This is a genomic window from Metabacillus sp. GQ13 (assembly GCF_059758525.1).
On the sequence record NZ_JCAXET010000003.1, the window covers coordinates 173,015 to 288,357 of the forward strand.

Annotated in this window: 101 protein-coding genes, 1 tRNA gene, 1 pseudogene, 1 riboswitch and 2 other annotated features (2 of these 106 running past the window's edge); of the genes and pseudogenes, 15 read left to right on the top strand and 88 right to left on the bottom strand. The window is 35.1% G+C overall.

Annotated features, from left to right (window positions below):
- Positions 1-1,407: the 5' portion of an acetolactate synthase large subunit gene (gene ilvB / locus AC6CHR_RS04740; protein ID WP_498247363.1), read on the bottom strand. Its footprint begins 327 nt before the window's first position; only the first 1,407 of its 1,734 coding nucleotides appear in the window; it begins with the start codon at positions 1,405-1,407; its stop codon lies off the left edge, out of view.
- A 123-nt stretch (positions 1,408-1,530) separates the two neighbouring features.
- Positions 1,531-1,780 (bottom strand) — a binding site (T-box leader).
- A 1,037-nt stretch (positions 1,781-2,817) separates the two neighbouring features.
- Here ilvB and AC6CHR_RS04745 point away from each other — a divergent pair.
- Positions 2,818-3,345: a DUF6241 domain-containing protein gene (locus AC6CHR_RS04745; protein ID WP_498247364.1), complete on the top strand. Its 528-nt coding sequence runs from the start codon at positions 2,818-2,820 to the stop codon at positions 3,343-3,345.
- A gap of 426 nt (positions 3,346-3,771) precedes the next feature.
- Here the strand turns inward: AC6CHR_RS04745 and AC6CHR_RS04750 are convergent.
- From AC6CHR_RS04750 to AC6CHR_RS04805, 12 genes are all read right to left on the bottom strand, one after another.
- Positions 3,772-3,845: transfer RNA gene (locus AC6CHR_RS04750), tRNA-Arg, on the bottom strand.
- A 129-nt stretch (positions 3,846-3,974) separates the two neighbouring features.
- On the bottom strand, positions 3,975-4,496 hold the full coding sequence (locus AC6CHR_RS04755; protein WP_498247365.1) for a metallophosphoesterase family protein: 522 nt from the start codon (positions 4,494-4,496) through the stop codon (positions 3,975-3,977).
- Between the two features lie 17 nt (positions 4,497-4,513).
- Positions 4,514-5,107, bottom strand: a complete 594-nt coding sequence (locus tag AC6CHR_RS04760; RefSeq protein ID WP_498247366.1) for an XTP/dITP diphosphatase — start codon at positions 5,105-5,107, stop codon at positions 4,514-4,516.
- On the bottom strand, positions 5,104-5,871 hold the full coding sequence (gene rph, locus AC6CHR_RS04765) for a ribonuclease PH (protein WP_498247368.1): 768 nt from the start codon (positions 5,869-5,871) through the stop codon (positions 5,104-5,106). Before rph ends, AC6CHR_RS04760 begins: the two co-directional genes overlap by 4 nt.
- Positions 5,872-6,087: 216 nt before the next feature.
- Positions 6,088-7,158: a GerMN domain-containing protein gene (locus tag AC6CHR_RS04770; RefSeq protein WP_498247369.1), complete on the bottom strand. Its 1,071-nt coding sequence runs from the start codon at positions 7,156-7,158 to the stop codon at positions 6,088-6,090.
- Positions 7,159-7,824: 666 nt separating this feature from the next.
- A complete protein-coding gene (racE, locus tag AC6CHR_RS04775; protein ID WP_498247371.1) occupies positions 7,825-8,646 on the bottom strand; it encodes a glutamate racemase in 822 nt (273 codons plus the stop codon).
- 9 nt (positions 8,647-8,655) lie between these two features.
- On the bottom strand, positions 8,656-9,108 hold the full coding sequence (locus AC6CHR_RS04780; protein WP_498247372.1) for a MarR family winged helix-turn-helix transcriptional regulator: 453 nt from the start codon (positions 9,106-9,108) through the stop codon (positions 8,656-8,658).
- A 203-nt stretch (positions 9,109-9,311) separates the two neighbouring features.
- Positions 9,312-9,536: a helix-turn-helix domain-containing protein gene (gene gerE, locus AC6CHR_RS04785; RefSeq protein WP_213382121.1), complete on the bottom strand. Its 225-nt coding sequence runs from the start codon at positions 9,534-9,536 to the stop codon at positions 9,312-9,314.
- A gap of 242 nt (positions 9,537-9,778) precedes the next feature.
- Positions 9,779-10,240, bottom strand: a complete 462-nt coding sequence (locus AC6CHR_RS04790) for an acyl-CoA thioesterase (protein WP_498247373.1) — start codon at positions 10,238-10,240, stop codon at positions 9,779-9,781.
- A gap of 124 nt (positions 10,241-10,364) precedes the next feature.
- Positions 10,365-11,126 carry a succinate dehydrogenase iron-sulfur subunit gene (sdhB, locus tag AC6CHR_RS04795; RefSeq protein WP_498247374.1) on the bottom strand — a complete coding sequence of 254 codons (762 nt, stop codon included), beginning with the start codon at positions 11,124-11,126 and terminating at the stop codon, positions 10,365-10,367.
- Complete coding sequence (sdhA, locus tag AC6CHR_RS04800) at positions 11,126-12,886, bottom strand: succinate dehydrogenase flavoprotein subunit (RefSeq protein ID WP_498247375.1); 1,761 nt, start codon at positions 12,884-12,886, stop codon at positions 11,126-11,128. Before sdhA ends, sdhB begins: the two co-directional genes overlap by 1 nt.
- A gap of 38 nt (positions 12,887-12,924) precedes the next feature.
- Positions 12,925-13,533: a succinate dehydrogenase cytochrome b558 subunit gene (locus AC6CHR_RS04805; RefSeq protein WP_498247376.1), complete on the bottom strand. Its 609-nt coding sequence runs from the start codon at positions 13,531-13,533 to the stop codon at positions 12,925-12,927.
- A 689-nt stretch (positions 13,534-14,222) separates the two neighbouring features.
- Between AC6CHR_RS04805 and AC6CHR_RS04810 the strand changes: the two genes are divergently transcribed.
- Positions 14,223-14,711: a YslB family protein gene (locus AC6CHR_RS04810; protein ID WP_498247377.1), complete on the top strand. Its 489-nt coding sequence runs from the start codon at positions 14,223-14,225 to the stop codon at positions 14,709-14,711.
- An 83-nt stretch (positions 14,712-14,794) separates the two neighbouring features.
- Here the strand turns inward: AC6CHR_RS04810 and AC6CHR_RS04815 are convergent, their stop codons facing one another.
- The 13 genes from AC6CHR_RS04815 to zapA form a co-directional block, all read right to left on the bottom strand.
- Positions 14,795-16,024, bottom strand: a complete 1,230-nt coding sequence (locus tag AC6CHR_RS04815) for an aspartate kinase (RefSeq protein ID WP_498247378.1) — start codon at positions 16,022-16,024, stop codon at positions 14,795-14,797.
- A gap of 176 nt (positions 16,025-16,200) precedes the next feature.
- Positions 16,201-16,380: riboswitch (Lysine riboswitch) on the bottom strand.
- An 82-nt stretch (positions 16,381-16,462) separates the two neighbouring features.
- A complete protein-coding gene (gene uvrC / locus AC6CHR_RS04820; RefSeq protein ID WP_498247379.1) occupies positions 16,463-18,235 on the bottom strand; it encodes an excinuclease ABC subunit UvrC in 1,773 nt (590 codons plus the stop codon).
- Positions 18,236-18,626: 391 nt separating this feature from the next.
- Entirely contained in the window at positions 18,627-18,941 is a 315-nt protein-coding gene (trxA, locus tag AC6CHR_RS04825) for a thioredoxin (protein ID WP_498247380.1), read from the bottom strand.
- 231 nt (positions 18,942-19,172) lie between these two features.
- On the bottom strand, positions 19,173-20,150 hold the full coding sequence (locus tag AC6CHR_RS04830; RefSeq protein ID WP_498247381.1) for an electron transfer flavoprotein subunit alpha/FixB family protein: 978 nt from the start codon (positions 20,148-20,150) through the stop codon (positions 19,173-19,175).
- 75 nt (positions 20,151-20,225) lie between these two features.
- On the bottom strand, positions 20,226-20,999 hold the full coding sequence (locus AC6CHR_RS04835; RefSeq protein ID WP_498247382.1) for an electron transfer flavoprotein subunit beta/FixA family protein: 774 nt from the start codon (positions 20,997-20,999) through the stop codon (positions 20,226-20,228).
- Between the two features lie 130 nt (positions 21,000-21,129).
- Entirely contained in the window at positions 21,130-21,906 is a 777-nt protein-coding gene (locus tag AC6CHR_RS04840; protein ID WP_498247383.1) for an enoyl-CoA hydratase, read from the bottom strand.
- Positions 21,907-22,052: 146 nt separating this feature from the next.
- Positions 22,053-22,637: a fatty acid metabolism transcriptional regulator FadR gene (gene fadR / locus AC6CHR_RS04845; protein ID WP_498247384.1), complete on the bottom strand. Its 585-nt coding sequence runs from the start codon at positions 22,635-22,637 to the stop codon at positions 22,053-22,055.
- A gap of 342 nt (positions 22,638-22,979) precedes the next feature.
- Positions 22,980-24,668 carry an AMP-binding protein gene (locus AC6CHR_RS04850; RefSeq protein ID WP_498247385.1) on the bottom strand — a complete coding sequence of 563 codons (1,689 nt, stop codon included), beginning with the start codon at positions 24,666-24,668 and terminating at the stop codon, positions 22,980-22,982.
- 646 nt (positions 24,669-25,314) lie between these two features.
- A complete protein-coding gene (locus AC6CHR_RS04855) occupies positions 25,315-25,719 on the bottom strand; it encodes a DUF350 domain-containing protein (protein ID WP_498247386.1) in 405 nt (134 codons plus the stop codon).
- Positions 25,720-25,740: 21 nt separating this feature from the next.
- The gene (locus AC6CHR_RS04860; protein ID WP_498247387.1) at positions 25,741-28,101 is read right to left on the bottom strand and encodes an endonuclease MutS2; all 2,361 of its coding nucleotides are present in this window, start codon (positions 28,099-28,101) and stop codon (positions 25,741-25,743) included.
- A gap of 142 nt (positions 28,102-28,243) precedes the next feature.
- A complete protein-coding gene (gene polX / locus AC6CHR_RS04865; RefSeq protein WP_498247388.1) occupies positions 28,244-29,974 on the bottom strand; it encodes a DNA polymerase/3'-5' exonuclease PolX in 1,731 nt (576 codons plus the stop codon).
- Between the two features lie 521 nt (positions 29,975-30,495).
- Entirely contained in the window at positions 30,496-31,035 is a 540-nt protein-coding gene (locus AC6CHR_RS04870; RefSeq protein ID WP_498247389.1) for a CvpA family protein, read from the bottom strand.
- A gap of 9 nt (positions 31,036-31,044) precedes the next feature.
- Entirely contained in the window at positions 31,045-31,317 is a 273-nt protein-coding gene (gene zapA / locus AC6CHR_RS04875; protein ID WP_498247390.1) for a cell division protein ZapA, read from the bottom strand.
- Positions 31,318-31,432: 115 nt separating this feature from the next.
- On the opposite strand from zapA, the gene rnhC reads away from it, so the two are divergent.
- Complete coding sequence (rnhC, locus tag AC6CHR_RS04880) at positions 31,433-32,368, top strand: ribonuclease HIII (RefSeq protein WP_498247391.1); 936 nt, start codon at positions 31,433-31,435, stop codon at positions 32,366-32,368.
- A 118-nt stretch (positions 32,369-32,486) separates the two neighbouring features.
- Here rnhC and pheT read toward each other — a convergent pair whose 3' ends face one another.
- From pheT to AC6CHR_RS04895, 3 genes are all read right to left on the bottom strand, one after another.
- Entirely contained in the window at positions 32,487-34,901 is a 2,415-nt protein-coding gene (pheT, locus tag AC6CHR_RS04885) for a phenylalanine--tRNA ligase subunit beta (protein ID WP_498247392.1), read from the bottom strand.
- 14 nt (positions 34,902-34,915) lie between these two features.
- On the bottom strand, positions 34,916-35,950 hold the full coding sequence (pheS, locus tag AC6CHR_RS04890) for a phenylalanine--tRNA ligase subunit alpha (protein ID WP_498247393.1): 1,035 nt from the start codon (positions 35,948-35,950) through the stop codon (positions 34,916-34,918).
- A gap of 706 nt (positions 35,951-36,656) precedes the next feature.
- The gene (locus AC6CHR_RS04895; protein ID WP_498247394.1) at positions 36,657-37,409 is read right to left on the bottom strand and encodes a TrmH family RNA methyltransferase; all 753 of its coding nucleotides are present in this window, start codon (positions 37,407-37,409) and stop codon (positions 36,657-36,659) included.
- A 113-nt stretch (positions 37,410-37,522) separates the two neighbouring features.
- Here AC6CHR_RS04895 and sspI point away from each other — a divergent pair, with 113 nt between their 5' ends.
- Positions 37,523-37,732: a small acid-soluble spore protein SspI gene (gene sspI, locus AC6CHR_RS04900; protein WP_498247395.1), complete on the top strand. Its 210-nt coding sequence runs from the start codon at positions 37,523-37,525 to the stop codon at positions 37,730-37,732.
- A 196-nt stretch (positions 37,733-37,928) separates the two neighbouring features.
- On the opposite strand, the gene AC6CHR_RS04905 is transcribed toward sspI, so the two are convergent.
- Together AC6CHR_RS04905 and AC6CHR_RS04910 are read right to left on the bottom strand one after the other, a co-directional pair.
- Entirely contained in the window at positions 37,929-39,014 is a 1,086-nt protein-coding gene (locus AC6CHR_RS04905) for a M42 family metallopeptidase (RefSeq protein WP_498247396.1), read from the bottom strand.
- An 85-nt stretch (positions 39,015-39,099) separates the two neighbouring features.
- The gene (locus AC6CHR_RS04910; RefSeq protein WP_498247397.1) at positions 39,100-39,588 is read right to left on the bottom strand and encodes a dUTP diphosphatase; all 489 of its coding nucleotides are present in this window, start codon (positions 39,586-39,588) and stop codon (positions 39,100-39,102) included.
- A gap of 284 nt (positions 39,589-39,872) precedes the next feature.
- Between AC6CHR_RS04910 and AC6CHR_RS04915 the strand changes: the two genes are divergently transcribed.
- Positions 39,873-40,268, top strand: coding sequence for a sigma-w pathway protein ysdB (locus tag AC6CHR_RS04915; RefSeq protein WP_498247398.1), 396 nt, complete (start codon positions 39,873-39,875; stop codon positions 40,266-40,268).
- 201 nt (positions 40,269-40,469) lie between these two features.
- Here AC6CHR_RS04915 and AC6CHR_RS04920 read toward each other — a convergent pair whose 3' ends face one another.
- From AC6CHR_RS04920 to hflK, 18 genes are all read right to left on the bottom strand, one after another.
- Positions 40,470-41,054 (bottom strand): TVP38/TMEM64 family protein, encoded by a 585-nt coding sequence (locus AC6CHR_RS04920; RefSeq protein ID WP_498247399.1) that lies wholly within the window; start codon positions 41,052-41,054, stop codon positions 40,470-40,472.
- 66 nt (positions 41,055-41,120) lie between these two features.
- Positions 41,121-41,390, bottom strand: a complete 270-nt coding sequence (locus tag AC6CHR_RS04925; protein WP_498247400.1) for a DUF1294 domain-containing protein — start codon at positions 41,388-41,390, stop codon at positions 41,121-41,123.
- 251 nt (positions 41,391-41,641) lie between these two features.
- On the bottom strand, positions 41,642-42,001 hold the full coding sequence (gene rplT, locus AC6CHR_RS04930) for a 50S ribosomal protein L20 (RefSeq protein ID WP_498247401.1): 360 nt from the start codon (positions 41,999-42,001) through the stop codon (positions 41,642-41,644).
- Between the two features lie 31 nt (positions 42,002-42,032).
- Positions 42,033-42,233 carry a 50S ribosomal protein L35 gene (rpmI, locus tag AC6CHR_RS04935; protein WP_066326889.1) on the bottom strand — a complete coding sequence of 67 codons (201 nt, stop codon included), beginning with the start codon at positions 42,231-42,233 and terminating at the stop codon, positions 42,033-42,035.
- Between the two features lie 20 nt (positions 42,234-42,253).
- Positions 42,254-42,775 (bottom strand): translation initiation factor IF-3, encoded by a 522-nt coding sequence (gene infC, locus AC6CHR_RS04940; protein WP_498247513.1) that lies wholly within the window; start codon positions 42,773-42,775, stop codon positions 42,254-42,256.
- 78 nt (positions 42,776-42,853) lie between these two features.
- Positions 42,854-42,980: a sequence feature (ribosomal protein L20 leader region), on the bottom strand.
- Positions 42,981-43,239: 259 nt separating this feature from the next.
- Positions 43,240-45,177: a threonine--tRNA ligase gene (thrS, locus tag AC6CHR_RS04945; RefSeq protein ID WP_498247402.1), complete on the bottom strand. Its 1,938-nt coding sequence runs from the start codon at positions 45,175-45,177 to the stop codon at positions 43,240-43,242.
- Between the two features lie 641 nt (positions 45,178-45,818).
- A complete protein-coding gene (gene ytxC, locus AC6CHR_RS04950; RefSeq protein ID WP_498247403.1) occupies positions 45,819-46,652 on the bottom strand; it encodes a putative sporulation protein YtxC in 834 nt (277 codons plus the stop codon).
- Positions 46,653-46,946: 294 nt separating this feature from the next.
- Complete coding sequence (gene dnaI / locus AC6CHR_RS04955; protein WP_498247404.1) at positions 46,947-47,885, bottom strand: primosomal protein DnaI; 939 nt, start codon at positions 47,883-47,885, stop codon at positions 46,947-46,949.
- Between the two features lie 125 nt (positions 47,886-48,010).
- A complete protein-coding gene (locus tag AC6CHR_RS04960) occupies positions 48,011-49,456 on the bottom strand; it encodes a replication initiation and membrane attachment family protein (RefSeq protein WP_498247405.1) in 1,446 nt (481 codons plus the stop codon).
- Between the two features lie 303 nt (positions 49,457-49,759).
- A complete protein-coding gene (gene nrdR / locus AC6CHR_RS04965; RefSeq protein ID WP_498247406.1) occupies positions 49,760-50,218 on the bottom strand; it encodes a transcriptional regulator NrdR in 459 nt (152 codons plus the stop codon).
- A gap of 187 nt (positions 50,219-50,405) precedes the next feature.
- Complete coding sequence (locus AC6CHR_RS04970) at positions 50,406-50,801, bottom strand: cytosolic protein (protein WP_498247408.1); 396 nt, start codon at positions 50,799-50,801, stop codon at positions 50,406-50,408.
- Positions 50,802-51,038: 237 nt separating this feature from the next.
- On the bottom strand, positions 51,039-51,419 hold the full coding sequence (gene speD, locus AC6CHR_RS04975) for an adenosylmethionine decarboxylase (protein ID WP_498247514.1): 381 nt from the start codon (positions 51,417-51,419) through the stop codon (positions 51,039-51,041).
- A 352-nt stretch (positions 51,420-51,771) separates the two neighbouring features.
- Positions 51,772-52,365, bottom strand: a complete 594-nt coding sequence (gene coaE / locus AC6CHR_RS04980; RefSeq protein ID WP_498247409.1) for a dephospho-CoA kinase — start codon at positions 52,363-52,365, stop codon at positions 51,772-51,774.
- A 17-nt stretch (positions 52,366-52,382) separates the two neighbouring features.
- Positions 52,383-53,024, bottom strand: coding sequence for a sporulation membrane protein YtaF (gene ytaF, locus AC6CHR_RS04985; protein WP_498247410.1), 642 nt, complete (start codon positions 53,022-53,024; stop codon positions 52,383-52,385).
- Between the two features lie 287 nt (positions 53,025-53,311).
- Positions 53,312-54,136, bottom strand: a complete 825-nt coding sequence (mutM, locus tag AC6CHR_RS04990) for a DNA-formamidopyrimidine glycosylase (RefSeq protein WP_498247411.1) — start codon at positions 54,134-54,136, stop codon at positions 53,312-53,314.
- A gap of 68 nt (positions 54,137-54,204) precedes the next feature.
- Entirely contained in the window at positions 54,205-56,835 is a 2,631-nt protein-coding gene (gene polA / locus AC6CHR_RS04995; RefSeq protein ID WP_498247412.1) for a DNA polymerase I, read from the bottom strand.
- Between the two features lie 221 nt (positions 56,836-57,056).
- Positions 57,057-57,986 (bottom strand): protease modulator HflC, encoded by a 930-nt coding sequence (hflC, locus tag AC6CHR_RS05000; protein WP_498247413.1) that lies wholly within the window; start codon positions 57,984-57,986, stop codon positions 57,057-57,059.
- A complete protein-coding gene (gene hflK / locus AC6CHR_RS05005) occupies positions 57,976-58,959 on the bottom strand; it encodes an FtsH protease activity modulator HflK (protein WP_498247414.1) in 984 nt (327 codons plus the stop codon). The genes hflC and hflK overlap by 11 nt, the downstream gene beginning before the upstream one ends.
- Positions 58,960-59,406: 447 nt before the next feature.
- Here hflK and asnA point away from each other — a divergent pair, with 447 nt between their 5' ends.
- On the top strand, positions 59,407-60,369 hold the full coding sequence (gene asnA, locus AC6CHR_RS05010; protein ID WP_498247515.1) for an aspartate--ammonia ligase: 963 nt from the start codon (positions 59,407-59,409) through the stop codon (positions 60,367-60,369).
- A 432-nt stretch (positions 60,370-60,801) separates the two neighbouring features.
- On the opposite strand, the gene pnpS is transcribed toward asnA, so the two are convergent.
- The 6 genes from pnpS to AC6CHR_RS05040 all read right to left on the bottom strand — a co-directional run bounded on the left by pnpS (position 60,802) and on the right by AC6CHR_RS05040 (position 68,893).
- Positions 60,802-62,571 carry a two-component system histidine kinase PnpS gene (gene pnpS / locus AC6CHR_RS05015; protein ID WP_498247415.1) on the bottom strand — a complete coding sequence of 590 codons (1,770 nt, stop codon included), beginning with the start codon at positions 62,569-62,571 and terminating at the stop codon, positions 60,802-60,804.
- Positions 62,564-63,283 (bottom strand): winged helix-turn-helix domain-containing protein, encoded by a 720-nt coding sequence (locus tag AC6CHR_RS05020; protein WP_498247416.1) that lies wholly within the window; start codon positions 63,281-63,283, stop codon positions 62,564-62,566. Before AC6CHR_RS05020 ends, pnpS begins: the two co-directional genes overlap by 8 nt.
- A 695-nt stretch (positions 63,284-63,978) precedes the next feature.
- Complete coding sequence (mdh, locus tag AC6CHR_RS05025) at positions 63,979-64,917, bottom strand: malate dehydrogenase (protein ID WP_498247418.1); 939 nt, start codon at positions 64,915-64,917, stop codon at positions 63,979-63,981.
- A 145-nt stretch (positions 64,918-65,062) separates the two neighbouring features.
- Positions 65,063-66,334 (bottom strand): NADP-dependent isocitrate dehydrogenase, encoded by a 1,272-nt coding sequence (icd, locus tag AC6CHR_RS05030; protein WP_498247419.1) that lies wholly within the window; start codon positions 66,332-66,334, stop codon positions 65,063-65,065.
- A 193-nt stretch (positions 66,335-66,527) separates the two neighbouring features.
- Positions 66,528-67,646: a citrate synthase gene (gene citZ, locus AC6CHR_RS05035; RefSeq protein WP_498247421.1), complete on the bottom strand. Its 1,119-nt coding sequence runs from the start codon at positions 67,644-67,646 to the stop codon at positions 66,528-66,530.
- A gap of 782 nt (positions 67,647-68,428) precedes the next feature.
- Positions 68,429-68,893, bottom strand: coding sequence for a DUF441 domain-containing protein (locus AC6CHR_RS05040; protein WP_498247422.1), 465 nt, complete (start codon positions 68,891-68,893; stop codon positions 68,429-68,431).
- Positions 68,894-69,099: 206 nt separating this feature from the next.
- Between AC6CHR_RS05040 and ytvI the strand changes: the two genes are divergently transcribed.
- Positions 69,100-70,215 carry a sporulation integral membrane protein YtvI gene (ytvI, locus tag AC6CHR_RS05045; protein ID WP_498247423.1) on the top strand — a complete coding sequence of 372 codons (1,116 nt, stop codon included), beginning with the start codon at positions 69,100-69,102 and terminating at the stop codon, positions 70,213-70,215.
- Between the two features lie 129 nt (positions 70,216-70,344).
- On the opposite strand, the gene AC6CHR_RS05050 is transcribed toward ytvI, so the two are convergent.
- The 8 genes from AC6CHR_RS05050 to dnaE form a co-directional block, all read right to left on the bottom strand.
- Entirely contained in the window at positions 70,345-70,731 is a 387-nt protein-coding gene (locus AC6CHR_RS05050; RefSeq protein ID WP_498247424.1) for an FxsA family protein, read from the bottom strand.
- Between the two features lie 264 nt (positions 70,732-70,995).
- Positions 70,996-72,756 (bottom strand): pyruvate kinase, encoded by a 1,761-nt coding sequence (pyk, locus tag AC6CHR_RS05055; protein ID WP_498247425.1) that lies wholly within the window; start codon positions 72,754-72,756, stop codon positions 70,996-70,998.
- 206 nt (positions 72,757-72,962) lie between these two features.
- The gene (gene pfkA / locus AC6CHR_RS05060; protein ID WP_498247426.1) at positions 72,963-73,922 is read right to left on the bottom strand and encodes a 6-phosphofructokinase; all 960 of its coding nucleotides are present in this window, start codon (positions 73,920-73,922) and stop codon (positions 72,963-72,965) included.
- 341 nt (positions 73,923-74,263) lie between these two features.
- Complete coding sequence (gene accA / locus AC6CHR_RS05065) at positions 74,264-75,241, bottom strand: acetyl-CoA carboxylase carboxyl transferase subunit alpha (RefSeq protein WP_498247427.1); 978 nt, start codon at positions 75,239-75,241, stop codon at positions 74,264-74,266.
- Positions 75,235-76,110 (bottom strand): acetyl-CoA carboxylase, carboxyltransferase subunit beta, encoded by an 876-nt coding sequence (accD, locus tag AC6CHR_RS05070; RefSeq protein ID WP_498247428.1) that lies wholly within the window; start codon positions 76,108-76,110, stop codon positions 75,235-75,237. The genes accA and accD overlap by 7 nt, the downstream gene beginning before the upstream one ends.
- 155 nt (positions 76,111-76,265) lie before the next feature.
- Positions 76,266-76,892: a FadR/GntR family transcriptional regulator gene (locus AC6CHR_RS05075; protein ID WP_498247429.1), complete on the bottom strand. Its 627-nt coding sequence runs from the start codon at positions 76,890-76,892 to the stop codon at positions 76,266-76,268.
- A 17-nt stretch (positions 76,893-76,909) separates the two neighbouring features.
- Positions 76,910-78,139: an NADP-dependent malic enzyme gene (ystJ, locus tag AC6CHR_RS05080; protein ID WP_498247430.1), complete on the bottom strand. Its 1,230-nt coding sequence runs from the start codon at positions 78,137-78,139 to the stop codon at positions 76,910-76,912.
- Between the two features lie 200 nt (positions 78,140-78,339).
- Positions 78,340-81,699 carry a DNA polymerase III subunit alpha gene (gene dnaE / locus AC6CHR_RS05085; RefSeq protein ID WP_498247431.1) on the bottom strand — a complete coding sequence of 1,120 codons (3,360 nt, stop codon included), beginning with the start codon at positions 81,697-81,699 and terminating at the stop codon, positions 78,340-78,342.
- A gap of 452 nt (positions 81,700-82,151) precedes the next feature.
- Between dnaE and ytrH the strand changes: the two genes are divergently transcribed.
- The 3 genes from ytrH to AC6CHR_RS05100 all read left to right on the top strand — a co-directional run bounded on the left by ytrH (position 82,152) and on the right by AC6CHR_RS05100 (position 83,528).
- Positions 82,152-82,487, top strand: a complete 336-nt coding sequence (gene ytrH / locus AC6CHR_RS05090; protein ID WP_498247432.1) for a sporulation membrane protein YtrH — start codon at positions 82,152-82,154, stop codon at positions 82,485-82,487.
- Positions 82,484-82,987, top strand: coding sequence for a sporulation membrane protein YtrI (ytrI, locus tag AC6CHR_RS05095; protein WP_498247433.1), 504 nt, complete (start codon positions 82,484-82,486; stop codon positions 82,985-82,987). The genes ytrH and ytrI overlap by 4 nt, the downstream gene beginning before the upstream one ends.
- Before the next feature lie 355 nt (positions 82,988-83,342).
- The gene (locus AC6CHR_RS05100) at positions 83,343-83,528 is read left to right on the top strand and encodes a YtzJ family protein (RefSeq protein ID WP_498247434.1); all 186 of its coding nucleotides are present in this window, start codon (positions 83,343-83,345) and stop codon (positions 83,526-83,528) included.
- 353 nt (positions 83,529-83,881) lie between these two features.
- Here AC6CHR_RS05100 and AC6CHR_RS05105 read toward each other — a convergent pair whose 3' ends face one another.
- Entirely contained in the window at positions 83,882-84,820 is a 939-nt protein-coding gene (locus AC6CHR_RS05105; protein WP_498247435.1) for a DHH family phosphoesterase, read from the bottom strand.
- A 282-nt stretch (positions 84,821-85,102) separates the two neighbouring features.
- Between AC6CHR_RS05105 and AC6CHR_RS05110 the strand changes: the two genes are divergently transcribed.
- Positions 85,103-85,396: a YtpI family protein gene (locus tag AC6CHR_RS05110; RefSeq protein ID WP_498247436.1), complete on the top strand. Its 294-nt coding sequence runs from the start codon at positions 85,103-85,105 to the stop codon at positions 85,394-85,396.
- An 80-nt stretch (positions 85,397-85,476) separates the two neighbouring features.
- Here AC6CHR_RS05110 and AC6CHR_RS05115 read toward each other — a convergent pair whose 3' ends face one another.
- The 17 genes and pseudogenes from AC6CHR_RS05115 to sppA all read right to left on the bottom strand — a co-directional run bounded on the left by AC6CHR_RS05115 (position 85,477) and on the right by sppA (position 102,678).
- Positions 85,477-86,793 carry a DRTGG domain-containing protein gene (locus AC6CHR_RS05115; RefSeq protein WP_498247437.1) on the bottom strand — a complete coding sequence of 439 codons (1,317 nt, stop codon included), beginning with the start codon at positions 86,791-86,793 and terminating at the stop codon, positions 85,477-85,479.
- A gap of 471 nt (positions 86,794-87,264) precedes the next feature.
- The gene (locus tag AC6CHR_RS05120) at positions 87,265-87,498 is read right to left on the bottom strand and encodes a hypothetical protein (RefSeq protein ID WP_498247439.1); all 234 of its coding nucleotides are present in this window, start codon (positions 87,496-87,498) and stop codon (positions 87,265-87,267) included.
- Between the two features lie 305 nt (positions 87,499-87,803).
- Positions 87,804-88,028: pseudogene (locus AC6CHR_RS05125) on the bottom strand (metal-dependent hydrolase); the annotation flags it as partial.
- A gap of 186 nt (positions 88,029-88,214) precedes the next feature.
- A complete protein-coding gene (gene ald / locus AC6CHR_RS05130) occupies positions 88,215-89,336 on the bottom strand; it encodes an alanine dehydrogenase (RefSeq protein WP_498247440.1) in 1,122 nt (373 codons plus the stop codon).
- 130 nt (positions 89,337-89,466) lie between these two features.
- Positions 89,467-90,228, bottom strand: coding sequence for an SDR family oxidoreductase (locus AC6CHR_RS05135; protein WP_498247516.1), 762 nt, complete (start codon positions 90,226-90,228; stop codon positions 89,467-89,469).
- 314 nt (positions 90,229-90,542) lie between these two features.
- On the bottom strand, positions 90,543-90,704 hold the full coding sequence (locus tag AC6CHR_RS05140; protein WP_498247441.1) for a hypothetical protein: 162 nt from the start codon (positions 90,702-90,704) through the stop codon (positions 90,543-90,545).
- Positions 90,705-90,838: 134 nt separating this feature from the next.
- Positions 90,839-92,212, bottom strand: a complete 1,374-nt coding sequence (gene argH, locus AC6CHR_RS05145; RefSeq protein ID WP_498247442.1) for an argininosuccinate lyase — start codon at positions 92,210-92,212, stop codon at positions 90,839-90,841.
- The gene (locus tag AC6CHR_RS05150) at positions 92,209-93,408 is read right to left on the bottom strand and encodes an argininosuccinate synthase (protein ID WP_498247443.1); all 1,200 of its coding nucleotides are present in this window, start codon (positions 93,406-93,408) and stop codon (positions 92,209-92,211) included. Before AC6CHR_RS05150 ends, argH begins: the two co-directional genes overlap by 4 nt.
- A 495-nt stretch (positions 93,409-93,903) precedes the next feature.
- Positions 93,904-94,416 carry a MogA/MoaB family molybdenum cofactor biosynthesis protein gene (locus AC6CHR_RS05155; protein ID WP_498247444.1) on the bottom strand — a complete coding sequence of 171 codons (513 nt, stop codon included), beginning with the start codon at positions 94,414-94,416 and terminating at the stop codon, positions 93,904-93,906.
- 49 nt (positions 94,417-94,465) lie between these two features.
- The gene (locus tag AC6CHR_RS05160) at positions 94,466-95,299 is read right to left on the bottom strand and encodes an EcsC family protein (RefSeq protein WP_498247446.1); all 834 of its coding nucleotides are present in this window, start codon (positions 95,297-95,299) and stop codon (positions 94,466-94,468) included.
- A 293-nt stretch (positions 95,300-95,592) separates the two neighbouring features.
- Positions 95,593-96,783, bottom strand: coding sequence for an acetate kinase (locus AC6CHR_RS05165; RefSeq protein WP_498247447.1), 1,191 nt, complete (start codon positions 96,781-96,783; stop codon positions 95,593-95,595).
- Between the two features lie 492 nt (positions 96,784-97,275).
- Positions 97,276-98,265 carry a class I SAM-dependent methyltransferase gene (locus tag AC6CHR_RS05170; RefSeq protein ID WP_498247448.1) on the bottom strand — a complete coding sequence of 330 codons (990 nt, stop codon included), beginning with the start codon at positions 98,263-98,265 and terminating at the stop codon, positions 97,276-97,278.
- Between the two features lie 549 nt (positions 98,266-98,814).
- Positions 98,815-99,315 (bottom strand): thiol peroxidase, encoded by a 501-nt coding sequence (gene tpx / locus AC6CHR_RS05175; protein ID WP_498247449.1) that lies wholly within the window; start codon positions 99,313-99,315, stop codon positions 98,815-98,817.
- A gap of 349 nt (positions 99,316-99,664) precedes the next feature.
- Complete coding sequence (gene ytfJ, locus AC6CHR_RS05180; RefSeq protein WP_498247450.1) at positions 99,665-100,150, bottom strand: GerW family sporulation protein; 486 nt, start codon at positions 100,148-100,150, stop codon at positions 99,665-99,667.
- A gap of 127 nt (positions 100,151-100,277) precedes the next feature.
- On the bottom strand, positions 100,278-100,967 hold the full coding sequence (locus AC6CHR_RS05185) for a DUF2953 domain-containing protein (protein WP_498247452.1): 690 nt from the start codon (positions 100,965-100,967) through the stop codon (positions 100,278-100,280).
- 163 nt (positions 100,968-101,130) lie between these two features.
- Entirely contained in the window at positions 101,131-101,661 is a 531-nt protein-coding gene (locus tag AC6CHR_RS05190) for an RDD family protein (RefSeq protein WP_498247453.1), read from the bottom strand.
- 12 nt (positions 101,662-101,673) lie between these two features.
- Positions 101,674-102,678: a signal peptide peptidase SppA gene (sppA, locus tag AC6CHR_RS05195; RefSeq protein ID WP_498247454.1), complete on the bottom strand. Its 1,005-nt coding sequence runs from the start codon at positions 102,676-102,678 to the stop codon at positions 101,674-101,676.
- A 152-nt stretch (positions 102,679-102,830) separates the two neighbouring features.
- Between sppA and AC6CHR_RS05200 the strand changes: the two genes are divergently transcribed.
- Entirely contained in the window at positions 102,831-103,631 is an 801-nt protein-coding gene (locus AC6CHR_RS05200; protein ID WP_498247455.1) for an NAD kinase, read from the top strand.
- A gap of 184 nt (positions 103,632-103,815) precedes the next feature.
- On the opposite strand, the gene AC6CHR_RS05205 is transcribed toward AC6CHR_RS05200, so the two are convergent.
- The 4 genes from AC6CHR_RS05205 to ezrA all read right to left on the bottom strand — a co-directional run bounded on the left by AC6CHR_RS05205 (position 103,816) and on the right by ezrA (position 108,772).
- Positions 103,816-104,025, bottom strand: coding sequence for an alpha/beta-type small acid-soluble spore protein (locus tag AC6CHR_RS05205; protein ID WP_498247456.1), 210 nt, complete (start codon positions 104,023-104,025; stop codon positions 103,816-103,818).
- 87 nt (positions 104,026-104,112) lie between these two features.
- A complete protein-coding gene (thiI, locus tag AC6CHR_RS05210; protein WP_498247457.1) occupies positions 104,113-105,312 on the bottom strand; it encodes a tRNA uracil 4-sulfurtransferase ThiI in 1,200 nt (399 codons plus the stop codon).
- 5 nt (positions 105,313-105,317) lie between these two features.
- Positions 105,318-106,463 (bottom strand): cysteine desulfurase family protein, encoded by a 1,146-nt coding sequence (locus AC6CHR_RS05215; protein WP_498247458.1) that lies wholly within the window; start codon positions 106,461-106,463, stop codon positions 105,318-105,320.
- 611 nt (positions 106,464-107,074) lie between these two features.
- The gene (gene ezrA, locus AC6CHR_RS05220) at positions 107,075-108,772 is read right to left on the bottom strand and encodes a septation ring formation regulator EzrA (protein WP_498247459.1); all 1,698 of its coding nucleotides are present in this window, start codon (positions 108,770-108,772) and stop codon (positions 107,075-107,077) included.
- A 589-nt stretch (positions 108,773-109,361) separates the two neighbouring features.
- Between ezrA and hisJ the strand changes: the two genes are divergently transcribed.
- Positions 109,362-110,183, top strand: coding sequence for a histidinol-phosphatase HisJ (hisJ, locus tag AC6CHR_RS05225; RefSeq protein WP_498247460.1), 822 nt, complete (start codon positions 109,362-109,364; stop codon positions 110,181-110,183).
- Here the strand turns inward: hisJ and refZ are convergent.
- Positions 110,154-110,804 carry a forespore capture DNA-binding protein RefZ gene (gene refZ / locus AC6CHR_RS05230; RefSeq protein ID WP_498247461.1) on the bottom strand — a complete coding sequence of 217 codons (651 nt, stop codon included), beginning with the start codon at positions 110,802-110,804 and terminating at the stop codon, positions 110,154-110,156. The two genes, hisJ and refZ, sit on opposite strands and share 30 nt — an antisense overlap.
- 117 nt (positions 110,805-110,921) lie before the next feature.
- Between refZ and AC6CHR_RS05235 the strand changes: the two genes are divergently transcribed.
- The gene (locus AC6CHR_RS05235; RefSeq protein ID WP_498247462.1) at positions 110,922-111,401 is read left to right on the top strand and encodes a GAF domain-containing protein; all 480 of its coding nucleotides are present in this window, start codon (positions 110,922-110,924) and stop codon (positions 111,399-111,401) included.
- Between the two features lie 46 nt (positions 111,402-111,447).
- Here AC6CHR_RS05235 and AC6CHR_RS05240 read toward each other — a convergent pair whose 3' ends face one another.
- Positions 111,448-113,247, bottom strand: coding sequence for a sensor domain-containing diguanylate cyclase (locus AC6CHR_RS05240; protein ID WP_498247464.1), 1,800 nt, complete (start codon positions 113,245-113,247; stop codon positions 111,448-111,450).
- 798 nt (positions 113,248-114,045) lie between these two features.
- On the opposite strand from AC6CHR_RS05240, the gene rpsD reads away from it, so the two are divergent.
- The gene (gene rpsD, locus AC6CHR_RS05245; protein WP_498247465.1) at positions 114,046-114,648 is read left to right on the top strand and encodes a 30S ribosomal protein S4; all 603 of its coding nucleotides are present in this window, start codon (positions 114,046-114,048) and stop codon (positions 114,646-114,648) included.
- 160 nt (positions 114,649-114,808) lie between these two features.
- Here rpsD and tyrS read toward each other — a convergent pair whose 3' ends face one another.
- Positions 114,809-115,343: the final stretch of a tyrosine--tRNA ligase gene (gene tyrS / locus AC6CHR_RS05250; protein WP_498247466.1), read on the bottom strand. The gene runs 728 nt beyond the window's last position; the window shows 535 of its 1,263 coding nt (coding positions 729-1,263); the start codon falls outside the window, past its right edge; its stop codon occupies positions 114,809-114,811.

Below are 115,343 nucleotides of genomic sequence, written 5' to 3' on the forward strand. Positions count from 1 at the left end.
GACTGAAAGTTCTTGAAGCGTCATCTGAAATCCTCCATCACCTAAAACTGCGATGACAGTGGCTTCACGGTCAGCTAGCTGTGCTCCAATAGCAGCTGGTAGTCCGAAGCCCATTGTTCCAAGCCCACCAGAAGTTACCCATTTATTAGGGTTTTTAAAGTTATAGTATTGAGCAGCCCACATTTGATGTTGGCCCACATCCGTTACTACAATCGCATCACCATTCGTCCACTTATGAATTAGCTCTAGTACATGTTGTGGTTTTAGCTCTTCACCATTTTCTTTATCATATTCTTTATAAACTAACGGGTATTCTGTTTTGTCAGAATCTATTAATTCATTCCATTCTTTATTATCACCTTGTTTACCACCCTGTTTTAAGAGCTGTTCCAAAACAAGTTTCGCATCACCAACAATTGGGATTTGAGTAGGTACATTTTTGCCGATCTCAGCAGGGTCGATATCAATATGAGCAACTGTTGCCATCTTCGCAAAATGGTCTAAATTTCCTGTAACACGATCATCAAATCGCGCACCAACACTAATTAGTAAATCACAATTATAAAGCGACATATTTGCACTATAAGTACCATGCATTCCAGCCATTCCTAAAAATAAAGGATGATCTGCCGGGAACCCACCTAATCCTAACAAGGTATTTGTAACCGGTATTTGCTGTTGTTCGGCATATTCAATTAGCTCTTTTGATGCATTTGCATGTAATACCCCTGCACCAGCTAAAATAACTGGCTTTTTCGCACTACTAACTGCTTCAACTAATTTCCTTACTTGTAAGTAATTCGGTTCACTAGTTGGCTGGTAGCCTGGTAGATTAACTGGCATATCATAACTGAAATCACCTTCAATAATAGCAATATCCTTAGGAACATCTATTAATACTGGTCCAGGTCTCCCTGTAGTAGCAATATGAAATGCTTCTTTTATTATTCTAGGAAGTTCGCTAACTTCTCGAACTTGGTAGTTATGTTTTGTGATTGGTGTTGTAATACCTATAATATCGGCTTCTTGGAAGGCATCTGATCCAATAACACTCGATGCAACCTGCCCAGTGAAAACCACTAATGGTAAAGAATCAATCATTGCATCTGTTAATCCAGTTACTAAATTCGTTGCTCCTGGACCAGATGTTGCAATTACAACGCCGGGCTTACCTGATACACGTGCATAGCCTTCAGCTGCATGTATACCACCTTGTTCATGTCGAGTTAAGACATGGAACAAACCTGAATCATAAATGCTATCGTATATCGGTAAAACAGCACCACCAGGATATCCGAAGATGACTTCTACTTTTTCCTGTTTAAGTGCTTCGATTAGCATTAATGAACCCGACATTGTATTTGTACATTTGGCAGCTGAGCTATTCAACTGTACATTTGTACTCATGTTCTTTCCTCCCTTGCAGGCAATTAAGCCCTCGTGTTATTTTTCTTAATATTTAAAAAAATCCAAAAACAACATATAAAAAACCTTCCCACCCCTCATAAGACTCCACATAAAAATGTGTGTCAAAGGGGCAAAAAGGTTAATAAACTTTTTCGCGGTACCACCCTTCTTCATGGTCATATGACCACCTTACGAACAGAATACCTGTTCACTTTGATAACGAGTACCGAAGAATGGGACTCGGCTAATCCTACTAACTTCGGATTAACACTCGGAGGCGAGTTCATCACTTGGGTGTACCACCGGCTTCCAGCTAACCCGGTTCTCTGTAGATACTTTTCCAAAGATTACTTATCCTCTTCACCGTTTTACTATATGCAAAAACATTAGTTTACATGAAGGTAAATAAAAGAATTTTCTATACTTTTGCAATTGTTCGTATACCTTTTATTTGAATTTATATTACGCTCTATAAAGTTAAGTGTCAACAGTGTTTTATGAATTATTTGATAATTTAGTTTAATCCAAAACCCTGTATACGCTTACATCATTGGTGTGCTTGGCTAAGGTATATTAAATTTTTTTTTGAGGAAATCAAAAATTTACAGAAGTAAAATTGCTGCACGACCCTTTACCATTTACCTGAATGTAAACGCGGTAAATATAGAGGGTTACAATATAATTCATGACTAGGTGAAATGTTCTTCATTATTATCGATGTTAACATGGTAATCTTTTCTAAATAAATAAGTTTGTCATTAAATCTCACCTATTATTTTCCTGGTTTTGAATAACCCTTTTGCATCTACCCTATATGAATAATGTTCTACTATCTTTTATTCAAACAAAAAACCTATCACTTTTATTCGTAGTACTCTTTTATGTTGCCAATTCATACATCAACTTTCTGTACTATTTTTAGAAGAAGGTGTTATTTAAGGCTCTTTTCTAAAAGTTTGTTGCTCTAAGTTCTAATAAAAACCGGCTTTGGATTTTTATGATCTAAATTGAAGCTAACCCAGGATAATTTAGTGAAAAGAGCACGAAGATATACTTAAAACATGTACTTTAGTACTTTGTACGGAAACCAACAATCTTTGCGAAAAGAGCCTTATTTAATTTCATTTATCTCCTGCTACTATCTTCATAACTAGAGTAACTCGACGATGTATTCTAAAGATACGATACTTTCCTTCAACAGATAAATACTTTCATGTTTTCCAAAACTCACTTTCCATATGAATTCCTCATAAATCCAACTATACGGTGATTGCACTGTTTCTAACCAAATATTGAAAAACCTGAAGGTTGAATACCGCGTTTCAATAACTAAATAGGAAAATTTAGAGATATTATATATCCAAATCTGATAGGATAGTACTATCAGATTTGAAATTGGAGGACTTATATATGAAAAAGAAGTTACTCATAATCGGAGTTTCTGTTTTACTCACTGGAGCAATTACATACTACGCACTCAATACATTTAATTCATTTTCCAAAGATTCAGTATCAATCAATGAAACAAATTCTGAAAATGTTGAAGATGGCGGTAAAATCATTGAAATTAAAGAAAAAGAAGCAAAACCAGTTGATCAGGAATTTCAAATGGATATGCCTGAATCTTCCTTGCAAGATGCTATCCATGGCATGTCCCATCAAAAAGTAGAAGCTGAAGATAAGTGGGGTTTTATTCCGTTAACTGCTGAACGTGTTCAACGATTAATAAAGGTAGTTGAAACAAACAAAGAAACCTATGAAAATGCAAGCTTATATTTAAACATCTTAAATCGTTGGGCAAATAACGATTTTTCACAAGTTGATAGCGACCATAACGCTATTTGGGATTTACAAAATGGCAATGTAGGCCGAGCTACAGGAATCTTAAATGTTGTTGAAGAAAAGGAATTTATCAAAGAACATTTTGAAGTAGAATAGATCATTCGAAATCATATTACTTACAGATTGCTAACTATACTGTTCAAAAAATATTAAGGTATATATAAAGCATTTTGAAAAAAGTAGAACATTACTTCTCGAAAAAAATATATATAATTATTTATAAAACTCAAAACATTCCGCTGGTTATTGTTTTGAGTTTTTAGATTATTCACTTTAAAATTACAACTAATTATAAAAAATCTAGTGGACAATATGACTAGGTTTGATCGTAACAAACTTTTAGAATAGAGCCAATTAAAATACCGAAAAGTCCTTTTAATAAACAAAAAAACCTCCCAGTGTATCAGGAAGTTGATTCGTCTAACGATTTTCCGAGGATAATTCATCAAGATTAAAACACCTTTAGAAGTCCCTAATTACGTCCGATCGTTGAGTTTATTATTTTTTTCAAAGTTTCAGGTACGTCCCAGGAGAGATTCGAACTCCCGACCGACGGCTTAGAAGGCCGTTGCTCTATCCAGCTGAGCTACTGGGACATAATATAATTTAATTTCGTACTGTGTGTTTTACTTGTTATCACCAGCGACATTTATTATTATATTTCGTTCTAATATAAAAGTCAACAACTTTTTTGAAACTTTATCATTTGAGGGAGAATTACCCCCTCAAATTAAATCATCAAACGTGTAATCCTTTGATAATTCCTCTATTAACTCTCCATTAACCTCGAAAAAGGTAACTTGTGCTAATTTATTTTCTAATTCAAGTATAGCATATGTTTTTTGTCTACGCAGTACCGGGAGTCTAATACTTCCCGGATTAATAAATAAAATACCTTCGATCATTTCTGCTGCAGCAATATGTGAATGACCATAACACACGATGTTTGCTTGCACCTCTAATGCTCGGTATTTTAAATTCATTAATGTTGCTTTTACATTGTATAAATGCCCGTGTGTGATATACAACGATAATCCTTCTAGCTGTTCAATAATATCATCAGGAAAGTCAGATCCAAAATCACAATTTCCCTTCACTTTTCTCAGTGACGATAATTCAGAATCTTCAAATGATAATTCAGAATCCCCACAATGCAACATCAAAGAAACTTCATCTTTATGGCGCTTTTTAATCTCATCTATCTCAGATGTTAAACCATGGCTATCACTCATTATTAATACTTTCATATTAAGTCACCCCATTTTTAAAAATCGTTAATTAATACCGATAATTTTTTTAGTGCACTTGCACGATGACTAATCCTATTTTTTTCTTCTTTTGACAAGTTAGCCATTATTTCAAGTTTGTCTTTAACGATAAAGATTGGGTCATAGCCAAATCCATTCTCACCCTCTGGATTTTGAGCAATATATCCCTCACAAGTTCCTATAACTGTTTTATTTTTTTGACCAGGTATCGATAACGCTAGTGCACAAACAAATCTAGCTGAGCGATCCTCTTGATTAGGTACATCTGCTAATTCATTTAAAACCTTAAACATGTTAGCCTGATCATCTCTTGCAAGACCCGCATATCTAGCCGAAAAGATCCCTGGTTTACCTCCTAAATAATCAACAATTAGACCAGAATCATCTGCTATTGTTATTTGATCATATTCTTTTGAAATTGCTTCAGCCTTTAATAACGCATTTTCTTCGAATGTAGTACCAGTCTCTTCCACATCAATGGATTTAGGAAAATCTAAAAGTGATTTAACGTGAAATCCCATTGGTGTTAACAATGTAGTGAATTCCTTTACTTTCCCAGGGTTTTTAGTTGCAATTATTATATTTTTCATACTGTATCAGCCTGTTTATTTATATTTTCTGCAATGATAAGTGATAAATCTCCAAGAGCTTGTTTTTGAAGTTGGATTAATGATTGCACCCCATCTTCAGCTAAATCAAGCATACTAGTCAATTGACTTCTAGAGAATGTAGATTCTTCACCTGTTCCTTGTAATTCAACAAGATTACCCTTAGAGGTCATAATTACATTCATATCAACTTCGGCAGTAGAATCTTCTTGATAATCCAAATCTAAGATCTCACCATGCGTTTTGTCAATGCCAACAGAAACCGCGGCAAGGTAATCTGAAATTGGCAATACTTTCAGTTTTCCATCCGTTACTAACTTACCCAACGCTAAAGTCATGGCAACAAATGCTCCTGTAATCGAAGCGGTTCTAGTTCCACCATCAGCTTGAATCACATCACAATCGATCCAAATCGTTCTTTCACCTAATGCTTTGAGATCAACAACTGCGCGTAATGATCTACCTATTAATCGTTGTATTTCCATTGTCCGTCCGCTGATTTTACCCTTAGCCGATTCTCTGATTGTCCGTTGTTCAGTCGCTCGTGGAAGCATTGAATACTCAGCTGTAATCCAACCCTTACCCGCTCCACGCATAAATGGTGGGACCCTGTCTTCAATACTTGCATTACATATGACCTTCGTGTTTCCAACAGTAATCAAGACGGATCCTTCCGGATGAATAACAAAATCTTTTACGAAATCAACTGACCTTAACTGATCTACCCTACGACCATCATGTCTCATTCTTATTTCCCTCCTATGTAAATTCACTTTCTAGACTCCTTTAAGAGTCCTGGTTACTTTTCTAAAGTCTTTGCCACATAAAAATATGTAATTAGTGATCATTTTGAAACCCAACAATGGTATTAAAAACAACAATATGTATAAACAAGAAAGAAGAGGTAGCTAGTAGCAGCTTACCTCTTTTTACCCTGTTTATAGTATAACAAAAACTTATAATTAAAAACTACCTGTGTTTACCTTAGTTGGTCTTGTTACCGGTTCTGTTAACTTCTCTCCGTTTTCTTTTAGCAATTCAGCTTTTCCATTAACAGTTACAGCAACACTTTCAATACCTGGTTGCTCCGTTAATGTTAAAACTAATGATTGAAGTGCTTCTGAAGAAATAATTTTTTGTTCTTCATCAAAGCTACCAAATATCGCTTCATTAAAATCTAAAGTTACTTTTCCGTCTTCATATTTTGGAGCATTGACTAATTCAACGCCGTCTTGGAAACCAGTCATCAATCCCGTGGAGAGCGAAGGACCTTTTACAAGTTCATTAATTGCAGAAACAATTGAATCAGTTTCTGTATTGCTTATACGCTTTGTGACAGGAACATAATACTGCTTTCCATTTGATTCAGCTGTATAGTAGACAGTTAGTGGATGAGTATTTGTAATGTCAACCACGTCACTAGAATCAGGATTGATTCCATTCTCTCTGCTAACGCCATCCAAAATCGGTGTTCCATTTACAGGCATCTCTGTTTGTTCATGACCATTCACCCAAATTTTCACGTCTTCAACCGATTCAAACTGAGTTAGTGTCCATGTTATAGCCTGTAAAATTTTCGCTTCATCTTCTTTGTTATAATTATTAAATTCTTTAGAGAAATCAGCAACTGCTGTCCCATCTTTAATATTTACTCCTATTACCTGTGTATCTTGAGGTAGAACAGCTCTAAAACCATCAGGTAGCACATTAGATATTGGACCGCCCTCCACTAAGTATTCTAATGCTTGTTTTGCTACACTCTTTGTTTCTGGGAGGTTCATCGCATATGGTACAACAAAACCATTTTCATCAATTAAAAATAATTGACTAATCACGTTTTCTGCTGCTTCCTCCCCCTTCACATCCTCGACATCACCAACCGACTGCTTTTCTTCCCCATTCTCGGTTAATGTAATATCTTGAGGTGGATCAATTTCCTTCGCTGTTTTCTCAGCGTCGAATAAACCACAACCAGAGAGTAGCATTGATGACGCAATGACAGTAATTGCAATCTGTTTGTTGTATTTAGACATTAAAATCCCTCCAAAGGCAGTTTGTACTACTATGTATACGAGCTATTAATTGTTTTAGACCGAATTTTTGTACAAACTTTTAAGAAAAGCGCAAGGCGCCCGTTCATCGACGACAAGCATAAGACGAGACGGCTGGAAGGTTGCTCTTTAACCTTCTAGACGGATTGGCTTATGACCTTGAGTCGATGGCGCCTGAAGCTAGACAACTCGAAAAGCGCAAGGCGCCCGTTCATCAACGACAAGCATAAGACGAAACGGCTGGAAGGTTGCTCTTTAACCTTCTAGACGGATTGGCTTATGACCTCGAGTCGATGGCGCCTGAAGCTAGACAACTCGAAAAGCGCAAGGCGTCCGTTCATCGACGACAAGCATAAGACGAAACGGCTGGAAGGTTGCTCTTTAACCTTCTAGACGGATTGGCTTATGACCTCGAGTCGATGGCGCCTGAAGCTAGACAACTCGAAAAGCGCAATAGCCGTTAAGCTCCGTATGAACCGGAGCACTCCTCAATGAGATAAAGGAAACACGAAGAGCAAAGCGATTCGATGTTGCCCTATCAAAGACTAACTACAATAATACTTTCCTATTTTCTAAAGCAGTGTTACAAAGTCAGAACACAAAACAAAAACACGACGGATTTTCACATCGTGTTTCTGTTCAAATTTATTAAAATTTTACATTCTCGACATTATTCAACGAAATAGACCGTACATTTTCAATTGGATGTTCAAACCATTTTGATGCGATCTTCTCAAACAATTGTTTAGGACCAGTCGTTAAAAATAAATGTTTCTTTTCACCCGAAGTTTGGTTTAGTACTCTTTTAAAGGATAGGATTGTACTAACCTCTCTAGCAGTTTCATCACCAGAACAAATGATTCTTACTGCTTGTCCCATATATTCCTCAATCTGTGGTTGTAAAATTGGATAATGAGTGCAACCAAGAATCAATGTATCAATTGTAAAATTTCTAAAAGAAGCTAATGATTCTTCAATAATTATCCGTGCTTCTTCACCTTCAAATTCACCACTTTCTACTAGTGGAACAAATTTAGGACAAGCAAGACTTTCAACTGTTAAACTATTATTTAATGTTTTTAGAGATGTTTCATATGCTGCACTTTCTATCGTATTAATTGTTCCAATAACACCAATATGATCATTTTTGGTAACTTTAACAGCTGTTCTTGCTCCCGGAAAAATCACACCAATAACAGGTATATTCGTATTCTCCTGAATTTCTTGTAAGGCAATTGCAGTTGCTGTATTACAAGCGATGACAAGCATCTTAATATGGTGATTTTCAAGTAAGTAATTAGTCAGTTCCCATGTAAAACGACGTACCTCTTCCGCCGGTCTCGGTCCATAAGGACATCGTGCTGTGTCACCTAAGTAGATAATTTCTTCTTTTGGTAATTGTCTCATGATTTCTTTTGCGACAGTTAATCCACCGACTCCAGAATCAATGACACCGATTGGTCTTTTCAAAAAATCGCCTCATTCTTCTCTCATATCATGTTGTAATTTGATTAATGCCTTTTCTAGTACAGATAATTCATCATCATTAAAATTTACGAGCCTACCCTTTAAGTAATTTTGACGTTTATAAATTACTTCTTCAATGATACGTTCGCCTTCCTTAAGTAAATGAATTCGTACGACTCTTCGATCTTTTGGGTCTTTCACCCTCATGAGCAATTCTTTTTTTTCCATGCGATCTATTAAATCAGTTGTTGTGCTACACGCCAAATATATTTTATTAGAAAGTTCACCAATTGTTAAATCTCCATTTTCCCAAAGCCATTGCAAAACAACAAATTGTGGGGGAGTGATGGCATAATCATTAAGTATTTCTCGACCCTTTTGCTTAATAATACCCGATATATGACGTAGTGCTTTCTCTAGATCAACTACAGTCTGTTCATTCACTTTTTCAGTATTGTTAGTCACCTTAGAACCTCACTAATAAGTAGTGATATGCTGTGTTTCTTTATGTTAGGTAAGACAACATTCAGGAAATGCATATCACTTTATATTTTCTCTTTTTTTTTCATAAAATGCAAGTTACATATGCTCAACAAGCTTTATCATAGAAAGTTCGGTAACGTAATCATAATAACCGGCCTCCTTACTTAAAGGAGGCCGGTTTTAGGTTAGAGCTCTAGTTCACCCATTCGAAGGAGCTCAACAACCGCTTGTGAACGTCCCTTAACTCCAAGCTTTTGCATCGCATTCGAGATATGGTTTCGAACCGTCTTTTCGCTTATGAAGAGGTCGCTAGCTATCTCCTTTGTGGTTTTATCTTGAACTAACAATTCGAAAACTTCTCTCTCTCTTTTCGTGAGTAGTGGCTTTGATTGAAACTCTTTCTCTTTCAAGTATTGTAACCCTCCTTGCTAAGGTGAGAGCTGATCAAACGGATGGGGATATATTTAGTCAACATATATTATGTGTTAATGGTGTGGACTGTTACAAATAGATGGTAAAAATGACCTTTATTTGCATTATTTATTTTGTTTTTTTGTGCAAATGATTTTGGATGTCTGAGTAGAGATTGTCGGAGGACCTATTACATGATCTAGTTTGTTGAAAGCAATTGTTGTCTAACAAAGATTTCTCACTAATTGTTTGAATAACTTTCCAATAAAATTCTCTCTTCTTCAGACCATGAAACTCCTTTTCCTGTTATTGTAGAAATCTGTACAATAGTCCCTCTTCCTACGAATAGACAATCTTCACCTTGATTTACACCTAAATAATGAAGATCTATAGATGAATGTCCGATATGATTCACTTTTACATATAATGTGATCATATTATCAAAAAAAGCTTGCTTCATAAAATCACATTGTAGGTCAGCAACAACTGGAATATTTTCTCGATTAAGACTCATCCATTTTTCCATTAAACCGACGCTTTTAAAAAATTCAATCCTTCCTTCTTCAAAATATGTAAATGGAACCGTATTGTTCATATGTCCAAACATATCTGTTTCAGAAAATCTTATTTTTATCTTATGTGAGAAGGAAAAACTATTTTTATAAGTTTCATCGAAACTGTCTATATATGAAATTTTTTTCAAGTCGGTCATTCCTTTCCATTTTTCCTGCAGACTCATGTTTTAAAGTTTGTAGCTCTAGTTAGATGAATATATTCAAAGAAAAGGACTGACCTTTATGAAAGTCAGTCCTACTTCTATTATATATTTAGCCTTGGTCACTACCAAAGAAACTACGGAACGATTGAATGGTTGTGTCACGGTTTAAAGCTGCAATCGACGTTGTTAAAGGTATACCTTTTGGACATGATTGAACACAGTTCTGTGAATTCCCACAGTTGGCTAAACCACCGTCCCCCATGATCGTCTCAAGTCGCTCTGATTTATTCATTTCACCCGTTGGATGTGCATTAAATAAACGGACTTGGGATAATGGAGCTGGTCCAATGAAATTAGATTTACTATTAACATTTGGACATGCTTCTAAGCATACTCCACATGTCATACATTTTGATAATTCATATGCCCATTGTCGCTTTTTCTCAGGCATACGTGGTCCAGGACCTAAATCGTACGTACCATCAACCGGAATCCAAGCTTTAACCTTTTTAAGAGAATCAAACATGCGCTTACGATCAACTTGTAGATCACGAACGACAGGAAATGTACGCATCGGTTCAAGGCGAATTGGCTGAACTAGCTTATCTACTAATGCGGAACAGGATTGACGCGGCGTTCCATTAATCACCATTGAACATGCTCCACATACTTCTTCTAGACAGTTCATATCCCAGTTAATCGGTGTTGTTTGTTTCCCTTCAGTATTCACAGGATTTCTACGAATTTCCATTAACGCTGATATAACATTCATATTTGGACGATATGGTACTTCAAACTTTTCTTCATATGGCTTATCTTCTGGTGAATCTTGTCGGGTAATAATAAATTGAACTACTTTTTTCTCGCTCATTATTTATCCCCCTTACTTACTGAATAGTCACGTTTACGTGGTTTGATTAACGAAACGTCAACATCATCATAATTAAATTCTGGAGCAGTATTGTCACCCGTATGTGTAGCCATTGTTGTTTTTAAGAATTCCTCATCATTACGTTCAGGGAAATCTGGTTTATAATGTGCTCCACGACTTTCGTTACGATTATATGCACCTAGTGTAATAACACGTGATAACTGAAGCATATTTTTTAATTGACGTGTGAAAGTAGCTCCTTGATTACTCCATTTAGCTGTATCGTTAATATTAATCTTATCAAAACGTTCGATAAGCTCTTGAATCTTATCATCCGTTTTTAGAAGTCTATCATTATATCTTACAACAGTAACATTATCCGTCATCCATTCTCCCAATTCCTTATGAAGAACATATGCATTTTCTTTACCATCTAAACTCATTACATTATTCCATTTTTCTTCTTCCTGCTTAACATAACCTTCAAATAAGGATGATGAAAGATCATCCGTGTTTTTTTCTAAACCATTAATATACTTAACAGCATTTGGACCTGCAACCATCCCACCATAAACTGCTGAAAGTAATGAATTTGCACCTAAACGATTTGCACCATGCATAGAATAGTCACATTCCCCTGCTGCAAATAAGCCTGGGATATTTGTCATTTGATCGTAATCTACCCATAGGCCACCCATTGAATAGTGAACGGCTGGGAAGATTTTCATTGGTACTTTACGCGGATCATCTCCCATGAATTTTTCATAGATTTCGATAATTCCACCAAGCTTAATATCCAATTCTTTAGGATCTTTGTGAGATAAATCAAGGTATACCATGTTTTCTCCGTTAATACCTAGTTTCTGTTCCACGCAAACATCAAAGATTTCACGAGTTGCAATATCACGAGGTACTAAATTTCCATATGCCGGATATTTCTCTTCAAGGAAGTACCATGGTTTTCCATCTTTGTATGTCCAAACTCGTCCACCTTCACCACGGGCAGATTCACTCATTAGACGTAGTTTATCATCACCAGGGATTGCAGTTGGATGTATTTGAATAAATTCACCATTCGCATATGTTACACCTTGTTGATAAACGATAGATGCAGCAGAACCGGTGTTAATGATTGAGTTTGTTGATTTACCAAATATAATACCAGGTCCTCCTGATGCCATGATCACAGCATCAGCACGGAATGATTCAATTTGCATAGATGTAAGATTCTGAGCAGTAATTCCTCGACATACACGATCATCGTCGATTACAGCACCTAAGAATTCCCATCCTTCGTATTTCGTAACAAGACCAGCGACTTCATAACGTCTAACCTGTTCATCTAATGCATAAAGTAACTGTTGTCCTGTAGTCGCACCTGCAAATGCAGTACGGTGATACTGAGTGCCACCAAATCGTCTAAAATCTAGTAACCCCTCAGGAGTACGGTTAAACATTACACCTAATCGGTCAAATAAGTGAATGATAGAAGGAGCTGCGTCAGCCAACGCTTTAACTGGTGGCTGGTTTGCTAAGAAATCCCCTCCGTAAACCGTATCATCAAAATGCTCCCAAGGTGAATCACCTTCACCTTTCGTATTTACAGCCCCGTTAATTCCACCTTGTGCACAGACAGAGTGAGAACGTTTTACGGGTACTAGTGAAAATAAATCTACTTGAACGCCTGCTTCAGCGGCTTTCATCGTTGCCATTAAGCCAGCAAGACCGCCTCCAACGACGATAATCTTATTCTTACTCATTAACCCCACTCCTTTTAATAGCTATAACTGGATCTGGATTAGACGAATGCAAAAATCGCTCGAACCCCTACAATTGTAAGCGCTATAAATATAGCAAGTGTAACATATGTTGAGATAACCTGTGAGCGTGGCGAAACTGTAATTCCCCAACTTACTGCAAATGACCATAAACCATTAGCAAAATGGAACACAGTTGAAATAACCCCAACAAGATAAAATACTAACATAAAAGGACTACTCAAAATGGAAGCCATCATGTCATAGTTTACTTCTGCTCCTAGTGCTGCAGCAATTCTAGTTTCCCACACATGCCATGCAACGAAAATGAATGTAATAATTCCTGTAATACGTTGCAGGATAAATAGCCAGTTGCGAACAAAGCTATAATTACTTACATTGTTCTTTGCAGTAAATGCAATGTAAACACCGTAAATTGCATGGTATAAAAGTGGAAGGAAGATAACAAACACTTCCAAAACATACCTAAAAGGAAGCATTTCCATAAAGTGAGATGCTTGGTTAAAAGCCTCTGCCCCTCTTGTAGCAAAATGATTGACTACAAGATGCTGAACTAAAAAGAGGCCTACAGGAATGACACCTAATAATGAATGCAGTCTACGATTCACAAACTCTTTGTTTCCAGCCATTAAACTTACCCCCTAGTTTCAATAATGCGAACACATTTAACTTAAAAACTCTTAATTTTCACCCAATAATCTTTTTTGATTCAGTTAATTAAGGCTCTGGTCTAATCTTTGTTGTCTTTACTTATAAAAACCGTTTATTCTTGGTCACAGGAGTTTATATCATACTTAAAGATGTCCAAAACCAATTAAACAATGTTTTCGTCCTTTTAAAAAACAACGATCCTTGTAAAAACCGCCTATAATTAATCATCATTAAGGTCATAAATGACCAGGGTAAAATCATACTGGGAATGAACAGGCAGATTAATAGACTCTGCTAACTCGAGATAAATTGTGACAAATTTATTTTACTCCCATAAAGTAAGAGCGTCAAGAAAACGCGTTCATAAATTTTAATTTTTCGACAAATCTTTAATTCTTTCAATTTAATTTTATCAATATATCGAAATGAAGAACATAGGTATTTCATTTCAGATAGATAATCCATGATTTTGCATCTAATAAAGTAAATTCAGCGATAAATAAAACCTGATTATCCTAGATGGAAAAACATTCTAAATCCCAATATAAATATGCTGTTATAGAAAATTAAAAAGAAACTATTGTGCCAAAACTCCTGTTTAGTTAATATTACATGTTTTTCACACCTACTCTTGTTATATAATAAAACCTAGAAAGAGGGGAATACCGTGAATAAACAATCTACACTCATAACTATTGAAGAATTAAGTGATAAACAAGCTCCAGCATTCGGTTTAGAACTACTAAGAGAGGTCTTGATCCCAGATATCCTTGGGACTGATCATCCTCAAATGCTGTATTGGGCTGGAAAAAGCTTAGCACGTAAATATCCAATAACTACAATTGAGGAAATCTCAACTTTTTTTGCAACTGCAGGATGGGGAAACCTCACTTTGGTGGATACCAAAAAGAATGAATTAGAATTCGAGCTCAGTGGAGAGCTCATTTCACACAGATTTAAAAAGACAACTGATTTTAGCTTTCAATTAGAAGCTGGTTTTCTAGCAGAACAACTGCAAACAATGAACAAGTATATAACCGAAACATTTGAGCAAGTTAAAAAACGTGCTAATAGAGTCGTATTCACTGTGAAATGGGATCAAAAAGATGAAATTGAAGAATCCACATTCGGCAAGCGTAGTGGTAAGACACGATAGTATTTTTCAGGGACTCTAATAATTAGGTTAGCTCACCTAGATGCAGCAAGCTAACCTAATCATGGGACCCTATTTTTTTCACGTTATATTCTAACTGACACTTTTGAAAGGTCAAATGCTTGATGGAGTATATCAACAGCTGTTACCATATGTTCTTGTGAAATAACTGTAGATACTTTTATTTCAGAAGTGCTAACCATTTTTATTTCAATTCCTTCATTAGCCAGTACTTCAAACATTTCGGCAGCAACACCTGGGTTTGAAACCATTCCTGAACCAACAATTGAGACTTTAGATAACCCTGATTCCGATTCGATTTTTGCATAATTTAAAGTCGTTTTATGTTGCTCAAGTATGACAATTGTATCCTCAAGATCCACTGTTTTTACTGAAAATGAAATCGATGTTTTTTGATCACTAGTCGTACTTTGAATGATGATATCCACGTTTAAACCATTTTTGGCTAATGTAGAAAAAATAGTCGACAGTGTTGACAATTCATTTGGCAAACCTAGAACCGAAACTCTCGTTACTTGATCTTCGAATGCAATCCCTCTAACAACTAAATTTTGTTCCATTTTTGTTTCCTCCTCTATGATGGTGCCTCTTTCTTCTTTCATACTAGAACGTACTTCAAGTGATACATTATAATTTTTCGCAAATTCAACTGCTCGTGGGTGTAAAACACCTGCACCTAGATTTGCTAATTCAAGCATTTCATCATAAGAAATTGATTGTAATTTTCGTGCACTTTTTACAACTCTAGGGTCTGTGGTGAAAACACCTGTTACATCGGTATAAATATCACATTTATCTGCTTTAAAAGCGGCTGCAAGGGCGACTGCTGTTGTATCAGATCCCCCCCTACCTAAAGTTGTTATTTCATCTTCCTCTGACACTCCTTGAAAGCCAGCTACTACAACAATCTTTCCTTCGCTTAGTTCAGCCTTTATATGATTAGGGTCTATTTTAGTAATTCTTGCATTACCATGTCTTGCTTCTGTTTCAATTCCTGCTTGCCATCCTGTAAGAGAAGTAGCTTTATGTCCCTTTTCTTGTAAGGACATAGTCAAGAGGGAGATTGTCACTTGTTCACCTGTTGTAAGAAGCATATCCATTTCTCTTTTACTAGGTTTAGATGTGATTTGATTAGCAAGATCAACAAGCTTGTCAGTTGATTTCCCCATTGCTGATACAACTACTACTACATGGTTTCCATTTTCTTTCTCCTGAATAACACGGCTTGCTACATGCTGAATTCTTTCAACTGTAGCAACTGATGTGCCTCCGAATTTCTGAACGATAATACCCAAATTAATCTCACCCTTCTTCACATTCAATGTGTTTTTTATAATCGTAAATTATGTAAAGTCATATGCGTTGCCAGTGTATTAATAAGTCATCAAGAACTAGCAATCAGGAAGTTAGTTAACAATAAAAAACGACAAAAAAGCAATGAGACATAATACATCCCATTGCTTACTAACTACAATGAGATAGCTCTCCAAGAAACATGTCTCTTGACAGTTTTACATCTCTTAAATGTAAAACCAGCAATTAAAGCAAATGGTGCTTTAACTACTTCGGCGAACACCCCTTTCACCAATTGTCATCGGATACCTTTCTCCTCTAACTGGCTACTTTTGAAGTTCGCACCTCTACCATCATTAACAAACTAACGATCACATATGAAATTTATATTATACTAACAAACTTCTTTGAATCATGCAAGATAATTTCACCAATTGCTATTAATCCTTTAAGTGTTCCATGATAACCTTGGCTAGTTTTTCGGAAATTCCTGCTTCCTTGAATTGTTCGATACTTGCTTCTTTCATTTTCTTCAAGGAACCAAAGTGCTTAAGCAATGCCTTTTTCCGTTGGAAACCTACTCCTGGTATATGATCTAAAATCGATTGAAAAGCATTTTTCCCTCTAAGCTGTCGATGAAATGTAATCGCAAATCGGTGAACCTCATCTTGAATTCTTTGTAATAGATAGAATTCTTGACTATTTCTCTCTAGTGGAATGAATGTAGGTGGGGAACCAATCATTAATTCAGAGGTTCGATGTTTATCGTCTTTAACTAAACCAGCAACGGGTATGTCTAAACCTAATTCATTTTCAAGTACGTCTTGAGCTGCTGATAAATGCCCCTTCCCTCCATCTATTATCACTAGATCTGGAAGAGGTAAGTCGTCTTTTAATACACGGCTATAACGTCTTCTTACAACTTCTCTCATTGATTCATAATCATCGGGGCCTTGTACATCTTTGATCTTGTATTTTCGATAATGTTTCTTTGCAGGCTTGCCATCTTCAAAAACAACCATTGCTGATACCGGATCTGTTCCTTGTATATTGGAATTATCAAAGGCCTCAATAAGATGAGGAATATGAATACCTAGTTTAATGCCGAGATTTTCAACAGCTTTTATTGTTCTTTCTTCATCTCTTTCAATTAAGTAAAACTTTTCCTTTAAAGCAAGCTTAGCATTTTTATGGGCCAATAAGATTAAATCTTTCTTTTTACCGCGTTTAGGTTGTAATGTTGTTACATCCAATAGCTGCTCAACTAGATCATATTCTACACTATCCGGTAATAGTATTTCCTTTGGTATGAAGTGACTTGCCTTCGAGTAAAATTGACCAAGATACGTTAAAAATTCTTGCTCAGGACTATCATAAATTGGGAATGTTGATACATCTCGTTCAATTAGCTTTCCCTGACGGATAAAAAAGACTTGAACACACATCCAGCCTTTATCATATGCGTAACCAAATACATCTCGGTCTATATGATCATTTAGTGTCATTTTTTGCTTTTCCATTGTTGCTTCAATATGAATCATTTGATCACGGTATTCCTTAGCCCGCTCAAATTCTAACTCTTCAGATGCTTTCATCATTTTTCCGGACAACTCTTCTTTTATCTGTTTATATCCCCCATTTAGAAACTTTGTTATTTCTTCTACCATTTTACGATTCGTTTCCTCTGAGACATCTTTCACACAAGGTGCTAAGCACTGTCCCATATGATAATACAGACATGATTTATCAGGTAAAGTCGAACACTTTCTCAGAGGATATAACCGATCAAGCAACTTAATTGTTTCACGAGCTGATTGAACATTAGGGTATGGTCCAAAGTATTTCGCTTTATCCTTTTTTACTTTTCTTGTAACAAGCAAACGTGGGTGCCGTTCATTGGTTATTTTTATAAATGGATATGTCTTATCATCCTTCAGCATTACGTTATATTTTGGATCATATTTTTTGATAAGGTTTAACTCTAGTATTAAAGCTTCAAGATTAGAAGACGTAACAATATATTCAAAATCAATTATTTCATTAACTAAACGTAAAGTTTTGCCGTCATGTGAACCAGTAAAATATGAACGAACGCGATTTTTTAATACTTTCGCTTTACCTACATAAATCACTGTCCCCTGGCGATCCTTCATAATATAACATCCGGGTTGATCAGGAAGAAGTGCAAGCTTTTCCTTAATGCGATCTATCATAGCAAACACTCCTATTTTTATTTGTATTAATGGCTCTTTTCTAAAAGTTCTCCTTCATTTATTTTACCACGTCTCATTTCTAGAGTCCCACTTAACCAAGCTAATGTCTAAATCTACCTCTTAACGAGTAAAAGGATCCGTCTTTCACTGAGCATTTTCAATTTATGCAAAAAAAAACACATATAATAATTTATACGTGTTCATTGTCTTTTATAATTTGAGAAGGTGTAAAAAATGAGAAATTCAAACGAAAGAATAAATTAGAAATTGGCATCTATGACAGAATCAACGCTATAATGCCAAGTTATTACTTTTTCGCACTATAAATAATGATCTTTTTATCGTATACCAGAGCATAAAAAAAGGACTGACAAAAGTCAATCCAATTTTTTTAGACATGTTTGTTTAGAACTTCAGCAAGAGCTTCTTTTGGTTGGTAACCTACAGCTTTATCAACAACTTCACCATTTTTAAGAACTAGTAAAGTTGGGATGCTCATAACGCCGAATTTTCCAGCAGTTTCTTGATTTTCATCAACGTCAACCTTAACAATTTTAACTTTTTCTCCCATATCTGAATCAAGTTCTTCTAGAACTGGAGCAATCATTTTACAAGGTCCGCACCATGGTGCCCAAAAATCTACTAGTACGACGCCATCGTTTGTTTCGTTTGAGAATGTTTCATCTGTTACATGTGTAATCGCCATTATTGTTCCTCCTAATTTGTAGGGTAAAATATGTTTAAAGTATAGCACTCACATACAAAGTTAGCTAACAATTTGCTTCACAGTTACTTTTCCCTATGTTTCAATATCAAAACATCCATTTTTTCTCCGACATTATACCTTCTATGTAAAAAAAAATAGAAAAGGCACGCATATAGCGTGCAGAATATCTTCAGAATGGTACCGTTTTACTTTCTCCCTGTTAGCTATTGATTATGCATGTATGTTGAGCTTTTTAAATTCTTCTGTTAGAAGCGGTACAACTTCAAATAAGTCACCCACTATACCATAATCAGCTATCTTAAAGATATTGGCCTCTGGGTCTTTATTAATGGCCACTATCACCTTGGAGTTGGACATACCAGCTAAATGTTGAATAGCACCTGAAATACCACATGCAATGTATAAATCTGGTGTTACTACTTTTCCAGTTTGACCGATTTGCAAAGAATAATCACAGTAATCTGCGTCACACGCACCCCGAGAAGCACCAACTGCTCCACCTAAAACTTGTGCTAGTTCTTTCAATGGTTCGAATCCATCTTCACTTTTCACACCACGACCACCAGCAATAATAACTTTCGCCTCAGCTAAATCTACTCCTTCAGATGCCTTTCGAACAACTTCTTTAACAATTGTTCGCAAATCTTTTATATCAACTGTTACTGATTCTGTTTGACCAGTTCTTGCTTCATCTTTCTTTATAGGAGAAATATTATTTGGTCTGATCGTCGCAAAAATGATTCCATCTGTCACAATCTTTTTCTCAAAGGCTTTTCCTGAGTATATAGGTCGTGTAAATACAACATTTTCACCAATTACTTCAATTACAGTTACATCTGAAAGTAAACCTGAATTTAACTTTGCAGCTATTTTAGGTGACAAGTCCTTGCCAAGTGCTGTATGGCCAAATATGATCGCCTCTGGCCGCTCCTTTTGAATGACTGCTAATAATGCTTGGGAAAATCCATCTGATGTATATGTGTTTAACATATTATCTTCAACCGTTATAACACGGTCTGCACCATAATAAATGAGCTCGGAGGAAAGTGAAGAAATGCCTTTACCTATTAATACAGCAACAACTTCTCCCCCTTCTGAAATTGTTTTTCCAGCTGATATTGCTTCAAACGAAACATTACGCAATACTTGATCACGAACCTCACCTAATACTAGTACTTTTCTAGCCATGATTTTTCCCCCTGTTCAATCATTCGTTTTGATTTCTCCTCAGTCCCTTATATTCCGTTAAATTAATGTTTTTAGTTAAACTACCTTTGCTTCATTTCGAAGTAATGAGACAAGTTCTTTAACTTGGTCTCCTACTTCTCCATCTAATACTTTTCCTGCTTCTTTTTTTGTGGGTAAGTAGATTTCGATCGTTTTCGTTTTTGCTTCTACATCATCTTCGTCTAAATCAAGATCATCCAATTCAATTTCATCTAATGGCTTTTTCTTAGCCTTCATAATCCCAGGCAAGGATGGGTAACGTGGCTCATTTAACCCTTGTTGAGCTGTTACTAATAGTGGTAATTTCGTTTCAATAACCTCTGAATCTCCTTCTACATCCCGGGTAACTGTTACTTTATTACCACTCACCTCAAGCTTAGTTATTGTTGTGACATAGGCAATATCCAGTAGTTCTGCCAAACGTGGACCTACCTGACCTGAGCCACCATCTATTGCAACATTTCCCCCTAAAATAAGATCTATCTCTTTGTCTTTAAAGTACTCTGCGAATATCCTTGATGTCGTAAATTGATCACCATTATCAAAATCGTCTTCCGTATTGATTAAGACTGCTTTATCACAGCCCATCGCTAGTGCTATACGTAATTCCTTCTCCGATTCAACGCCTCCTATTGTTAAAACTGTGACCTCACCTCCATTTTTGTCTCGTAATTGAATGGCCTCTTCTATGGCATATTCATCGTAAGGATTAATAATAAATTCAGCCCCATCCGCATCTATCTGCCCATTTTGTATGATGATTTTTTCCTCTGTATCAAATGTTCTTTTCATCATAACGAAGATATTCATTTCCATTCCCCCATGTTATCTTAAGTATTTTTTTATAGGCTTTTTTCTAAAAGTTTATTGCTCCTGGCTAGTATAAATTGACTTTTGGATTTTTAGGATTGTCTATTTAAGATCCTATTCGGTCATGCACTTATTTCCCAATAAACCTTGGTTTTCTTTTCTCAATAAATGCCGATATTCCCTCTTTTGCATCAGCACTTTCAAAGATCTCACCGAACCATTCAGCCTCCTGCTTCATCCCTTCTTCATAGGAATTTGTTTTATCAGAATTTAACAAAGAGATCACTGCTTTCACAGAAAGAGGGCTTTTTTGCGCGAATTTTGCAGCTAGTTTGCTTGCTTCCTCAAGGAGTCTTTCTTCAGCAGTATATGAATGGTTAGCAAGTCCAAATTTTACGGCATCTGCTCCTGAAATTGGTTCACTCGTTAACATCATTTCTAACGCACGTCCTGTACCAACATATTTAGGTAATCGTTGTGTCCCACCAAATCCAGGAATCAGACCCAATTGTAATTCTGGAAGTCCTAGCTTTGCATCTTCGGTAACTAGTCTTAGATGACAAGCCATCGCTAATTCTAAACCCCCACCTAATGCTGCCCCATGAATAGCAGCAATGACTGGTTTCTTAAATGTCTCAATTCGTTCAAATAACCTCTGCCCATCAGTGGCTAAATTTGAAAATTCTTTACTTGATGGTACACGAACAAATTCTTTTATATCTGCCCCTGCGGAGAAAAATCTCCCTTCACCATGCAAGATTATTACTCGAGTGGAATCGTCTTTTTCAAGTTCATCAAACAAAGATGAGAGTTCGTGCAAAACATTAGATGATAACGCATTTGCTGGTGAGTGACTTATTGTCACAAAAGCAATGTAATCTTCTTGTTTACGCTTAATATATTCCATTAACAATCCTCCTCGTTCCCTTACCTATAACATATGATTACTATTTGTAGGAATATCACTTTTTTGTTTACACCTATTTACTCCTTTTTTAATGCATCTTAGGAAGTATTCAGGTCCCTTTCCTTAGCTTGTTTTAAATGAATTGTTTATGAATTTACAAATCCATAAACAATTAATTCATGCACCTTTTTTGCTTGCTTCGGTAAATCATATTTCTGGTCATTCATTACCCAAGTGGTTACAGTCTCATCAATTGTGCCAAAAATCATTTGTCTTGCTAGGCGTGGATCAAACCCTTTTCTAAATTCACCCGTTTCTGTGCCTTCCGTAATGATTTTATCGACAACATTGAAATATCCTTTTAAAACCTCATTTATTCGGATCCGTAATTCCTTGTTCGATTGCCTAAGCTCCAATTGAGTAACAATAGCTAAATGATGGTCTGCCGATAGTAAAGAAAAATGTGTCTTAATAAGTGTATAAAGCTTCTCTGCAGCGGTTTCTGAAGACCTAATTTCATCCTCTATATTTTCAATAAAGACACCCATTTTTTCTTGAAAAAGCGAAACGAGAATATCTTCTTTATTCTTAAAGTATAAATATATAGTTCCATCCGCTACACCTGCTTGTTTAGCAATTTTAGATACTTGTGCCTGATGGTAGCCATTTTCAGCAATAACAATAACGGCTGCATCAATGATTTGTTTATATTTTGGTTTTTTCTGTTTCAATTCCGACTCTCCTTTTTATGAATGAATAATCATTCATAAAATAATCATAGAATTTACTCTCCTTTCTGTCAAGTATCTTTTTAGAAACGAGAAGAAGAATTAGTGTGTTAGAGAGGTTATTACCGTACAACCTCTCTTTTATACTTATAAAAATACCTGGTCAAGACATTTAAGGCTTCTTTCATATTGATTTTGTATTTCGAACAAAGTTTTAGATGACAGATACGCCTATCAACAAGCACTTATGACTTCTATACTTAACTTTTTCCTCTTGAGTTAAACGATTAAAATTCAAAGGGCGATTTTTACAATTCTATTTGCACAATCATTTTTACACGAGAATTAATTAATGTTTTTTAATTTTTCCTTTTCTTCTTCTATTAATGCACGCCTTAGTATTTTCCCAACTGCAGTTTTTGGTAACTCCTCTCTAAACTCATAAATACGGGGTACTTTATATGCCGCTAAGTTTTTGCGTGCATATTCATCAAACTCCTCCGACGTCGCAGACTGATTGTCTTTTAGTACAATATATGCCTTCACCGTTTCACCCCGGTAAGGATCTGGTACTCCAGCAACAACAACTTCCTGGACCTTTTTATTCTCATACAGTACTTCTTCTATCTCGCGAGGATAAATATTATATCCACCTGCAATGATCATATCTTTTTTGCGATCGACAATATAGAAGTATCCTTCTTCATCCATATAGCCAATATCTCCAGTTTGTAACCAGCCATCAATGATTGTAGCATCCGTCTCTTCCTTTCTGTTCCAATATCCTTTCATGATTTGCGGACCTCTGACAACAACTTCTCCTAACTCATTCGCTTTTGCTACACCACCAGTTTCATACGAATAAATAGCAGCATCAGTATTTGGCCATGGTACCCCCACGCTTCCTGTCTTCCTTTTATCCCATAGAAAGTTTGCATGTGTAACTGGAGATGCCTCCGATAATCCATAACCCTCAACTAATCGCCCACCAGTCACCTTTTCAAATTGTTCCTGAACTTCAACTGGAAGTGGAGCGGAACCGCTCATACAGCCATCAATAGATGATAAATCGTATTTTTGAATATCGGGATGGTTTAATAAAGCGATATAGATAGTTGGAGCTCCCGGGAAAAGAGTCGGTTTTAATTTTTGAATTGTTTTCAAGGTATCTGTTGCATCAAATTTAGGTAAGAGAATCATTTTAAATCCTTGCATTACTGAGTAATTCATTACAGTTGTCATCCCATATACATGAAAGAATGGTATAATGCCAAGAACAGATTCCTCTCCTCTTTTACATTTATACAACCAGGACACACACATTTGTGTATTTGCAACAATGTTTTCATGTGAGAGCATGACTCCCTTTGGGAAACCTGTTGTTCCACCAGTATATTGAAGAAGAGCAATATCCTCTGTAGGATCAATAATTGGTTGCTTAACATCCGGTTTTGCTATTTCCATAATCTTTTTAAACAAATGTGTATCACCCTGATGTTCAATCTTTACTACCATTTGATTTTGCCTTTTTTGTATAAAAGGATAAATTAAATTTTTAGGAAATGGTAAATAATCTCCTATACTAGTAACGATAATATGTTTCAACCTTGTTAACGCTTTCATTTTTGATACCCTTGGATATAACAGATCAAGAGTCACTATAAAGGTAGATCCACTATCTTTAAGCTGATATTCAAGTTCTCTTTCCATATACAAAGGATTCGTTTGAACAACAATCCCTCCCGCAAATAACACCCCATAATAGGCGATTACAGCTTGCGGACAGTTAGGCAATGAAATTGACACCCGGTCCCCCTTTTGTAAACCAAGCGATTGAAAATAATTAGCAAGCTTAAGAGATTGATTGTAAAGTTCCGAATAGGTCAGTTCTTTCCCTAAAAAGTGAATGGCAGTTTTGGTTGGAAATTCTTCTGTGGCTTCTTGTAAGTATGCACTGAGCGGTTTTTTATCAATACTTATTTCGTGAGGGATATCATCTGGATAAAGGTTCAACCATGGTTTTTGAGTTTCCATCTACTTCTCCTCCTAATTAGACGATCCTTTAATTGACTATGTGGAATGATGACAATGTCCTACTTTTCTTATGAGTAGGTGGAGAGGAGATAAGGACTAATTGTGGTAAATATTAGATTGTGAGATGGTAGCTAGTAGAACTCTTCCCCTTTCCAACTTACTTATATCCGCAACTATTGATGTATTCCATAACAAGCTCTCCTTTACTTATTAAGCTTATCGTCGCGCCATTTTTACTTCATGTCCTTTTAAGAAAAAAGCCTTGTAAAAATTATAACAGACTTTATATTAATCAGAAATATACAATCCTTCATGTTACTATTTTTAAGTAGGAATACTAGCTAATCTTCTATGATTCTCAATATATATAAACTAATTGTATCTTAACCTTCATATTTGTTACTAATATTAGATTGTGTTTTTTAGTGGTCTGACAAAAGTATATGTCAGACCACAGCTATTTAAAACAACTGTTAAATTTAAAAAGGCTGTTTTCACAATTGATTACATTTGCTGCATTTATTTAAATAGCAAATATGTATAGAGAAGGTCTTAAAAAAACACTAAATAAATAATTCCAATTAATATAAACAATCCACACAATCCGAACATTACTTTCGATAACGTCTCCATATTACACTCTCCCTTAAATCCCTGCACCTATAACAAACGATAAGCCGATTGAAATAACTAATGAAATAAACCCAACTGCCCGGTTGTCCTTTTGTATTTCTTTATCTATTTTAAACTTTGGAGTCATAAACTCGTAAATAAAATAACCTAAAAGTAAAAGGATAAATCCAAATAAACCTGAAGCCATCATTTGTAATAAACTGTCATGTTGGTTGATTGAAAACCTAAAAATATTCGCTATTCCAAATATTTTACCCCCTGTTGCCATGGCTACAGCCATATTACCCTTCTGAATTTCATCCCAATTTTTATAACGTGTAACGAGCTCAAAAATGGTTAAAAAAACGATGATACAAAGAACCACAACACTGTAATAGGCAGCTGTTTGAATATATTCATTTTCCCAGAATCCAGTCATAATAATTATACCTTCTCCCCACTATTTGAGTTCGACAATGGTTACTCCTGTGCCGCCTTCTCCAGCTTCACCGAATCGAGTGTTTTTAACACTACGATGGTTTTTAAGCAATTCCTTTACTCCAGTCCTTAGTGCACCTGTACCTTTTCCATGTATGATTGATACTCTTGGATAACCAGCTAAAACTGCATCATCTAAATATTTCTCCACCATTAGCAGTGCATTTTCAAACCTCTCACCACGCAAATCTAATTCAAGAGATACATGATAGTCCCTTCCTTTTACGGTTGCTAAAGGTTTTTCTTGGACTTCTTGCTTAGCTCTTTTTATATATTGGAGGTCCTTTTCTTTCACCTTCATTTTCATAATCCCCATTTGAACCTGCCATTCTTTATCACTTACTTTTTCAATTAAGTAACCCTTCTGATCGAAACTTATCACTTTCACTTCATCACCAGGTAAGAATGATTGCTTAACAACTTCTTTCTTTATTGCATTTTTACTTTTTTCAAAGACTGGTGCTGATTCCTCTAGACGTTTTCTCGCACCAATGAGTTCATGCTCTTTTATCTGAACATGTGTATCTTTTCTCATTCTTCTTAGCTCTTGGATGATTTGCTCAGCCTCTTGACTAGCGTCTTCAAGCTTTTGTTGCGCTTTAAGTTCAGCTTGTGCATATAAAGAGTCTCGCTGTTGATTAAACATAATGATTTGTTGTTGAAGTTCTTTATGCAATTGTTCGGCTTCTTTACGAATAGCAACTGCCTCTTCTACCTCTTGTTCTGCTGATTTTCTGCTTGTTTCTAATGAAGTTATCATTGTATCTACTTCATTACGTTCTGCACTCATTTGCCCCTTAGCCATATTAATAACATGATCCTGAAGACCTAACCTTTTAGAAATTTCAAAAGCATTACTTCGTCCTGGAACACCAATTAATAACTTATAAGTTGGGCTTAATGTTGCGATATCAAATTCTACACTTGCATTAATGACACCACTACGATTATAACCATATGCTTTAAGTTCAGGATAATGTGTTGTTGCTACTACCCTTGCTCCTCTTTGATACACTTCATCAAGTATTGAAATAGCTAATGCCGCACCTTCTTGCGGATCTGTACCTGCTCCAAGTTCATCAAACAATACTAAGCTATTCTCATTCACCTTATCAAGGATATCAACGATATTAACCATATGTGAGGAAAAGGTACTTAAGCTTTGTTCAATGGATTGTTCATCCCCTATATCTGCATACACCGTTTCAAAGACAGCAATCTCTGAACCATATAACGCAGGGATTTGTAAGCCTGCCTGTGCCATTAAAGTACAAATGCCCAAGGTTTTAAGCGCTACCGTTTTACCACCAGTATTAGGTCCGGTAATTACGATCGTCGTAAAGTCTGCTCCAAGATCAATATCATTTGGGACAACTTCGTCTTCAGGTAAAAGTGGATGTCGTGCTTTAAACATTTTTACGATACCTTTGTTATTAACATCGGGTTTTATACCATTTATTTGTTTTGCATACTTAGCTTTTGTAAACATGAAATCCATTTCTGCTAAACAATATACATTCTGTAAGATATCATTACTAAATTCGGCAACTTCGTCAGATAAAATTCGTAAGATCCGATCAATCTCAATTTTTTCCTTCATCCTTGCTTGTTGAAGTAAATTGTTTAAGTCTACAATCACTTGGGGCTCAATAAATAGCGTGGCTCCTGAGCTTGATTGGTCATGAACAATCCCACCATAGGCAGATCGATATTCTTGTTTGACGGGTAACACAAAACGATCATTTCTAATTGTAACAATCGCATCCGAAAGCATTTTCGTTGCAGAAGATGATCGAATCATTGATTCTAATTTATCCCTTACCCTAGATTCAGTCGTACGTAATTGCTGACGAATTCCCTTTAAGGTGTCACTGGCACTGTCTAACATATGGCCATTATCATCAATACATTGCGAGATATTTCTTTCCAAATCTTGTAGAATTACTATTTTTTCTGCTAGCATTGGGAGGTGTTTTAGTTCAATTTCATCCTCAACCATTTTTTCAATAAATCGCTTCATATTTCGCGCAGCATACAGTGTACCTGAAACCTCATTTAATTCAGAAGCACTAAGTAGGCCGCCAATGTTTGCTCTTTTTACGATTGATTTAACATCAACCAATCCACCTAATGGAATATTCCCCCTTAGGCGTATAACTTTTACAGCTTCTTCAGTTTGCTCTTGTGCGATAAGTACTTCATGATAGTCAATAGAAGGTGTTAGTGCATTTGCCTTTTCTTTACCTAATGAGGATGAAGCGTGTTTAATAAGCTGGTCTTTCACTTTATCAAATTCTAAAACATGTAATACTTTTTGCTGCAAAAAGATAACCTCCTTCGAACTATAACCTCGATCAATCGATTATTCTAAGTAAAACGATGTAGATAAAGGGTCGTTTTCAATCACGGTAACACTATCTGCTTTTTATGAAAAAAACGACCTTCTTTGCGAAAACAGCATGAATTTAACCTTCTATTTTATCATTCCGCTTTAGGAATGCATTTAGCTCTTCAATGTCCCAAGTATTGATGACATTTTCAGACTCAATCCAACCCTTAATTGCAGTTGAAACTCCAATTGTCATGTCCTCAAGCATATCAATATTATGGGCATCGGTATTAATTACTAGTTTAACACCAGCATCTTGAGCTTTTTTTATCTGATCAGAATTTAGATCTAAACGGTTTGGATTAGCATTCAATTCTAATGCAGTGTCTGTTTCCTTAGCTAATTGAATAAGCATATCGATGTCAACATCATAACCTTTTCTTCTGCCAATTAGACGACCTGTTGGGTGTGCAATGATATCGACATGTTGATTTTTTATCGCTGTTTTTAAGCGGTTCATAATCACATCTTGTGATTGAGAAAAACTAGAATGAATGGAAGCTATGACAAGATCCATCTCACTTAAAAGCTCATCATCATAATCTAATGTAGCATCTGGCAAAATGTCCATTTCTACTCCAGCTAGAATGGTGATATCATCATATTCTTTATTTAATGCTCTAATTTCTTCAACCTGAGCTCGCAATCGGTCAGGTGTTAAACCATTTGCCACCTTCAGGTAGTGTGAATGATCTGTAATCGCTAGATATCGATAACCTTTTTTACGACAAGCTTCAACCATTTCCCGAATTGTATATGCACCATCACTCCATGTTGAGTGCATATGCAAATCCCCCTTTATATCCTCTAAGCGAATATGATTCAATTCCTTATGAAATGAATCTATTTCCGTGCCATCTTCCCGAATCTCCGGAGCAAAATGAGGGAGGTCAAAATAAGTATAGAATTCTTCCTCTGATTCAAAAGTTTTTAGTTCATTCGTTTCTATGTTCTCCACACCATACTCACTTATTTTCTCTCCACGTTCTTTAGCAAGCTGTCTCATCCTCACATTATGATCCTTTGAACCAGTGAAATGATGGAGTGTTGTTGCATATTCAGATGGTGTAACTAATCGAAAATCAACGCTTACTTCATATTCATAACGTAATTGTATGGAAACCTTTGTGTCTCCTTCGGCAATGACATCAGAAACTGTAGGAAACTTTAAAAGCTGATCACGGACCTTGTCTCGATCATTCGTTGCGATAATGAAGTCTAAATCCTTTATAGTCTCCCTCATACGGCGTAGACTTCCTGCCCTTGAAAACTTCTCAATTCCTTCGCATTGTCCTAAATATGCTTCAATATCTTTTGCGATCGGTAGCATAAACGATAACGGAAGGCGATCTGGTCGATTACCCATCTCATCGATAGCGGCCAAAATCTTCTCTTCAGACTTTTTTCCAAAGCCTGCTAACGCTTGTATTTTATTTTCTTCACAAGCTTGTTTCAATGCATCAACACTATCAATTAATAATTCTTTATATAATTTAGCAATTTTTTTGCCACCTAAGCCAGGCAACTTCAATAATGGTAATAATCCTGATGGCACCTCTTCTTCCAGTTGTTCAAGTACCTCTGATTTTCCGGTTTCAACATATTCTTCAATTACCGCTGATGTTCCTTTACCAATGCCAGAAATTTTCGTAATGTCATCTATTAAAGCTAAACTTCTGTCGTCGGTCTCTAAAGCATTGGCTGCTTTTCTGAATGCTCCTATTTTAAAAGGATTTTCTCCCTTAAGTTCCATTAGTGTAGCTATTTTTTCCAATAACCGAATAACGTCCTTTTTATGAATGTCCATTTAATCTCACCTCTGTTTAAATACAGCTCTTTTCTTAACTCAAGTATTTTATAAACGTGTATCTTCAAAATACTTATTAACTACATGTATTAAAAAAGAGCTGTTTATGTAAAAAAAAAAAAAAAAATAACCTTAAGATACTACTATTATTACTTTATCAAAGAGTCATTTAACATATATAGTAATAAAAATGATAAAAAACTTAAGGAAAACATATTTGGAAACAATGAAGCTTTTTCTAATTGGCTCTTTTCTAAAAATTTGTTGCTCTAGTACTATTAAAAATTGGCTTTTGGATTTTTATTATCTAAATTGAAGCGATCTCCAGTGGGATATCAGAGTCATTTAACGAAAAGAGCACGAAGATAGGCTGAATTCGTAAAGATTTACTTATTACGAAAAACAACAATACTTGCGAAAACAGCCTTCTAATTAAAATGATACAAATAAGTAGCTGAAATTACAATTTTTTCGTTAATAAATACCTAATAGAAAAAACTTCTCTTTAGTTGGCAGAGAAGTTATGTCATGTACTGTATCCAGAGTTCATTAACTTTATCAGAAAAATATGGAGTATGATTTACAATGAGATCTGCAAGTATTGAATGATCTAATACTTGTTGAAGCTGTTCTACAGGAACAAGCGCACCTATGTATAAAAATACAAATAGAACTAAATATGATTCCAAAAATCCTAAAATTGAACCTGCCCATCTATTTAACTGCTTTAAAATTGGTAATAACGCAACAAAATCAAACATGGAACCAATAATTTGCATAACTATTTTCGTACCAATAAATAATATAACGAAAGCTATAGCACGGTAAAATGCTGCCTCCAAATTTTCACCTTCTAGTAAACTTAGAATTGCTGGACCATCAGTTGTCGAAGGATAAGGTACCCAAAGCTTCAGTTTCGGTGCAAGATCATCGTAATATTGATATGCTACAATGTATGCAACGATAAAACCAGTTAGGTGAATAAATTGAAGGATAAAACCTCGTTTTAAGCCAACTAGCATTCCGAATAATAAAATAATAAATAATACTATATCTAGCATTTCTTAGCTTCAATCCTTTTCTATTAGTTGTTTCTCTAATTTTTCATTCTCTTCTTTAAGTTTTAAATAGTCATGTACAACATTAACAGCTGTTAAAACAGCAAGTTTATTGATATCAAGAGAAGGATTCTTACTATTAATCTCTCTCATTTTATCGTCAACTATTGAAGCAACTGCACGTATATGACTTGTGCTTTCTGATCCAATAATTGAGAATTGTTGACCATATATATCAACTGTTGTTTTCGACTTTGGGCGATTTGACAACGATAAATCCTCCATTTCCTGCAAATCCTATTCCTTATCATAACATGAAGCATTATGATATGGAAAGAAGTTCAGTTCTTACATATGTATAAAAAAAACGTAGATATTTAATTTGGAAAGGGTGTTATCCTTGGCGAACTCAGTAATAAAAGTAACGTTAGAAATAATAAAACAAATGGAAACTCATTACAAAGCAAATAAAACAGAAAAAACACCACAGGGAGCTGTTTTTTCAGCAAAGGCAAACGGCTGTACAATTACAGCCTATCGGTCTGGCAAGGTTTTATTTCAAGGAGGGACAGCAGAAAGCGAATCCATAAAATGGGGTCAAAGTCAACAGACGAAACGCCCTACAATGGCTTCACCAAAAATAACACAATCTAAATACCAACCGCCTAGCATGATTTCAAGTTTATCAATCATAGGGTCTGATGAGGTAGGAACTGGTGATTTTTTCGGACCGATTACAGTGGTCGCAGCCTATGTAAAGAAAGAACAAATCACCTTACTACGAGAGCTCGGGGTCAAAGATTCTAAAAATCTAAAGGACCCACAAATTATTGCGATAGCTAAAGAGTTAATCCATACGATTCCTTACAGTTTATTGGTGCTACACAATGAAAAGTACAATGAACTTCAGCAGCAAGGGATGTCACAAGGAAAGATGAAAGCCTTATTACATAATCAAGCTATTAATAAACTTTTCGCTAAAATAGCACCTGAGAAACCAGATGGAATATTGATTGATCAGTTTGTTGATCCCTCTATATACTTTAAACATCTACAGGGTAAGACTGTCATAAACGAAAATATTTATTTTTCAACGAAAGCTGAAGGTGTCCACCTTGCCGTTGCTGCTGCTTCGATTATTGCTAGATACTCTTTCGTAAAGGAATTTGATCGCTTATCTGAAGTAGCAGGGATCATAATTCCTAAAGGCGCTGGTGCACACGTTGATCTCGCTGCCGCAAAAATCATCCAAAGACGAGGGATTGAGTTTTTAACTACTATCACAAAGAAGCATTTCGCAAATACTGATAAGGCAATGAAATTAGCAAGAAAATAAGGTGGAATGGATCCCTTCATTGGACGTGTTAGGAGTTCGACTATTCCCAAAATTGAACATAAAAAGAGGCTGACTTAAAAGTAAGTCAACCTCTTTTTCTCTATCTTATTCTTCTTACTTAACCACGTAAAGTTGCTCCAAATTTCTCATCGACTGCCTTTAACACTTTATCATGAGCTTTTGTCACATCTTCATCAGTTAATGTCCGCTCAGGGTCAAAATAACGAAGTGAGAATGCGACTGATTTTTTGCCACCCTCGAGACGATCCCCTTCATATAGGTCAAAGACGGTGACCTCTCTCAGCATTTTACCGCCCGCTTCAGTTATAACTTGTTCAATATTACCCGCAACAATCTCTTTATCGACTACAAGAGCAATATCTCTTGTAATTGATGGATGACGAGGGATCACTTCAAAACGAGTCTCTACTACATCTGTAGTTAATAAATCCACTAATGACAACTCAAATACATAGGTTTCAGTTAAATCCAATTTCTTTTGGTTTGTAGGATGAACTTGACCAATAAAACCAACTAGCTTGTCACCGAGGAAAATTTCTGCTGTACGACCTGGATGCATCCCATCACGTTTTGCCTGTTTGTATTCGATTTGATTGGTTAAGCCAAGCAAGTCGAGTAAGCCATCAACAATTCCTTTAACAACATAGAAATCGACGGGCTTTTTCTCTGCTTGCCACAAATGAGTTTGCCATAGTCCGGTAACAGCCGCTGACAGATGTTCTTTCTCTAGTGGCTGACGATCCTTACCTTGATTAAGGAATACTGATCCAATTTCGTAAAGGGAAACTTGATCGATTTGTCTTGCAAGATTATATTTTAACGCATCGAGCAAGTGAGGAAGTAAACTCAAGCGTAGGACACTACGTTCTTCACTCATAGGCAAAGCTAATTTCGTTAACTCAGAATCTTCTAATGCATACTTTGCCGCCTTATCTTCACTTGTTAAAGAATAAGTAATTGCTTGAAGTAATCCCGTTCCTTCTAAATAACGACGTACTTTGCGACGTTTCTCTTGGTATTCTGATAGTCTACCTGGAATTGCTTGACCTACTGGTAACGTTGTTGGAATATTGTCATACCCATAGAGTCGTGCAATTTCTTCTACTAAATCTTCTTCAATTGTAATATCACCACGACGAGTTGGGACTGTAACTGCTAATGTACCGTTATCTAATGTCACACCAAATTGTAAACGTTCAAAAATGGTGATCATTTCCTCTGGTGAAATACTCATACCAAGAACACGATTGACCTTTTCAACCGTTGTTTGAACGACACTCGGTTCGAAAATTGCAGTTTGTACTTCCACCGATCCTTCTAACACCTCTCCACCTGCATATAAAGAGATTAATTGTGCAGCTCGTTCTGCTGCTGCATGTACTCGATTAGGATCAACACCTTTTTCATAGCGTGCGCTTGCTTCACTTCTTAAACCATGATCCTTGGATGCCGTTCTGATTATTTGTCCTTTAAATAACGCTGATTCAAGTAAAATCGTTTTTGTATCTGATTGTACTTCTGAATTTGCTCCACCCATCACACCTGCAAGCGCCACTGGTTCAGCACCGTTTGTAATAACAAGATGATCCGCTGTTAAGGTACGTTCATGATCATCTAGTGTCACAATCTTCTCGCCTGCCTTTGCCCGACGAACTAAAATTTCTTTTGAACCAAAACGGTCTAAATCAAACGCATGTAAAGGTTGACCATATTCTAGGAGAACATAGTTTGTAATATCAACAACATTATTATGTGGACGAATTCCTGCAGACATTAACCGAGATTGCAGCCATAATGGTGAAGGGGCAATCGTTACATTTCTAATAACTTTTGCTACATATAATGGATTGTCTTCAGTTGCCTCAACTTTTACTTCGATGACGCTAGCAGCTTTTTCCGCGATACTTTCATACGAAATTTCTGGGTACTTTACTTCACGAGTTAAAATTGCAGCTACTTCATGAGCTACACCTAACATACTTAATGCATCCGAACGGTTTGGTGTTAACCCTAATTCAAGGACAGCATCATCAAGATTTAATTGCCCAAGCGCATCTTCACCAACTTTGACATCGTTAGGAAAGACGAAAATTCCTTCTGAGTATTCCTTTGCAACTAGTTTTGATTCAATTCCAAGTTCTTGAAGTGAACAAATCATTCCATTTGAAACTTCACCACGAAGCTTCGCCTTCTTTATCTTAAAATTACCTGGTAAAACTGCACCAACTGTTGCAACCGCTACTTTTTGGCCTTTATCAACATTTTTTGCCCCACAAATAATTTGGACGACTTCATCATTTCCAAGATCCACTTGACATTTATTCAATTTGTCAGCATCCGGATGTGGTTCTTTTTCAATAACATGGCCAATGACTACACCTTTCATGCCTTCGTTTAAAACCTCTACTCCTTCAACTTCAATACCACTACGAGTGATCTTTTCAGATAGTTCTTCTGGCTCCATACCTGATAAATCAACATACTCTGCTAACCATTTATATGAAACAAACATGCTAATTGCCTCCTTTATACTCGTTTAAATTGTTTTAAGAAACGGACATCATCTGTGTAAAAATGGCGAATATCATCAATACCATATTTGAGCATCGCAATTCGTTCTCCACCGATCCCAAATGCAAATCCGCTATATTTCTTTGAATCAAATCCACCCATCTCTAATACGTCTGGATGTACCATACCCGCACCTAACATTTCAATCCAACCAGTACCTTTACAAATGCTACAGCCTTTACCACCACATGAGAAACAAGATACATCTACCTCAACAGATGGTTCTGTAAAAGGGAAGAAACTCGGACGTAAGCGAATCTCACGTTCGTCTCCAAACATTTTCTTTGCAAATACTTCAAGTGTACCTTTTAGATCACTCATACTAATGTTTTCATCAACAACGAGTCCTTCAATTTGCGTAAATTGATGAGAATGTGTTGCATCATCATTATCACGACGATACACTTTACCAGGGCAAATTATCTTAACTGGTCCTTTTCCTTCATGCTTTTGCATCGTTCTAGCTTGCACTGGTGACGTATGAGTACGTAAAAGCAATTCTTCTGTAATATAAAAGGAATCCTGCATATCTCGCGCAGGGTGCCCTTTTGGGAGATTTAATGCTTCAAAGTTATAATAATCTGTTTCTACCTCTGGTCCCTCTGCAATCTGATAACCCATACCAAGGAATAGATCTTCAATATCTTCTATAACAGCGGTAATCGGGTGATGATGCCCAACTCTTACAGGTCTACCTGGTAATGTAACATCGATCGTTTCTTTTGCTAACTTTTGTTCAACAGCTATCTGTTCTAAATGCTCTTGTTTTTTCGTTATCGAAGTAGCTATCGCTTCACGGACGTCATTTGCAAGTGCCCCCATAATTGGTCTTTCATCAGCTGACAGCTTGCCCATTCCACGTAGAACCTCTGTAATCGGACCCTTTTTACCTAAATAAGCTACTCGAATGTCATTCAACGCTTTTAACTCTTGTGCTTGTTCAATCTTTTCAAGCGCTTCTAATTGAAGCTGTTTTAATTGCTCCTGCATGTACATTTCCTCCTTATTTTTAAGGCTCATTTTTAAAGTATTGTTGCTTTAAGACTGACGCTTTAAAGGCTTATAGTAAAAGTTGATGCTTGGCCATAAGAGCAGAATAGTCTATAAACTGAAACAACAACTTAGCGAAAACAGCCTATCTAAAAACTCATTTCAGCTTTTTGACAAAATAAAAAACTCGCCCTAAAAAGGGACGAGTTGAATTCGCGATACCACCCTTGTTAGCCGAACATTGGATAAGCGTTTATACCTCTCTCTTCTTCACCACCAAAGAAAATTCATTAGTAGGGGAGATAGGCACAAAATCTGCACGACTCACTTCATTTCAATAACGGTAAAAAAACCGGATCACCTTTATATATAGAGGTAGATATGGGAGATTAGTGGTTGTTTTTACAACCTCCTTACCCTTCCTTCTATATGGTCTAAGTGTCAACTCGAGAGATGAATTCATTTTACTTCAATCCAAAAATGCTTTCAGTCTAAGGCATTTTTCCCTGATTGGACGAACTGCAAATTACTAGTCTCTGTCTACGTTTCTTTTTTATGTTGGTAAGGGGACAGAATCCTCTTACTTTTTTTTGTAAAATCATTCGGCTTCTTGAATCAAGATTAAGGAGAGACTCACTTAATCAACTACCATAATTCCGTATGTATTTTCTATCTTATTATAATCAAAACAATATATTCCTGCAAGTTACCCTCTTAAATGATAAAGTAGAATACCTGTAGCAATTGCTACGTTTAATGATTCGGCTTTACCCTGGATTGGGATATACAAGTTCTTAACTGTGCTTTGTAATAGTTCTTCACTTACCCCACTTCCTTCATTTCCAATGATTAGACAGAAGTGTTGCGATGGCAAAATCTCACGATAGCTTACTCCATTTTGTAACGAAGTTCCATATATCGGAATGCTTTTTTTCTTATAGACTTGTATCCACTCTAATAAATTTCCATTTACAATTGGTAAATGGAAGATCGAACCTTGGCTTGAACGAATTACTTTGGAATTAAAGTGGTCAACAGTACCTTCACCTAAAATAATTCCGTCTATACCTGCGGCATCTGCTGTGCGAATAATTGTCCCTAAATTTCCAGGGTCTTGGACACTGTCAACAAAGAGAATCTTTTCCCAATTATTTGCAGTTTGTTGTTTTTGATATTCACAAACGGCCGCAACTCCTTGTGGAGCTTCAGTATCACTGATTGCCTTCATAATTTCCTTTGTGACCAGTGTTATATTTAAAGAATCGACATTCCAATGCGTTGGTAATGTTGAATCCTCAGAAACAATTAAATCCTTTATCATTTCTTTGGTTTTTAAGGCTTCTTCAACTAAATGAAACCCTTCAATTAAAAATGTACTTGTGGCTTCGCGCTCCTTTTTAGTATGTAACTTTCTCCATTGCTTTACTTTTTGATTTTTAATTGATTCAATTCGATCCACAGGAAAACTCCTTTGCAAACATATCCATTTTCTCTAACTAATCATACATAATTCTTAGTTGTTTAACAAACGCTATTATTAGCTACATAGAAATTTAAAGGAGTGTGAACAAAATGGACTTAAATTTACGACATGCCGTTATCACAAATGTATCAGGAAATGATCAAGGTCAGCTAGAAGATACAATCATTGATGCTATTCAAAGTGGCGAAGAAAAGATGTTACCAGGATTAGGCGTATTATTTGAAGTTATCTGGCAAAATGCGAATGAACAAGACAAGCAGGAGATGCTAACTACCTTAGAGCAGGGGTTGAAAAAGTAAGTAATAAAAATAACGCGAGAGATCATTCGGTGATGGATGAACCTACAGTTGTTATGAGGTTATGAAAACACGAAGATCGCAAAGGATAATGTTGTCTTATCGTGCAGGCCATCAACCGTTTATCCTCCGTACAAGTTTTTTATATTTTCTTACAATAAAAAGCTGGGCGAAAGTCCCCAGCTTTTTTATTTTTTAATTAATCAAACGTTATTTTATCAACTGTTTTACGATCCAATCGTTTCACAACTTCTGTAATTAACTTCACAGCATTTTCATAGTCATCACGATGCAGCATCGCAGCATGTGAGTGAATATAACGAGTAGCAATTGTAATCGATAGTGCAGGCACACCGTTTGCTGAAATATGAATTGCACCTGAATCTGTACCACCGCCAGCGATTGCGTCAAATTGATATGGGATATCCAATTCATCTGCCGTATCTGTTACTAAATCACGTAACCCTTTATGGGATACCATGGATGCATCATAAAGGATGATTTGTGGTCCTTCACCCATTCTACTTGATGCTTCTTTATCAGATACTCCCGGTGTGTCTCCAGCTATTCCTACATCTACACCAAAGGCAATATCAGGTTCAATAAGGTTCGCAGATGTACGCGCTCCTCGTAATCCAACTTCCTCTTGTACTGTACCTACTCCATAAACGACATTTGGATGATCTATACCGTTTAAATTTTTTAATACATCGATTGCAATCGCACAACCTATACGGTTATCCCACGCTTTTGCAAGAAGCATCTTTTCATTATTCATCACGGTGAATTCAAAATATGGAACAACTTGATCACCTGGTTTCACTCCAAACTCCATAGCTTCATCACGACTAGAAGCACCGATATCAATGAACATATCCTTGATCTCTACAGGCTTTTTCCGTGCGTCTGGAGAAAGGATATGTGGTGGCTTTGAGCCAATGATTCCTGTTACATCACCTTTCTTCGTAACAATCGTCACACGTTGGGCAAGCATAACTTGTGACCACCAACCACCTACTGTTTGAAAGCGTAGAAACCCTTTATCATCAATCTGGGTAATCATAAAGCCGACTTCATCTAAATGTCCAGCGATCATTATTTTAGGACCATTTTCTAATCCGACCTTCTTAGCAACTAAACTTCCTAAATTGTCAGTGAAAACTTCATCAGAATACTCTTGTATGTATTTCTTCATGACTCCACGGACTTCACGTTCATTACCAGGAATACCTCTAGCATCCGTAAGATCCTTGAGCATTGTTAATGTTTCATCTAGCTTTGTCATTATGTAGCCTCCTTCAATAAAACACGATTATTATTTTAGTATACATGAAGTCATTTAGGATGAGAAATGTTCTACCTAAGAAGAGTTAATACCCTTGTTGTTGTCTCACATGATTTACTTCATTTTTTGTCATATAAGCTTCAATTACCTGCTCATTTGTGAACCCTAATAACTGACCTAAGAAAACATATTCTGCTAACATATTTTTGTACGATCTGATTGTTTGTTCCTCTTTAAAAGCATGAACCACTTCGTACACTCTTAAAAATTGTTCTGTCACATTGCGTTCATCCTGAATAGGTTCAACGCTTAATGTTACCTCAATATTTATTTCTAAACCTAATGACAAGATAAAGTGAATTCCATCAACATATTCTTCTAATATGACATTTATTGACGCAGGTGGCTTCAAGCTCCAAAATTTAAAGCATCTAGTCTCATTTGCTAACTCTCCTACCTCGACTAAAAGCGCTAAAATTTTACGCTCTATTAGTGGTTCATCTTGTAACTGATGTTGGGTTTCAATTTTTTCATCTAAAACCCGCTGCATTGAAAATAGCTCCGTTAAATCCATCTGTTTTTTCCTCCATTATTCATTATCGGCTTTTTTTAGTTCTACTATTGTTTACTGGAATTACCTGATATCCTTTAGAGACAAGGCAGTTATTCCTATTTTTTCATAACTTCAAGAAAATTTTCAGATACGTATAGTGAGGAAATAGAAGTAAGTAAATAAACAACATTTTAGTAAAGAGCCACATATATTCCTAAAAAAAGTATAACAAATTTAAAAAAACTTGAAACCTTTTTCTATTGTGAATCGTATATAAGGAAAAATGTCCTCGGGAGGGGAATGACATGATTGTCTTGTTATTACGATTATTATTAATTGCTTTGATTCTATTCCTTATCTATTCTGGATTTAAATATATATTTAATCCAAAACGAAAGCTAGAATTAGCCCATGAACAAAAACAATTTTATTTTTTTGATGATAAAGATAATGTGCGGAAAAACTTCATGTTAACGTATAATGGTGTTTTATTTGAAGGTGAAAAGTATTTAGGTACAACCACAAATGCTTTTGAAGTTGTCTCGATCTTTATTTGGGCCAAGTCATCTAGCAGATTACAAGGGTTAACACTTGAGGATTTCACACATATCGAAGAGCAAGTTAAACAGGAATATCCTTATGCAAAAGTAGACTGGAAAAGTCCGATAAAAGAATTACTTGTGAAGAAAAGAGAACATTAAGGAAATAAAAGAGGTTACCTCAATACCAAAGGGTCTGCCCCTCAATTACAATTATATAAAGATTCCTTACTAGAAAGAGGCTTTATATATTGATGTTTGAATTGAAAGGTCAGACCTTTTTTGCTATTTGAAGCTTATTAGATTGTTGTAGCTGTTACTAAATTCACACAATATGATTAGAATGTTTGCAATAACCTTCCATCATGCTTTTTCTCTAACAAAAAAATCATTCCATTTGATTAAAGCCTGCTTTTCTCTTAAAACATATACAAGAACAAGTAGTAATACAAAAATAGCTATTAATAGGACAGGTGACAAAGTCTGTATTTTTGAGCCGAGAAAAGTAAAACAAAAAGCTGCAGGAATATGAGTTAATAACGAAAGCTTTGCATAACGACGAAACGTTTTTGCCTTTTCTAAAATACATAGCGAGATTAGCGAAAAGTTAATAAGCGGGATCATCCGTAAAAGGACGATTTGATATATTGATAAATTAGTATAAGTTCCTATCCATTTCATTCTCATTTTCGTAAACCTTTGAATCAAAGTTGGGAAAACTTTAGAAATCAAATAAAATGTAATGCTCGCTCCAGTTAAGCCTATAGTAGAATAAATAGAACCTAGCTCCACTCCAAATAACATTCCACCAGCAACACATACAACTGCAACTGGAATAAATAAAAACTGCCTAACGATATGAAACAAAATAAAAGCAAGCGGCGCAAAGTATCCTGTCGTTTGAATTACTGCTAAAACGGATGATGTTGAAAGTTCAATCGTAATCACCACTTTCTTGTATGCAGTTCAAAGAGGTTTGTAGTGTACGATTTATTTTACGAAATAACTTTAAGTTTATGCCAATTGATTTATGATATAGATAAAAAGTAGCAACTGTATAATTGCGATGACAGGGAAACCAAATTTAAATGATGTGTGCTTTGTTTTATGACGATATCTTCTCATTCCAATTAAACCACCAACCGCACCACCTAATACGGCTAGCCACCATAAAGTTGCTTCTTTAATTCTCCATTCACCTCGCCTTGCCCGTTTTTTATCAGCACCCATGATAAAGAAACTTACGCTATTAATTAAGAGGTAATAAACCAGTATGTACGTCAAAAAGTATTCTCCTTCCCGCTTAAATTGTAAATCTACAACTCACATATAAGCCCCTATAACTGTTAATTGTCGGTATATCGGAGTTTATGGTCGGATTTACTTCATTTATTGTCCACTTTTTCTGTTTTTATCGTCCAAGTATTCATTATATCATCCAATATGAGGAGGCAATCGATCATTCAACATTATCCGACAAACTCTCACAAAAAAGAGTTGACTCATCATCTGAGTCAACCCTTTTGAATGTTTAATTATTTGTTAAGTTGAGACTTTGCAGCATCAGCTAATTGAGCAAATGCTCTTTCGTCAGCTACTGCTAATTCAGCAAGCATTTTACGGTTTACTTCAATACCTGCAAGCTTTAAACCGTGCATTAAACGGCTATATGAAAGACCGTTAATACGAGCAGCTGCGTTGATACGAGTAATCCAAAGCTTACGGAAGTCGCGTTTTTTCTGACGACGGTCACGATAAGCATACATTAGAGACTTCATTACTTGTTGGTTAGCAACTTTGTATAATGTATGTTTAGAACCGAAATAACCTTTAGCTAATTTTAATACCTTTTTACGACGTTTACGTGAAACGATACCGCCTTTTACTCTTGGCATGTAAATTCCCTCCTATATTACGATGTTTCGATTATTTGATGTTATCTAATAAATGACGAATGCGTTTGAAATCGCCTTTGCTTACTACAGTTGATTTACGTAATTTACGTTTAGCTTTTGTAGATTTATTGGCGAATAAGTGACTAGTGTATGCATGTGAACGTTTAAGTTTACCAGATCCGGTCTTTTTGAAACGTTTCGCTGCTCCACGGTGTGTTTTCATTTTTGGCATAAGGTATTCCTCCTTAAGTATTATTGCTTTTCATTTTTAGGTGCAAGAACTAAGAACATACTTCGCCCATCCATTTTTGGATGTGATTCAATTGTACTTAAGTCTGCACATTCAGTAGAAAATCGATCAAGAACCTTCTGACCAATTCCTTTATGTGTAATTGCACGACCTTTAAAGCGAATAGACGCTTTAACTTTATCGCCCTTTTCCAAGAACTTACGTGCATTTCGAAGCTTTGTATTAAAGTCATGTTCATCAATTGTTGGGCTCAAACGAACCTCTTTTAAATTGATAATCTTTTGATTTTTACGTGCCTCTTTGTCTTTCTTTTGCTGTTCAAAACGGAATTTTCCGTAATCCATGATGCGGCATACAGGAGGCTTAGCTGTTGGTGCAACCATAACTAAATCTTGGTTAGATCTAGTAGCAATTTCCAACGCCTCTTGGCGAGATTTAATCCCAAGCTGCTCTCCATCGGCACCAATTAAACGAACCTCACGAGCACGAATTCCGTCATTAACCATCATATCTTTGCTAATAATTAGCCACCTCCAAGGTTTTTTAAAACTGAATAGTAGTTTTCAAATCCAATTTTGTAGTATCTGGTTTTTTTATTTTTTGAAAATAAAAAAGCGTGGATGCCTAAAGCACCCACACTACGATTGTATACTAAGAATTCATCGTAACCTGCTAACTACAAAACGGATGTGTCAATCAGGTGAGAAGCGGGTGCTTCTACTTGTTTTAAATGAAACTATTCAATTACCTTGGTTATTATAGCACCTAAACAAAAACATTGCAAGTAATCACTGTTTGTTTTAACAACATATTTTATTCTACCAAATGCTATACTTTGTTGCAACATTTTTTTATGAAAATCTGTATACAACTAGAAGTTCAGTTAGCATTTCATACCTATCATTTGTTAGATAAACCATGCTAAGCACGGTTTTTAGCCAAATTATGATCGATTATCATGCCTAGCAAACTTCTTCAATCGTTTCCTTTATTTCTTAACTTCCTGTTGAATATCTAATAGAAATTGATCAAAAGGAACAGTTTCTGACTTTTGCTCACCATATTTACGAACGTTAACAGCTTTGTCAGTAATCTCATTATCGCCAACTACAAGCATATAAGGAATTTTTTGCATTTGTGATTCACGAATCTTATAGCCGATTTTTTCATCACGGGCGTCTAATTCAACACGTAAGCCAGCTTCTCTGAGCTGTTCTTGTACTTGTTTTGCATAATCCAAATGAATAGCTGGTGATACAGGTATAACTTGAACCTGTACTGGTGCGAGCCATGTTGGAAATGCCCCTTTATATTCTTCAATTAAGAATGCTATAAAACGTTCCATTGTTGAAACAACACCACGGTGGATAACGACGGGACGATGTTGCTTGCCATCTTCTCCAACATAGTTTAACTCAAACTTTTCAGGAAGCAAGAAATCCAACTGAACAGTCGAAAGTGTTTCATCCTTCCCTAGTGCTGTTCTTACTTGTACGTCTAGTTTCGGTCCGTAAAAAGCAGCTTCACCATCAGCTTCAAAATAATCATGGCCTAATTCATCCATTGCATCTTTTAACATGCTTTGAGCTTTTTCCCACATCTGATCATCATCAAAGTACTTTTCCTTATCCTCTGGGTCACGATAGGATAATCTGAATGAATAGTCTTCAATGCCAAAATCTTTATATACAGCTTCAATCAAGCGGACAACTCGGATAAATTCATCCTTTATTTGATCTGGGCGAACAAAAATATGGGCATCATTTAATGTCATTCCACGGACCCGCTGTAAACCTGATAATGCGCCAGACATTTCATAACGATGCATCATGCCTAACTCTGCTATTCGTATTGGCAGCTCTCGGTAACTGTGTATATCATTTTTATACACCATCATATGGTGTGGGCAGTTCATTGGACGTAGGACCAAATCTTCGTTGTCCATCTCCATTACCGGAAACATATCCTCTTGATAATGATCCCAGTGACCAGACGTTTTATATAATTCCACACTTCCTAATACAGGAGTATAGACATGGTTATAGCCTAATCTTTCTTCTTTATCGACAATATAGCGCTCGACTATTCGGCGAATCGTTGCACCTTTTGGAAGCCAAAGCGGTAACCCTTGACCAACTTTTTGTGAGGAAGTAAATAAACCTAATTCCTTCCCTAGTTTACGGTGATCACGTTCCTTAGCTTCTTCTAAAATACGTAAATGTTCATCTAATTCACTTTTCTTGAAGAAAGCTGTTCCATATATACGTTGAAGCATTTTATTTTTGCTATCACCACGCCAGTATGCACCAGCAACACTTAAAAGTTTAAACTCTTTAATTTTTCCTGTTGAAGGCAAATGTACACCTCGGCATAAGTCAAAAAATTCACCCTGCTCATATATTGAAACGGCTTCACCTTCTGGAATAATTTCTAGTAGTTCAAGCTTGAGAGGATCATGCAGTTCTTCAAATCGCCGCTTAGCTTCTTCACGACTAACCTCTCTACGAACAATTTCAAGGTTTTCGTTAACAATTTTCTTCATTTCTTTTTCGATAGCTGGTAAATCCTCAGGTGTAATAGCTTGCTCCATATCAATATCATAATAAAAACCATTTTCAATTACTGGTCCAATACCTAGTTTTATTGAATGATCCTTATAAATGCGTTTTAAAGCTTGTGCCATTAAATGAGCTGTTGAATGGCGCATAATTTCTAGAGCTTCGTTACTATCTTGTGTCACGATCTCAAATTTTCCATCTTGTTGGATCGGTGTGCGCAAATCAATTAATTGATCATTTAATTTTCCTGCAAGTGATTTCTTTTTTAGACCTGGGCTAATGGATGCCGCAATCTCTTCAGTAGTGGTGCCTTTTGCAAACTCCTTCACAGCTCCGTCTGGAAACGCAATTTTTATAACGTCTGACATCCTTGTTCACTCCTTATAAGTTGAGATACTAAAAGCGCATAATTAAGTCTCTAATAAAACAATAGGACTTTAAGCACCTTACTAGTCTGTGGAGCTATTTCCGCTCCAAAACAAATAAAACTCGCCCCTAAAAGAAGGGACGAGTTAAACTCTAGTCAATGGATCGTGGTTCCACCCTTGTTCCCAATACCTAAGACTTTTGATTAATACATCATAAAATGTCTACTACTCACGCTCTATTTATCAATACGGAATAGGTTAGGTTTGGCTTAACATCGATAACGGGAAGACCGTCAGTTATTACTTGATACTCTGTTCACAACTGAAGTTTAAAGGTGGTAAGTTTGTTGATCGTGTTAGGAAGGTTACAGCACATCCTTCCCTCTCTGGGAACCGTAAAAAACAAACTCATATCCTTATCAATACTGATAATTTATTTGGGTTGTTACTTTATAATTACATCGTATTATAAATTGTTTTTTTCTGAAAATCAAGTTGATTTCACAAAAATCCGCAGTCCCATTGGTTTTTTATCACAATAGTCACTTAACATATAATATAAATTCCTGATTGAAAGGAATAATCACCTTTATGTTTAAAGCAACAATCAATTAGTATGTATGAAGACATTAAACATCAAATCAATGTAATTCAGTTTGAAATTCATTCCGTTTTTGTAAACTTACTCTTTCTTGGAATATATTTTGAATGGTTTGAACCATACCATCGAATGGATCATTCGTATACAGAAAAATCTGTTTGGGGGCAATTGAAACAATCGGACCTAACAACTTAGAATCAATGTACATTGGATGTTGATGAACAAATGTCTTATCAATATAAGTTACTAATTCATTTTCTGGCATCACTTGTTTTGCCTTATAAACAAAGAAGTTTTTATGATCATGAACAATTGAAAGTTTTTCTATAACAGCATTCCTAGTTATGAGATAGTCGCGTAAACTTTGAATAAAACTTTGATATTCCTGTTCAAGCTTATACTCTTCAATTGCAACTTCAACATACTCTTGTATTCTTGCAATATACTTGTGCAGACGGAATTGTTGAAATGATGTGAAACTAAAATACAAATCAGGCTTCAAAAAACCTTCTAACGCATCTCTTAAAATGACATCCCTTGGGAAAGAATGATCAACTCTAGGTATATCTGTTCGTTCACCCTCAATAATTGATTGAGCTATATGTATGATTTGCTGCTGCTCCTCTTCTTCTAGAAAAAAGTAAAAATCCTTAATGATCCTTCCCATGATTTGATGCTCTTTATGATCAATAATAAATTGGATAAGCCCTGGTATAACTAGCTTTTCTATTGTTACATCCCAAATTTCCGGGCTGATTTTTATACTTTGTTGATTAACAATTTGGAGTTCTGTTTCATAGCCTTTACACATCGTACGAAAAATGGAATAAATCAATTTTGCCTCTTTCGGAGACCCTAATAATATCTCAAGCATGTTTGTCCCCCTTTTTTTGCCAATATCTGATTCTATGTATATGGGGGAACATCTTTAATTAGAAGTAAAAGAAATCATAAAAAGGTTATTTCAGAAATGTTTTTTTCATACTTACCTTTACTTTTCAAATTAGGGCTTCTTTATACTCAAGCTTTTAAAAAATTTCACTTAGAGCTGTAATGTCCTAAATATGAATGTGAAATCTAATTAAAAAATTTCTAGATAGACAATAAAAAGTACCTGTCTACTATAATGGACAGGTACAAAATAAACTTATAAAGTTTGAATAGGATATTAATCTCGGCGGTTTCTACCAACCAACTCAATTGGGATAGCCATATGTTTGATACGTTCCATGATTCTAGCAGCTTTTACCGGTTCTTCTTCACCACGCTGAGAAAACGACAAATGATGCTGAAGTTGTTTTAAATTAAAATTCGACGAAAAAAATGTTGGTAAATTTTCAAGCATGCGAAATTGTAAAATAGTCCCCAATATCTCATCCCTCATCCAGCTTGACATAGATTCTGCACCCAAGTCATCAAGCATTAACACTGGTATCTTTTTAACAGCATCTAATTTTCTATCTAAAGAAGAATCTTGAAATGATCCTTTCAGTTCTCTCATAAACTCGGGTACATACACAAGCATTGAAGATACTTTATGTGAAGCCAATTCATTCGCAATTGCTCCTAATATATATGTTTTCCCGACACCAAAGGATCCATAAAAATACAAACCCTTTGAGCGATCCCCACTATTATATTTTTCAACAAAATCCTGTGCCATACTTATTGCCTTAAAACGACTTGCTTCGTCCATTTCCACTTCGATTTTATCAAACTGCGCTTCTAAAATATCTTTTGGAATATACATACTTTTAATAAGTGACTCATGCTTTTTTCGTTCATCATGCGCTTCCTTTGAAGGACATTTATCATATTTTAGGTCAATGATTCTCCCCTGGATCACTAAATGAGGATGATAACCGCCTAAAAGGTTCTTACATTCTGATAGCGAAGGACATATTTCACAATTTTTGCTTTGATTGATAAACTCAAAAAGCTTCCCCATACTTCTATCAATCATCCCATCTTCTATTTCAGATGCGTGATTTGTTATAAACGCTTGAATTTCAGGATGATTTAACACCTGTTTTTTTAGCTCTTTATAGCGGTCATTAAAACCTGGCCGATTAGTTAAATTTTTAAAGGAATTACTCATGTGCTCCATTCTTCTTCACCTTCTTTCTTACTACCCTCAGCGTTTTTCAAAGACTCAATACTTAGATTTAGACTCTACACGTGCCCATATCGATTATTTATTTGAAGTATTACATTGTAATTGAAAATCTCCTGTTAACCGTCTGTTTTATTATTCTTGTATTTTTTAATTCGATCAAATAATTTCTTTTTTTCCATTTCGAATTTTTCACGATCTACTTGTGAAAGATCATCATTATCTGATTTCACATCTTTGTTTTCATCAATGGTTTCATCTTCATTTAACCACGAAGGTAGCATCTCCTTGCGTATAGGGGCCTTTTTGTAAGTAGCTGGTTTCTTCGTTGTCTTTTCTTCTGCCCATTGTTGATATTGTCGGTGCTCTTGCTTGGCAAGCGCCATAGCTTCTTTTACTGTCGTTACCTTTTTTCTTGCCCAATGGCTTGCTATCTTTTGAACGTAACCCCGAGTTAACTTCATATCTGTTTTTAGCATCACGTAGTAAATCAATACATTCACTACACCTGCTTCCAACTTTTGCTGAAGCATAACTTCTTCTATAATTTGCAAATCGCCAGTAGTCGGTAGCGCACCCTCAGAAAGATCTGTTAAAAACTGTCTAGGTGAAATGATCTCTAACTGATAAATCACTTCCTCTTCCTGTGAACGTTGTTTCTCAGACTTTACTGTTCTCGAATAAGCTGGTTGAATTTTATCTAATAATCCAGGAAGTTCATCTCCATGACGGAATTGATACCAATCTCTTGCAGCTTTTCTGAATAGCTCTATGTCTATATTATCATTTTGATCAATACTATTCATAATCACATTTTTCATATCTACTGCGTTAATTCCATACAAGAATGCTATCTTTTTTACAACCTCTTTTACAGATGGTGTAATAGCTTTAGCAGGAATGATTGCGTCAGATAGCCCTGAGAAGAACAAGTCAAAATCGAAGGCATCATCAGAGAACGTCATGTCGGCGCGTTTATTTGTCTGCATAAATTCCCGTCCATTATTTGGTGATAAATCGTTTAATGTCTCTTGATTTACTCTAGCAATCATTTCTGCAGACTGTCCAGAATCAAATATATCATTAAATGTTTTTGTAACGTCTTTCATACCATCTTCTAATTGTTGATCTGAGAAGAATCGTTTTAAATGAGAAAATTTATTTTTTCCGACTCGATTGTAAAGATAGATATTTAAAACACCATCCTGAAAAAACTCATCTGGTCTTAATGGTGCTTGTAATTCATAAACAAATCGCTTAAACTCATCGGTCTCAACTAAATATGACTTTAAAAGACCCAGTCCTTCCAGTTTCAAACGTTCTTGGTATATATCATGCAAGTTACTTTGCATGATCGTCATTAAACTATGATGAGTGGTTTCTTCGCCCCAAATCCGATTTTGTTCTAACTCCCCCCACAATGTCATATAAAGGCTGAAGCATTTAGAACCGATGAGCGGTTGATAGAGTAGTGTTATAATTTTTCGGTCTAAATCTTGAAGTACTGAGCTGCTTTTTACTGTATAACGATCTATTGCTAGCAACTCTTTCCAATATGGATCCATCTCCTTCAAACCCTCCTATTAGAATGCAAAAGCTCCACGGTTCCCCAACAAGCGGAAATGAAGTTTAAATATTGTTAAAAATTCATTATTGAAGAAAAGCTTATCACTTAATTTAAGTTAGACGCATCGGTCTTATAAATAGGTGATCTCTAAAAAGTTGTTGTTTTTCGTAATAAGTACTTCTTTATATACTTAACCGTTTTGATAGCAACAAAAAAATTTTTAGAAAAGAGCCTATAAATAGTAACTTACCACTGAAAAAAGAGCTTGAAGAAACGCTTCTTCTCTAGCTCTCTTTGCAGTTCACCTAACTTTTTTTATAAGGTCTGTTAATTCTTCAATAAAAACATTAATATCTTTAAATTGTCGATAAACAGACGCGAAGCGAACATATGCTACTTCGTCAATTTTTGCAAGCCTGTCCATCACCATTTCTCCGACTAACTCGCTGTCCACTTCGGAAACACCTTGATTTCTAAGTTCTTTTTCTATTTCATGAACAATATCTTCTAATTTTTGTAATGGTACTGGCCTTTTTTCACAGGCCTTTATTAAGCCTCTTAATATTTTATCGCGATTAAACTCTTCCCTTGTCCCATCCTTTTTCACAACAATTAACGGAAATTCTTCAACCTTTTCAAATGTCGTAAAGCGATATTGACATTCTTCACATTCGCGGCGGCGTCTAATCGATCTGCCTTCATCTACAGGTCTTGAGTCAAGAACCCTTGTACCATTATGCTGACACGAAGGACATTTCATTTAACCAGCTCCTATCAAAATGGCAAATAAGAAAAGCGCAAGCACCTTGTTCAGCCGGATAGAAAAGGTGGGTTGCTTTTTCCCTCCGCATCCGACTGTTTCAAAGTTGACTGCTGTAGCTAGCACTAAACTAATTACAATATATAAATCTGATATTAAAAATATTTTAAAAATGTTTTAAAGAACTTTAGTTACTTCTGCCTGTTCCAACAAATGTTTCCTTTTGATCAAGTTGTTTATACAGATTTAGAATGACCTTTTTGCTATAGCCGAAGTCTGTGGGTAAAAACGTATTTGTAGTTACAGTAAAATCAATTGCTGTCTCATATGGACGAACGGCCACTACAGTTACAATCAAAAAGGCTTTTCTAGGACGATCAATGTTTACGCTCATTTCTCCACGATCTTCAGAAATAGAGGTTACCGTCATGCCATTTGTTTCTTCAATAATAGATTTTACTGATTGTAAAGCTTTTTTATATGTAGTTTTATAATAATGACTCTTCAAATCTGGATTATAATGTTTTTCACGTGTTTCTTGATGTGTACTAAAGATATCTTTTAACTTATTTAAGAAACTCATACTCTTTTCCCCTTTATTATATATATTTGGAATATTGATCAAAGTTATGCTAACTCTATCATACTGAATATTTCCAACAATAAAAAGAGGTGATGATTAAATAATCAGCACCTCGGTCTTTTTTATGTTTAATTTTCGATATTTTTCATATAATTAATGCTTTTCTCCATTGATTCACTCTTAAAGTGTTGAGGGATACTCTACTCCCAAAGCAAAGCTTAGGGAGAGACATCTACATTAGAGAGCTTTAACCTGTGCTTGTTGTATTTGCACTGGCCCCATCCCTCTAGGTATTTCTATGTTTTCACGAGTTTGGGCACCTAAGGATTCCGCAATGTGATCTGCCGCAATGTTAGGATTTAAATCACCACAAGTATAAACATCTATACTAGCATAACCGTGCTCCGGAAAACTGTGGATCGTTAAATGTGATTCTGAAATGATAACAACCCCACTTACTCCTTGAGGAGCAAATTTATGAAAAGCAACCTCTCTAATTTCAGCACCTGATTTTAATGCAGCATTTACAAATGTTTTTTCGATATAATCCATGTCATTAAGCTTATCAAAATCGCAACCCCATAATTCTGAGATTACGTGTCTTCCCATTGTTTCCATATTCATGGATCCCCCTTTAACTATTTTATACATGAATTTCTTTGCTTAATGGTATATGAAAACTACCACGGGGGAAAGTTAGTCCAGAGAGGTCCTAACCCTTTAAGTAGCCTAAACACCTAGCTTTAAATAAGAAGTTCACGAAAAATAGTATACTTTGTTTACATATCTTTTGCAATACACTTTTTCAAAAAACAGATAATAGTTAAAGGGTGAATCCTAGAAAAATATAGCTGATTCCTTATGCTTCCATTCTAATTTGGCCATATCCATCATCGTTTCAACGTTCTATATTTTATTTATGTTAATTAGGAATACTTATCAATTTGTCTATAGACTAGTTGTCACTGCTTTAAATTAAATCTTGTAGTAATGCTTGCAACTGTGACTCCGTCTCTTCAATAGACCCATTGTTATTAATCACGATATCTGCCCTTGTTAATTTCTCCTTAAGAGGCATTTGAGAGCTAATCCTACTCAATGCTTCACTCTTCTGATAGCCGTTTCTTTCCATTAACCGCTCTAATTGAGTTCCTGCATCAACATATACAAGGACTGTACGATCTACCATATAAGATAAATTGCTTTCAAATAATAATGGGATATCCAGTACTACTGCTTTTGCTTTTTTATCTTTTTCTTCCTGTGTCTGTTTGAGCATTTCCTCCCGAACTGCAGGATGAACAATATTATTTAGTTGCTGGCGTTTCTTTTCATCAGAAAAAATAATTCCCCCTAATTTTTCCCGATTGATTGTTCTGTTTTTATGAAGAATTTCTTCACCGAACGTTTCACAGATCTGGTGATAAGCTGGCTTTCCTACTTCAACTACTTCTCTAGAAATAAGATCTGCATCGATAACTCGGATACCTCTGCTACGAAACATGTTAGAAACTGTACTTTTCCCACTAGCAATTCCACCTGTTAACCCAATTACATACGTCACTAAATAGCCTCCATTACTTAAAGTTTCCATATCCCTATCATAATAAGGATAATACCCGGTAAGCAAGAAAATTTGTCGACCCAGGAAAATCTCGAAAAGATATGGCCAGATTTAAGTCCAATATAGACAAACAAAGAACTCATCACTGCCACCAAAACACTCATAATCATTGGTGAGTATCCTAATAAAGCAGCACCAATCCCTGCACCAAAAGCATCTAAAGATAAAGCCACTCCAAGTAAGAACGCTTCTATTCCTGTGATGGTACCTGATTTATCAATATCTGCCGACATAGGTTTCCTTAAAATATTCACGACTATCCCAAGTGTTTTTATTTCGAAATTAATTAATGTTTTCTCTATTTCCCTTTCTTCATCGGCTAGATCCTTTCCAGGTCTAAAAAATTGGTATAGCACCCACGCACCTATTAGAACAAGAATAACCCCACCGAGCCTCTCAGTTAGATACATAGGGAATATTTTTGTCATTAGATCTCCAACTAACATTGCAACTAACAAAGTAACTGCAGAGCAACACGCAATGATGAAAATTGACTTAAATGGAATTCTCATCTTTCGTATACCATACGTGAAACCCACTGAAAAGCTATCTAAGCTTACTGCGAACGCTAATAACAATAGTGATGCCATTTGTAACATACTAGCCTAGCCCCTTCCTTCTGATTGCTAACATAGTGTATGAAAATCGCCCAGATTGTGTTAAAGAAGGTTTCAGATAAAATATTCTATTCCTTGAATACTATATGAAGGGGCAAGACTTTTTCATTCCCAATCTTAGACTTAACCATTGCAATAAGAGGCTTTTTTTCGTAAGAACTTTTACTTTTCTAATCATGCTAATCTTCGTGCAAGTCTACAGCAATAAACGATTAGAAAAGAATCTAAAAAAAGGCAAAAAACACAAATTGTGTTTTTTACCCACTTTCTTATTTCTGACATTTCTCACAAAAATGGGTCCCTCTCCCTCCTACAACGGTCTTTGTAAGGGGTGTCCCACATTTTTTACAAGGTTCATCTTTTCTACCGTATACAAATAATTGAAGTTGAAACATGCCAATTTCTCCTTGAGTATTAACATAGGAGCGGATTGTGCTTCCACCTTGTTCTACGGCTTCTCCAAGTGTTGAAATTATTTCGCAATGCAATCGTTTATATTCGTCTGTGGTTAATTGACTTGCGATCCTTTCTGGATGTATTCCTGAACGAAACAAGGCCTCGTCTACATAAATGTTACCAAGCCCCACAACAACTGATTGATCTAATAATACTGCTTTGATTTTGCGAGTCGTTTTCTTTAATCTTTGTACTAAATAAGCATTCGTAAATTGTTCAGAAAATGGTTCAGGTCCTAGCTGAGATAGAGGAAGTTCATTTTCTTCTCCCCCTTTTTTAAAAAGGTGCATTGTACCAAATTTCCGTACATCCTTATAACGTAATTCAGATTGATCAGAAAACCCAAAAATAACATGTGTATGCTTATCATATTCATCTTCGGGTTGAAACAACCCATATCGCCCCTCCATTCTTAAGTGAGAGACAAGTACGTAATCATCGAGGATAATCTTCAAAAACTTACCTCTACGATTTACATCATTAATTGTTTGACCAATTAAAGCATCCTGAAATTGCTCGATATCAACAGGTTTCTTAATTATTTTTGGCCAGTGTATTGTAACTTTATTTATTCTTTTCCCCTTCACCAACTGTAGCAGTGTTCGTCTAACGGTTTCAACTTCTGGCAACTCAGGCATACCTTCACTTCCTTATAATAAAAATGTAACGAAAAAACTCTCTCATTATTACGCAGTTTGTTGACTATCTATTTAGCGTCATACCAAGAATCTCCATAAGAATAATCCACCTTCAACGGTACATTTAATTCCACTGTATTTTCCATAACATCAGGTACAATTTTTTCTAATATTGCAATTTCCTCTCTTGGAGCTTCAAATATTAATTCATCATGTACTTGCAACAATAATCTAGCTTGAATATTTTCTTGCTTCAACCTTGCAGCCATATCGATCATAGCCTTCTTAATAATATCTGCTGCACTACCTTGAATTGGTGTATTCATAGCCGTTCTTTCTGCAAAACTACGTAAATTAAAGTTACTGCTAGTAATTTCAGGTATATATCGTCTACGCTGAAGTAGTGTTTTCACATAGCCCTTTTCCCTCGCATTAACGACAATATCTTCCATATACTCTTGAACTCCAACAAAAGTAGTCAGGTAGCGTTTAATAAATTCTCCTGCTTCTTTTCGATTAATCCCCAAACTTTGAGATAGACCATAATCACTAATTCCGTATACAATCCCAAAGTTAACTGCCTTAGCCTGTCTTCTCATGTTAGAAGTGACTTCTTCTGCATCAACATGGAAAACCTCCATTGCGGTTTTCGTATGGATATCTAAATCATTCTGAAAGGCTTCGACAAGGTTTTTGTCGTTCGCAATATGAGCTAACACACGTAATTCAATTTGTGAATAATCAGCTGCAAATATCACCCAATCCTTTTCAGAAGGAACAAAAGCTTGGCGGATTTTTTTACCTTCTTCAAGTCGTATCGGGATATTTTGCAGGTTAGGATCAATTGAACTAAGTCGTCCTGTTGTCGTTAATACTTGATTGAATCGAGTATGAACCTTGTCTGTATTTTTATGAACAACCTTTAATAATCCCTCAATATAGGTTGACTGTATTTTTCCAAGTTGACGATAATGAAGGATTTCTCTAACAATTCCGTGTTTTTCTTCAAGTTTTTCTAACACATCTGCAGAGGTTGAGTATCCTGTCTTCGTTTTTTTAATAACTGGAAGATTTAATTTCTCAAATAAGATGATCCCAAGCTGTTTAGGAGAATTAATATTAAATGACTCTCCTGCATGTTCGTGAATTTTCACTTCAAGAATCGATAATTGTTCCGCTAGATCCTTTCCCATATCCTTTAAACGTTCAACATCCACTTTAATACCTGTTGCTTCCATTTCAGCAAGTATGACTGATAGCGGGAGTTCTAAGTCATAAAATAATGATGATTGATCATTACTTTCAAGTTCATCCTCAAGCTTTTCTTTTAACAAATCGATTGCTTTGCTTTTACGAACGAGATGCTCACTAAGCTTGTCTTCAGTAGGTATAGATCGTTTGGCACCCTTACCATAAACACTCTCATCAGTTTGAACAATTGTTAATCCTTTTGTTTTCGCAACTCCAGCTACATCGTCGAATGTTGCGGATGGGTTTAATAAGTAGGCTGCAATTAACACATCAAAGTTGACACCTTTTAAAGAAATCCCTTTCCACTTAAGAGCAACAATTGTCTTCTTACCATCATAAACAACCTTTTGCTTCGTTTCATCTTCTGCCCATTTTTTGAAAGATTCCGAAGCTATTGCTACCTCAACTGGGATATAATAATCACCATTTTCATTATGAATGGCAACCCCTATAATATCAGCATTATGATAGCTGTCCTCTAATACCTCAACATATAGGGCAGCCTGATTTGTTAAAAGATCAGACGTCACTTCTGAGACAAGCTCATAACTTATATCTTCAACAATAACTTCTTCTTCAATTACATCTACTCCAAGCTTTTCTAATAATGTGTTAAATCCTAGTTCTTTAAAGATATCCGTTACTTTCTTTACATCAAACCCATTATATTCAGCATCATTTATCGTTAGTTTTAGCGGTGCTTCACAGTCAATTGTTGCAAGCTTTTTACTCATAATTGCTTGTTCACGATGTTCTTCTAATCTTTCTTTAAGTTTTTTCCCACTTATTTTCTCGATCGAGTCTAGGACATTTTCTAATGTTGAAAACTCTTTTAAAAGCTTTATTGCTGTTTTTTCTCCAACACCTGGTACACCTGGAATGTTATCGGACGCATCACCCATTAATCCTTTCATATCTATTATTTGTTCAGGGGTTAGTCCATATTTTTCCGTTACAAATGTAGGTGTATACGAATCAACATCTGTAATTCCCTTTCTCGTTATATCGACAGTTACTTTGCCTGTTACCAGTTGGGTTAAATCTTTATCCCCAGATATTACTTTAACCTCGTAGCCATCCTGTTCAGCTTGTTTCGAAAGCGTACCGATAATATCATCCGCTTCATAATTTTCTAGCTCATAACGGGATACTTGATAGGCATCAAGTAGTTCTCTAATAAACGGGAACTGCTCGGATAGTTCTGGTGGCGTTTTTTGGCGTCCGCCTTTATATTCCTGAAACGTTTCATGTCTAAACGTTGTTTTCCCTGCATCAAATGCCACAAGTAAATGTGATGGTTTTTCATCCTCAAGTATTTTCATTAAAATCATTGTAAATCCATAAATTGCATTTGTATGTACACCTTTATCATTATTTAATAATGGTAGTGCAAAAAATGCTCGATAGGCTATACTATTTCCATCAATTAAAACAATTTTCTTTGTCAAAGTTTGTTCCTCCTATACAAGTTAAAATTCATCATAAAAGGCTAAATAATATTAGATTTTACTGTTTGGTTTTCATTTTATTTTGATAAACTTCTTTCACTTTTTTTAACGAAAAAAAACCGCCATTGCTCCTTCTATTCTAACATGTCTGTTAAAAGAAAGGAAAATGACGGTCACTTTTTACTATTTGCAAGTATACGAATTTCTATATTGCAAATATTCTATTGGTCTCCCTTTAGTAACCTAGCATATGGAGAATCAAACGGGATAATAATAACTGTTTCTTCATTTATTGTTTCTTTATATGATTGTAATGTTCTATATAATTCGTAAAATTCAGGATCCTTAGAATAGGCCGTATTATACTCTTTTGCTGCTCCTTTTTCACCTTCACTTCGAATAACTTCAGCGTCAGCACTGGCTTTAGCAAGCAGTTCTTTTACTTCTCGATCTGTGTTAGCTATGATTCTATTTTTATCAGCATCACCTTTAGATAGGTATCCTTGTGCTGTTGATTCACGTTCAGAAATCATCCTTGTGAAAACAGACTGTTCATTTTCAGCGGGTAGGTCTGTACGTTTCATTCGAACATCTGTTACAACAATCCCATAATTATCCTTTTCTAATAACTTATTAACAATTTCTGTGACCTTGTCATTTAAGCTACCTCTTGATGAATTTTCATCATTGATAATTTCATCGTAGTTTAATTGACCAAGTTCAGAACGAACTGTCGAAAAGACAAATTCAGCCATTTTTGTTTCCGCGTTAACAAGTGTCCTAGCACTTGATATCATTTTTTTCGGTTCTTCAATATGCCATACAGTATAATTATCAATAATTAAGCGTTTTTTATCTTTTGTGTTAATTTCAGCTTCTTGAACGTTATAGGTCATTTTATATTTCGGTAATGTTGTAACGGATTGAATAAACGGAATTTTATAGTTTAATCCTGGTTCTTCAATTATGCGCACGACTTCACCAAATTGACGAACAACTTTATATTCATTTTCCTTTACAATATACAAATTGGTTAATACAACAACAATTACTATCAGCGAAATCAACAGTATGATTCCTCCGCGTAAATAACCTTTAAATGAAAATGCCGACTTTTTTTCCTCCATATTTACCACGTTATCATTGTCCATTCGTTTCACTTCCTTCACTGCCTTCTTCTGCTGGTACAACAGGCTTAGTAGTTGTTGCACCTTTAATCGGTAAATACTTCATTGTATTACCGTTATCCTCCATAATATAAATCTCTGCATCTGGCAGAACTTGATCAATTGTCTCTAATACTAAACGTTTTTTAGTAATATCCTTTGCATTTACATATTCATTATAGATCGCGTTAAATTGAGCAACATCCCCACGAGCTTCCTGTAATCTAGCTGCTTTATCCCCTTCAGCTGCAGAGATGATGGCATCTTTTTCCCCTATCGCTTCCTCGGTACGTTTATTTTTATATTTGTCTGCTTCATTTTTTCTTGTGTTCATTGTTTCTCGCGCATCAGTTACATTTGTAAATGCTTTTCTAACCTCTTCGTTAGGAAGATCAACATCCTGCAATTTAACTGCTAGAACTGTGACTCCTATGTCATACTCCTCTATAAGAGTTGCTAATAATTCTTGGACCTGCTTTTCAATCTCAACCTTTCCAGAGGTTAATGCGTCATCAATGGTTGAACTTCCGATGATACTTCTCAAAGATGCTGAAGTTGCATCTTCTAACAATTCTTGGGGATTTTCTGCATTAAATAAGTATTTTCCTGGCTCTGTTATCTTCCATTGGACAACCATGTCAGCAAAGACAATATTTTCATCACCAGTAATCATTTTCGTTTCTTTTGGATATTCCTTTACATCACCGTCTTCAGATTCATCATATCCAAATTGTAAACTGAATGTTTCTTTAGAAAGAACCTCTACAGATTGAATTGGCCATGGATATTTAAAATGTAATCCAGGTTCACTGACCCCTTCCTCTACTTCACCAAGTGTAATCATTACAGCTTGTTCAGATTCATCTACTGTGTACCACGAAGTAAATGCAACAATAGCTAAAATAGCAATTAAAAGTGCAAAACCACTAATCGTAAAAATTCTCTTTATACTTATCATTTAATTCCCCTACCTTCTTATGATCCTCTACATATTCCATATGAATGGAATGCTAATTTTATGTATAGGTCATTTACGTCTACCTTTAATACGAATGTATTACAAAAAGGTTTCAAATTATTTCATTTTAATCACTTGATCAAAATTTCTGTTTTTGCCTTTACAATAATTTGTGTTGTTACTAAATATTATTAAGTTGGAAAGTCATCTATAATCTCATTAGAGTAACAGGTCTGATCTTTTTTCATATTGTAACTTGAGTATTCTTATAGGTCTCTTTACTAGCGATTTATCATCTATATGCTGAAAATTGACTCCTTCACAATATTCTATTGAACTGCTACCAAGTGAAAAATCGTCAATATTAAATGTTCTGTCATCGGAGGTTCGGATAAAGTGAGTAAAATATCTATTGGAACAAAGCAATACAAATCGATACTAAATTTAATGCATACAGAAATTGCAATTAACGAGGTAAAAGATTTTTTTGAGAATAAATTTTCAGAATCGCTTAACTTAATTAAGGTTTCAGCTCCTTTTTTACTTAAAGAAGGAAAGGGGATAAATGATAATTTAAATGGTATAGAGAGATTCGTTTCCTTTGATGCTTTAGATATTCAGAATACAAATATTGAAATCGTTCAATCACTAGCAAAATGGAAGAGAATCGCTTTAATGAGATATGGTTTTACCTTTGGTGAAGGTCTTTATACAAATATGAATGCGGTAAGAAGAGATGAGAAATTGGATCATATTCACTCGATCTATGTTGATCAATGGGATTGGGAGAAAGTAATTACAAAGGAAAGTCGTACAAAAGAGACACTACTCGCTGAAGTACAAAAAATTTATCATTCTATTAAATTAACTGAAAGTTACATGTATGAATTCCATCCGATGTTAAAACCTATACTCCCAGAAGCAATCTATTTTATTTCATCTCAAGAATTAGAAACGATGTTACCAAATTTAACACCAAAAGAGCGCGAAGATCAAATTACAAGAGAGCATGGTGCTGTATTCGTCATGCAAATTGGAAATAAATTATCATCTGGAGAAAAACACGATGACCGTTCTCCGGATTATGATGACTGGTCTCTAAATGGCGATATCTTACTTTGGAATCCACTATTGGAAAAGGCATTTGAAATTTCCTCTATGGGGATCAGAGTAGATGCTACATCACTTTCAAATCAACTATCGCTTGCAAGAAATGAGGATCGAAAAGGACTAGATTATCACCAATCTATACTTAATGGAGATCTTCCCTTTTCAATAGGTGGAGGAATAGGCCAATCTAGATTATGTATGTTTCTTTTAAAGAAAGCACATATAGGTGAGGTTCAAGTTTCGGTATGGAATGATCATATTAGAAATGAATGTCTAGAAAAAAATATACCTCTCCTGTAATATTAATAGTTAGGGCAGAATAAATGCGGAATCATCTCAAAAAGCACCCTAATATTTCAAAACTTACTAACAATCATCGTTTGCATATTCTGCCTTTTTTAACCCGATATTTTTCTTATATAAATTTAATAAAGACAAAAAAGGGACAAGAGCTTGATGCTCTTGTCCAAAAATTGGCTCCTTGGATGAAGGGGTTTTCACTTTGTATCATATCAACTTTATATTAAGATAGAATAAATTAGATGTAAATTGTTTGTAAAGGCAATCATTAAAGCTCTTTTTCTAAACGTTTATTACTAACAAAACTAAAAAATCGGTCATTGGCTTTTTCCGTTTAATTAGACACTAAAGAACAGTCTGATTCATTTATCGAAAAGAGCACGAAGACAAACTAAATACGAAAAACAACAACCTTTTGCGAAAACACCTTCTTTAATAATCAATCGGTTGTTTTATACATAACTTTACCGTAAAGGTTGTTCCTTCACCTATTTTACTCGATACACTTATTTGTCCCTTATGGGCTTCAATTAAATGCTTAACAATTGCCAACCCTAACCCAGTTCCACCAGAATTTCGGCTTCTTGCTCGATCAACTCGGTAAAACCGTTCAAAAATTCTCGGGATTTCTTCTTTTACTATGCCAATTCCATTGTCTGATACTTTTATCATTACATAATGCTCATGTTTTTCAACACTAATATGAACAGATCCTCCCTGAGGAGTATATGTTATTGCATTATTGATTAAATTTATAAAGATTTGCTTAAGTCGATATAAATCTCCTTCAATATGTAATAAACCTTCTGGAATCGATACCGATAAATCGATATCCTTCTCCTTTGATTTCCCCTGAAGAATAATCACAATCTCTTCTAAAATTTCTCTAAGATCAATTATCTCAGTAGATAACTGAAAACCCTGTTGTTCCACTTTAGATAAATCGAGCAAATCCTGGATTAAAGATTGTAATCGGTCGCTTTCCTTAAGGATAATCGATAAAAAATATTCAGCTGTTTGATGATCATTAAGCGCACCATCTAAAAGTGTTTCACTAAACCCTTTTATTGAGGTTATTGGGGTTTTTAATTCATGTGATACATTTGCTACAAAGTCTTTTCTCATTTGTTCTAGCTTTTTTAATTCAGTAATATCATGGAAAACCAGCACAATTCCCTTCCATTCATCATTGGCACCTATTATCGGTGCACCATATACTTCAAAATGTTTTAACTCAATATTTAATGGCAGATGGAGATGTTTGCGAACCTTCACCTCCGTCATAAAAATTTCTTCTACTACCTCGATGACCTCTTTATGAGAAAAAGCTTCATAGTACAAATGATATAAAAATTCTGCAGAATCAACCTCAAAAAGCTCTTTATATGCTCTATTTACAAGGTTAATGTAACCTCTGCCATCAATCAAAATTAAACCGCTTCCCATATTTTCAATTAATGTTTGAAGTCGGTCCTGTTGCATTTCTTGCGCTCTAGTCATATCTTGAAGATTCCTTGCAAGTATATTAATTGACTGACTCAGCTTTCCTGTCTCATCTAAATGATCCTCATATGTACGAGCTTTATAATTTCCTTTTGCAAGCTCCATTGCAACTTTAGTAGCTGATTCAATTGGTCTTGTATATTGTGAGGTAATGCGAACTCCTAATACAACTATAACGATACATGCAGCACCTAAACATGCAGCTAGAATTCCCCACATTTGTTGAATCACACGATTTAATTCACCAATAGAGGAATTTACAAGGACAAGTCCTTCATACGAATGACCATCCATAACCGGTAAACCAAAGTATGCTATTTTCCCTTTTTGATCGGTGAAATAATGTCCATCCTTTTTATTTTTCATTAGTGGAAGGACATTTTCATACAAATGTTGATGATTATGGCTAGCTTCTAATTTCCCTACATCGTGTACGATCTGATCGTCTTCATCTAATATCATAATATGCGATTTAAAGGATTTACTAATTTCTAAAACTGCATTGGCAGCTTCCTCTGTAGTCAATCCTTTTTCAAATATTAATGTTTTCGTTAATTGTGTTTCTCTTTTCATGGAATCCTTAAAGGAATTTGTATAATAGCTATTAAAAATTTGTCCTAGAAGCAAACCTAAACCCACTAGTACTGCAATAACTAAAGTAATTAAAGCAAAAAGGAGTCGTGAACGAAACCTACTCATCCACCTTCGGCTCCTCAAGCTTGTAGCCTAAACCTCTTATTGTTTTAATATAAAGAGGCTTCTTCGTGTTAGGTTCAATTTTTTCACGTAAGTGACTAATATGAACATCCACGATTCTTGTATCACCAGCAAAGTCATAATTCCAAACAGCACTAAGGAGCTGATCACGAGTAAGTACACGCCCTTTATGTTTAGCTAGATACAGGAGTAACTCGAATTCTTTAGGAGTTAAATCTAATCGTTCATTTCCATAGTACGCTTCATAATGCTCTGGCAAAACTTTCAGATTACCAATCATAACTTGATCCGATTCGGTTGGATCCTTTTCATCAGCTTCTACTTGTGATTGTGATCTTCTTAGGATTGCTTTTACTCTTGCTACTACCTCACGAGGACTGAATGGCTTAGTCATATAATCATCCGCACCTAGTTCAAGACCTAATACTTTATCGAATTCGTCATCCTTCGCAGTAAGCATTAAAATAGGCACCATAATTTTCCTTTGACGTAACTCTTTACACACTTCAATTCCATCCATTTTAGGCAACATAAGATCAAGAACTAGTAGATCTGGCTCTTCTTTGATACAGCTTTGCAACCCTTCTTCCCCATCAAATGCGGATGAAACACTAAAACCAGCTTGTTCTAAATTATATTGAAGCAATGTTGATATTGACTGCTCATCATCTACTACTAATATCTTCTTACTCATATAAGCCTCCAAATTTCTTTTTTTCCTCCACCAATGAGCCAATCTCTTTTTATTTTAGGCTTCCAAGCCCTATCTTTTTTACATAAGAAACCACTAACATCTTGTACTGTGAATAAGTGCTTCGACATCTAGCGCCAAAGCCCAACGCGTTATGAACTTCTTTCTCCTTCATAAGATAAGTCAAGATCAAATCGTTAAGCTCTTCTTGTTTCCCTATCTACAGAGTGCTCCATTTCATACGTCTTTATCTACCAACGCAATCCACTTAACTCTCACTAGTTATTCTGAAACAGATAAATAGTGAACCTCATTCTATTATATATTGAATTTTACTAGAAAGGGTATTTATTTACTAATTTTGAGAGTTGTCTCTTCTATTTGAATTTCACGAAAATAAATTAAGGTTGTATTCGCAAAGATTGTTGTTTTCCGTACAAAGTACTAATGTACACGTTTTAAAAATATCTTCGTGCTCTTTTCCCTAAACTCTGATATCCCTCTAGAGATAGCTTCAATTTACATCATAAAAATCCAAAAATCGATCTTTATTAGTACTAGAGCAACAACCTTTTAGAAAAGAGCCTAAATTAAAAACAACCGACTCAAGATAAAGTCAGTTGTTTTAATGAAATAGCATTTTGGGTAACCTCAAGCTACAATTGATTTAATCCGATCCGCCTTAACAGGTATGAATATTAAGCTAATAACTTCATTACATTTTTAACTGAATTGGCAGACTTTTGAAGTGCAGCTTTTTCATCATCTTTCAATTCGAGTTCAATAATCTGTTCTAAACCATTTCCACCTAGAACAGTTGGAACTCCTAAATAAATTCCATCAAAACCGTATTCGCCTTCAAGATAAACGATTGTTGGAATAACACGTCGTTGGTCCTTTAGAATTGCTTCAACCATCTCTACTAGAGAAGCAGCTGGTGCATAATAAGCACTACCATTTCCTAATAAGTTAACGATCTCTCCTCCGCCTTTACGCGTTCTCTCTACGATTGCATCTAAGCGATCCTTCGGTATTAGAGTTTCTAGTGGAATACCACCAGCATAAGAATAACGCACAAGAGGGACCATATCGTCACCGTGGCCTCCTAAAACAAATCCTGTAACATCCTTCACAGAGAAATTAAGTTCTTGTGCAACAAATGTACGGAAGCGAGCAGAATCTAAAACACCAGATTGACCAATAACACGATGTTTAGGGAAGCCTGACTCTTTGAATACTGTATATGTCATTGCATCCACAGGATTTGTTAATACGATGATTGTACATTCCGGAGAGTACTTAACAATTTCTTGTGTAACACTTTTCATAATACCAGCATTAGTTGATACAAGGTCATCACGGCTCATACCAGGTTTTCTTGCAATCCCAGCAGTTATTACAACAATATCAGAATCAGCTGTATCTTCATAATTTGATGTACCAACAATGTTAGCATCAAATCCTTGGATTGGACTTGCTTCTAACATATCTAAAGCTTTTCCTTTTGTTGGATTTTCCATTTGAGGAATATCAACTAAAACGACATCTGAAAGTTCTTTCTGAGCTAATAAAAATGCTGTAGTTGCACCAGTAAAGCCACTTCCAATAACGGATACCTTTTTGCGCTTAATCGCCATATTAAAACATCCCCTTAATAAGTATAGGTTGGTTAATCGGGTCAATTCAATAAGTAAACAACCTATACTTACAAGAAAAGACCCTCTCCTACCAACTTGTTAAAATAAGACTTTTAATATATTCGAATACCGTTACACCTATAAATTAACTTAAGTTTTTAATTAACTCATCTGCGAATTCAGAGCATTTTACTTCTGTTGCTCCATCCATTAAACGAGCAAAATCATAAGTTACTACTTTTGAAGCAATTGTTTTTTCAATTGAATTTGTTACTAAATCAGCTGCTTCATTCCATCCTAAATGTTCAAGCATTAAAACACCTGAAAGTAGAACTGAAGATGGATTTACTTTATCAAGACCAGCGTATTTTGGAGCTGTACCATGAGTAGCTTCAAAAATTGCATGACCTGTTTCGTAGTTGATGTTTGCTCCAGGGGCAATACCGATACCACCTACTTGTGCTGCTAATGCGTCAGAAATATAATCACCGTTCAAGTTCATCGTTGCAACAACGTCAAACTCACGAGGACGAGTTAGGATTTGTTGTAAGAAGATATCAGCAATTGAATCTTTTACTATAATCTTACCAGCAGCTTCTGCATCAGCTTGTGCTTTATTAGCAACATCCTTCCCTTCACTTTCAACTAAGCGGTCATATTCTGCCCAAGTGAACACTTTATCTCCAAATTCTCTTTCTGCAAGCTCATAACCCCAGTTTTTGAAAGCTCCTTCAGTAAATTTCATAATATTACCTTTATGAACAAGTGTTACTGATTTGCGACCATGTTCAACTGCATAATTAATCGCAGCTCTTACTAGACGGCTTGTTCCTTCTTCAGACACAGGTTTGATACCGATACCAGAAGTTTCTGGAAAACGAATTTTATTAACGCCTAGCTCATTTTGCAAGAAACTAATAAGTTTTCCTACTTCTTCAGAACCTTGAGCATATTCAATACCTGCATAAATATCTTCAGTATTTTCACGGAAAATAACCATGTCAGTATCTTCTGGACGTTTTACTGGTGAAGGTACCCCTTCGAAATAACGTACTGGACGTAAACAAGTAAATAGATCTAATTCCTGGCGCAAAGCAACATTTAATGAACGAAATCCTCCACCGATAGGAGTAGTTAAAGGTCCTTTAATAGCAATTAGGTACTCGCGAATAACATCCAATGTCTCAGTTGGTAGCCATTCACCCGTTTGATTGAATGCCTTTTCTCCAGCTAACACTTCTTTCCACACGATCTCTTTTTCACCATTGTATGCTTTTTTTACAGCAGCTTCTAAAACGCGAGATGCCGCAGCCCAAATATCTGCTCCAATTCCGTCTCCTTCTATAAAAGGAATAACCGGATTGTTTGGTACGTTTAATACTCCATTAGTAACTTGAATTTTTTCAGCTTGTGTCAAAAAAATTACCTCCCAGATTATGTAATATATTTTATTTATCGATAGGATAAATATTCATCATTAAGTATAGTTGTTTTTAAACCATTTTGCAGATAATTTTAAAAAAATATAACATTTTACCCAGTAATCCCCCTTTATGTCAGGGGGATTACTTACTTGACATCCATTCAAACTATTTTCATCTTCTACGTAATTAATTACGTTGTTCTAATGGAATATAAACTTGTTTGCCAGGTCCCACATATTCTGCACGAGGTCGAATCAAACGGTTATCTTCATATTGTTCTAAAATATGAGCTAACCAGCCCGATACACGGCTAACTGCAAAAATTGGTGTGAACAGATCATGATCTATTCCCAAGCTGTGATACATCGATGCAGAATAGAAATCAACATTTGGTGGCAACGGCTTTCTAGATGTTACTACCTCTTCTATTTTGATAGACATGTCATACCATTTGGGTTCACCAGTTAATTTACTTAGTTTCTCTGACATTTTCTTTAAATGTTTAGCTCTAGGATCACCTTGACGGTAGACACGATGACCAAAGCCCATTATTTTTTCTTTATTATCTAGCTTCTCATTTATATAGCTCTCGACATTTTCTACCTCACTGATTTCAGACAACATTTTCATTACGGCTTCGTTTGCTCCGCCATGTAGAGGACCTTTTAATGCACCTATTGCAGATGTTACACCTGAATATACGTCTGATAAAGTTGCAACACATACTCTTGCTGTAAATGTCGACGCATTTAATTCATGATCTGCGTGTAATACGAGTGCTTTATTAAATGCCTCAATCGCTACATTGTCTGGTTCTGTTCCTGATAATGTATAAAGGAAGTTAGCAGCCATTGATAGATCCGTTCTAGGTTCTACTGGCTCTAATCCTTTGCGGATTCGTGCAAAAGAAGTAACAAGAATCGGAAGCTGTGCTTGTAGACGGATTGCTTTTCTATAGTTAGCTTCTGTATTCATCACATCTGCTTCCTCATCAAATAAGCCTAGTAATGAGACAGCTGTGCGAAGAGCAGCCATTGGATGCACACTATTTATAGGATATGATTTGAAGTGGTCAATAACCTGTTGTGGAATACTTGCGTTTTCTGCTAGTTGTTTCTTTATTTCATTTAGCTGCTCTACATTTGGAAGTTTACGATGCCATAATAAATATACCACTTCTTCAAAGCTAGCATTTTCTGCTAGTTCATCAATGTTAAATCCTGCATAAGTTAATGTATCATCAATAATTGAACTAACTGATGAAGTAGTAGCAATAATTCCTTCCAGTCCGCGAGTTACTGTCATAAAAATCCTCTCCTTTGCCTTTTATTACAGATAAATCATGCTAAAAGTTTAAAAGTAGGCCACCATTTTCCCTCATCGATACAAGATGTAAGATAACTATTTAAAAATAGATCTAATTAATAGTTTGATCAAAGATGCTTGAAACAATTAATTTCCAAACAATAGCGAAATACCTTCAGATCTTCCTTTAAACTTTTAGACGATTGAGCGCTTGCAAATGTAAGCACAAAAAAGAAAATGCTTACATTATTAGCTTCATAAACAGTCATAATAAGTTTTCTTATATTATTGACTTTTTTACTATAAATTCCTAATTTAAATGCAAGAGAAATTTAGTTTTTGAAACAATATTCCTCTAAAAGCTAATTCCCCTTTATGTAGGCACAAATAATAAACCTATCACTATTATAAACAATTATCAGACTTTTGTGAACGAAAAGAGTTCAATCAATCTAAAATTTTTTAGAAAAGTGTTTTTTTAATGGTTTTGTTACTATATCCTGCCTAACTATTATTACTTTAACATAAAATTGTTATATTAGTGTATAGAAAAGGGCAAATTCCCACGTCAATAATCTGACAAACTCACGTCTATCAATCACTACTTGTTGTTCGTTTTTAGAACAATTTATTTTGCTCTTTTAGACATCAACACTATTATTATGTAGTGTTCCTACTTCAACAACTAAGATTGATTACAATTTATGGACTACTAACTTATGACACCCACTACCCAAGCAGAAAAGATAATTAAATAGCAGCTTAGTACCTTATAAATCATTTTATGAACTAAAAAACTTGACTACTTGCATGGCAATATATGCGATACCAGCACCAATTAAAGGTCCAACTGCCACCCCGTTAAATAGAGCCACAGCTAATATTGTCCCAAAAACAAGTGCTGTCGTAATATGTGGATCTTCAGATAAAAGGATTAGCCCACTTTTAGCAATTAGCGCTACCGCTATCCCTGCACCTAAGGCGATCCATGCATATGCAGATTTAACAGCTTCTAAGAGTTGTTTAAATCCTATATCACCTGTTGCAATAGGGACCAAAACAGCAATTGTAATAATTGTGACCCCCCAGTTAATTCCTTTCGAACCTATTGTCGGGAATAACTTTGAATCTAAGCCAACTAGTTTAATAAGGATTAAACTAGATACAGCGATGATTAATGATTGATTTCTGGCTAATATACCAATACCTAGTAATATTATTAAAAAAAACATTGGTTGACTGAACATGGTGTCACCCTCCAAATTTACCTTTATCTATATAATCGGAAGCACTTTTCCCTAAAGATAAAGACCTGTTATAGATATAGTACAATTTTACATATAAAAGGCAGACTTTTACATTCTATTTAGCATAGAATGTATAGATTATTACATAAACAAGCCTTCCCGATAATAAATTCTTTATAAGACATGAAATTCGGGAGGAAGACAAGTTGAACATTCAATATGTTTATAGCGTATTAAGATTACTTTTGATTGTCGGTTTATCAATCATTGGCATACTTTTGGTTTATTATTTATCTACACTAACATATCCATTTATTATTGCTATTTTTATTGCGTTTATCATTGATCCCATTGTTAATTTATTAGTGAAGAAGGCAAAAGTGCCGAGGGGCTTAGCAGTAATTATTTCAATCTTACTTCTAATTTGTATAATTGCCGGTGTTCTTATCCTATTAGTTGCAGAAATTGTAACGGGTACTACTTATTTAGCTAAAGTTGTTCCCAATCATTTGGACATTTTAGTTGTTTATATTGAAACATTTTTTGTTGAGAAACTAATGCCTCTCTATAATCAGTTAACATACCTTTTTAATAATCTAGAATCAACTCAACAAGAATCAATTATCACGAATGTTCAAAATGTCGGAGAACAGATTGCATCCAGTGTTGGAAATTTCATTAAAAGCTTTTTAGAAAATATCCCTGTTATGATTAGCTGGCTTCCAAATGCTGCAACGGTCATTATTTTTTCATTGCTAGCCACTTTTTTCATAAGCAAGGATTGGTATAAATTCAAAAAAACATTAAGACTAATTCTTCCGCAAAAGGCTAGAAAAAGTGGGAAAACAATTGTTGAAGAGTTGAAGAAGGCATTGGTTGGTTTTATCCGTGCACAAGCAACACTAATATCCCTTACCACAATAATTGTATTGTGTGGACTATTAATCCTTCGTATCGACTATGCCATCACAATCGCTTTATTAATTGGATTGGTTGATATTCTCCCTTATCTAGGAACTGGTTTGGTGTTTGTTCCTTGGATTATATACTTAGCTTTTAGCGGTAGTCTTCCACTTGCAATAGGACTAGGCATCCTTTATCTTATAGTATTAATTCAACGTCAAGTAATGGAGCCCAAAATCTTGTCTTCTAACATAGGGTTAGATCCATTAGCAACATTGATTTCTCTCTTTATCGGATATAAATTAATTGGATTTTTAGGATTAATAGTAGGACCAGTTGCTTTAGTCATAATTAATACTTTGAATCATGCAGGTGTATACGGGGATCTGTGGACATTTATAACCGGGAAGGAAAAATAGCATAATATTGAGACTAACTTAAAATGATTTACCTACCACAAACAACAATTATTCGCATGCTCTGACTGTTTCTCCAATATATTGAGTTTGTGGGGGATAAATCACTAGTAATAAATCAACCATGCACTATTAACGAATAATTGTTACTTTGTTTCTATCTATCATTTTCCGAATAATTTTTAATAAGAATGGCTTTATTTTATTTCGGCTAATAGGTAATAATAGAAAAATCCCAATTGCATCCGTTATAAATCCTGGGGTTAATAGTAATGTACCCCCAATTAGAATACAAAGTCCATCTAAGATAGCATCACTTGGAATTTGTGCATATTGCATTTGCTGCTGTGCTTTTCTGATTGTTTCAATTCCTTGTTTTTTTGCAAGCCAAGCCCCTAGTATGCCCGTTAGGATAATGAGTAAAACAGTTGGTATTGCCCCTATTGTTTTTCCAGATAGCAGAAGAATACCTATTTCTATTGCTGGGATGACAATTAAAAAAAATATGAAAACCCTCATTTTTTCCTCACCTTTCTAGAAGACCATCGTAACGAGTCATTATTATTTTGTTTCGATTATCTATCTCCATTCTATTCGATAAAAGGACAAAAGAGCAAGTTCACGGGTTAGCAAATATGTGATACATCTATATAATTGCTTCTAGCTTTTTAAATATGATCAAATATAATGCTCAAATTTTCTATACAAGTTTATTTACTCCATAAAAAAGAGAAGGGATTTCCCCCTTCTCCGATTTGGACCTTCATTCTTTATCAGATACGATTAAAGTACGCTTGCATGTCCACGATAGATTACACCACGGATTGCATCAACAGTAATATCTTGACCATCTGTAAATAAAGTTGTTGCCCCTTCAACTCCTACAATTACTGGTATACCTAGGCTTAATCCTACAACAGCTGCATGGCTTGTTAAACCACCCTCTTCAGTAATCAGCGCAGTTGCTTGTTCTAGAGCTCCCATCATATCACGGTCTGTACTTTGAGCAACGAGGATTGCCCCTTTAGTCATTTTCTCTTGTGCATCATTCGCTGTGCTTGCTACACAAACCTTACCAAAGGAAGATTTACGTCCAATTCCTTGCCCTTTTGCTAGAACATCACCAATCACATGAACTTTCATTAGGTTTGTTGTTCCAGATTCCCCAACAGGTACACCGGCTGTAATAACAATTAGGTCGCCGTGTGAAACTAATCCACTGTTCACTGCTTCGATAATAGAATGATCTAGCATCTCGTCAGTAGACGTTGAATGGTTACCACTTCTAGGATAAACACCCCATACTAGAGCTAATTTACGAGAAACTGAATCAGATATTGTAACAGCTACAATTGGCGCTTTAGGACGGTACTTAGAAATCATTCTCGGAGTATGTCCACTTTCTGTTGGTGTTACAATAGCAGACACACCTAAATTCAAAGCAGTATATGCTGTAGATTGACCGATAGCGTCAGTAATTGTTGTTCCTACTTGATCACTGCGCTTTGAGAGAATTTGTTTAAAATCTAAAGCTTGTTCAGCTCTTGAAGCAATATTGTGCATCGTTTTCACAGCTTCAACAGGATATGAACCAGCAGCAGTTTCTCCAGAAAGCATGATTGCATCTGTGCCATCAAAAATTGCATTTGCAACATCACTAGCTTCTGCACGTGTTGGTCTTGGATTGCGTTGCATACTATCTAACATTTGTGTTGCAGTTATTACAGGTTTACCTAATGCATTACATTTTCTAATTAACTCTTTTTGAACTAATGGAACTTCTTCTGCAGGAATTTCCACTCCTAGGTCACCACGCGCTACCATTAATCCATCTGAAACTTCAAGAATTTCATCAATATTATCTACGCCTTCTTGGTTTTCAATTTTAGGTATAATTTGAATATGACCAGCTTTATGTTCCTCTAGTAATTCTCTAATTTCAAGTACATCTGATGCACGTCGAACAAAAGAAGCAGCAATAAAATCAACATCTTGCTCAATACCAAAGATAATATCTTTTGCATCTTTTTCTGTAATACCTGGAAGTTTCACACTAACTCCTGGTACGTTAACACCTTTTTTATTTTTTAATGTACCATTGTTTTTTATGAGTGTTTTAATTTCACCGTTTGCTTGATCTAAACCAATTACTTCTAATTCAATCAGACCATCATCTAAAAGGATAGTTGAACCAATATGTACGTCGTCAATTAGGTCCTCATAGGTAACTGAGAATTTTTCTAAAGTTCCAACTACTTCTTTCATAGAAACATTAATTTCATTCCCAGCAACAAGCTCAATTGCCCCATTTTCCATTGTATTTGTACGAATTTCAGGACCCTTCGTATCCAATAGAATTGCAATATTTTTATTTAATTTAGCAGAAGCTTTTCTAATGTTTTTAATTCTAGCACCGTGTTCTTCAAAATCACCATGTGAAAAGTTTAAACGAGATACATTCATACCTGCTTCCATTAACTCAGATAATTTTTCAATTGATTCACTTGCTGGGCCTATTGTACAGACTATCTTAGTTTTACGCATTTACGTTCCTCCTACCATTGTGTGGACTAGAAAATCAATCTATAAGAAAAACTTGATTTCCTTCCTCTCCACATCCTTTATGGTTTTTTATATTAATCAAACGACATTACTTACTATCTGATTGCTTATATAAGTCATCAAGCCGTGTCTAACTATATTTCTCTCATAATTCAATGGAAACCTCTTTATGAAAACGATACCAGACCTTATATTGATAACTCTTTTGATAAACGGTACATATTATTATCAATTTTATGTGGTTGATCTAAGATCTCCAAAATATCATGATGAACAAGTTCATTTTTTTGAATACCTACACAACGGCCACCTTTACCTTCTAATAGTAATTCTACAGCAAAGGCTCCTAGTCGGCTTGCAAGTACACGGTCAGATGCTGTTGGTGAGCCACCGCGCTGAACATGCCCTAAAACAGATACACGTGTTTCATAAGAAGTAGCTTCCTCAATTTGCTTCGCAAAATCTACACCGCTTCCAACACCTTCAGCCACGATAATAATACTATGTTTCTTGCCTCGCTCATGCCCTCGCTTTAAGCGTGAAATAATATCATCCATGTCATATGCAGCTTCAGGAATCAAAATAGTTTCTGCTCCACCAGCTAATCCAGACCATAGTGCTATATCACCAGCATGTCTCCCCATAACTTCAATAACATATGTACGTTCATGTGATGTAGCCGTGTCTCTTATTTTATCAACTGCATCGATCACTGTATTAAGCGCTGTATCAAATCCAATTGTGAAATCTGTACCAGGTATATCATTGTCTATCGTACCAGGAACTCCTACACATGGAAATCCGTGCTCAGTTAATTTCTTCGCTCCCATATAGGAACCGTCTCCACCAATAACTACTAACCCTTCTATACCATGCTTGTTTAATTGTTCAATACCCTTTTTTTGACCTTCAAGAGTTTTAAATTCTGGGCATCTTGAAGAATATAGTTTTGTACCGCCACGGTGAATAATATCACCTACTGAACCTAATTCTAACTTTTCAATTCGACCTTCAATTAATCCCGTATAACCATGGAAAATACCATATACCTCAACATTATGAAAAATTGCTTTTCGAACGACTGCACGAACAGCAGCATTCATTCCTGGAGCGTCGCCACCACTTGTTAAGACACCAATTTTTTTCATCTTTCTTCACCCCACTATAAAAAAATAGCAATCATTATCTACTCTAAAAATAACATGAAAAAGCAAAACAACAAAGACCAAAGTCAACTTTTGTCGAATAACCTTTTTATGAGCCTTTTTTATTATACAATAAATTACCCTCTGTGTTTAATGAATTCTTTAATTTCACAAAAATTTATCAGGCTTTCAACCCATTTCATCAGTCCAAAACCAAGCATTATAGGTAAAACAACACGCTAAGTTCATGAGTGTGGTTTTCGAGATCTAATAAGCACACTACATTTATATGATATAGCCTTTTATACACAAAAGAAAACGTGGACCGATATGGTCTCACGCTCTTATTTTACCCCAATTAACTCATTTGTATAGGATACTTGACCAATTCTTTTAAATTTCTTGTAGCGATGCTTAATCAGATCTTCACCATTCATTTTTACTAATGTTTTTAGAGAGTTTTCTAATATTTCTTCAATATAAACAGCTTGCTTGGCGATATCTTTATGGGCCCCGCCTTTTACTTCAGGGATAATTTCATCTACAACCCCTAGTTCTTTTAAGTCTGGAGCCGTTATTTTCATCGTTTCTGCAGCTTTCTGAGCTAATCCTGCATCTTTCCATAACAATGCAGCAGCACCTTCTGGAGAAATAACAGAATAAGTAGAGTTCTCTAGCATATGAATATAATTGCCGACACCTAAAGCTAAAGCTCCACCACTCCCGCCTTCACCAATTACAATGCAAATAACCGGTACAGACAAACCTGCCATTTCAAATAAGTTCTTAGCAATCGCTTCACTTTGGCCGCGTTCCTCTGCTGCTTTTCCTGGGTAAGCGCCTTTTGTATCTATAAAGCAAATGATTGGACGACTAAATTTATCTGCTTGTTTCATTAGTCTTAATGCTTTACGATACCCTTCTGGATGCGGCATACCGAAATTTCTACGTATATTCTCCTTTGTATCTTTACCACGTTGATGCCCAATCACAGTAACAGGAAGGCCTTTAAACTTAGCAATTCCACTTACAATTGCATCATCATCACCATAATAACGGTCGCCGTGACACTCAAAGAAGTTTGTAAAAATATGGTCAATATAATCAAGCGTTGTTGGCCTACTAGGATGTCTTGCTATTTGAACTCTATCCCAAGGCTTAATTGCCGTGTAAATCTCATTTTCTAGCTTTTCTAATCGAATTTCAAGCTTTTCAATTTCAGATGATAAATCAACATCAGATTGACTAGTAAATTCTTTAAGCTCACTGATTTTTTCCCTTAGTTGTATAACAGGCTTTTCATATTCTAATTCTCCTACCATGTTATTTCACCTCCAGCCTGATGTATATCAAGTATATTGGCCAGCGTCTCTTTTAAATCCTGACGATTAATCACTGCATCCAATTGACCATGCTTCAATAAAAATTCAGCCGTTTGAAAGTCTTCCGGTAGATCTTCACGAATCGTTTGCTCAATGATTCGTCTACCAGCAAACCCAATAAGTGCACCTGGTTCAGCAAAATTATAATCACCTAAAGAAGCAAAGCTTGCTGATACTCCTCCAGTTGTCGGATGTGTCATCACAGATATGATCAAACCAGTGTTATCACTAAATAGTTTTAATGCTGAACTTGTTTTCGCCATTTGCATTAAGCTAAGAACCCCTTCTTGCATTCTAGCACCGCCAGAGGCTGTTAAAATAATAAAAGGCAAGCTTTGGTCATTCGCCTTTTCAATTGCACGGGTGATCTTTTCACCTACTACTGAACCCATACTCCCCATTCTGAAACTAGCATCCATAATCGCTACTGTCGTTTTAAAACCTTTAATGAAACCTTCACCAGTAACAACAGCCTCATTTTGTTTGGTTTTTTCACGATCCTTTGCTAACTTTTCATCATAACCCGGGAATCCCAATGGATTTTCTGAAATCATTTCTTTGTCGTATTCAATAAAGCTGTCCTCATCAAATAAGCTTTTAATACGTTCCTTAGCATTCATTTGGTTATGATATCCACAATTCATACATACTTTAAGATTTTTATTTAGTTCTTTTGTATACATGATTTTTTTACACTTTGGACATTTAAGAACGATTCCTTCAGGAACATCCTGTTTTGATTGATCTGAGGGAACCTCTGCATATTTTTTTTTCTTTGGTTTCTGTTTTGTAAATAAATCTTTTAACAAAACTGTACCTCCCCTTTTCTAAAGCTATTTCTCTACAAATCTTTTTAATTTCTACCTTTATTCTTGAAAATGTTCTAAATTTATCTTTACTTAATTTATGTCCCTTTCTACTTTAACCAATGAAGTGCAAGCATGTTGTTGAACTTTGTCAGTTACTATTCGACATTTTCCTTAATCGCAATATGTTGATATGCAGTAAATACCGCTTCTGGATTTTTGTTTAATAATGCCGTTACTAGCATGTCCAACTCTTCGTTCGAATATATTACCTCATGGTTACGTTTATCCACAAGAGTAACGTATTCACTTAATACCGACCAGATTCGATAGAGCAAATGATTGTTCGCTAATTGAACTAATTCCATCATTAGAGTATATCTAGATAGTGATTTCGTGTTAAGTTTCTTTGCAATTAAAATAAGCTCTTCTTTATGATTACTATCAAGTATTAATTGTAAAGCATTATATTCTAAAAGGGCATTCATTTGAATGATATCATCGATTGCCCTTGAGTCTTCTAATATAAAAGTACCAAGTAAATCTATTAGATTGTGTTCGCGAAAATCTTTGAGATATGTTCCTTCTCCTCTACGGGTTTCTATCATCCCTAATAACTCAAGGGCACGTAGAGCTTCCCTAACAGAAGATCTACCTACTTTCAGCTTTTCTGCAAACTCTCTTTCCGATGGGATTTTATCACCATATGAAAGATTTTCCTCTGTAATATAGGTTCTAATATGGTGAAGAATCTCAATATAAACTTTTGATTGTACATTGGACAAGAATCATTCACTCACTTCTACTCAATAATAGCCAGCTCTCTTGTTTTCTTTGCAATATCCTCTGGGTCTACCTTTATTCTCGCAACTCCAGTTTCCATTGCTGCTTTCGCTACAGCTTTCGCTACCTCTGGAGCTACACGAGGATCAAATGGACCTGGTATAACATAATCTGTCCTTAAATCATCCTCTGATACCAGTGATGCTATTGCTTCAACCGCAGCTATTTTCATTTTCTCATTTATATGTGTTGCTCTAACATCAAGTGCACCTCGAAAGATCCCTGGAAACGCAAGCACATTATTCACTTGGTTAGGAAAATCTGACCTTCCTGTACCTATTACCATTGCACCTGCTTTGATTGCATCCTCTGGCATAATTTCCGGTACTGGGTTGGCCATTGCAAAAATAATTGGATTTTCATTCATCGATTGAACCATTTCTATTGTTAATGCACCCTCAACAGACACACCAATAAATACATCAGCTTCTTTAATAACGTCAGCGAGTGTGCCTTCTTTTTGATCACGATTGGTGAATTTCGCCACACTTTCTTTAACTTTGTTCATACCATTTAGGCGACTTTCGAAAATAGCCCCTTTAGAGTCACACATAATAATATCTCTAACGCCATATGTATAAAGCAACTTTATGATTGCAATACCTGCTGCACCTGCTCCATTAGCTACAACTCGAATGTTAGACATACTCTTCCCAACTAATTTCAAAGCATTTACTAGACCAGCAACTGTAACAATTGCTGTTCCATGTTGATCATCATGAAAAATTGGAATATTCGTTTCCTTTTTCAATCGTTCTTCAATTTCAAAGCAGTTTGGCGCAGCAATGTCTTCTAAATTAACTCCACCAAAGTTTGGTTCCAGAAGTTTTACAGTATTTATTATTTGTTCTACATCTGTAGTTGCTAAACAAATCGGAAATGCATCAACACCTGCAAAACTTTTAAAAAGAACGGCTTTCCCTTCCATAACTGGTAATGCTGCCTCCGGTCCAATGTTTCCTAAACCTAAGACTGCCGTTCCATCTGAAACAACGGCTACCATATTTCCCTTCATCGTATAATCATATACTTTGTTTTTGTCATCATATATATCTTTACAAGGTTCAGCCACTCCAGGTGAATAAGCAAGACTTAGATCATGCGCATTTCGTACAGGTATTTTAGATTTGGATTCTAGCTTTCCTTTGTTAATACGGTGAATATGTAATGCTTCTTCTCGTAATGTCATAATATACATCCCCTTTGCACCTTGTAAAGTTGCCAAAAATGAGTGGTCAGACCACCGACAATCATGATTAAATGATACCATATTTCGATGGTTTATAAAATAGGTCTTGTGGTTTCACTTTTATCCCTTGATAGGATATTCGTAATAGTTAGGTTTGCATAAAGAGTTGCTTAATAAGAGTCTGACTCTTTTGTATTAAGTCAGACTCTTCTCAACACTACATTTTCTTTGCCAAGTAATTTTTCTAATTTGCCAATACATTCGTCAGTTGGAGAGATAAAATTCTCCCTTTGAAGTTTTACCGTCTTTTTATCGATTTCATAATAAAGAAAGACTGGAGTCTCTCCTGGAAAATCACTTAAATACGCCTTCACCTCTAAGAGTCTTTGCGGGTCCATCAACTGTTTACCTATTTTTATAAATAACTTTGTATGATTATCTGGTAATTCGCCAGGTTTTACAACTTTCTGTACGATAAATTGAATCTTGTCCTGGCGCATTTCTACCTTTCCCTCAAATAAAAAAATATTGCCCGACATCATCGTTTCAGTAAACTTTGCATAGGTTTGTGGAAACATTACTATATCTACTTCTCCTGTTTCATCACCAACTTCTATAAAAGCCATTACTTCGCCTTTTTTAGTTCGTATTGTTCGACTTTTTAAAATCATTGCACCTATAGTTGCCTTTTTATCAATGTTATTACCCAACTCCGAAATCGGACTCGCTGATGATAATTTCATTTGCTCACGATAAAGTTCGACAGGATGACTCGATAAATAAAAACCTAGTGCTTCTTTTTCAAATCTTAATTTCTCCTTGACTTTGAATGGTTCTATTTCAATATATTTAGGCATAAGTGTAAACTCTTCGTCTATAAATAAATCGTATTGATTATCATCTGTGGGCGATATTAAGTCAGCATGTTCAATGGCAACATCTAAACTAGCAAGCAATGTAGCACGATCTACACCAAATTCATCCATAGCTCCGGAGAAAATCAACTGTTCCATAACCCGTCGATTAATTACTTTCATTGATACTCTGATACAAAAATCAAATAAATCTGTATACCGTTTCTTCTTTCTGGCATGGAAGATTTCCTTTACTGCATTTACACCAACATTTTTAATTGATGCTAAACTAAAACGTATACTATTATCTTCTACTAAAAAGGGATAAGCACTATTGTTTACAGAAGGTGGCAGGACATTTATCCCTTTTTGTTTTGTTTCCCGTAAATACTGTGAAACCTTTTCGTCATTACCACTCACACTTGTTAACAGCGCAGTCATAAAGTATAAAGGATAATTTGCTTTTAGATATGCCAACTGATATGCGATCATACTATAAGCAACCGCATGGCTCCTATTAAAACCATAGTTGGAGAATTTAACTATTAAATCATAGATGTTGTTTGCGATCAGGTCATTATAACCCTTTACCTTACACCCACTGACAAAATGCTCTCGTTCTTCATCTAAAATTTCTTTCTTCTTTTTACTAACTGCTCTTCGTAACAAATCTGCTTCTCCTAAAGTAAATCCAGCTATAGTTGAAGCAATTTCCATTATTTGTTCTTGGTAAACGATAACTCCATAGGTCGAATGTAAGATCGGTTCCAGGTCTTGGTGAATATAGTCGATAGAACTCCGCTTATGCTTTCGATCTATATATAATGGGATATTTTCCATTGGACCAGGGCGATACAATGCATTCACTGCAACGATATCTTCCAGACTAGTCGGTTTAAGACGTTTTAATACACTTCTCATGCCCTCTGATTCCAATTGGAAAACTCCAGTAGTATCACCCTTAGCAAGAAGGTCAAATGTCTTCGCATTATCTAAAGGTATTCGTGCTAAATCAACAGAGTACCCTTCACCATGTTCAATTAATTTGATAATATTTTCTAGCAATGATAAATTTCGTAATCCAAGAAAGTCCATCTTTAAAAGTCCTAAGTCTTCTAAAAAGTCCATTGAAAATTGAGTTAAGTAAACATCCTGCTGACCTTTTTGGATTGGAATTATATTTGTTAATGGCTGATTACTTAAAACAACACCTGCAGCATGGGTTGATACGTGTCTTGGAAGCCCCTCTATTTTTAATGCAGTATCAATAATCTTTTTATATAATTCATTTTCTTCAATTGACTTTTGTAATACTTTTGATTCCTTTATTGCTTGTGTAAGCGTCGTCCCAGGTCGAGTTGAGATTTGTTTAGAAAGAATATCCGTTTCCTTAGGTGTTGCCCCCATTACTCTGCCAACATCACGAATAGCAGCTTTAGCAGCCAATGTACCAAAAGTAATAATTTGAGCTACATGTAGTTTTCCATATTTTTTTGCTACATAATCGATTACCGCTTCCCGTTTTACATCAGGTAAATCAATATCGATATCTGGCATCGAAATTCGTTCAGGATTTAAAAAACGTTCAAACAGAAGACGATGTTCAATAGGGTCTACATTTGTAATGTTTAACACATATGAGACAAGTGAACCTGCTGCAGATCCACGACCTGGACCAGTTAATATCCCCTGTATATGTGCATACCTCATAAAATCCCATACTATTAAAAAGTAATCACTGAAATTCATTCTTTTGATCACACTTAACTCATAACTGAGTCTATCTTTATAGATATTTCCGGGATTAGCAAATCGCTCTTGCAATCCATTTAAACAAAGCTGTTCTAAATAATCACTTGCACTCTCTTGGTTCGGAGTAGGAAACTTTGGTAAGTGAGTTACTCCTAATGCAAGATCAACATTACATCGATCTGCGATACGTAACGTATTTTCTAAGGCATCCGGATATAGCTCAAAAAGTGAAACCATTTCCTGTGGTGACTTTAAAAAATATTCATTTGGAGTATGTAAGTCCATGTTATCGTCTGAAAACTTTTCACCATTTTTTATAGCCACTAAACACTTTTGCGCAAAAAAATCATTTTTTTCTATATAGACGACATCGTTCGTTGCAACAACAGGGATATCCATTTCTTCACTTAGTGTAATGAAGTGATTAAGAAGGGAATTGTCCTCGGTTGAAAGGTGATTTTGAATTCCTAGAAAGAAAGAATCCACACCAAAAATTGATTGATATTTTCTAGTTAGCTCTCGTGCTTTATCCAATTTTTCCTCAAGGACATGTTTTTCGATAATTCCATCAGAGCCTGGAGTAATGGCAATAAGTCCCTGACTATAACTCCTTAACCATCTTTCCGGAAGACCTTCAGAGGATTTTGTTTGAACGGCACTACTAATCTTTAATAAATTTTGATAGCCATTATTATTTTCAGCTAAAAGTAAAAGTGGAGTAGCTTTTCCCTCAAATTGTTCATCAACGACATTTATAGTCATACCAATAATTGGCTTAATCCCATGTTGCTTGCAGAGCTTGTAAAAAGCAACCGTTCCATACAAGACCTGATCGTCAGTCAAAGCTAAGGCTTTGTATTTTAGAGATTTTGCTTTCATTACAAGCTTATCAAGCTTTGCAGCACTCGATAAAAGGCTGTATGCACTTTTTACCTGAAGATGAACGAAAGGCATTCGATGTACCTCCTTTCTTTTTTTGTGATCTAAATATCAGGCTGATTTTGCATCAGTTGTATCGCAGAGATTACCTATCCATTAATTGAAATCTCTCTTGTCCAAATCATTCCTTTTATAATTACTTTCATATAAGTTCTTTAATCATTTTTAAAACGGTGATCGTAATCTACTCATCTGTCCTTCTTTATTATATTCCTAGAATTTTCTCGATACAAATAGAAAAGCATTCTTATATAAGATTGCTTGAATATAGAGGCAGTTTTTGTTAATTTTTTTCATAGATGGAAACACTTAAGTTTCTAGATCATCGGGCTGTTTTCTTGTTACATACTTTTAGAAAACAGCCAATAAAAAAGTAGCTATCCTCCGAACTATTTGCTTTTCTCTTTCAAAAGAAAACATACTTAAAATAGGTCGTCCATATACTCAATAGTAGGAGAGTGATAGACATGGACAACGAAGCATTTATTCCTGCATTTATTCATAGCTTTTTTATAGCTTTAGGAGTCATTTTAGGTGGGACACTGATTGGCGCGATTGGAGCGTTTTTGGCAGGCGAACCTCCTTTAACTAAAATGTTTGAATTTGCCAACCGCTTAAAAATATGGGCACTTGTTGCTGCGATTGGTGGTACCTTTGATGCATTTTACAGCTTTGAACGTGGTATTTTTCAAGGTGAAACTCGAGATATAGTAAAACAAGTTCTATTAATTCTATCTGGGATGGGCGGAGCACAAACAGGTTGGATTCTTATACAGTGGCTAACACAGGAGCATACATCATGAGAGTTCCATCAAATCATCGGTTACCAACATGGCAACGTTTTTTCGCAGGAACTGCAATTGGAGCAATAATAAGCTGGGTTGTATTTTTATTTATTTTTGGTGTAATTCAAGAAAAACATCGAACAATTATTGATGAACAAAAACTAATCATTCAAGATTTAGAAAACAATATTAAAATTTATCAAGAAGAATATACAAAATTAAATAAGGAAGCCAAACATCAAATGACTGTACAAAGTATTGATGTTCATGTAACAAACGGTGAAAAATTTCTTTTTCAAAAGTTCAGGATTAAAAACATTGAAGAAGAAATAAAGGAAGAATTATCCGATTTACTTGCCAAGGATATGGAAAGTGTATATTCGAATTATAAATTGATCGAAAAAACGATCGAGAACAAAAGGTTCAAGTTTGAAGGGAAAGAATACCAACTAGAGATGACAAAGTTAATGTTATTTACAACAATTTCTATTGAATTAGAACTATCTCTTTCAAAATAATTTAAATTTATTTTGCAAACAAAATTAATCGCTATTTCAGTTATTATCAGGTAAAATATAATTAGAAATAAATGGGATTACCTTATGGATCAATTAATGTAATCCCCTAAGATTGTGCTTAAAAATGACCTTACCTCAAATTGATGTCGGACATCTTTCTTTTGTCTCTTTTCTAAATTTTTTGTTACTTTTAGACAGGAAGAATCAGCAGATGGTTTTTTCCATTTATTTAATGGGGTTCTATTTAGGTATTTTCATAAGAGTACATTATAAGAGCGACCACTCTCGGAAAATTGCCTAAGAGAAAAGAACTATGCCTTTAAATGAACCTACACCTAAAATGGAGGGGATTAAATTGTATATATTCAATTCAAGAAAACTTGCTCAAGAAAAAATAGAACATATAAAAAATGGTTTTTCTGCATATGTCGAATCTCCCGAGCTAGCGAATCTTATTAAGAAGGAAATTAAAGTATTGAATCTCGATGTATATGAGGATTCTACTGACATAGGATTCTGGTTTATTCCAAATCGCAGTTAAGTAAGCGCTATTAATACTTCCACCTAATAACGTCATTTAAATGACTCTACGATATGATCTAACTATTGGTAGTACACCTCATTCATTCATTCCAAATGTTCTTTTCTAAGAGTTTGTTTATTGCTTTTAAACTTATAAAAATCTGATTTTAGAATTTTATTGTTCAACTGATTCGAGAAAGGAAATTTTAGCGAAAACAGCCTTTCAAAAATAATGGTTCGGACATATCACAATGAATGCCGAACCAATTTATAATTAATTCACCAGAGGAAGTTCCTTAGTAACTCAAGAGTTAAACTGTGGAACCCTATTGCAATTAAAGCCTAGGCATGATTCATTCTATTGTTTCTTGCCTAATTATCTTGACAAAGCTCTTCAAGATCTTTTAGAACTTGTTCTGCTTCTTCCCAGCTATATACAGAAGCACCAGAGGCGAGTGGATGCCCACCTCCATTATACTTTTTGGCTAACCCATTTATAACTAACGATTTTGACCGTAATCTAACCCTAATCTGATTTTCTTCTTCAACAAAAAACACCCATGACTTAACGCCTTCAATGTCTCCAAGGATACTTATAAGTTGGGATGCTTCTGAAGGGGTAACTTCATACTCATCTAACATTTCTTTTGAAATTTCCATGCAAGCTGCACCTGATGAAGTTAAAGTGAAATTTTGCAATACGTATCCACTTAGCTTTGCTACATTTCGTTTCGTTTTGTATAATTCATCATACAATGGTGAAAACTCTATGCCCTCAGAAATTAAAGCACTAGCATAACGAAATGTTTTTTCTGTTGTACTAGGGAATAAAAATCTTCCAGTATCCCCGACAATACCTGCATATAATAATTGTGCTGCCTTTTTAGATAATACAAATCCTTGATCTTTGCCTGCTAAATATAGTTCATAAATCATTTCACTTGATGCACTAGCCGATGTATCTACCCAAAGAAGATCTCCGTATTTGTCATCGTTAGGATGATGATCTATTTTTATTAGCTTTTTACCTTTTTTATAACGTTGATCACTAACCCGAGCCTGATTCGCTGTATCACAAACAATGACTAATGCATCTTGATAAACTTCATCTTTTACTACATCCATTTTATATAAGAATTCCAATGATGTTTCACTTTCACCTACAACCAGAATTTTCTTTTTTGGGTAGGTTGCTTTTAAAATTTCTGCCAAGCCACATTGGGAACCATAAGCATCTGGGTCAGGACGAACGTGACGGTGGATAATAATGGTTTCACTTTGACGAATTTCGTCTATTATTTGTTGTTTCATAATAGTCTCCTTTTATGGTCTTTTAAATTATTAAATCATAAAAATGTTTAATTATGGTTCTTTTTTAAAAAAATAATGTGTATTTATGTAATTTTCTCCAGATTTCTTTCTGTTACACTTAATAACTTAGAAAAATCTGTCACAACAAACTTTTAGAAAAGAGCCACTTTAAAACATCTGATTTACATACAATTCACTTTAAGACATGTTAAAATAGTATGGATCAATTATTTTCGTTTTTAACTTTAATGATCTATTATTTGTAGTGGAGGGTTTATTCTTATGCCAGTATTGGTTGTAATCATTGTTATTTCTCTAGCCTTCTATATTTATTATAAGGCAAAAGCTTATAGATCGAAAAAACCAATTGTAAAACAATGGATCTCAGCAAAGTCTAGTATAACACTAGGAATATTTGTTGCTGCATTTGGACTAAATCAATTGTTTATTTATCGATCTAGCTTATCGATAATTGTAGGGGGTATTTTTCTCCTCATTGGCATTGGTAGTAGTTGGGCTGGTTACCGTGCGTACAAGCATTATTTACCCCAAGTAGTAAAAGAGGCTCAGAATTAAGCTTTTCGGCTAAATCTGGTTAACAAAAGAACAAACTTTTAGAATAGGGCCAACTAAAAAGAGGCAACTGTATGCCTCTTTTATCTTTCAATTAATTGGACCATCATCATTGCTTTACCAACAACAATCCCCTCGCTATATGCTTCAACTTCAACTTTCCCAAACTTTCTTCCAACCTCTAGTATTTTAGGTTGTAGTTCAAGCATCGTCTCCATTTGAACAGGCTTGATAAAGTATATAGTGATATTTTCTACAACAATATCACCCTTCTTTTGTGCTCTTAAATAACGATTAACGGCTTCAATGACAAGTGTTGTAAATACACCATACGAGATTGTTCCAAGATGATTAGTCATTTGTGGACTTACCTCACAACGGAATATACTACTCCGCTTTGATACATCGTCAATAGTAAGAAACTGATTTGTCACGATATCATCTAGCTTTTCACCTATTTGAGGCTGCCGTTGAATCATCTGCAGTGCTTTTAACACATCCTGGCGACTAATCATTCCTTGAAGGCGATTTTGTTGATCAGCTACTGGTAGTACTTCAATTCCTTCCCAAACCATCATTTGTGCTGCTGAGGCAACGGATGTTTTTCCAATTACAGTGATCGGGTTTTTCGTCATAACCTTTTCAATTATTGTTGAATGATCATATCCAATAATATCCTTTGATGTAATGATTCCCTGCACTTTAAGATTTTGGTCGACAACGGGAAAACGACTATGTCCGGTTTCATAGTTATGCTGGTACCAAGTAGCTATGTTATCACTGGTCTTTAAATAAATCGTACTAGCGATAGGCGTTAAAATATCCTCTACCTGAACAATTTCCTTTTTAATTAACTGATCATAAATCGCTCGATTTATCATTGTACCTACTGTGAAAGTATCATAGCTGGTTGAGATAATCGGTAATTCTAGCTCATCAGCAAGTTTTTTTACACTTTCATCTGTATCAAAGCCACCAGTAATTAAGACTGCTGCACCCGCCTCTAATGCGAATTGATGTGCATTTGTACGATTTCCGACGATTAGCAGGTTTCCAGCACCAGTATAGCGCATCATCGCATCTAGCTTCATAGCTCCAATTACAAATTTATTTAACGTTTTATGTAATCCTGTCCGTCCACCTAATACATGACCATCGACAATATTGACAACTTCGGCATACGTCAGCTTTTCGAAATTTTCCTTTTTCTTTGTTTCAATTCTAATTGTTCCTACCCGTTCAATTGTTGATACAAAACCTTTATTCTCTGCTTCCTTTATCGCTCGATAAGCGGTTCCTTCACTAACATTAATCTCTTTAGCAATTTGGCGAACAGATATTTTCTCTCCAACTGGAAGTAAGTTTATATATTGTAAAATTTGCTCATGCTTAGTCGCCAAGCTTCATCACCCTTTTTGAATTCCACGCTTTTTATACATATGTATATCTTCTTTATTATAAGGGTGCTACAAATTTATATCAACGCACCATTTCACGATGCATTATTTATAATTAAAGGCTATTTTCTCAAAGTTTGTTGTTTATCGTACAAAGTAAATGTTTCGCTAAATTACTCTGATACCCATATGGAGATTGCTTGAATTTACATCATAAAAATCCAAAAGTCGATTTTTATTAGTACCAGAACAATAAAATTTTAGAAGAGATCCTAATTAAAATATTTATAAAATAACTGAATACATAGCAGTTTACAGCTAACTCTTTATTCAATTTTCTGCATTCATCTAGCTGGACAACTCATGTATGAAAACAAGTCGCCCAGCTTTTGGAGTTTAAATTAAGTCAGAATAAGCTTGTATTATATTTCAAGTTTTTGAGAATACTTGAATAGACTTACTTTAGGGGACCACTTAGTTATCACGTGAGTATGTTTTCTTATTTTTGTATACATTTAATTTTTTAGTTTGTATTTGCCTTTTTGGACGATAAAGATACTGAGTGAAATTACCACCAATTACAAAAATCGCCAAACAAATCCAACTCATGACAAAAACAGTTTGCATTTGTTCACCAGAAAGTGAAATTTGCTGTAATCCGAAATAAAGCATCGTAAGTGCAAGGAGTGCGTAGAGTAAATTCTTCAAATGTCTTCATCCTTTCAACATGATTGTTACAGAATATGCTTGTACCTAACAAAAAAGAAGCGGATTTAAAAATCATCCACTTCTAAATTCCATATAAAGTTTCGCTATTTTGTAAAGATTCTCATCGTTTTCTAAGATAATACTAAGAAAGCAACATATATCTTGACCCAAATAACCAATTTTTCTCCCACTATCAATGGTATCCCTACCCCCGCCGATAGTTTATCTGTCAATTCTTGAGGATCTTGTTTAATTGTAGGTAATGTATCGGTACCACCCTCTAAGCTTTGAACATCTTGCTACATCTAAAGAGCATCCTCAATACTCATTGTTAAATTATCTCCAATTGGTAAGATGGCTAAATCGATACCAATTCTTTCTCCTATCATCTTCATATCAGAAAACAATCCTGTATCTCCCGAATGGTTAATTGTCAGTCCATCAGTTGTTAAAAGAACTCCAGATGGCATCCCAGTATACACAACATTCCCATTGTTTGCTTTATAGCTTGACCCATGAAAAGCTTGTGTTAACTTAACTTTCCCAAAATCAAATTAAAAAGCACTCCCTATGTTCATGGGATGAATATTGATATTATTTCTTCTTATGTAAACAGCTAACTCATGTGGTGCAATAACCATTACATTATTTTTCTTTGCTATTTCCTCTGTGGAGGATCTACTCTATTTTTTAGTTAGGTTAAAACAGCTGCCTTTTTATATACCAAGAAGTAATGTCCGTGCATCTGAATACGCAAGACCATGAGCATAAGCCACTGCCTCGTACGTAACAAAACCATTTAATGTATTAATTCCCTTTAGCAAAGCCTCATTTTCTAGGCATGCCTTTTTATAACCCTTTGAAGCTATTTGAACTGCATATGGAACCGTGACATTTGTTAGTGCAAACGTTGAAGTACGAGGTACAGCACCTGGCATGTTTGCGACAGCATAATGGAGGACGCCATGCTTTATATAAGTTGGATTATCATGGGTAGTCACTTTGTCAGTCGTTTCAAAAATCCCACCTTGGTCAATTGCAATATCAACAATTACTGATCCATTAGCCATTGACAGTACAACATCTTCAGTAACAAGCTTGGGTGCTCTTGCACCTGGAATTAATACAGCTCCTATAACTAAATCAGCTTCACGGACTGATTCTGAAATATTATAAGGATTAGACATAAGAGTTGATATATCTCTCTCAAATATGTCATCAAGCTGTCTTAAACGGTCAGGATTCACGTCCAGAATTGTTACCTCTGCACCAAGCCCAATCGCTATTTTCGCTGCATTTGTACCGGCAACTCCACCACCAATGATTGTCACTTTCCCCCGTTTAGTACCAGGTACTCCCGCTAACAGTATTCCTTTACCACCCTTTGGTTTCTCTAAAAATTGCGCTCCAATTTGTGAAGCCATTCGTCCTGCAACTTCACTCATAGGTGTTAGTAGTGGTAAAGAACCATTTGGAAGTTGAACTGTTTCATACGCTATAGCAATTACTTTGTGATCAATTAATGCAACTGTTAACTCTGGCTCTGGAGCAAGATGTAAATATGTAAATAAAATCAAGCCTTCCCGAAAAAAACAATATTCTTCTTTTATTGGCTCCTTAACCTTCATAACCATATCCATTGCCCAAGCCTGTTCGGCCGTATCGACCATTTTCCCACCTGCATCGATATACTGTTCATCTGAAAATCCTGAACCATTCCCTGCACCTTTTTGAATATAAACTTCATGCCCCGCCATCACTAGGTGATGAGTACCTGCGGGTGTCATGGCGATTCGATTCTCGTTGTTTTTAATTTCAGCAGGGACACCAATTTTCATAGTAATTCCTCCTCTTTATTAATCAACAGTGATAAGTTACTCATACTCAGTTTAGGTTTACCAAAGGATTCTATTCTATTACTCACTAAGATGATTTTGAAGGTAATTGTCACAATAATTTCTGGTCACATTAGCTAGTAAACCGATTGATCACATTGGCTCCTCCTGTAATATCAATAATAGAACCAGTAATCATATCTGAATTTTCCTCACATAGAAAGGCAATAGCTCTCGCAATATCTTCACCAGTACCTGAACGTCCAATAGGTGTTTGTTGATCATTCATTTTTCTGGAGTCATTTATCGTCGCTTCTTTCATTTCACCCACAATATTTCCCGGGCAAATCATATTTGCAGTGATACCATATTCTGCTTCTTCTATACTAATTGTTTTGGTTAATGATACTAACCCTACCTTTGCTGCACTAAAAGCTGAACGATGTAACCACCCTGGAGATGAATCAGCACCTTGAAAACCATATGTAATAATACGTCCATATCTTTGATTCCTCATAATAGGAACCACCTTTTTAAACAAATGGAACACAGAGCTTAAGTTTCCTTCAATCATTTGGTACCATTCTTCATCGGTATAATCTGCTAGTTTTTTTCTTTCAAATATGTATGGCCCTGCATTATTAATTAAGCAATCTATTCGCCCAAAACGGGAGAAAGAAAGATCGATCATATTGGACAAATCCTCTTTTTTTGTCACATCTCCTTTCACAAAAAAGAGACGGTCTAAAATATGTGAATACGTTTCTTTTAACTCTTCAATCGAGCTACTATCTGTTCGATAGTTGATCGTAACCGAGAAACCTTTTCTTAAAAATTCCTCCGTTACTTTTTTCCCCAATCCTTTAGATCCTGCCGTAATAAGAGCATGTCGCATCATACTGTCCCTCCCATCTTGTCCCTATCTTCATTAGAACAAATGGCTGCTACACATAACATCATCTCTTACTCTTAGAAAAAGAAAGAGCCTAGTATTATGTGCATCATATCCACTATATGATCTTGTACTTGAGGCCTTTTAAACTTCAGTTTGGTTGACTCTAATTCTATTGTGCTAATAATATAATCATTTTACAATAAACTTGTTTCGAAACTTGTAATTTCTTGTTACATTCTAATAAATTTTTAGTGAAAGGTTTTAGAATGTAAAAAAAGAGCTGACTTTTATGAAAGTCAGCTCTTTTTTTCATATTAATCTTCCTTCAATAACTCAATATGTTCTTGAAGGAAATTTTGTTCATACTGTTGCTCTACGACTCCACTTGAATAAGAATCAGTTATTTGTTTCATCGTCTCTTGTTCGCCTAGATGATCATAATAATAAGTTTGTCTTGTTACTCTCTTTTCTTTCACAACTGTCATCTCCTTTTATTCAGGTACACCGACTTAGTGTCTCTGAATAAAAGACGCTTATTCAGTTTATTGGGAGAATTATAATTTTTTAGCACACACAAAGGTACTTGTAGTGAATGCGTAAACCAACACACTTAATTGAGTGTATCTTTTGCCTTCTCAATTGCAGCTCTTACCATATCAAACCCAGTTCCTCCAGCACTCATACGTTTTCTCACTGCCTCAAAAGGATTAATAATTTCATATAAATCCTTTTCGAAAAGGTCGGAAGATTTTTTATAGTTTTCGAATGGTAAATCCTTCAAGTAGATACCAGCTTGAATACATTCATAAACTAAAGTCCCCACTACTTCATGAGCTTCTCTAAATGGCATTCCTTTTGTAGAAAGGTAATCCGCCAACTCAGTAGCATTAGAAAAGTCTTCTTTAGTCGCTTTTTCCATTTTTTCTTTGTTAACTTTTAATGTATCAACCATGCCGATAAAAATCTGAAGACTTCCTTCAATTGTTTTCACCGTATCAAACATACCTTCCTTATCTTCCTGAAGGTCTTTATTATAAGCCAATGGAAGTCCCTTTAAAATGGTCAACAAGGACATTAAATTACCGTATGTTCTCCCTGTTTTTCCCCTTATCAGTTCTGCCATATCTGGATTCTTTTTTTGTGGCATGATACTACTACCAGTTGCATACGTATCATCAAGTTCAATAAATTGAAACTCCTGTGAACACCAAAGAATAATCTCTTCACAGAAACGAGATAAATGCATCATTAGAAGTGAACTGTTGCTAAGAAATTCAATAATAAAGTCACGATCACTAACACCATCTAAACTATTTTCATAGATCCCATCAAATTCTAAAATTTCTGCTGTATATAAACGGTCGATTGGAAAAGTTGTCCCAGCAAGTGCTGCACTACCTAGTGGTGAGATATTGATCCGTTTTATAGATTCCGTAAATCTTTGTTTATCACGATCAAGCATCCAAAAGTAAGCCATCAAATGATGAGCAAATGAAATTGGTTGTGCTCGTTGTAGATGTGTATATCCAGGCAGAATCGTCTCTACATGCTTTTCAGCTTGTTCGATAAGAGACTTTTGAAGTCCTTCGATTAACTCAACAGCCATACCTACGTGCTTTCGTAAATATAAATGCATATCAGTAGCTACCTGGTCATTACGACTTCTTCCTGTATGTAGCTTTCCACCGACGGGTCCAATTTCATCTATTAACATTTTTTCAATGTTTAAGTGAATATCTTCATAGTTAACAGAAAAGTCTAACTCATTCTTCTTAGCCTTTTCTAAAAGCTTAGTTAATCCATTTGTGATTTGTTGTTCTTCATCTTTACTAATAATCCCACACTTACCCAACATAGCAACGTGGGCTAAACTACCAGTGATGTCTTCTTCAACTAGCTCCTGATCAAAATGGATGGATGCTCCGAACTCATCCACCCATTGCTCAGGGGTCTTTTGAAAGCGTCCACCCCAAAGTTTTTTCATACTTCCACCTTCTTGTTTTTCACCATGCTATTCACTTTCGTTGGCAGTCCCCAAAGTTCAATAAAGCCAATAGCTGCATTATGATCAAATGCATCTTCTTTTGTGTATGTTGCAAGCTTTTCATCGTATAAAGAATACTCTGATTTTCTTCCTTCTACAATTGCATGACCTTTGAATAATTTAACGCGAACTGTACCTGTTACGTATTTTTGCGTTTCTTGTAAGAATGCATGTAATGCATTCTTTAATGGAGAGAACCAAAGTCCGTTATAAATAAGTTCTGTTAATTTTTGTTCAATTACTGGTTTAAAATGAGCAACTTCTTTAACTAATGTTAAATCCTCAAGTTCTTTATGTGCTTTAATAAGCGTCATTGCGCCAGGACATTCATATACTTCACGTGATTTGATTCCAACTAAACGGTTTTCTACATGATCAATACGTCCAATACCATGTTTACCCGCTTTTTCATTAAGTTCAAGAATTAAATCATGGAGAGCATATGCCTTATCATTAATTTTAACTGGTACTCCTTGTTCGAAGTGAATTTCAATTGTTTCTGCTTCGTTAGGTGTTTTTTCTAATGGTGTTGTTAAATCGTACGCACCCTCTGGCGGTGATGCCCAAGGATCTTCTAAGACTCCACATTCGTTACTTCTTCCCCATAAATTCTGATCAATTGAATATGGGCTATCTAAATTTATTGGAATTGGAATGTCATGCTTTATCGCATATTCAATTTCCTCTTCACGTGACCAACCCCATTCTCTTACAGGAGCAAGTACTTCAAGATGTGGATTTAATGCTTTAATTGATACTTCGAAACGAACTTGGTCATTTCCCTTTCCAGTACAGCCATGTGCAATTGCTACAGCATTTTCTTGTTCAGCTATCTCAACAAGTTTCTTTGCAATCAAGGGTCTTGATAAAGCTGAAACGAGTGGATATTTCCCTTCATATAATGCATGTGCTTGCAAAGCAACTAATGCAAAGTCCTTTGCATACTCTTCCTTTGCATCAATCATATATGATTCAACTGCTCCTACTTTAAGCGCCTTTTGTTGAACGAATGCTGTATCTTTCCCTTCACCAACATCTAGACAGCATGCAACTACTGCATATCCTTGTTCTTGTAACCATTTAATTGCAACTGAAGTATCTAATCCTCCAGAATAAGCTAACACAACTTTTTTCATCTATTTTTTCCTCCTATTTTGTATAAAAATGAATAATAATTAATAAAAATACATTTTCTATGTAAGTAACACTTTACAACTGTATGGCGTTTTCGTCAATAGAAAAATGCATATTTCTTTAGAATTTTTGTATAAAAAGATTCACAATTTAGAAATTGTCTATTATTAATCATTAGAATAAAAACGAAATTATACCTATCAAAATATAAGGTATGACTTACTTTACGAATAAATTGATTTAAGGTAACGTTTGTAAATGTTTTTATGTATATGGCAATGAAATAGTGTAAATATGCACCTTAACGAATATTAATAGACATCAACTACTGTTATTTACATCATAAGTTAAGCTTGGTTGGCAACTGTAGCATCCTTTATATAAATAGCAATCGATAAATAAAAGGATGAAATCCTATTGATTTCATCCTTTCATTATTGAAAATATAGTTTCCTCCTACTAAATGGAGCACACTTGTTTTTACAGTTGTGATTATTTCACAAGTCCTTTTTAATCTCTTTAACTACATGTCCTAGTTCAGGAAGAATAAGCCGATCCATCGCTAATTTGACTGCTCTTGATGAACCTGGCATAGCAAAAACTGCGGTATCCATTGAAGCTCCGGCAATCGCTCGACTTAACATTGCTGCTGACCCTATGTCTTCTTGATAACTTATGATACGGAAAATTTCACCGAAACCTGTGATTTCTTTTTCAAATACAGATTGCACTGCTTCAATAGTAACATCTCTTTTCGCTATACCTGTACCACCATTTATAAGTACAACATCAATATTTCGTGCTTCACATCCTTTTAAAACAGATGTACGGATCAAGGTCTTTTCATCCCTTACAATTTCGTAATCAACGACAATGTGTCCATTCTCTTCTAATAGATGTTTAATAAGCTTTCCACTTTTATCTGATTCCTCATTTCTTGTATCGCTTACCGTAATTATTTTGCAATTTACTGAATAAGACGCTTCAAGCTTATGTTCAATAATACTCATATTTCCTCCTAAAATTCATGAATTTGATGATAATAATATCCGTTCTAATTCAGGTAAAACCCTTGATTAATCTGAATTGATAATATTTGTTGGCAAAGTCAGTTGTCCGCCTAGTAACCTGATAATTAATTCCAGCTCCTATAGCAATACTAATCAGGGGCAGTCCGGTTATAAGCTTCTTTTTAAAAAGAGTCAAGACTGAAAGCTTAGCCACTTGTTTTATTAGAAACTCAAGGCTATGTGATTGAGCAAGCTCTTCCTCTCCATCATAAAAGTAGTAGAAGCCTGCTTCTGAATCAACATCGTTTTTTAATTCCCTCCATTGGTTATACTGCAGATGTTTTGGCATTAGTGACGCATGATAGACTTTTAGAGATGTCATCATTTCATACGGATTATTAATTTCATATCCATAGCACATGGCAACCATTTGGATTGATCTAAGATGTAAAGTCGTAAGCGCTGGTATATCAAGTCCTGTTAATAAAATACCTCCTGTTCCTGATATCCCACCATGTAAAAAGGAGTATAGCCGATGCTTCGATGTTTGAAGATCAGCTAGATAGGACAATTGATCAATAGGAAGGCTTTGTAAATCACTAATTTGATGAATGTCTTTATTTAATGTACGTGCCGATGAAAGAATTTGTTGTGTTGCATCCTGCTGTATAACTGAACTTTGAACAAAAGATTGTAGATTGAAAAGACATGAATCTAGTTTTGAATAAAATAATTGTTGCATCGTGCTAGGAATGTTATTTATTTTCTGATTTAACCATCTATCAAAGTTACGTTGAAAATCTGTACGAACATCATGTCGCATTTCTGTTTCCCATATAAGAATCTCATCTAAAATAGCTTGCATTCGTACTTTGTCATTCATCCTATTATCTCCTTATTCCAACATAATAAGTAAGTTTATAATGGGTGAATCTAAGCTGTTTAAAGTAATCATAACACAAAAAGACAATCGATTTCTTAAACGACTGTCTTTTGTTAAGGGCTCATTTGCAAATGCTCTTTTATTTAGAAGATATGATCTCATTATGGTACTTTCTCTTACTTCCTAAATTTTCTCAATTTATTTATTTCCCTCGGAACAAAAGCGACTTAAATGCAAATTTTCAAAACAAAAAACAACCCACTCCTTTAGCAAATGAGTGGGTTGTTTTAAACTTAATTTGAAGAAATGCGCACTACATCACGTGCAATCATTACTTCTTCATTTGTTGGAATAACGATAACCTTTACAGGTGAGTGAGGATAACTAATAAATGTTTCTTCACCACGTACTTTATTTAACGTTTGATCCCAATAAACGCCCATAAACTCTAAACCATTTAACACACGTTCACGAATTTCTGAGCTGTTTTCACCAATCCCAGCAGTGAAAATAATTGCATCCACTCCTGACATTCTTGCTGCATAAGAACCAATATATTTATGGATTCGGCTAGCAAAAACATCAAGTGCGATTTGTGCTCTTTTGTTTCCATCTTTTGCTGCTTGGATATTATCACGAAGATCACTTGATATACCAGAAATCCCTAAAATACCGCTCTTTTTATTTAAAATATCTAATACATCATCAGCTGTCTTCCCTGTTTTCTCCATAATATAAGGTAATAGGGCTGGGTCTATATTTCCTGAACGAGTCCCCATTGCTACACCAGCAAGTGGTGTAAAGCCCATAGAGGTATCGATGGATTGTCCACCTTCAATTGCTGCAATACTTGCACCATTACCTAAATGACAAGATATCAAACGAAGCTGTTCAATTGGTCTACCTAAAAGTTCTGCTGCTCGCTCTGAAACATATTTGTGTGAAGTTCCGTGGAAGCCGTATTTACGTATACCAAACTCCTTATAATATTCATATGGTAAGCTATACAAGAATGATTGCTCAGGCATTGTTTGATGGAAGGCAGTATCAAATACAGCGATCGATACTACATTCGGTAACACTTCCTGAAATGCTTTTATCCCAACAATGTTTGCTGGATTATGAAGTGGAGCTAATTCAGAAAGGTTTTCAATTTGTTTTAAAGTTTCATCTGTAATTAGGGCTGAATCAGTGAATATTTCCCCGCCATGCACAACACGATGTCCGATACCTTCAATCTCGTCTAATGAATGAATAATGCCTAGGTCTGTTAACTTTGATAATAGAATTTTTACGGCTACAGAATGATCCGGTATATCTATAACTTCAGTTTGATTAACACCATTAACTGAAATGCTGAATGTTGAATCGCTTATCCCTATTCTTTCCACTAGTCCCTTTGTAAGAACTGTTTCGTTTGGCATTTCAAAGAGTTGAAATTTCAATGATGAACTTCCTGCATTAATTGCAATTATTTTAGCCATTTGTGATTCTCCTTTTTATAGCACCTAACCATTGTTAGAAATTGAACATGTTACAAGTTAGATCCGAATATTTATAAATTAATTTTCTTCGTTTTCACAAACATCTTAACATCCTTATTCTTTACAAAATGTTCCCGATTATTATCTGCCTTTTCCATTTAAACATTGGTAATACAACATTTCAAGGTTTTGATTCATTTGCAATCGTTTACAGTGAAAAGTCTTATAATTCCCATAATTATTCTGTATTTTTAACAGAAGGCTGTTTTCGCAATGATTGTTGTTTTCCGTACAAAGTACTAATGTACACGTTTTAAGTATATCATCGTGCTCTTTTCGCTAAATTACCCTGATATCTTTATGGACATAGCCTCAATGTAGAACATAAAAACCAAAGGTCGATTTTTATTCGTACTAGAACAACAAACTATTAGAAAAGTACCTAACAGAAAAAGGAGGCACATGTACGTGCCTCCTTTCCTATAAATTTTGCTATTTATTCTCTCTAAACCATTGATCAATTTGCTTCATTATTGCACTCATTGCTTCTTTATTAGAGAACTTTGGTAATTTAGCAAGCAATGCTTGCTTTGGTTGAATACTCTTATCACCTTTTTTTTGCAGAATTAAGATGCTTTTACCGTGTTTTTCATCTTTAAATAAAGAGAATGGTAATTGAATAAACCCTTGAATAATGGCGATCTCTCTTAAATACTGATTAAGTTTTGGTGCCTCTTTTGTTTCAAATAAAGAGTTCGGAACAATAAAAAACAAATAACCACTTTCTTTGGTATGCTTCATGCTTTGTTCAATAAAGAGATGATGAGAATATGAATGCCCTTCATCTGCTTTTAGCAGATAATTAGATGCTTCCATATCATTAGGATAATAGCCGATTGGTAAATCACAGACAACGATGTCTACTGGGTCAATAAATAAACTTTCTAGACTATCTTGATTAAAGAACTGGACAGGATGCTCTTGTAAATTAGCATTTATATAAGCTAATTTAATGAGCAGATCATCCACATCCACGCCAAAGCTATTCACACGCTCCGTTTTCAAATAATTCAATATTGCAGTGAGCAGATTTCCTGTCCCAACAGCAGGATCTAAAACAGTAAGATCTTTATGATTTCCAACAAATTTACTAACTAAATAACCTAAAAACAATCCGATCGTATCAGGTGTCATTTGATGATTAGGGTGTGCACCTTCTTTTAGCCCTTTTAAAATTGTTAATTGATATGCTTTGCGAATTTCTTCTTTATCAAAAGATTCGATATTTATTGATTCGTACTTACGTTGCAAACTCTTAATTGTAATTTCACTTAGACCATCCTGTAAAATAGATCCTTGAAATAAATTTTCACCCGTTTCAGCAACTGCTTCTATGTAAGTCAAATGACATTCTTTTGCAATAAGGTCTGCTGTTTCATTTATAACTGCAAACAAGTTCTCTATTTTAGAAACTGTTTTCATTCATTTTCCTCCTCGCCACTATACCTTATTATTCTAGACATAGTTTTAAGCCAAGTCAAAAAAATTAACTATCAAGATTTGATTTTTAACAACAAAACTATTTATTAGAGATTTTTATTAGGAGTTATTTTCCATCCGCATATTTACCTCTCTAGACCGATATGCTAGATTGCCTCTTATTTATTAAGTAAGAACAATCATGCATGTCCTTGATTTGCCCTAATGAGAGTAATATGCTGTGAATAGAAGAGTGCTCTGTCTTCAATTATGAGTAGCTTATACCCTAGGACTTGCTGAGACAGGATTCGAAGTACGTATCAACAGTACAAGAATTTTATACTACCTAAACTACAAAAAAGACTGTCGATGACAGTCTTTTTATCACGCTATGTAATTAAAGTGGAAGACGTGAGACTCCTGCGGGAGAAGCGGGTCAATGTGAGCCCCACAGACGCACTCGCCGAGGAGGCTCCCGGACCGCCCGCGGAAAGCGCATATCTAACGGAAATAACCTTCAATTTTAACAGAGTCAAAAAAAGTTATTTAGAATTATTTAGCAGCCTTTGCTGCCTCAATCGCTGCTTCATAGTCTGGATGATTTGTTGCTTCACTTACATATTCAACAAATGCCACTTTGTCATTTGCATCAATGACAAAGACTGCACGAGCTAATAAACGAAGTTCTTTAATATGTACACCATATGCTTCACCGAATGAAAGGTCACGGTGATCTGAAAGTGTTTGAACATTTTCCAAACCATTAGATGCACACCATCTTTTTTGAGCAAATGGTAAATCAACACTTATCGTTAGTACTTCGACATTCTCAACCTCGGATGCGTCTTCATTAAAACGACGTGTTTGTGCATCACATACCCCAGTATCAATTGATGGGACTACAGAAATCAAGCGAACCTTCCCTTTTGTATCGGCAAGAGTTACTGGAGATAAGTCGTTAGCTAAGACAGTAAAATCAGGTGCAAGATCACCAACTTTTACCTCATTTCCCAGTAATGTAACAGGACTATTTTTAAATGTAATAGAAGCCATACCAAATTCCTCCTTTATATTATGTTCCTTGTAAATATAGCCTAGGTATCATGATTTTTCAATTATAATGAACCAGATTATAGAATTTGCTGGTAATTTTATGTTAAGTCTCTTTTCTAAAAGTTTGTGGCTATCCTACTTTGTGAATAATTTTAGCGAAGAAAACACGAAGACAGGCCAAATACGTAAAGAAGTGCTTCTTAAGAAAAACAACACTCTTTACGAAAACTTCTATGTTTATATTGATTAATAATTTACATGCGATAATTTTCCACCTAGTATTATTAAGCCGGGCCGTTTAGGATTCTAAATTAAAAATCAGAAAAAAAATTAACTGCCTAATAGGCAGTTAAATGTTGAAATTTATATTGGTTTGATCTTTATTTGCTTGATCTTGATTTGTTTGATCTTGACTACTTGTACTTCCAGAATTTCCATCACTTTTACCTTTTTTGAATATGCCTTGGATTTTTTCAACTGTTGATGGTGCAGCCTCTAAAATTTTCTCATAGAGGTGTGTACTTTCATCTAGATGAAGCATTTTTACACCTGTATTTGAAACAATTAAAAATGCTATAGGAGTGATAGATACACCACCACCACTACCACCACCAAATGGGAGGTTTGATTTTGTTTGTTCACCGCCCCGCTCTACATTTGTTGAATTAAATTCACTTCCACCTGCTGCGAATCCAAAACCTACCTTTGACACCGTTAAAATAACACTTCCGTCAGGTGTCTCTACAGGATCACCAATGATAGTATTGACATCTATCATTTGTTTTAAGTTTTCCATTGCTGTTTTCATAAGACCTTGTATTGGATGATCACTCACAGTATGTAGCCTCCTTCAAATCTTAATTATTGTACCTATTAATCCAAATTTTTTTGCATCCCTGCTCATTTGGATATAGAACTTATTCTTGGCAGTTCAACTCATTTTTTGAAAATAATAAGGGTCCCTATTGTCCGTTCGAAAAAAAGGAAAATGGCTTATTTTTCAATTTTGGACGCCCACCTTTCCAATATTTAATGAATTGTATGCCTGCAAACATAGCTTGCCCGATCCTAAACTGAAAAATACATTGGAATTTAGTCCTTGAACAAAATTGATTAAATTCTGGAGTAATTGTGACAACAGGTACTTCCTTTAGTTTCATATATTGACTTAATAAACCGACGACTCCTCCTTTAATTGACCAAGCAGCTCCAGTGATTAAACCTGTATGTGCAGCGTCTCCTATTCCCAATTGTGAATGCCATTCAAGTTTTTTAATATGTATTTTCTTTAAAAATTTACGGATAATCTCATGCATCCCAATAATATGTTCAGCTATTTCTTTAACATCGCTAATGACATTAAGTACATCCTCCGGGGTCACCTTTTTATTCTTTTCATTTACATTATTCTGTTCATTAGCCATTTCTACTTTTTGCTCTTGCTTTACAATTAAATTCGGCTTGTCACCCTCGACTTTTACAAGAGGTATATTTATCGTATAGCGTAGAAGGCCATTCCATGCACGAACTACCACTCTATACTTATCATTATCACCAAGATGATTTAAATCAAGGGTTATCGTCAATCTTGTAAACAAAATAAGTAAGAAAAACAAAAATATAATGAATATAACGAGAATTACCCAGAACACGTGTAACACACCCTTTCAAATTCCCATTATCACCTCTCTTAAAATAAAATAAACCTACAGATTAGATCTGTAGGCATTAAAATGGTATTATACCGCTAAGCATTTTACGGGTTAATGTCTATCGATAGTATGACTAGTAGTTAGAACTATTTATAAAAGCCTACTATTCAGCAGGCTCTGTTTCTTTTTCTCTTATAAAGAGTTTCTCATGAATAACTTGTGTATCTGCAAAAAAATCATGAATACCTTGTTTCTTAGGAGTAAACGCGGCAATAAGGTAGCCAATCCAGATGGTTTTAGAAATATAGCGTCCGATTAATTCTCTAAATAGGATCGTCCCCCAATTCATGTTACCTTCTTTTACGGAAACAACCTTTAAACCGAAAATCATTTTGCCCAAAGTCTGTTTAAGGAACTTTGTCATTAACACAAAATATGCAAAAAAGATAACTGTTGTCGCTATTGAAACTGGTGAAAACATTGAGTTTTTATTAGTTAAACTGAAGAATTCAAAGAGCGGATATATTAAAATTCCGTTTAAACTGCTTATTACCAACAAATCAATCATGTAAGCCCAAAAGCGAATCCAAAATCCTGCTTGGAAATGAGTATAATCAATCGTCTTATTTTTTTCGATAGAATCATACATTAGATCCGTATTATTTGATCCTGATCCTTCAATAGTAGCATCCACGTTAATCCCCCCTTATTCTGAGTATAAGTACATTAATCTTGGAGAACTTGTGCTTGAAAGCAATTGATAAATATTAGATAGCTCTGCATCCTCTTTAAATACTTTACTAACACTCATTGATAGGAACGAATCTAACCCTACTGCGTTTCCATATTCAACTACTTGTGCATTTTTTAATTTTAAGTCCTTTTTCATAGCAGCAATTGAATCATCAAAGTAACCTAGTTCATCGACTAGCTTATTTTCCTTAGCTTGTCTACCATCATAAATTCGACCATCTGCAACTTTAAGTACCTCTTCCTCTGTTAATGATCTGCCTTCCTTTATGACATTTACAAAACCTGTATATGCATTGTCTACCATCGATTGCAGGATTTTTCTTTCATCTTCTGTCATTTCACGGGTCGGTGAAAATATGTCCTTATAAGGTCCACTTTTAATTGTTTCAAATTTCACACCATACTTTTCAGCTAATTCACCGTAATTTACTGATTGCATAATGACTCCCAAAGAACCTGTAAGCGTATCTGGCGCTGCAAAAATTTTATCTGCTGCTGTTGATATGTAATATCCTCCTGAGGCCGCTTGTGTCCCCATTGATACGTATAAAGGCTTTTTACTATCCTTTTTTAACTCGATTAGTTTCTTATGTATTTCAGCACTTTCAACGACACCACCACCAGGTGAGTTAACTCTTAGTAGGACACCTTTGACGGTTTTATCTTTGCCTGCTGCCTCGATCATATCCAAAAAGGTTTGATGTTTATAACCAGCTGAACTGAATATAGATGTAACATCCTCTCCAGTATCTTGAATGACTCCATTCACATGTAAGACGACAATTTTATCACCCGACGTACCATCTTCTATAATCTCCTCCGAAAAGTCAGAAGTTGATGCGAAGGTTTCCTTAAACATATCTGCCTGTTTAAAAATCATCATTGTTGAGCTTAAAATAATCGAAAACACAAACAAAGCACCAGCTATCGCAATTGCTCCCCAACGCTTACCATTCATTTAATATGTCTCCTCCTTATACAATAATTGTTATGAAATGATTGACATTGCTTTATTACATTTAGTTAAAAGTGGTAAACTAAACAACATAAGGTATTGTATCATCTCCAAGGAAAAATGTGGAGAATTAACAGTCACGAGGAGGAAGCAACATGTCAGACCGTAGAAAAGTTTATTTTTCGTTTAAAAAACAAGACAATCTATTAGAAAAAATTAATTCACTTATCGAATTTGCTAAAGACAATGGTTTTCAAGTTGTAAAGGATCATAAACAAGCCAATATTATAGTGAGTATCGGCGGAGATGGAGAGTTTTTACAGGCTGTTCGTAAAACAAATTTCAGACCTGACTGCCTGTATATAGGGATTGGAGTGGATGATACATTAAGCTTGTATTGTGATTTCCAACTTGATGATAGAGAAAAGATGATTCATGCATTTACAGAATCACAAATTGAGGTCAGACGTTATCCAGTACTGCAAGTAAAAGTAGATGAAGAAACGTCTTTTAAATGTTTAAATGATTGTTCAATACGGTCTAGCATCATAAAAACCATCGTTATTGATGTTTACATAGATGACCTACATTTTGAAACGTTTAGAGGTGACGGAATGCTCATTGCCACACCGACAGGCAGTACAGCATACAGCAAATCAGTTAATGGAGCAGTAGTTGACCCTATGCTCTCATGTATCCAGGTTAGTGAGTTAGCCTCATTAAATAATAATCTCTATCGAACACTTGGTTCATCATTTATTTTGAGTGAGAATAGACGCTTAATGTTAAAGATAGTTCAAGACGGAAATGATTATCCCATTATCGGGATGGATAATGAAGCATTAAGCATTAGCAATGTACAACAATTAGAATACAGTCTAAGTGAAACACCAATTAAAACAGTCAAATTAAAAGATAATTCCTATTGGGAAAAAGTAAAAAGGACATTTCTATAGGCATTATTCGTAAGGAAAGCTTATAGTGAAAACAGCGTTTTTATGCTAGATATAGAAGTGCTTATAAACAGTACTTATGAATTCCAAATAACAAAAACAGGAAGCATATAATTTTTCTTGTTTTTCTAATTGAAAAAAGAGTAGGGAATATATTCCCTACTCTTTGTAGCCATTATCTATAAAATTATTGTTGATTGAAAGAACCACCCATTTGTTGTTGGGCAAAAGAAACTAAACGCTTAGTGATTTCACCACCAACTGAACCGTTAGCGCGTGAAGTCGTTTCTGCTCCTAAGTTAACACCGAATTCAGAAGCAATTTCAAGTTTCATTTGATCAATAGCTTGTTGTGCACCTGCTACCAATAATTGATTTGAGCTGTTGTTTGCTGCCATGTGTATCACCTCCTTGTGAATATAGATTGTGTAAATACACATGGCTTCATACATTTTAATTATTGGTAATTGTTAGCAAGAAAAAACTTATAACAAACTTTTAAACTCTTCTTTCTCTTCTTTTGTTATTATCATCGTCTCAATATTATCTACAGCATTATTGATAAGTTCTTCAAAATCGACAAAACTCTCAAATCGAGTTACTTTATCTAGCTTCGGTTTCGTTTTGGGACTTGCTGGTGTAAAAATCGTGCAGCAATCCTCAAATGGTCGAATTGATATATCATGAGTTCCAATCCGTTTAGAAATATCAATAATTTCTGTTTTATCCATCGTAATAAGGGGTCTTAATATTGGTGTATTGGTTACATCATTTATCACCATCATACTTTCCAAAGTCTGACTAGCAACTTGGCCAAGGCTCTCTCCAGTAATAAGAGCAAGTCCTTCTTGTTTTGCTCTTACTTTATCGGCAATTGTTAGCATCATTCTTCTTGTCGATGTCATTGTATAATTTTCTGGTACCTGTGCTTGAATTTTTTCCTGAATCGTAGTGAAAGGTACAATGTGCAATCGGATTTTCCCACCAAAAGCTGCGAGTTCGCGTGTTAAATCAATAACCTTTTGCTTCGCTCGCTCACTTGTATACGGAGGACTAAAGAAGTGAACAACCTCTAATTCTACTCCTCTTTTTAATGACAATAATCCAGCAACAGGACTATCAATCCCTCCTGATAGCAATAACATCGCTTTACCACTTGAACCAACTGGTAAACCGCCTGCACCCTTGTAATCAAAGCATGTAAGGTAAGTTGCTTCGCTTCGAACCTCAACACGAAGGTTGATTAACGGATTTTTTACATCTACTGTTAAATCCTTTGTATTCATCAAAACATGACTTCCAATTTGATAGTTTAATTCATTCGTGTCTAGTGGAAACGTTTTGTCTGCTCGTTTTGCAGATACTTTAAACGTATCATTTGGTTGATATAGACTTTTCACTGCTTTTAATGCCATTTCTTTAATTTTCGTTATATCACTGTCACACTTAATCGCTAAACTAAACGATTGTATGCCAAAAACATGTTGTAGTCTTTCAATAATGACCTCATGTTCTCCGTTATTTAAATGAATATAAAGTCGATCACGTGTTGCTTCATAAACTAGGTTAGGATAGTCTGTTAAGACATTCTTAATATTATTTTTTAAACGATCGATGAATATTCTGCGATTTCTTCCCTTTGTAGATATTTCCCCAAAACGAATTAATATGTGATCAAATTTCATTTTATCTACCTCATTACCTTTGATAATTTTTCAATACCTTGCTTTAGAGCCTTTATAAAAGTTGAAACGATATCCTCTGTTTGTTCCAGAGACAAACTTACACGTATGGCACTTTTAGCAAGTTCTTGATCTTTATTCATTGCAAGTAACGTACTACTTACAGCTTTTCTTCTTGATGAGCATGCCGATGTAGTTGATACGTATATATCCTGATCCGCTAAGTAATGAACCAAGACTTCAGCTTTCACTGAGGGTACCGAAAAGTTAATAATATGTGGAGCTGAATCTTCTTTTGGCGTGTTAATAACGACACCCTCTACAGCTGCTAGCTCTTTCATCAATTTGTTGTGTAAGCTATTTAATGTTGGATGTTTTTTCTTAGCCTCTTCATTCGCCAATCTTAGCGCTTTTGCCAATGAGACATTCCCCGCAAGATTTTCTGTTCCGGATCTAAATTGTAGTTCCTGTGACCCTCCTGAAAAAAGTGGGAGAAGCTTAACTCCTCTTTTCACATACAGGGCACCAGTCCCATTTAATCCATGAAATTTATGACCTGAAATGGTACAGAGGTCAATGTAACTTTTCTGAAAATCAAGCGGTACTTTTGTTATTCCTTGTACGTGATCAACGTGAAACAATATGTTAGGATATTGTTTTAAAAATTCACCAATTTCCTTTATCGGCTGGATAGTACCTACCTCATTATTAACATGCATAATTGATACGAGGATAGTATCCTCGCGGATTTCCCTTTTCATGCGTTCGAGTGTTACAAATCCATCCTCATTAACCGGAAGATATGTAACATTAAAGTCATGAACATCCTCAAGTTGAGCAAACGATTCTAAAACGGAGGGATGTTCAACTATTGATGTGATAATATGTTTACCTTTGTGTCTATTTGCAAATGCTGCTCCTTTAATTGCTATGTTATTACCTTCAGTTCCACCTGAGGTGAAAATGACTTCCTCTTGATGAACACCTAAAAGATTAGCTACCTGACTTCTAGCTTGAATTAAAAGCGATTCTGCTTCACTTCCAAGTTTATGTAAGGATGATGGATTCGCAAAATATGCTTCAGTTACTTTCGTATAAGTAGATATAACCTCTTTATAAGGCATTGTTGTTGCACTATTGTCTAAATACAACATCCCATTTCCTCATTCCCTGTAAATAAGTAATAATTTTATAAAATCTATTTAATTTTGGCTCTGTTAAATTTGAAGGCTGATTTCCGTTCCTGACGTTCGCTTTCCGCGGGCTGACCGGAAACCTCCTCGGCGAGTGTACCTGAGTGAGGGGTCTTTCACTGGAGTCTCACGTCTTCTAATCCAACTAACATTGCGTGTTAAATCCACCATAAGCTATACCATTGCCTAAATTTCTAAAGAATTATCAAGCAGTAATAATACCATACCAAAATCTGAAATAAAAATATAATCAGCCTTAAAGTGAAAGGCGTTTTCGTTGTGTAGTTGTTTTTTGTATGATAGACTTCGATCTTTTTCTGATACTTACTTTGTCTTTTTCATTTTAAAGTAGCTTCAATTCCTTCTAGTTCATCAACCAATTAATAAGAAAAATGTCTAAATAAAAAACAGGTCTGACTAGGTGAAATGGTCATGAATAAATTCATCTTCATTCCAATTCGTCATCCCTGAATTTACAATGGTTTTTAAAGGAATTTTCCCATTGAATCGTGATCTATTTTTAGTAGTATGGCTTAAATTAAAGCTGTAAAAACGCTTTTTTAGAAAGATCCTTATTTATTTTGCTGATCATTAATGATTTTTTTTACTTTAGTCAATGCTCCTGGATCAATAACCTCAAGCGCAGCAGCTGCAGCTTCCAATGATTCTCCATACTCATATTGTCTGAACAATTCTTCTGCTTCTTGAAATTTTGAGGCGAGTTGAGGATTTCGACCACGATATCGATTACCATACTGGATAACCTGCTCAATTAAATATACTTGTTCTATTAATTCATTTGCCACATGATTCAAGGTTTCGACCGACTGAACTGCGTCTTCTAATAATTGTGTGACCACCATCATATTAAGTGGGGTTTCGTCTAATTTTAATTTGACCTTTTGAACATCACTTTTTGCTTTATCAATTAACTCTACAAAGTCAGCTGGAAGACCTGGTATATTACTTTGCTGAACCGATCTACTAGTTTCTAGGAACAATCCTTTGAGTTGATTTAATTTATCCCTTGATTGTAGTTCATCTTTTCTCAATGTTTGGAGCATATCTTGATACTGATTATGCTCATCAACAAGTTGGATAATTTGCTTTTCAATATCTTCTAGTTCTTCCTTAATAATGGAATGGGCTACATGATCATTTTTTAAATTCTGCTGTATATGTGTAAATCTCTTTTCAATTTGTGAGAGCTGCTTTTCAATTAGCTTTTGTTTATCAAGCTCTGTTTCAGATAGTTGATAGCTTTGTTTTACTAATTCTGTCTCCGCTAATGTTGATTCTTTCTGTTCAGTTAGTTTGATCAATTCACTATTAATTTTTTCTTTTGCATGCATGACAAATTGATTTGCTTCAACTTCATTTTCTAGAAGATCATAGATAGAGTCGATGAATTCCTGTGTTTCCTGTAAATTTTCTCCCATATCATTAACATTCGTTTCTTCAATTTGTAATCGGTAAGCATCTAGTTGTTTAGTGACCTTTTTAATTTCTGTTTCTACTTGTATGTGGTCTAAATAATAACCATTCTCTTTCATTTCTTTATAACCATCTTCTAATTCACTAACTAAATTCGGTAATGTTAAATTACATTCAGTCAGTAATTTAGGAATATTATTAATTTTTTCTTGTAGGATATTAAGCTGTGCCTGGGATCTTATCAGGGTTTCTCTAGCTACTAAATAATTACCATCATTTGTCTCTTTATCAAAGTCCTTAAGCATATCTGAGATTTCTGTTAAGTTCTCCTCTAATTTTGTATATGCTTTGCCAAATTGGTGACTATGAGCTAGTAATGTCTTTTTCACCTTTTTAAATTGTTGTTTTATCTCTTCACTTTCAACTTTGTTTTTTTCTTCACTAGAAACCAATTCATTTATTTCTTCGATTATTTTGTCAATATTTTCATCTACTGTTTTTAGTACTTTATCGATATGTTCTAATACACTTCTCGATTTCTTAAATCGATATTTATCAGAAAAATCCTCCGCATCAAAGAGAAGTCCCTCAACCTCTGGAAGCTGAGTTGTAATAATCTCATCCCATTCATTTCTCCATTGTTCAAAAAGTTCTTCCGCTTGTCCCACCATCTTTAACTCTTTCACTTTTGAAAGTTCATCAACGAGCGACCTATTCATTATTTCAATTTTCCAGGCCTCTAAGCGATCAACATCTTTATAAATCCTTTTTCTTAATATGTATCCAACACCAAATAGAATACAAATTAAAAGTATTAGTCCAACTATAACTTCCATAATGAGCCCCCTCGTTGTTTTACCAAAATCCTCATGACAGGAAAAAAACTCCCCACTGTGAAAGTTTCAATATCATGCTGATAAACGTTTTACCAAACTATCAATGTACTTTACTCTCTTTTATTTTAATCAATGACACTTGAATTTTAAGAACGCTAAGCCAAATTACTAAAACAATGTTAAAGGATAACCTCATTTTCTATATTTTAGTAGAACATATTTATATGTAAGATAGGGACAAAGAACTAGAAGCTACCTTAATAGTCCAATTAGTATTATATTATGATATAGCAAGCTTTACCAACATCATGCTGTTTTTAATTGAAGTAGGTTTGGAGGATCTCCATTTCCCTTCATTAATTACAGACTGTAAATTTCAGCTATAAAGAAACTGAATAAATAGAAACGATCATACCAATACCTCTTTTTAATGTTATTTCAATGTATTTATGATACCATGTAAACGACAATTTTTGACCAGAATTTTTTTTTTTTTTGCTTTATTAATCCTACGAGGGCAAGAAAAAAATAATACATAACATATTTTAGCGAATTTCGACAATTTTATGTTTCTGAGAGGAAGGTACTTATGAGTAAAATAGATGGACACGTACATACCCCTTATTGTCCACACGGGACAACCGATCAACTTGAAGCATATGTAGAGCATGCGATTAGCGAAGGCTTTCTAAGTTTAACCTTTACTGAACACGCACCCCTTCCAATAACATTTAAAGATCCTACACCTGATCAAGATAGTGCAATGAAATTAGAGGATATGGATGCTTATATCTCAGATATTCAGAGATTAAAAGAAAAATACAACAAAAAAATCGTGATCAATATCGGATTAGAAGTTGATTATATAAAGGAATATGAAAGTGAGACGACAGACTTCCTTAATCAATATGGAAAATTTTTAGATGATAGTATTCTATCTGTTCATTTTTTAAAGCTTGATAACACTTATTTTTGTATGGACTTTGATGAAAAGACGTTTGGTCAGATGATTCATGAAGCTGGATCTCTACAAAAACTACATGAAGTTTATTATCAGGAGCTAATACATTCAGTTAATAGTGACTTAGGGACATTCAAACCAAAACGAATCGGTCATATGACTCTTATTACTAAGTTTCAAAAGTGCTATCCACCCACATTTTCGTCAGAAGAGTATATTATAAATGTTCTTCAGGCTATAAAAGAACAAGACCTCGAAATTGATTACAATGTTGCTGGATTACGAAAGGAATATTGTGGTGAAACATATCCAGGATTTTCGATTGCGCAAATGGCTAAAAAACGAAAAATCCCTCTAGTCTATGGATCTGATGCCCACAGTTCAAGGGATGTAGGAAAGAATTACACACATTATGATCGATTAACGAACGATAGCCAATTTTCCTTCTAGAGCTTTATTCTGTACCAATAATGAATTCAGCCATATTTTTAATTCTTTATAATATTGGTGAACAAAATAAGGTTCGTTTGGTTGAATATGAAGGACCTCGCTCATATATTGAGGCTGCAAATAGGGCGTATGCAAAAGGCTTCTTAGCTGAATAATCATTAGTGGTACTAAACCTTTTCGAAAAGTTCCTTCCTCTATCCCTTGATCAATGATAGATTTGATGTAATATTTTTCTTTTGTTAAATAGGTAGTCATGACTTCGCGGATTAATACAGAGTCCAACGTTACTTCGCGATATACTAATCTTGAAAGTTGACGATTTGCATGCTGATAATTTAATATATCTAAAACCATCTTGCTTAAAACAGCGTGAGCATTTCCATACGTCAAAGGGGTATAATTCTCCTCAATTACTTGAATATATCCTTCATAATAATGAGATATAAGATATTCAAGTAATCCTCCCTTACCCTTAAAGTAATAGGATATATGGGCTATATTTACGTTTGCACGGCTAGCAATTTCTCTAACAGAGGTTCCTGTATATCCTTTAGAATTAAATAAATAAATAGCAGCATTCAGTACTTCTTGTTTTGTGTCACGTGTAGGACGTTGAGTCATATGATTCACCTCCTTCTCTTTAAAAACTATTCCATTATAAGTAGGTAAATTCCTTTATAAATCGCTCGACAAAGTTCTAAAGCTTTGTTAATACTTAGCAAAAGGTAGGTTAAAATGATGTTTGGTGTCGAAAAATACAAAGGTAGTGAAGAAGAACAAACACGGTTAGTCATTAATCAATTAAAGGCATTATTAGATGGCGAGGATGATCGAATCGCAAATTTATCTAATGCAACAGCTTTGCTAAATCAATTTCTCAACGATATTAATTGGGTTGGTTTCTATCTTTTGAAAGGCGAACAGCTTGTACTAGGTCCATTTCAAGGGTTGCCAGCCTGTGTACGAATCCCCCTAGGTAGAGGAGTGTGTGGAACTGCTGCCTCAAAAATGAAAACTGTAAGAGTTGCAGATGTCAATCAATTTCCTGGGCATATCGCATGTGATGCTGCCTCACGATCCGAAATTGTGATTCCAATAATTATTGATGATCAACTTGTTGGTGTATTAGATATAGATAGTCCTGATGAAGGTAGATTTAATGAGAAAGATCAAGAATTCTTAGAAGAATTTGTTGATGAGCTGATTAGATATATTTAGTATAAATGCAGATAAAAAAAGTGAGCTGAATTGTCAGCTCACTTTTTTACACCTGAATAATAACTTGGTCTTTCCCTTCATTTTTGGCGATGTATAACCCTTGATCAGCTCTGCTAAATAACTGATTAAAGTTTTTGTTGCTTTCAACGTTCCAATATGAAACCCCACATGATATTGTAATTCCTGGGTTTGTTTGCTCTCTAACTAATTTAACAATTCTTTCAGCAACTGCAATTCCAACTTCAAGGGATACTTGAGGTAAATATAAAGCAAGTTCCTCACCACCCCAACGTGCACCAATATCATTCCCCCGGATATTATTTTTAATGATATTAGCTACCTGAACAAGAACTTCGTCCCCTATTTGATGACCATACGTATCATTTACCTTCTTGAAATTATCAATATCTATTAGGATAAAGGTACCTTTTCTATCTTTTCGCATCGAATTATCTATTTGTTCGTTCATATAATTACGAGAGTATAATTGTGTTAAATGGTCTGTCTTAACCAATGTTTCAAGTTCTTCTCTTAACATTGAGTTAGTTAGCGCAAGTGTTGAATGATGAATTAATGATTGAAGTAGTTTATACATATCGAAGGTAAAATGGTACGCATCTTTATGTAATACTAGGGCACAACCTTTTAGACTATCACTTTGTACCATTGGTACAGCCATAACAGATGAGTAAGGAGCATCCTTCATATTTGCTGTTATATCCCCAATAAATAATCCTTCTAAATCCTTTTCAATCTTCTCCCGTACATACTGAATATACTCTTCAACCTCTTTTTTATAGAAAAAGTCTGTACTACCAGGAAGGATTTGGATAGAACTATCTTGATTTATATAGAAAAAGCCAACTTCTTCTGCATGAAAAGAGTCCATTATACGTGATGACATATATGTCATTGTATCAGTTAATCTTAGACTTTTATTTAATCGATGTGATGTCTCATTAATAAGCTGTAAATCGGTTATTAACCTTTTAGATTGCTCATATAATTGAGCATTTTCCAATGCTATTCCCGCTGCTATTGCAAGCATTGTAATAAAATCAATATTTTTTTCTTCGAGTTTGACACCATGATTTGCAATTACTTGGAGAACACCATACACTCCTTGTTTCCCCTTCAATGGCGTGTATAAAACCGTCTGTAAATTACCGTTATTGTTAGCCCTTTGCGTAGTTCCAGTAACATATGCTTCCATCGCCATCTCATTATCTTCTTGTTGATCAAAACCTAAGTCTTTAATTGGTAAGTCAAGTGATTTCTCACTGTCATGTGATAAAAACAAGTAGAAGATGTACTCTGCATATAACTCTTGTAATGCGTTAACTAATTCTGTAAGTACGTCATCCTTGTTCATATACGAATGGAATTTCTCAGTTAGTCGATATAAATTTTCATATCTTTGCTCATATTGAGAAGCTTGGACTATTTTTAAAAAATGAGTATAAAAAGAAGTACATGCCTCTACTATCTCATTTAAAATCTTACAAGAATATTGACTTATTTCTAATCCAGTTAACTCTATTAAACCGTGCATCGTGTTGTTTTGTTTAATGGGTATGATAGAAATGTCTTCTAACTGATAAAGTTTTCCGTTTTGAAGATCGTCAGGAACGGGTTTAAGCGGATGATCTATGGTGTAAGCATTCGATGTTGTGTCATTTAACCATTCATGATAAGAATAAAAAACTGCACGTTTAATATGCAGCTCCTTTTCTAATACATTAGTAAGCTTTTCTGTTACTTCATTTATAGAACTTAACTGGCGATAATCACTTACATATTCAAAGAATGTACTCTTAATCGCCTGTACTACTATCTGATCACCCATATCATTCACCCACAATATCAAGTTACAAATCGACTAAAGCAATTTACTTTCAATAAAAATAGTTTATACGAAAAAACAGCCTTTACTTAGGCTCCTTTTTTACAGCAATTATTTTTCATTTACTATCAACTGTTGCTATTAACTAAACCGGTTTCATTTTAACCACTACAACTAGTTATAAGTAGGAATAGGTTAGTACTTTCATTTCCATTATACAACTTGGGATATTAAAAACCTTGGTTAAATGTACCAACGTTTTGGACACTTACTTCATAAATATTCAAGTTAATTATAGTTGTATAGTACAGTTCTTTACGCTTCTTATAGATTCAGAATATTACCACTTTAAATTATACCATAAAACCAATCTAAAATACCTTTTGATGATAAAAGTTTTTCTACTGAAATTTTCAATAAGGATAAATCTGATTTGTTCATTCACATTTGAAATCATAGCTGTTTTAAATGGAAAGAACACAAGAACATTTAAACATTATCAAACGTGTTTAGCAGGTAACAATCGCCATCTCTAATGAAGAGTCACTAAAAATAATTAGAATTGTTCTGTAAAGATTCTTGACTTTATAGTTACAAGATCATATAATACTCGTTGTGTATAAAATATGCAGTCTATTGATGTAGCAGTTTTGACTTCATTTTGTTCCCCTTATGTAAGGAGGTGTATCGAGTAACTCTATGCTGCTGGAGCGAGGATACATAAAAACAAAATGTGCATAATTGTCCAATCAGTCTGGTTTTTATTACATGCCAAAATAAAAACATAAAGGAGGAGTTAGCATGGCTCGTTATACAGGCTCAAGCTGGAAACTCTCTCGTAGATTAGGTATTTCATTAAGTGGTTCAGGTAAGGAATTAGAAAAGCGTCCATACGCTCCAGGTCAACACGGTCCAACTCAACGTAAAAAGATCTCTGAGTATGGTTTACAATTACAAGAGAAGCAAAAGCTTCGTCATATGTATGGAGTAAATGAACGTCAATTCCGTAATCTATTTGTAAGAGCTGGAAAAATGAATGGTGTTCATGGTGAGAACTTCATGATTCTTCTTGATTCTCGTCTTGATAACGTTGTTTACCGTTTAGGTTTAGCACGTACTCGTCGTCAAGCTCGTCAAGTAGTAAACCATGGTCACATTCTTGTAGACGGCGCACGTGTAGATATTCCATCTTACCAAGTTAAACCAGGTCAAACAATTACTTTACGTGAAAAATCACGTAATCTTGACATTGTTAAAGAATCAATCGAAGTGAGTAACTTCGTACCTGATTACCTAACTTTCGACGCTGATAAATTAGAAGGTACATTCACTCGTTTACCTGAACGTTCTGAGTTACCTGCTGAAATTAACGAATCTCTAATCGTTGAATTCTACTCTCGTTAATTTTTTAAAAAAACCTGGACATTTGGTCCAGGTTTTTTATTTTTATATAATTTTTAACTCCTTACAGTAAAAAAATAGCTATTTAGAAAGGTTCTAAGTAAATACCTTTCTAAATAGCTATAGTTCTTATGCTAGTTAATCAATAGCTTCTCTATAACGATTAAGCAAAGCGAATTAAGAAGTACTTCTTCTTTCCTCTTCTAATAACAATAAACTTCCCATCAATTTTATCCTCATCAGAAATAACTTTCTCTAAATCCTGATTACGTTCTCCATTAATATAAATTGCTCCATTTGTAATATCTTCACGAGCCTGTCTTTTTGAAGGCGAGATCTTTGCTTCTATCAGTAAATTGACTAATCCAATACGACTATCAGTTATTTTCGTAGAAGGAACATCTTTAAATCCTTCTAAAATTTCATTACCAGTTAACTTTTTAATATCTCCACTAAAAAGCGCAGCAGAAATATTAATCGCTTGTCGTAAAGATTCTTCTCCATGTACAAGCTTTGTTACTTCTTCTGCTAAAGCCTTTTGGGCAAGACGTTTTTCAGGAGCATTTTTTATTTCCTCTTCAAATTGCTGAATTTCCTGTTTGGAAAGGAATGTAAAGTACTTCAAGTATTTCATAACATCACGGTCATCGGTGTTAATCCAAAACTGGTAGAACTCATAAGGGGAAGTTTTCTCAGCA

Excerpts from the sequence above, each read along its gene's own strand:
- AC6CHR_RS04745 (WP_498247364.1), top strand. The coding sequence starts at position 2,818 with ATGAAAAAGAAGTTACTCATAATCGGAGTTTCTGTTTTACTCACTGGA.
- AC6CHR_RS04755 (WP_498247365.1), bottom strand. The coding sequence starts at position 4,496 with ATGAAAGTATTAATAATGAGTGATAGCCATGGTTTAACATCTGAGATA.
- AC6CHR_RS04760 (WP_498247366.1), bottom strand. The coding sequence starts at position 5,107 with ATGAAAAATATAATAATTGCAACTAAAAACCCTGGGAAAGTAAAGGAA.
- rph (WP_498247368.1), bottom strand. The coding sequence starts at position 5,871 with ATGAGACATGATGGTCGTAGGGTAGATCAGTTAAGGTCAGTTGATTTC.
- AC6CHR_RS04770 (WP_498247369.1), bottom strand. The coding sequence starts at position 7,158 with ATGTCTAAATACAACAAACAGATTGCAATTACTGTCATTGCGTCATCA.
- sdhB (WP_498247374.1), bottom strand. The coding sequence starts at position 11,126 with ATGAGCGAGAAAAAAGTAGTTCAATTTATTATTACCCGACAAGATTCA.
- sdhA (WP_498247375.1), bottom strand. The coding sequence starts at position 12,886 with ATGAGTAAGAATAAGATTATCGTCGTTGGAGGCGGTCTTGCTGGCTTA.
- AC6CHR_RS04805 (WP_498247376.1), bottom strand. The coding sequence starts at position 13,533 with ATGGCTGGAAACAAAGAGTTTGTGAATCGTAGACTGCATTCATTATTA.
- uvrC (WP_498247379.1), bottom strand. The coding sequence starts at position 18,235 with ATGATAGATCGCATTAAGGAAAAGCTTGCACTTCTTCCTGATCAACCC.
- trxA (WP_498247380.1), bottom strand. The coding sequence starts at position 18,941 with ATGGCGATTACACATGTAACAGATGAAACATTCTCAAACGAAACAAAC.
- AC6CHR_RS04830 (WP_498247381.1), bottom strand. The coding sequence starts at position 20,150 with ATGGCTAGAAAAGTACTAGTATTAGGTGAGGTTCGTGATCAAGTATTG.
- AC6CHR_RS04835 (WP_498247382.1), bottom strand. The coding sequence starts at position 20,999 with ATGAATATCTTCGTTATGATGAAAAGAACATTTGATACAGAGGAAAAA.
- AC6CHR_RS04840 (WP_498247383.1), bottom strand. The coding sequence starts at position 21,906 with ATGGAATATATTAAGCGTAAACAAGAAGATTACATTGCTTTTGTGACA.
- AC6CHR_RS04850 (WP_498247385.1), bottom strand. The coding sequence starts at position 24,668 with ATGGAAACTCAAAAACCATGGTTGAACCTTTATCCAGATGATATCCCT.
- AC6CHR_RS04855 (WP_498247386.1), bottom strand. The coding sequence starts at position 25,719 with ATGACTGGATTCTGGGAAAATGAATATATTCAAACAGCTGCCTATTAC.
- polX (WP_498247388.1), bottom strand. The coding sequence starts at position 29,974 with ATGGACATTCATAAAAAGGACGTTATTCGGTTATTGGAAAAAATAGCT.
- AC6CHR_RS04870 (WP_498247389.1), bottom strand. The coding sequence starts at position 31,035 with ATGCTAGATATAGTATTATTTATTATTTTATTATTCGGAATGCTAGTT.
- zapA (WP_498247390.1), bottom strand. The coding sequence starts at position 31,317 with ATGGAGGATTTATCGTTGTCAAATCGCCCAAAGTCGAAAACAACAGTT.
- pheT (WP_498247392.1), bottom strand. The coding sequence starts at position 34,901 with ATGTTTGTTTCATATAAATGGTTAGCAGAGTATGTTGATTTATCAGGT.
- pheS (WP_498247393.1), bottom strand. The coding sequence starts at position 35,950 with ATGCAGGAGCAATTAAAACAGCTTCAATTAGAAGCGCTTGAAAAGATT.
- sspI (WP_498247395.1), top strand. The coding sequence starts at position 37,523 with ATGGACTTAAATTTACGACATGCCGTTATCACAAATGTATCAGGAAAT.
- AC6CHR_RS04905 (WP_498247396.1), bottom strand. The coding sequence starts at position 39,014 with ATGACAAAGCTAGATGAAACATTAACAATGCTCAAGGATCTTACGGAT.
- AC6CHR_RS04910 (WP_498247397.1), bottom strand. The coding sequence starts at position 39,588 with ATGGATTTAACGGAGCTATTTTCAATGCAGCGGGTTTTAGATGAAAAA.
- AC6CHR_RS04915 (WP_498247398.1), top strand. The coding sequence starts at position 39,873 with ATGATTGTCTTGTTATTACGATTATTATTAATTGCTTTGATTCTATTC.
- rplT (WP_498247401.1), bottom strand. The coding sequence starts at position 42,001 with ATGCCAAGAGTAAAAGGCGGTATCGTTTCACGTAAACGTCGTAAAAAG.
- rpmI (WP_066326889.1), bottom strand. The coding sequence starts at position 42,233 with ATGCCAAAAATGAAAACACACCGTGGAGCAGCGAAACGTTTCAAAAAG.
- thrS (WP_498247402.1), bottom strand. The coding sequence starts at position 45,177 with ATGTCAGACGTTATAAAAATTGCGTTTCCAGACGGAGCTGTGAAGGAG.
- ytxC (WP_498247403.1), bottom strand. The coding sequence starts at position 46,652 with ATGCTTGAGATATTATTAGGGTCTCCGAAAGAGGCAAAATTGATTTAT.
- dnaI (WP_498247404.1), bottom strand. The coding sequence starts at position 47,885 with ATGGAGCACATGAGTAATTCCTTTAAAAATTTAACTAATCGGCCAGGT.
- AC6CHR_RS04960 (WP_498247405.1), bottom strand. The coding sequence starts at position 49,456 with ATGGATCCATATTGGAAAGAGTTGCTAGCAATAGATCGTTATACAGTA.
- nrdR (WP_498247406.1), bottom strand. The coding sequence starts at position 50,218 with ATGAAATGTCCTTCGTGTCAGCATAATGGTACAAGGGTTCTTGACTCA.
- AC6CHR_RS04970 (WP_498247408.1), bottom strand. The coding sequence starts at position 50,801 with ATGAGTTTCTTAAATAAGTTAAAAGATATCTTTAGTACACATCAAGAA.
- speD (WP_498247514.1), bottom strand. The coding sequence starts at position 51,419 with ATGGAAACAATGGGAAGACACGTAATCTCAGAATTATGGGGTTGCGAT.
- ytaF (WP_498247410.1), bottom strand. The coding sequence starts at position 53,024 with ATGTTACAAATGGCATCACTATTGTTATTAGCGTTCGCAGTAAGCTTA.
- mutM (WP_498247411.1), bottom strand. The coding sequence starts at position 54,136 with ATGCCTGAGTTGCCAGAAGTTGAAACCGTTAGACGAACACTGCTACAG.
- hflC (WP_498247413.1), bottom strand. The coding sequence starts at position 57,986 with ATGGACAATGATAACGTGGTAAATATGGAGGAAAAAAAGTCGGCATTT.
- hflK (WP_498247414.1), bottom strand. The coding sequence starts at position 58,959 with ATGATAAGTATAAAGAGAATTTTTACGATTAGTGGTTTTGCACTTTTA.
- asnA (WP_498247515.1), top strand. The coding sequence starts at position 59,407 with ATGCATACAGAAATTGCAATTAACGAGGTAAAAGATTTTTTTGAGAAT.
- pnpS (WP_498247415.1), bottom strand. The coding sequence starts at position 62,571 with ATGAGTAGGTTTCGTTCACGACTCCTTTTTGCTTTAATTACTTTAGTT.
- AC6CHR_RS05020 (WP_498247416.1), bottom strand. The coding sequence starts at position 63,283 with ATGAGTAAGAAGATATTAGTAGTAGATGATGAGCAGTCAATATCAACA.
- mdh (WP_498247418.1), bottom strand. The coding sequence starts at position 64,917 with ATGGCGATTAAGCGCAAAAAGGTATCCGTTATTGGAAGTGGCTTTACT.
- citZ (WP_498247421.1), bottom strand. The coding sequence starts at position 67,646 with ATGACAGTAACTCGCGGACTGGAAGGAATTATTGCTACTACTTCATCA.
- AC6CHR_RS05040 (WP_498247422.1), bottom strand. The coding sequence starts at position 68,893 with ATGTTCAGTCAACCAATGTTTTTTTTAATAATATTACTAGGTATTGGT.
- AC6CHR_RS05050 (WP_498247424.1), bottom strand. The coding sequence starts at position 70,731 with ATGAGGGTTTTCATATTTTTTTTAATTGTCATCCCAGCAATAGAAATA.
- pyk (WP_498247425.1), bottom strand. The coding sequence starts at position 72,756 with ATGCGTAAAACTAAGATAGTCTGTACAATAGGCCCAGCAAGTGAATCA.
- pfkA (WP_498247426.1), bottom strand. The coding sequence starts at position 73,922 with ATGAAAAAAATTGGTGTCTTAACAAGTGGTGGCGACGCTCCAGGAATG.
- accA (WP_498247427.1), bottom strand. The coding sequence starts at position 75,241 with ATGGTAGGAGAATTAGAATATGAAAAGCCTGTTATACAACTAAGGGAA.
- ystJ (WP_498247430.1), bottom strand. The coding sequence starts at position 78,139 with ATGACATTACGAGAAGAAGCATTACATATTCACCGTATTAACAAAGGA.
- dnaE (WP_498247431.1), bottom strand. The coding sequence starts at position 81,699 with ATGCCTTTCGTTCATCTTCAGGTAAAAAGTGCATACAGCCTTTTATCG.
- ytrH (WP_498247432.1), top strand. The coding sequence starts at position 82,152 with ATGGACAACGAAGCATTTATTCCTGCATTTATTCATAGCTTTTTTATA.
- ytrI (WP_498247433.1), top strand. The coding sequence starts at position 82,484 with ATGAGAGTTCCATCAAATCATCGGTTACCAACATGGCAACGTTTTTTC.
- AC6CHR_RS05105 (WP_498247435.1), bottom strand. The coding sequence starts at position 84,820 with ATGAAACAACAAATAATAGACGAAATTCGTCAAAGTGAAACCATTATT.
- AC6CHR_RS05110 (WP_498247436.1), top strand. The coding sequence starts at position 85,103 with ATGCCAGTATTGGTTGTAATCATTGTTATTTCTCTAGCCTTCTATATT.
- ald (WP_498247440.1), bottom strand. The coding sequence starts at position 89,336 with ATGAAAATTGGTGTCCCTGCTGAAATTAAAAACAACGAGAATCGAATC.
- AC6CHR_RS05135 (WP_498247516.1), bottom strand. The coding sequence starts at position 90,228 with ATGCGACATGCTCTTATTACGGCAGGATCTAAAGGATTGGGGAAAAAA.
- argH (WP_498247442.1), bottom strand. The coding sequence starts at position 92,212 with ATGAAAAAACTTTGGGGTGGACGCTTTCAAAAGACCCCTGAGCAATGG.
- AC6CHR_RS05150 (WP_498247443.1), bottom strand. The coding sequence starts at position 93,408 with ATGAAAAAAGTTGTGTTAGCTTATTCTGGAGGATTAGATACTTCAGTT.
- AC6CHR_RS05155 (WP_498247444.1), bottom strand. The coding sequence starts at position 94,416 with ATGAGTATTATTGAACATAAGCTTGAAGCGTCTTATTCAGTAAATTGC.
- AC6CHR_RS05160 (WP_498247446.1), bottom strand. The coding sequence starts at position 95,299 with ATGAATGACAAAGTACGAATGCAAGCTATTTTAGATGAGATTCTTATA.
- AC6CHR_RS05165 (WP_498247447.1), bottom strand. The coding sequence starts at position 96,783 with ATGGCTAAAATAATTGCAATTAATGCAGGAAGTTCATCATTGAAATTT.
- AC6CHR_RS05170 (WP_498247448.1), bottom strand. The coding sequence starts at position 98,265 with ATGAAAACAGTTTCTAAAATAGAGAACTTGTTTGCAGTTATAAATGAA.
- tpx (WP_498247449.1), bottom strand. The coding sequence starts at position 99,315 with ATGGCTTCTATTACATTTAAAAATAGTCCTGTTACATTACTGGGAAAT.
- sppA (WP_498247454.1), bottom strand. The coding sequence starts at position 102,678 with ATGAATGGTAAGCGTTGGGGAGCAATTGCGATAGCTGGTGCTTTGTTT.
- AC6CHR_RS05200 (WP_498247455.1), top strand. The coding sequence starts at position 102,831 with ATGTCAGACCGTAGAAAAGTTTATTTTTCGTTTAAAAAACAAGACAAT.
- AC6CHR_RS05205 (WP_498247456.1), bottom strand. The coding sequence starts at position 104,025 with ATGGCAGCAAACAACAGCTCAAATCAATTATTGGTAGCAGGTGCACAA.
- thiI (WP_498247457.1), bottom strand. The coding sequence starts at position 105,312 with ATGAAATTTGATCACATATTAATTCGTTTTGGGGAAATATCTACAAAG.
- AC6CHR_RS05215 (WP_498247458.1), bottom strand. The coding sequence starts at position 106,463 with ATGTTGTATTTAGACAATAGTGCAACAACAATGCCTTATAAAGAGGTT.
- ezrA (WP_498247459.1), bottom strand. The coding sequence starts at position 108,772 with ATGGAAGTTATAGTTGGACTAATACTTTTAATTTGTATTCTATTTGGT.
- hisJ (WP_498247460.1), top strand. The coding sequence starts at position 109,362 with ATGAGTAAAATAGATGGACACGTACATACCCCTTATTGTCCACACGGG.
- refZ (WP_498247461.1), bottom strand. The coding sequence starts at position 110,804 with ATGACTCAACGTCCTACACGTGACACAAAACAAGAAGTACTGAATGCT.
- AC6CHR_RS05235 (WP_498247462.1), top strand. The coding sequence starts at position 110,922 with ATGTTTGGTGTCGAAAAATACAAAGGTAGTGAAGAAGAACAAACACGG.
- AC6CHR_RS05240 (WP_498247464.1), bottom strand. The coding sequence starts at position 113,247 with ATGGGTGATCAGATAGTAGTACAGGCGATTAAGAGTACATTCTTTGAA.
- rpsD (WP_498247465.1), top strand. The coding sequence starts at position 114,046 with ATGGCTCGTTATACAGGCTCAAGCTGGAAACTCTCTCGTAGATTAGGT.